The sequence below is a fragment of the Paenibacillus sp. MT124 genome (assembly GCF_058792755.1).
The window spans coordinates 2,821,276-2,936,618 of sequence record NZ_CM179500.1; the positions used below are offsets into that span (position 1 = coordinate 2,821,276).

At 46.1% G+C, this 115,343-nt stretch carries 100 protein-coding genes, 1 pseudogene and 1 riboswitch (2 of these 102 only partly in view); of the genes and pseudogenes, 85 read left to right on the top strand and 16 right to left on the bottom strand.

Translation table 11 applies throughout. From position 1 onward, the window contains the following. Together AC3RCI_RS13010 and AC3RCI_RS13015 are read left to right on the top strand one after the other, a co-directional pair. Positions 1 to 570: the 3' portion of a protein kinase family protein gene (locus AC3RCI_RS13010; protein ID WP_492529358.1), read on the top strand. Its footprint begins 75 nt before the window's first position; only the last 570 of its 645 coding nucleotides appear in the window; its start codon lies off the left edge, out of view; its stop codon occupies positions 568 to 570. 35 nt (positions 571 to 605) lie between these two features. Next, the gene (locus AC3RCI_RS13015) at positions 606 to 1,580 is read left to right on the top strand and encodes an MBL fold metallo-hydrolase (RefSeq protein ID WP_492474123.1); all 975 of its coding nucleotides are present in this window, start codon (positions 606 to 608) and stop codon (positions 1,578 to 1,580) included. Positions 1,581 to 1,624: 44 nt separating this feature from the next. On the opposite strand, the gene AC3RCI_RS13020 is transcribed toward AC3RCI_RS13015, so the two are convergent. Continuing rightward, positions 1,625 to 2,203: a LysE family transporter gene (locus tag AC3RCI_RS13020; RefSeq protein ID WP_492529360.1), complete on the bottom strand. Its 579-nt coding sequence runs from the start codon at positions 2,201 to 2,203 to the stop codon at positions 1,625 to 1,627. 132 nt (positions 2,204 to 2,335) lie between these two features. On the opposite strand from AC3RCI_RS13020, the gene AC3RCI_RS13025 reads away from it, so the two are divergent. After that, complete coding sequence (locus tag AC3RCI_RS13025; protein ID WP_492529362.1) at positions 2,336 to 2,890, top strand: helix-turn-helix domain-containing protein; 555 nt, start codon at positions 2,336 to 2,338, stop codon at positions 2,888 to 2,890. A 220-nt stretch (positions 2,891 to 3,110) separates the two neighbouring features. Here AC3RCI_RS13025 and AC3RCI_RS13030 read toward each other — a convergent pair whose 3' ends face one another. From AC3RCI_RS13030 to abnB, 3 genes are all read right to left on the bottom strand, one after another. Continuing rightward, positions 3,111 to 4,163 (bottom strand): anti sigma factor C-terminal domain-containing protein, encoded by a 1,053-nt coding sequence (locus tag AC3RCI_RS13030; protein WP_492529364.1) that lies wholly within the window; start codon positions 4,161 to 4,163, stop codon positions 3,111 to 3,113. Between the two features lie 2 nt (positions 4,164 to 4,165). Beyond that, positions 4,166 to 4,675: an RNA polymerase sigma factor gene (locus tag AC3RCI_RS13035; protein WP_492529366.1), complete on the bottom strand. Its 510-nt coding sequence runs from the start codon at positions 4,673 to 4,675 to the stop codon at positions 4,166 to 4,168. 601 nt (positions 4,676 to 5,276) lie between these two features. Further along, entirely contained in the window at positions 5,277 to 7,679 is a 2,403-nt protein-coding gene (gene abnB / locus AC3RCI_RS13040; RefSeq protein ID WP_492529368.1) for an arabinan endo-1,5-alpha-L-arabinosidase AbnB, read from the bottom strand. A gap of 342 nt (positions 7,680 to 8,021) precedes the next feature. Between abnB and AC3RCI_RS13045 the strand changes: the two genes are divergently transcribed. The 6 genes from AC3RCI_RS13045 to AC3RCI_RS13070 all read left to right on the top strand — a co-directional run bounded on the left by AC3RCI_RS13045 (position 8,022) and on the right by AC3RCI_RS13070 (position 19,036). After that, positions 8,022 to 11,792: an alpha-L-arabinofuranosidase family protein gene (locus AC3RCI_RS13045; RefSeq protein ID WP_492529370.1), complete on the top strand. Its 3,771-nt coding sequence runs from the start codon at positions 8,022 to 8,024 to the stop codon at positions 11,790 to 11,792. A 175-nt stretch (positions 11,793 to 11,967) separates the two neighbouring features. Beyond that, entirely contained in the window at positions 11,968 to 12,873 is a 906-nt protein-coding gene (locus AC3RCI_RS13050; protein ID WP_336779881.1) for an ABC transporter permease, read from the top strand. 15 nt (positions 12,874 to 12,888) lie between these two features. Beyond that, positions 12,889 to 13,779 carry a carbohydrate ABC transporter permease gene (locus AC3RCI_RS13055; protein ID WP_336779882.1) on the top strand — a complete coding sequence of 297 codons (891 nt, stop codon included), beginning with the start codon at positions 12,889 to 12,891 and terminating at the stop codon, positions 13,777 to 13,779. Between the two features lie 79 nt (positions 13,780 to 13,858). Next, entirely contained in the window at positions 13,859 to 15,634 is a 1,776-nt protein-coding gene (locus AC3RCI_RS13060; RefSeq protein ID WP_492529372.1) for a sensor histidine kinase, read from the top strand. Beyond that, positions 15,612 to 17,270, top strand: a complete 1,659-nt coding sequence (locus AC3RCI_RS13065) for a response regulator transcription factor (protein WP_492529374.1) — start codon at positions 15,612 to 15,614, stop codon at positions 17,268 to 17,270. The genes AC3RCI_RS13060 and AC3RCI_RS13065 overlap by 23 nt, the downstream gene beginning before the upstream one ends. Before the next feature lie 122 nt (positions 17,271 to 17,392). After that, positions 17,393 to 19,036 (top strand): extracellular solute-binding protein, encoded by a 1,644-nt coding sequence (locus AC3RCI_RS13070; RefSeq protein ID WP_492529376.1) that lies wholly within the window; start codon positions 17,393 to 17,395, stop codon positions 19,034 to 19,036. A 637-nt stretch (positions 19,037 to 19,673) separates the two neighbouring features. Here the strand turns inward: AC3RCI_RS13070 and AC3RCI_RS13075 are convergent. After that, positions 19,674 to 19,802: a DUF4023 family protein gene (locus AC3RCI_RS13075; RefSeq protein WP_095358309.1), complete on the bottom strand. Its 129-nt coding sequence runs from the start codon at positions 19,800 to 19,802 to the stop codon at positions 19,674 to 19,676. A gap of 152 nt (positions 19,803 to 19,954) precedes the next feature. Here AC3RCI_RS13075 and AC3RCI_RS13080 point away from each other — a divergent pair, with 152 nt between their 5' ends. The 5 genes from AC3RCI_RS13080 to AC3RCI_RS13100 all read left to right on the top strand — a co-directional run bounded on the left by AC3RCI_RS13080 (position 19,955) and on the right by AC3RCI_RS13100 (position 24,525). Continuing rightward, complete coding sequence (locus AC3RCI_RS13080) at positions 19,955 to 20,707, top strand: TrmB family transcriptional regulator (protein ID WP_492474349.1); 753 nt, start codon at positions 19,955 to 19,957, stop codon at positions 20,705 to 20,707. 93 nt (positions 20,708 to 20,800) lie between these two features. Next, positions 20,801 to 21,964: an MFS transporter gene (locus AC3RCI_RS13085; protein ID WP_492529378.1), complete on the top strand. Its 1,164-nt coding sequence runs from the start codon at positions 20,801 to 20,803 to the stop codon at positions 21,962 to 21,964. Positions 21,965 to 22,158: 194 nt separating this feature from the next. After that, positions 22,159 to 23,163: an ROK family protein gene (locus AC3RCI_RS13090; protein ID WP_492529380.1), complete on the top strand. Its 1,005-nt coding sequence runs from the start codon at positions 22,159 to 22,161 to the stop codon at positions 23,161 to 23,163. A 261-nt stretch (positions 23,164 to 23,424) separates the two neighbouring features. Continuing rightward, positions 23,425 to 23,718, top strand: coding sequence for a DUF3817 domain-containing protein (locus tag AC3RCI_RS13095; RefSeq protein ID WP_336779889.1), 294 nt, complete (start codon positions 23,425 to 23,427; stop codon positions 23,716 to 23,718). Positions 23,719 to 23,919: 201 nt separating this feature from the next. After that, on the top strand, positions 23,920 to 24,525 hold the full coding sequence (locus tag AC3RCI_RS13100) for a pentapeptide repeat-containing protein (RefSeq protein WP_154893345.1): 606 nt from the start codon (positions 23,920 to 23,922) through the stop codon (positions 24,523 to 24,525). Between the two features lie 133 nt (positions 24,526 to 24,658). On the opposite strand, the gene AC3RCI_RS13105 is transcribed toward AC3RCI_RS13100, so the two are convergent. Further along, a complete protein-coding gene (locus AC3RCI_RS13105) occupies positions 24,659 to 24,790 on the bottom strand; it encodes a hypothetical protein (RefSeq protein ID WP_261779882.1) in 132 nt (43 codons plus the stop codon). A gap of 202 nt (positions 24,791 to 24,992) precedes the next feature. On the opposite strand from AC3RCI_RS13105, the gene AC3RCI_RS13110 reads away from it, so the two are divergent. The 6 genes from AC3RCI_RS13110 to AC3RCI_RS13135 all read left to right on the top strand — a co-directional run bounded on the left by AC3RCI_RS13110 (position 24,993) and on the right by AC3RCI_RS13135 (position 31,560). Then, the gene (locus AC3RCI_RS13110) at positions 24,993 to 25,325 is read left to right on the top strand and encodes a thioredoxin family protein (RefSeq protein ID WP_492529382.1); all 333 of its coding nucleotides are present in this window, start codon (positions 24,993 to 24,995) and stop codon (positions 25,323 to 25,325) included. A gap of 106 nt (positions 25,326 to 25,431) precedes the next feature. Further along, complete coding sequence (locus AC3RCI_RS13115; protein WP_127535951.1) at positions 25,432 to 26,454, top strand: LacI family DNA-binding transcriptional regulator; 1,023 nt, start codon at positions 25,432 to 25,434, stop codon at positions 26,452 to 26,454. A gap of 116 nt (positions 26,455 to 26,570) precedes the next feature. Beyond that, positions 26,571 to 27,566 (top strand): ABC transporter permease subunit, encoded by a 996-nt coding sequence (locus tag AC3RCI_RS13120; protein WP_261779881.1) that lies wholly within the window; start codon positions 26,571 to 26,573, stop codon positions 27,564 to 27,566. A 15-nt stretch (positions 27,567 to 27,581) separates the two neighbouring features. After that, the gene (locus AC3RCI_RS13125) at positions 27,582 to 28,469 is read left to right on the top strand and encodes a carbohydrate ABC transporter permease (protein WP_095287395.1); all 888 of its coding nucleotides are present in this window, start codon (positions 27,582 to 27,584) and stop codon (positions 28,467 to 28,469) included. A 76-nt stretch (positions 28,470 to 28,545) separates the two neighbouring features. Further along, entirely contained in the window at positions 28,546 to 30,189 is a 1,644-nt protein-coding gene (locus AC3RCI_RS13130; RefSeq protein ID WP_492529384.1) for a type 2 periplasmic-binding domain-containing protein, read from the top strand. A gap of 21 nt (positions 30,190 to 30,210) precedes the next feature. Next, positions 30,211 to 31,560, top strand: coding sequence for a glycoside hydrolase family 30 protein (locus tag AC3RCI_RS13135; protein ID WP_336779892.1), 1,350 nt, complete (start codon positions 30,211 to 30,213; stop codon positions 31,558 to 31,560). A gap of 69 nt (positions 31,561 to 31,629) precedes the next feature. Here AC3RCI_RS13135 and AC3RCI_RS13140 read toward each other — a convergent pair whose 3' ends face one another. After that, positions 31,630 to 32,031: a hypothetical protein gene (locus tag AC3RCI_RS13140; RefSeq protein WP_154893342.1), complete on the bottom strand. Its 402-nt coding sequence runs from the start codon at positions 32,029 to 32,031 to the stop codon at positions 31,630 to 31,632. A 287-nt stretch (positions 32,032 to 32,318) separates the two neighbouring features. Between AC3RCI_RS13140 and AC3RCI_RS13145 the strand changes: the two genes are divergently transcribed. Beyond that, positions 32,319 to 33,338 (top strand): glycosyltransferase family protein, encoded by a 1,020-nt coding sequence (locus AC3RCI_RS13145; RefSeq protein WP_492529386.1) that lies wholly within the window; start codon positions 32,319 to 32,321, stop codon positions 33,336 to 33,338. A 28-nt stretch (positions 33,339 to 33,366) separates the two neighbouring features. Then, positions 33,367 to 34,440: a glycosyltransferase WbsX family protein gene (locus tag AC3RCI_RS13150; RefSeq protein ID WP_492529388.1), complete on the top strand. Its 1,074-nt coding sequence runs from the start codon at positions 33,367 to 33,369 to the stop codon at positions 34,438 to 34,440. Positions 34,441 to 34,530: 90 nt separating this feature from the next. On the opposite strand, the gene AC3RCI_RS13155 is transcribed toward AC3RCI_RS13150, so the two are convergent. After that, a complete protein-coding gene (locus AC3RCI_RS13155) occupies positions 34,531 to 35,364 on the bottom strand; it encodes an AraC family transcriptional regulator (protein WP_492529390.1) in 834 nt (277 codons plus the stop codon). Between the two features lie 121 nt (positions 35,365 to 35,485). On the opposite strand from AC3RCI_RS13155, the gene AC3RCI_RS13160 reads away from it, so the two are divergent. The 19 genes from AC3RCI_RS13160 (at position 35,486) to AC3RCI_RS13250 (ending at position 63,210) form a co-directional block, all read left to right on the top strand. Further along, positions 35,486 to 36,943, top strand: coding sequence for an alpha-L-fucosidase (locus AC3RCI_RS13160; RefSeq protein WP_492474334.1), 1,458 nt, complete (start codon positions 35,486 to 35,488; stop codon positions 36,941 to 36,943). Between the two features lie 658 nt (positions 36,944 to 37,601). Further along, entirely contained in the window at positions 37,602 to 42,848 is a 5,247-nt protein-coding gene (locus AC3RCI_RS13165; protein WP_492529392.1) for a S8 family serine peptidase, read from the top strand. 302 nt (positions 42,849 to 43,150) lie between these two features. Beyond that, positions 43,151 to 44,152, top strand: a complete 1,002-nt coding sequence (locus AC3RCI_RS13170) for a Gfo/Idh/MocA family protein (RefSeq protein ID WP_492529394.1) — start codon at positions 43,151 to 43,153, stop codon at positions 44,150 to 44,152. A 21-nt stretch (positions 44,153 to 44,173) separates the two neighbouring features. Next, complete coding sequence (locus tag AC3RCI_RS13175; RefSeq protein ID WP_492529396.1) at positions 44,174 to 45,118, top strand: helix-turn-helix domain-containing protein; 945 nt, start codon at positions 44,174 to 44,176, stop codon at positions 45,116 to 45,118. Then, on the top strand, positions 45,111 to 46,202 hold the full coding sequence (locus tag AC3RCI_RS13180; RefSeq protein WP_492529398.1) for a Gfo/Idh/MocA family protein: 1,092 nt from the start codon (positions 45,111 to 45,113) through the stop codon (positions 46,200 to 46,202). Before AC3RCI_RS13175 ends, AC3RCI_RS13180 begins: the two co-directional genes overlap by 8 nt. Positions 46,203 to 46,415: 213 nt before the next feature. Beyond that, positions 46,416 to 47,159, top strand: coding sequence for a FadR/GntR family transcriptional regulator (locus tag AC3RCI_RS13185; RefSeq protein WP_336779901.1), 744 nt, complete (start codon positions 46,416 to 46,418; stop codon positions 47,157 to 47,159). Continuing rightward, complete coding sequence (locus AC3RCI_RS13190; protein WP_492529400.1) at positions 47,159 to 48,370, top strand: M20 metallopeptidase family protein; 1,212 nt, start codon at positions 47,159 to 47,161, stop codon at positions 48,368 to 48,370. The genes AC3RCI_RS13185 and AC3RCI_RS13190 overlap by 1 nt, the downstream gene beginning before the upstream one ends. Continuing rightward, the gene (locus tag AC3RCI_RS13195; RefSeq protein WP_492529402.1) at positions 48,367 to 49,935 is read left to right on the top strand and encodes an ABC transporter substrate-binding protein; all 1,569 of its coding nucleotides are present in this window, start codon (positions 48,367 to 48,369) and stop codon (positions 49,933 to 49,935) included. The genes AC3RCI_RS13190 and AC3RCI_RS13195 overlap by 4 nt, the downstream gene beginning before the upstream one ends. Before the next feature lie 104 nt (positions 49,936 to 50,039). Further along, complete coding sequence (locus AC3RCI_RS13200; RefSeq protein WP_127535937.1) at positions 50,040 to 50,957, top strand: ABC transporter permease; 918 nt, start codon at positions 50,040 to 50,042, stop codon at positions 50,955 to 50,957. A gap of 15 nt (positions 50,958 to 50,972) precedes the next feature. Next, complete coding sequence (locus AC3RCI_RS13205; protein ID WP_127535936.1) at positions 50,973 to 51,902, top strand: ABC transporter permease; 930 nt, start codon at positions 50,973 to 50,975, stop codon at positions 51,900 to 51,902. Positions 51,903 to 51,927: 25 nt separating this feature from the next. Continuing rightward, complete coding sequence (locus tag AC3RCI_RS13210) at positions 51,928 to 53,940, top strand: S9 family peptidase (RefSeq protein ID WP_492529404.1); 2,013 nt, start codon at positions 51,928 to 51,930, stop codon at positions 53,938 to 53,940. A 2-nt stretch (positions 53,941 to 53,942) separates the two neighbouring features. After that, positions 53,943 to 54,410, top strand: coding sequence for a hypothetical protein (locus tag AC3RCI_RS13215; RefSeq protein WP_492529406.1), 468 nt, complete (start codon positions 53,943 to 53,945; stop codon positions 54,408 to 54,410). Between the two features lie 235 nt (positions 54,411 to 54,645). Continuing rightward, positions 54,646 to 55,014, top strand: a complete 369-nt coding sequence (locus tag AC3RCI_RS13220; RefSeq protein ID WP_492529408.1) for a hypothetical protein — start codon at positions 54,646 to 54,648, stop codon at positions 55,012 to 55,014. A gap of 19 nt (positions 55,015 to 55,033) precedes the next feature. Beyond that, positions 55,034 to 56,266: a beta propeller repeat protein gene (locus AC3RCI_RS13225; RefSeq protein ID WP_336779907.1), complete on the top strand. Its 1,233-nt coding sequence runs from the start codon at positions 55,034 to 55,036 to the stop codon at positions 56,264 to 56,266. 122 nt (positions 56,267 to 56,388) lie between these two features. Next, on the top strand, positions 56,389 to 57,102 hold the full coding sequence (locus AC3RCI_RS13230; RefSeq protein WP_336779908.1) for a glycosyltransferase family 2 protein: 714 nt from the start codon (positions 56,389 to 56,391) through the stop codon (positions 57,100 to 57,102). Positions 57,103 to 57,291: 189 nt separating this feature from the next. Continuing rightward, complete coding sequence (locus AC3RCI_RS13235; protein WP_492529410.1) at positions 57,292 to 57,684, top strand: hypothetical protein; 393 nt, start codon at positions 57,292 to 57,294, stop codon at positions 57,682 to 57,684. A 305-nt stretch (positions 57,685 to 57,989) separates the two neighbouring features. Further along, a complete protein-coding gene (locus AC3RCI_RS13240; protein ID WP_492529412.1) occupies positions 57,990 to 59,690 on the top strand; it encodes an NAD-dependent malic enzyme in 1,701 nt (566 codons plus the stop codon). A 181-nt stretch (positions 59,691 to 59,871) separates the two neighbouring features. Then, a complete protein-coding gene (locus AC3RCI_RS13245) occupies positions 59,872 to 60,834 on the top strand; it encodes an AEC family transporter (protein WP_193721676.1) in 963 nt (320 codons plus the stop codon). A gap of 111 nt (positions 60,835 to 60,945) precedes the next feature. After that, the gene (locus AC3RCI_RS13250) at positions 60,946 to 63,210 is read left to right on the top strand and encodes a hypothetical protein (RefSeq protein WP_492529414.1); all 2,265 of its coding nucleotides are present in this window, start codon (positions 60,946 to 60,948) and stop codon (positions 63,208 to 63,210) included. A gap of 103 nt (positions 63,211 to 63,313) precedes the next feature. On the opposite strand, the gene dapA is transcribed toward AC3RCI_RS13250, so the two are convergent. Continuing rightward, complete coding sequence (dapA, locus tag AC3RCI_RS13255; protein WP_492529416.1) at positions 63,314 to 64,210, bottom strand: 4-hydroxy-tetrahydrodipicolinate synthase; 897 nt, start codon at positions 64,208 to 64,210, stop codon at positions 63,314 to 63,316. Between the two features lie 122 nt (positions 64,211 to 64,332). Here dapA and AC3RCI_RS13260 point away from each other — a divergent pair, with 122 nt between their 5' ends. From AC3RCI_RS13260 to AC3RCI_RS13295, 8 genes are all read left to right on the top strand, one after another. Continuing rightward, positions 64,333 to 65,220, top strand: a complete 888-nt coding sequence (locus AC3RCI_RS13260; protein WP_336779912.1) for a LysR family transcriptional regulator — start codon at positions 64,333 to 64,335, stop codon at positions 65,218 to 65,220. Positions 65,221 to 65,496: 276 nt separating this feature from the next. Then, entirely contained in the window at positions 65,497 to 66,774 is a 1,278-nt protein-coding gene (locus AC3RCI_RS13265; RefSeq protein ID WP_492529418.1) for a BNR-4 repeat-containing protein, read from the top strand. Positions 66,775 to 67,049: 275 nt separating this feature from the next. Continuing rightward, a complete protein-coding gene (locus AC3RCI_RS13270) occupies positions 67,050 to 68,204 on the top strand; it encodes a glycosyltransferase family 2 protein (RefSeq protein WP_336779914.1) in 1,155 nt (384 codons plus the stop codon). 33 nt (positions 68,205 to 68,237) lie between these two features. Then, complete coding sequence (locus AC3RCI_RS13275) at positions 68,238 to 69,518, top strand: aminotransferase class III-fold pyridoxal phosphate-dependent enzyme (RefSeq protein WP_336779915.1); 1,281 nt, start codon at positions 68,238 to 68,240, stop codon at positions 69,516 to 69,518. A gap of 59 nt (positions 69,519 to 69,577) precedes the next feature. Then, complete coding sequence (locus tag AC3RCI_RS13280) at positions 69,578 to 70,609, top strand: zinc-dependent alcohol dehydrogenase (protein WP_127535922.1); 1,032 nt, start codon at positions 69,578 to 69,580, stop codon at positions 70,607 to 70,609. Positions 70,610 to 70,689: 80 nt separating this feature from the next. After that, positions 70,690 to 71,934, top strand: a complete 1,245-nt coding sequence (locus AC3RCI_RS13285) for an MFS transporter (RefSeq protein WP_492473774.1) — start codon at positions 70,690 to 70,692, stop codon at positions 71,932 to 71,934. A 65-nt stretch (positions 71,935 to 71,999) separates the two neighbouring features. After that, the gene (locus AC3RCI_RS13290) at positions 72,000 to 72,593 is read left to right on the top strand and encodes a DUF1349 domain-containing protein (RefSeq protein ID WP_492473773.1); all 594 of its coding nucleotides are present in this window, start codon (positions 72,000 to 72,002) and stop codon (positions 72,591 to 72,593) included. 39 nt (positions 72,594 to 72,632) lie between these two features. Further along, positions 72,633 to 73,274, top strand: a complete 642-nt coding sequence (locus AC3RCI_RS13295; protein ID WP_127535919.1) for an HAD family hydrolase — start codon at positions 72,633 to 72,635, stop codon at positions 73,272 to 73,274. Here AC3RCI_RS13295 and AC3RCI_RS13300 read toward each other — a convergent pair. Next, on the bottom strand, positions 73,271 to 74,086 hold the full coding sequence (locus AC3RCI_RS13300) for an AraC family transcriptional regulator (RefSeq protein WP_336779920.1): 816 nt from the start codon (positions 74,084 to 74,086) through the stop codon (positions 73,271 to 73,273). The two genes, AC3RCI_RS13295 and AC3RCI_RS13300, sit on opposite strands and share 4 nt — an antisense overlap. Positions 74,087 to 74,329: 243 nt before the next feature. Between AC3RCI_RS13300 and AC3RCI_RS13305 the strand changes: the two genes are divergently transcribed. The 4 genes from AC3RCI_RS13305 to AC3RCI_RS13320 all read left to right on the top strand — a co-directional run bounded on the left by AC3RCI_RS13305 (position 74,330) and on the right by AC3RCI_RS13320 (position 78,169). Continuing rightward, complete coding sequence (locus AC3RCI_RS13305; RefSeq protein WP_492529420.1) at positions 74,330 to 75,457, top strand: NAD(P)/FAD-dependent oxidoreductase; 1,128 nt, start codon at positions 74,330 to 74,332, stop codon at positions 75,455 to 75,457. Positions 75,458 to 75,479: 22 nt separating this feature from the next. Then, positions 75,480 to 75,776: a hypothetical protein gene (locus AC3RCI_RS13310; RefSeq protein WP_492529422.1), complete on the top strand. Its 297-nt coding sequence runs from the start codon at positions 75,480 to 75,482 to the stop codon at positions 75,774 to 75,776. 14 nt (positions 75,777 to 75,790) lie between these two features. Then, positions 75,791 to 76,684, top strand: coding sequence for a TetR/AcrR family transcriptional regulator (locus AC3RCI_RS13315; RefSeq protein WP_492473768.1), 894 nt, complete (start codon positions 75,791 to 75,793; stop codon positions 76,682 to 76,684). 252 nt (positions 76,685 to 76,936) lie between these two features. Next, positions 76,937 to 78,169, top strand: coding sequence for a cytochrome P450 (locus AC3RCI_RS13320; RefSeq protein ID WP_492529424.1), 1,233 nt, complete (start codon positions 76,937 to 76,939; stop codon positions 78,167 to 78,169). 94 nt (positions 78,170 to 78,263) lie between these two features. On the opposite strand, the gene AC3RCI_RS13325 is transcribed toward AC3RCI_RS13320, so the two are convergent. After that, a complete protein-coding gene (locus tag AC3RCI_RS13325) occupies positions 78,264 to 79,703 on the bottom strand; it encodes a DHA2 family efflux MFS transporter permease subunit (RefSeq protein WP_336780238.1) in 1,440 nt (479 codons plus the stop codon). A 283-nt stretch (positions 79,704 to 79,986) separates the two neighbouring features. Between AC3RCI_RS13325 and AC3RCI_RS13330 the strand changes: the two genes are divergently transcribed. The 15 genes from AC3RCI_RS13330 to AC3RCI_RS13400 all read left to right on the top strand — a co-directional run bounded on the left by AC3RCI_RS13330 (position 79,987) and on the right by AC3RCI_RS13400 (position 91,980). After that, on the top strand, positions 79,987 to 80,589 hold the full coding sequence (locus tag AC3RCI_RS13330) for a TetR/AcrR family transcriptional regulator C-terminal domain-containing protein (protein WP_154893310.1): 603 nt from the start codon (positions 79,987 to 79,989) through the stop codon (positions 80,587 to 80,589). Between the two features lie 28 nt (positions 80,590 to 80,617). Continuing rightward, entirely contained in the window at positions 80,618 to 81,256 is a 639-nt protein-coding gene (locus AC3RCI_RS13335) for an NAD(P)-dependent oxidoreductase (protein ID WP_492529426.1), read from the top strand. Positions 81,257 to 81,358: 102 nt separating this feature from the next. Then, positions 81,359 to 82,294 (top strand): ArsR/SmtB family transcription factor, encoded by a 936-nt coding sequence (locus AC3RCI_RS13340; protein ID WP_492529428.1) that lies wholly within the window; start codon positions 81,359 to 81,361, stop codon positions 82,292 to 82,294. Positions 82,295 to 82,385: 91 nt separating this feature from the next. Further along, positions 82,386 to 83,144 (top strand): hypothetical protein, encoded by a 759-nt coding sequence (locus tag AC3RCI_RS13345; RefSeq protein ID WP_336779927.1) that lies wholly within the window; start codon positions 82,386 to 82,388, stop codon positions 83,142 to 83,144. Between the two features lie 123 nt (positions 83,145 to 83,267). Then, positions 83,268 to 83,942, top strand: a complete 675-nt coding sequence (locus tag AC3RCI_RS13350; RefSeq protein WP_336779928.1) for a response regulator transcription factor — start codon at positions 83,268 to 83,270, stop codon at positions 83,940 to 83,942. Beyond that, on the top strand, positions 83,939 to 85,309 hold the full coding sequence (locus AC3RCI_RS13355; RefSeq protein WP_492529430.1) for a sensor histidine kinase: 1,371 nt from the start codon (positions 83,939 to 83,941) through the stop codon (positions 85,307 to 85,309). Before AC3RCI_RS13350 ends, AC3RCI_RS13355 begins: the two co-directional genes overlap by 4 nt. Positions 85,310 to 85,682: 373 nt before the next feature. Continuing rightward, entirely contained in the window at positions 85,683 to 86,045 is a 363-nt protein-coding gene (locus tag AC3RCI_RS13360; protein WP_336779930.1) for a hypothetical protein, read from the top strand. Between the two features lie 2 nt (positions 86,046 to 86,047). Next, a complete protein-coding gene (locus AC3RCI_RS13365; protein ID WP_492529432.1) occupies positions 86,048 to 87,766 on the top strand; it encodes an ABC transporter ATP-binding protein in 1,719 nt (572 codons plus the stop codon). Between the two features lie 163 nt (positions 87,767 to 87,929). Next, positions 87,930 to 88,202: a spore gernimation protein GerQ gene (locus AC3RCI_RS13370; protein WP_492529434.1), complete on the top strand. Its 273-nt coding sequence runs from the start codon at positions 87,930 to 87,932 to the stop codon at positions 88,200 to 88,202. Between the two features lie 40 nt (positions 88,203 to 88,242). Beyond that, positions 88,243 to 88,623 carry a spore coat protein gene (locus tag AC3RCI_RS13375; protein WP_492529892.1) on the top strand — a complete coding sequence of 127 codons (381 nt, stop codon included), beginning with the start codon at positions 88,243 to 88,245 and terminating at the stop codon, positions 88,621 to 88,623. Then, positions 88,620 to 89,756, top strand: coding sequence for a zinc-dependent alcohol dehydrogenase (locus tag AC3RCI_RS13380; RefSeq protein WP_492529436.1), 1,137 nt, complete (start codon positions 88,620 to 88,622; stop codon positions 89,754 to 89,756). The genes AC3RCI_RS13375 and AC3RCI_RS13380 overlap by 4 nt, the downstream gene beginning before the upstream one ends. Before the next feature lie 28 nt (positions 89,757 to 89,784). Beyond that, the gene (locus AC3RCI_RS13385; RefSeq protein WP_492529438.1) at positions 89,785 to 89,994 is read left to right on the top strand and encodes a hypothetical protein; all 210 of its coding nucleotides are present in this window, start codon (positions 89,785 to 89,787) and stop codon (positions 89,992 to 89,994) included. Next, positions 89,991 to 90,290, top strand: coding sequence for a spore coat protein (locus AC3RCI_RS13390; RefSeq protein WP_492529440.1), 300 nt, complete (start codon positions 89,991 to 89,993; stop codon positions 90,288 to 90,290). Before AC3RCI_RS13385 ends, AC3RCI_RS13390 begins: the two co-directional genes overlap by 4 nt. 191 nt (positions 90,291 to 90,481) lie before the next feature. After that, on the top strand, positions 90,482 to 90,904 hold the full coding sequence (locus tag AC3RCI_RS13395; RefSeq protein ID WP_127535905.1) for a MarR family winged helix-turn-helix transcriptional regulator: 423 nt from the start codon (positions 90,482 to 90,484) through the stop codon (positions 90,902 to 90,904). Then, positions 90,901 to 91,980, top strand: coding sequence for a threonine aldolase family protein (locus AC3RCI_RS13400; RefSeq protein WP_492529441.1), 1,080 nt, complete (start codon positions 90,901 to 90,903; stop codon positions 91,978 to 91,980). Before AC3RCI_RS13395 ends, AC3RCI_RS13400 begins: the two co-directional genes overlap by 4 nt. Before the next feature lie 97 nt (positions 91,981 to 92,077). Here the strand turns inward: AC3RCI_RS13400 and AC3RCI_RS13405 are convergent, their stop codons facing one another. Further along, positions 92,078 to 92,995: an AraC family transcriptional regulator N-terminal domain-containing protein gene (locus tag AC3RCI_RS13405; RefSeq protein WP_154893303.1), complete on the bottom strand. Its 918-nt coding sequence runs from the start codon at positions 92,993 to 92,995 to the stop codon at positions 92,078 to 92,080. Between the two features lie 233 nt (positions 92,996 to 93,228). Here AC3RCI_RS13405 and AC3RCI_RS13410 point away from each other — a divergent pair, with 233 nt between their 5' ends. The 6 genes from AC3RCI_RS13410 (at position 93,229) to AC3RCI_RS13435 (ending at position 99,848) form a co-directional block, all read left to right on the top strand. Next, entirely contained in the window at positions 93,229 to 94,215 is a 987-nt protein-coding gene (locus tag AC3RCI_RS13410; RefSeq protein ID WP_492473782.1) for an aldo/keto reductase, read from the top strand. Positions 94,216 to 94,769: 554 nt separating this feature from the next. Further along, positions 94,770 to 95,402: a pentapeptide repeat-containing protein gene (locus tag AC3RCI_RS13415; RefSeq protein WP_492529443.1), complete on the top strand. Its 633-nt coding sequence runs from the start codon at positions 94,770 to 94,772 to the stop codon at positions 95,400 to 95,402. Between the two features lie 53 nt (positions 95,403 to 95,455). Next, a riboswitch (guanidine-I (ykkC/yxkD leader) is annotated at positions 95,456 to 95,554 on the top strand. A 103-nt stretch (positions 95,555 to 95,657) separates the two neighbouring features. Then, positions 95,658 to 95,999 (top strand): DMT family transporter, encoded by a 342-nt coding sequence (locus AC3RCI_RS13420; protein ID WP_336779937.1) that lies wholly within the window; start codon positions 95,658 to 95,660, stop codon positions 95,997 to 95,999. After that, a complete protein-coding gene (locus AC3RCI_RS13425; protein WP_127535898.1) occupies positions 95,996 to 96,310 on the top strand; it encodes a DMT family transporter in 315 nt (104 codons plus the stop codon). Before AC3RCI_RS13420 ends, AC3RCI_RS13425 begins: the two co-directional genes overlap by 4 nt. Before the next feature lie 109 nt (positions 96,311 to 96,419). After that, positions 96,420 to 97,766 carry a DEAD/DEAH box helicase gene (locus AC3RCI_RS13430; protein WP_492529445.1) on the top strand — a complete coding sequence of 449 codons (1,347 nt, stop codon included), beginning with the start codon at positions 96,420 to 96,422 and terminating at the stop codon, positions 97,764 to 97,766. Positions 97,767 to 98,081: 315 nt separating this feature from the next. Continuing rightward, a complete protein-coding gene (locus tag AC3RCI_RS13435) occupies positions 98,082 to 99,848 on the top strand; it encodes a glycoside hydrolase family 2 protein (RefSeq protein WP_492529447.1) in 1,767 nt (588 codons plus the stop codon). 201 nt (positions 99,849 to 100,049) lie between these two features. On the opposite strand, the gene AC3RCI_RS13440 is transcribed toward AC3RCI_RS13435, so the two are convergent. Together AC3RCI_RS13440 and AC3RCI_RS13445 are read right to left on the bottom strand one after the other, a co-directional pair. Then, on the bottom strand, positions 100,050 to 100,475 hold the full coding sequence (locus AC3RCI_RS13440) for a MaoC family dehydratase (protein ID WP_336779940.1): 426 nt from the start codon (positions 100,473 to 100,475) through the stop codon (positions 100,050 to 100,052). 31 nt (positions 100,476 to 100,506) lie between these two features. Further along, positions 100,507 to 101,377, bottom strand: a pseudogene (locus AC3RCI_RS13445) (MurR/RpiR family transcriptional regulator). 183 nt (positions 101,378 to 101,560) lie between these two features. Here AC3RCI_RS13445 and AC3RCI_RS13450 point away from each other — a divergent pair. The 11 genes from AC3RCI_RS13450 to AC3RCI_RS13500 all read left to right on the top strand — a co-directional run bounded on the left by AC3RCI_RS13450 (position 101,561) and on the right by AC3RCI_RS13500 (position 113,818). Next, a complete protein-coding gene (locus AC3RCI_RS13450) occupies positions 101,561 to 102,580 on the top strand; it encodes a Gfo/Idh/MocA family oxidoreductase (RefSeq protein ID WP_492529449.1) in 1,020 nt (339 codons plus the stop codon). Between the two features lie 166 nt (positions 102,581 to 102,746). Further along, positions 102,747 to 103,742 carry a LacI family DNA-binding transcriptional regulator gene (locus AC3RCI_RS13455; protein WP_492529451.1) on the top strand — a complete coding sequence of 332 codons (996 nt, stop codon included), beginning with the start codon at positions 102,747 to 102,749 and terminating at the stop codon, positions 103,740 to 103,742. 140 nt (positions 103,743 to 103,882) lie between these two features. After that, positions 103,883 to 104,761 carry an AraC family transcriptional regulator gene (locus tag AC3RCI_RS13460; RefSeq protein WP_492529453.1) on the top strand — a complete coding sequence of 293 codons (879 nt, stop codon included), beginning with the start codon at positions 103,883 to 103,885 and terminating at the stop codon, positions 104,759 to 104,761. A gap of 87 nt (positions 104,762 to 104,848) precedes the next feature. After that, positions 104,849 to 106,123 (top strand): ABC transporter substrate-binding protein, encoded by a 1,275-nt coding sequence (locus AC3RCI_RS13465; protein ID WP_492529455.1) that lies wholly within the window; start codon positions 104,849 to 104,851, stop codon positions 106,121 to 106,123. A 49-nt stretch (positions 106,124 to 106,172) separates the two neighbouring features. Continuing rightward, positions 106,173 to 107,063, top strand: a complete 891-nt coding sequence (locus tag AC3RCI_RS13470; protein WP_127535888.1) for a carbohydrate ABC transporter permease — start codon at positions 106,173 to 106,175, stop codon at positions 107,061 to 107,063. A 15-nt stretch (positions 107,064 to 107,078) separates the two neighbouring features. Beyond that, positions 107,079 to 107,960: a carbohydrate ABC transporter permease gene (locus AC3RCI_RS13475; RefSeq protein WP_492529457.1), complete on the top strand. Its 882-nt coding sequence runs from the start codon at positions 107,079 to 107,081 to the stop codon at positions 107,958 to 107,960. A gap of 284 nt (positions 107,961 to 108,244) precedes the next feature. Beyond that, positions 108,245 to 109,168: a UDP-N-acetylmuramate dehydrogenase gene (gene murB, locus AC3RCI_RS13480; RefSeq protein ID WP_095287330.1), complete on the top strand. Its 924-nt coding sequence runs from the start codon at positions 108,245 to 108,247 to the stop codon at positions 109,166 to 109,168. Positions 109,169 to 109,375: 207 nt separating this feature from the next. Further along, positions 109,376 to 110,536, top strand: coding sequence for a type III polyketide synthase (locus AC3RCI_RS13485; protein WP_492529459.1), 1,161 nt, complete (start codon positions 109,376 to 109,378; stop codon positions 110,534 to 110,536). Then, positions 110,523 to 111,245, top strand: coding sequence for a methyltransferase domain-containing protein (locus AC3RCI_RS13490; RefSeq protein WP_492473749.1), 723 nt, complete (start codon positions 110,523 to 110,525; stop codon positions 111,243 to 111,245). The genes AC3RCI_RS13485 and AC3RCI_RS13490 overlap by 14 nt, the downstream gene beginning before the upstream one ends. 59 nt (positions 111,246 to 111,304) lie before the next feature. Further along, complete coding sequence (locus tag AC3RCI_RS13495; protein WP_492473748.1) at positions 111,305 to 112,450, top strand: NAD(P)/FAD-dependent oxidoreductase; 1,146 nt, start codon at positions 111,305 to 111,307, stop codon at positions 112,448 to 112,450. A 180-nt stretch (positions 112,451 to 112,630) separates the two neighbouring features. Further along, positions 112,631 to 113,818 carry an aminotransferase-like domain-containing protein gene (locus tag AC3RCI_RS13500; protein WP_492473747.1) on the top strand — a complete coding sequence of 396 codons (1,188 nt, stop codon included), beginning with the start codon at positions 112,631 to 112,633 and terminating at the stop codon, positions 113,816 to 113,818. 132 nt (positions 113,819 to 113,950) lie between these two features. Here AC3RCI_RS13500 and AC3RCI_RS13505 read toward each other — a convergent pair whose 3' ends face one another. Both AC3RCI_RS13505 and AC3RCI_RS13510 read right to left on the bottom strand, forming a co-directional pair. Then, the gene (locus tag AC3RCI_RS13505; protein WP_492473746.1) at positions 113,951 to 114,376 is read right to left on the bottom strand and encodes a hypothetical protein; all 426 of its coding nucleotides are present in this window, start codon (positions 114,374 to 114,376) and stop codon (positions 113,951 to 113,953) included. 121 nt (positions 114,377 to 114,497) lie between these two features. Next, positions 114,498 to 115,343 carry the 3' portion of a stalk domain-containing protein gene (locus tag AC3RCI_RS13510; RefSeq protein WP_492529461.1) on the bottom strand. The gene runs 429 nt beyond the window's last position, so 846 of the gene's 1,275 nt are visible here — the last part of the coding sequence; its start codon lies off the right edge, out of view; it ends in the stop codon at positions 114,498 to 114,500.

The window sequence follows — 115,343 nt, forward strand, 5'->3', positions numbered from 1 at the left end:
ATGCAGGCTTCGCTGCTGGGAAAACAGTCTGTCGTCTATAAAGTACAGGAATACTGCCTCAAAGTGTACACCAAGCGTGGGAAGATCGGTGGAGAACTCGAGGGCGAAGCCATCATGTCCATGCAAAGCAACCGCCATGTCCCAAAACTGTATGCCTACTCTCCAGGACATTTTATCTTGACCGAATGGATTGATGGATATAATCTGAGACAGTATCGAAAGTACTTTGGGCATATTCCGTGCAACCTGATCTACGATTTGTTATATTCCGAACTTCAGCAGATTCAGTCTGGATATCAGGATTGGGATGTGATACGTTATGAAAATTTGCTCTGGACGGGCGAGGGAAATGTGAAAAGAACTGATTTTTGGCTATGTGAGCCTGCAGGACCCGAGCGAAAAGATATGGAAGAAGCGGTGATCCGTAAAATCAATGGAGTTCTGGCGGGTGATGAAGCAGAAGTGAAGGAATTACAGGAATATATGTTTCGGCACGGCCTTACAGCTTCAGAAGTTCAGCGTGCATTGGAGCAGTTCCAATCCCAGGTTAATGAATCCATTATTTCATAGTGAACCAGCCATTATGAAGAACAGAAGGTATTAAGATGACCAAATACGAAAATCAGATTCCAACATCGATGAATATGAGCTTGAAGGCCATGCTGAGCATGCTTCGGGATTCCCTTAAAAGTGGTCAGGAACGAAGACCTCTGAGTCATATCCCGATCGTGAAAAGTGAGTTTAGCGAAATGTTGAACGCTGATGATCACCCACAAGTGACATGGTTCGGACATTCGGCTTTTCTGCTTGAAATGGAAGGAACCCGATTGCTTTTTGATCCCATGCTGGGTAACCGTCCCTCTCCGGTATCGTGGGTGGGGACGAAGCGCTACAACGTTAATTTGCCAGTTTCGCCAGAAGATCTTCCCCCACTGGATGCCATCATCTTATCTCATGATCATTATGATCATCTGGATTATTCCTCCATTCGGAGATTGATGAATAAAACCGAACGGTTTATCGTACCGCTTGGCGTACGTAGGCGTTTGATTCAAATCGGTGTACCTTCGGATAAAATTACTGAGCATGGCTGGTGGGATGAGCTTCAGTTCAAGGGCCTGACACTGGCATGCACGCCTGCAAGGCACTTTTCGGGGAGAGGATTATTCGATCGTAACTCCACGCTATGGTGCTCATGGGTGATCTCCGGACACGAGACAAAGGTGTTTTTTAGTGGAGACAGCGGGTACGGACCGCACTTTAAGGAGATCGGTGACAAGTATGGGCCATTCGACTTAACGATGATGGAATGTGGACAATATGACGAACGGTGGGCCAACATACATATGATGCCGGAAGAAACCGTACAAGCCCATCTGGATGTAAAAGGAAAATTGCTCATTCCCATTCATTGGGGAGCATTCACCCTGGCCTACCATGCCTGGACCGATCCGGTTGAACGGATTAGCCAGGCAGCACGCGGCGCAAATATCGATATCACAACTCCGAAGATTGGAGAAAAGGTTCAGATCCATACAGGAATTTATCCAACGGAACATTGGTGGAAATCCGGCTTCTAGTCATCTTACAGCGTTTACTCAGCAATGGAGTGGACGCTTTTTGTTTATTTTAACATTGAAATTGCACTATAAATTAAGAGGATGCCCATAGCCATATTAAATGGACGCTCATATCTCACGAGTACGCTCTGAAATATCACCCCGCATAACGCCCATGTCATATTGGCACTGATCCCCACAATCGTTAACAACACAGAGAATATAATCATGTGAGCATGTGACTGGGCAAGCGGCAAGACAAACACCGAGATTGCGGTTAAACCATACAAAATGACTTTGGGATTCATGAATTGTAAAGTGAAGCCAAACCAAAATGAATAGGGATTGGTGCGAGTGTCTTTCTGGTGTGCAGACGTACTACGCATAATTTTGAATGCCAGATAGATCAGATAGACACATCCCAATATATTCAAAATGGGTCTGATTCTCGGAATATACTGTTGCAGAACGAGATTGAAATAACTGGAAAGAAACATAATCAGCAGGCAACCCGCAGCTACACCACCAATAAAAGGCAATGTCTTGGCAAATCCCCGATGTCTAGCTTGGGTCATGGCGATAATGTTATTGGGACCCGGTGTGAATGATGCGACAATGGCATACGTCAATAAAGGGATAATCATGATTGTCCTCCGCAAAAAGTTTGTTGTGTGCTATAATTGCATAAAGTGTACGCTATAACGTTTGTGCGTTATCATTGTACGATATGGACTATATATTGCACAATAAAGATTTTTTAAAGAGGTGGTTACAGGTTGGAAAATATCAACGTTGTACTTGCTCAAAATCTGAAGCAGTTCCGGGAGCAAAGAAAGCTTAGTTTGGATAAAGTTGCCGAAATGTCAGGGATCAGCAAGACCATGTTGGGTCAGATTGAACGGGGAGAATCGAACCCTTCCATCGCAACCGTCTGGAAAATTGCAAACGGCCTCAAAGTGTCGTTCACCGCATTGATTCATGAGCCGAAATCGGATGCGTCGATCGTGACGGTTGATGATATTCACGTGTTAACGGAGGAAAACGGAAGAGTACGGATTTATCCGCATTTTCCCTTTGAAGAGGGCCGTCGGTTCGAAATGTATGTCCTGGAGATGGATGAGGCAGCTTCATGGAGTGCAGAGCCGCACATTGACGGAACAGAGGAGTTTATTACCGTCTTTGAAGGGGAAATGACGATTCATGTCGGGGGAGAAGATCTTAAGGTGAAGCGGGGAGAGTCTATTCGCTTTCGAGCAGACAAGCCGCATCGTTATATAAACTCTGGAGTTTCGGAGAACCGACTTTGCATGGTTATTCATTATCCAGTGTAAATTGGTTTCGATTTTTTCGAGTTAAAGAGGATCGTCTTTGTTGGCGCTTTGTAGGCACTCCGACATTTACAATTCATATTTAAAATGCTTAAACACAGAAGAGAAGAAGAGTATAGAAACATTATTAATAATAAAGAAGAGATGTTACCTTGGAATAACAGGTATCATCTCTTCTTTAAATGGGAAATAACCGCACTATAGGATTAGTCAACTACCTGCTTCAATCCCAGTTCCAGACTTCTACGCGGCTCAACTGGAAATGATGGAATTCAGCTAACTTTGTAAGTTTCTCCAACTCTCGCACAGGGCCTGTAACAACCGCACCATATACTTGAACTCCATTCTCGTCTAAGTAGGCAAGACGCTGTTTATCTTGTTCAGCTTCATTGTAATCAAGATGATTAATCATCCATTTTAGTTCAGTCAACATGGCGTCAATCTGTTCCTGCATTTGTCCAGCATCTTCCGGGACGAAGTAATTAAACCACCTTGCACCGTTCTCATTAAATTCATAAAGAGGTTTAAGGGTAAGATGTGGAATATTATAGTCAAACAAACCTGCTCGTGAATAGGAAGCATCGGGCTGGGTGAATTCGCCTGAATAAATCGGCATAGCAGTCACCGCAACATCGTAATCTGAAAGAAGCTTCATCAGTTGATTGGGAGATGCTAGGTTTTTCAAGGATAATGACATCTCTGCGACATGTCCATCATCAATTTCAGCTAGCCGTTTGAGGCTACTATTTTCCTCAGAATCATTGTGATCAGATTTACCATTGACCAATGAGTAAGGTAGATAGAAAGGGCCGGGATTATTGCCATTCAAATACGCTCCTGTATTGGTAATTGAATAGCTGAACTTACCGGTTATACTGAGCGTAGCTTGAATCTCACCTGTGACTACCTCCCATGAACCCACGTGTCTATATAATTTCAAATTAGCTTTCTGAGTTAAAAACGGAGTTACTTCAAAAGGTTGAACAGATATTCTTTTTTCTACACGAAGTCCATCACCATGCATTTCAACGACAGACATAATGGAACGTAAGAAATTATTACGTACCTCTGATTGATCAAAATAGATATGGAGAGCTGAGACGTAAATGTGATAGACCAAAAAAACTAGAAAAAGCGCTCCTCCTGCATTAAGGAAAAATTTCCATCTTGTTTTCCATACCATTCGTTTAAACTGCTTATGACCCCATTCAGGATGCTGATGTTCAAAATCTTCTTCGTGAAATAAACGTTCCTCATCATGTGGTATTTTAGACATACTCAAACGTCTCCTTTCATTTGAAGCATCTCTGCTTTGAATCGTTCTCTGGCACGAAAAAGAGTGACCTTAACCTGGTTCATATTCATATCCAGAATCTCGCAAAGTTCCTTATAGGATAACTCGTTCATTTCTCGTAGTAACAAAATGGTTCGATATTGTTCGGGCAGTTTCTTCATCACTTGTTGAATACGAATGGTATGTTCACGAGCAGTCATTACTTCCTCAGGAGTCCGATATGTATTTTCTACGCCTTGCTTCTCCAACTCTTGATTCATTTGCTTTTCTCCACGATATTTACGGTACCAATCGATAAATAAATGCCGAGCTACTTTATACAACCAAGCTCTAGCATATTTTGCATGCTCGGCTTTCATGGAAACCATAGCTCTGTAAAAGGTTTCTTGAACTAATTCTTCAGCTGTCTCCGGAGATCCACACATTCGGAATAGGTAGAGATACAGGGAGGACTGGTACTGCTTGAATAGTTCTGTATATAGATCACTCCTCATTTCAAGTTTCCTCCTCCTTATATTTAGACAACGGGGCAGGGAGACTAATGTTACAGTGGAATTGAAATTTTTAGGAGAAATTAGAATACATATCATTTAGGAGATAACTATTCATGAAATATAAGCATTTTGTCTATTAAACGATGCAGTGGGGGGGGGGGGGGGGGGGGGGGGGAACTCATTCACTAAAATGAATGCTAATATGTACACGGAAGACAATCACAGCTGAGTTCAAAAGTAGATTAAAAATAAAGAAGTTACATTCTTAGAAAGGACTCTTTTGTAGGTGAAAGTAGAGGTGATCTTAATCTCACTGAACATATCAACGTAGATATATGGCATTATGAAATCAGAGTTTCTTTATCTTCATGAGTCTGAAGTGTAGAACATTTCAAAAAGAACTAGCACGATCCATGGTTTACTACAATCACAAACGTATCAAGTCAAAATAAAAGGCATGATCCCGGTACAATACCGAGAACATGCCAAACAAGTTGCATAAATATATTAGTCTAAATTTAAGAGGGGAGTTCTAAGGTGGCTGCTTTAGGTGGTATTATTTTTAATTAATTAATATGTTGATACATTAGAGTTCAACCGTTCAAGGCTTGATTTCTGCTTGACGCTGGATTTCTTTGGCGCTTAGCGCTTTGTCATACACTCTAACCTGATCCATTTTGCCTTGATAGAACGGATCGGCAGCATATCGACTTTTGCCCAGATAGGCTTCCGCAGCTTGTAGATCCTTCGGGTTGAATGTGATTTCAGAGCTGCTCGCAACCGATTTACCGTTTACATACAACGTGCCCGTGTCTCCTTGCAACGTGACAGCGACATGAACCCACTGGTTGGTAGGCAGCGCTTCAGCCGCAATTAGACTCTGATCACGACCCTGATCATGAATGGTGAATTGGAGAGCACCGTTATGCTGGGCTGGCGTAAGGAACATATGTCTGGTCAAACCATTGCCGAAATCGAATATACGCTGCCAGGCTCCGCCCCCGTCCCAATTTACCCAGGCACTGAAGGTGAAGTCTGTTGTGTCCGTCAGAAGTCCAGGCAACTGAATGTAGCTGTCTTTTCCGTTAAAAGCAGCAGCCTGATTCTTCGTGCCAATTGCTGAGCCTACTACATTAAAGGTCTGGCCATGATAACCGTTTTTACTCGAATCCTGTGCGATTTTAGCGAGTTTTTTGTTGTCAAACGTATACTCGCCCAGCAGTGGGCCAGCTGCTTGTTCAGGCACGGTCACTTGGAACGTTTTGCTGGTTGTGGCCGTTCCTTTTTGGATTGTTGCGGTCAATTTTACTTTGGCATCCCCTTTGCCGCTGCGTGGCCGGTTTACTGCTCCATCAGCCGATAGGACAGAGGGGAGAGATGATCTCCAGATGATCTGACTATCACGTGTACCTGTGGTGGGAAGGGAGAGGTCATAGAAAATATTCTCCGTATTTCCAATGGTCAGATCCTTTTTCACCGCCTGTACCACATCCTGATCCTTCATAGCGTTCATCTGACTTCCCCAGACCGCTACACCGGATGAAGAGAGAGCACTGAAGGTCAGCACGTTCTGCTGGGATTCTGCATCCCATTCCTGGGTGAAGACGCCTTCGTATACCATATTATTGGTCGTTATTCGTACCTTGTTGTCCTCCAGGAGGCTCCATGTCCCTGTAACGGCACCAGTAATCTGGCCGCCTGCCGCAAATTGAATGATCTGGGACGGCTTGATCTCGGCTGTGATATCCTTCCCGTGATTGACCCATTTGTAAGAACCAACAGCATCTTGCTCCGTCACTTGTACCGCATCACTCTCGATACCTGCATAGCGGTAAGGAGAGACGACAGGCCATCCTTCGGAATTCATATGCATCTCATGAACCCGTACCTCATGCTCTTCTCCGCGATTCGGAAAGCGGGAGTGGAAGATGAGGAAGTGCTTGCCGGTCTCTTCATCATAATAGGCAGAGTTGTGTCCTGGAGATACATATCCTATTCCCTGGCCGGTGCCGGGGTCGCCGATCTGTCTCTCGAAGAGGTAGTTACCGAGCAGTTTTACGCCGAATGGCTCAATGGATTTGTCATCGAACAACGGCTTATCCTTGTCTGCCATCACCTTGATCATATCGTTGCCTTCAGCATCGTAGAAGGGACCGTCGGGTGTTTTGGAGCGGGCAACGCGAATGTTATATCCACCGTCAGCAGCAAGTCCTCCATAAGACAAGTACAGATAATAATAATCGGTTTCGGGACTGTAGAGCATATAAGGGGCCTCAATTCGGCTGTGGTTGCCTCCGGTCAGTTTCTTGCCATAACCTTGATTAGGTAGTGGTTTGCCGGTTGTCTCATCCATTTCCAGAATGAAAATCCCTCCGGAGTAAGATCCGTACACCATCCATAGCTTGCCGTCTTTATCAAAAAACACATCCGGATCGACCACGTTGGGATGCTTGGTCGCATCGTATATGGTGCCATCTTCGCTAATTTCATCCCACATGCCTGATTTCAGCAAAAGTCCCTGATCCTTGTATGGGCCTTCAATGTTGTCAGCTACGGCGACTCCAAGGGCAGACCGGGGAGAATCCCCTTTGCAGGCATTGTAATACATATAGAACTTGCCATCTGCCAGTTGAATGACGTCTGCTGCCCAGAGCGTATCCGTCTGAGCCCATTGCAGAGCTTCAGCGAATTCCTTGGTTACATTGGGAACGACGGGATTGTCATCCGTAACGCCTGAAGCGACGGAATCCCAGCTGATTAAATCTTTGGACTTAGCCACCTGTAGATGTGAGCCGAATACATAGTAGGTATCATCTACCTTGATGACAGAAGGATCATGAACGGAGACGTTCTTAAACTCAGGTACCTGAGTTTTGTTCAATATGGTGGAACTTTGCGAATTGATAGCCGTTGTGGCTGTATTGTCCGCCAAAGCGGAGACTGGCGAAAGAGCTGGAGTAGAGAGCAATGCCGTACTAAGTGCAATGACCAAATAACGCTTCATACGTGTCCCCTTTCTTCATTCACAAATTATAAAATAAGTTAAAAATACAAAGATGAACGTGGTAATGCATTCCTCCTTTCAGTTAATGATCGAATCAAGCGCTTACATTTGCTATAATATCAATTAATTTATATTTTTGTAAACCATGTTGTTGAAACGAGTTAAAAAAAGCGAAACGAATGACTAAAGTATGAATTTATTTTGAATTTACTACCGATTTGAAGTTTTTGTTGAAAATCCAATTCGAAATGAGTACTATAACGAGTATATAAGATATTTATAAATATATTAATGATTCATATATTCACGAATTAATTGATAATCTACATAGGAGGCATAATGATGAGCAGTTATCAAGATCAAATTATTGCACATTACAAGTTTGAGGATGCGGGCAACATCGGTAAGGATTATTCCGGCCAAGGCAAGGATGGCATTGCTGGAGGTCATTCGGTACCATCGGTGGGGAGAGTGAGTGAAAGGAATGCGGTTACTTTTGCAGGGGGGGAGAATGGGACATCGTATCTTCAGTTACCTTCAGATCTATTACAAAATGTAAGCGATAAAACAGGCATCACTGTGGCAGCCTGGGTGCATCTAAACAAGGGCTCTAATGTGTGGGAACGCATTTTTGACTTCGGAAAAGGAGAACAGGGCCCCAATCTGTTTTTGACAAGACAGCTGAGAGGAACGATGTCTGCAGAAGGGGATTTGGTTGTGGATCCGGGCCGAGGATTTGCAACGGGGGAATGGATGCATATCGCTCTGTCGGTAGCAGGAACTCAGGGAGGTACGCTTAGCAGTGCTGGCCCGATCGTCTACGTTAATGGAGAGAAAATAGCAGATGGGTCCATCAGTCAGACGTCCAGTGGTAATTATGCGAAGCTGCGCAGATGGTTCGATTCCTTCAATGATTCTGCCAATTACAGCCAGAATTACATTGGTCGTTCTCAGTATGCAGCCGATGTGGATTTTGCCGGATCACTGTCCGATTTTCGGATATATCAGGCTGGATTAACGATGGATGAAGTCATCGAAGTCATGTGTGAATCATTAACCGATGATGAAATTGTTACGTTGGCAGGAGAAAAATATTTGTCATTTCCGACCCGAATCGTTACGAGGAATATTTCGCTGCCTGTTGACCTGCTGGGTGGGAAAGTGAAGGTCCACTGGCAGTCCAATCGTCCTGAAGTGCTGTCACATGATGGAAAAATGCAGTCCATTACCTCGGCACAGGAAGCAAGCCTGAGTGCAATTTTGAGTAAAGGTGAAAGCTCGCTGAGTAAAAGTTTTGACGTATCCGTATTGCCTGAGGAGCTGCCACCTTATACCATAACAATTCACGGCGATCAGCAAGTCGCTGATATTAGCGAGGTCATGTACGGTCTGTTCTACGAGGATATTAACAATGCGGCGGATGGCGGAATCTATGCCGAGCTGGTTCAGAATCGTTCATTTGAATCTTTTGCATTTGATACATACTCACATACCTCCGGTGAATGCGGATGTTCGACAGGGAGGAACCGGGATCCGTTATTCGCATGGTCTGGAGACACCAGCAAAATGAATGTGCATCACGAAGGTGGATTGAATGACCACTTCAAACTCGAAGACCCGGATGCAAATGCTTACTATGTGACGGTTCAGGATGGAGCAACAATACGAAATCGTGGTTTTTCTGATACCAATCAGCATTGTGCCATGTCCATCAAAAAAGGTGAACAATACGACTTCACCATCTGGGCAAAGGCAAATTCGGCCGGTACGATAACCATACAACTACAGGATGGCTCGGAAACTGTAATTAGTGATTCCGTCAAGGTTCATGTAGATGGAGGAGGTACCTGGAAAAAGTATGGTGCAGTCAGGGTGGATTCGGAAACGAGAAATCAGGCTCTTGTTCTTACCGGAACAGAGACAGCCCTTGGGCAGCTTGCGCTTACGTTTGAAGGAGATATTTCCATCGATATGGTGTCTCTGATCCCACGGGACGTATGGGGCGCAGTTCCTGATGAAGCCGGCATTTCCACATCAGCACACGCTAACTACAAGGGAAATCCGAACTATCGACTGAGAAAGGATCTGGTTCAGGCTCTCGTTGATATGCACCCCAAGTTTCTGCGCTTTCCGGGAGGCTGCATCTCGGAAGGGTCCTTCATATGGGATAATGTGTACGACTGGAAGGATTCTGTTGGTCCGGTTGAGCTGCGCAAAGAGAACTACAATGTCTGGGGTTACATGATGACGATGGGGCTTGGATACATGGAGTACTTCCAGCTCGCGGAAGATTTGAATGCCGCTCCGGTTCCCGTTATGGCCTGTGGAGTTCTGTGTCAGGCACGTTCGGATTATGCACATCCGGCTGGCGGCGCTTTAAGAGACTATTACATCAAAAACTTCACGGATTTGATCGATTTTGCCCTGAGTACAGATGTTGAACATAACGAATGGGCGGCAATACGCAGCCAGATGGGGCACCCTGAGCCGTTCGATCTGCGCTACCTTGGTGTAGGGAACGAGAACTGGGGAACCGAATTTTTCGCCAACTTTGAAGTGTTCAAAGCATCCATTAATGATTATATGAAGCTAAACTATCCGGATCATGAGCTGCATATTATTTCAACCGTTGGTGCACAAGCGGACGATGATGCATACCAACAAGGCTGGAAGTTCCTGAGCGGTAACCTTACAGGTTCGGCTCAAGTAGCGTTTGCCGATGGACAGAAGGTCATTGAAGAAACGGTAACCTGGTACGAGAAGCAGGACGATTATATGGATACCATTGCAGACGAACACTATTATCGGTCCAATGATTACTTGCTAAATAACGTGGATCGTTATAACTACTACCATCGGGTTTATCATGAAGATGGGCAAATCAACTGGAAAGAGACTTCAAAGGTCTTTGTCGGGGAGTACGCATCCACGGACAAAAACACACTGGCCGGTGCCGTTGCAGAAGCAGCAATCATGACCGGCTTCGAAAACAATGCAGATGTCGTTCGTTTGGCTGCCTATGCGCCATTGTTCAATAAAGTGCTGACGGATGGAACCTATCGCTGGACACCGGATTGCATCTGGTTTGACGATGAAACAGTATGGTATACGACGAACTACTACGTTCAGCACCTTTTTGCGAAATACGTCGGAGATCAAGTGATCGGCACTTCGTTTAAGACGTACAGCAAAGGAAAACAGGTGGAGCTCATCCCTCATGGAGGAATCGAGATTGCAACCGGTAATGCAGACATCGTCGTGAAACGGGTGACGGTCACATCCAATCAGGATGGCAGCGTGCTGTTGAGTGAAGATTTCAGGGAGCAGACGGAGCTGAGTGAGGCGTGGGGTCTGATTCCTGGTTCGAACGGATATACACTTGAAGCCGGAAACGGACTTGTGCTTAAATCGCAAACCAGCGGCCTGAACGGGATATATCTTCTGAATGAAGAATGGACCAATTACAAGGTGCAGGTGGAAACCAAGCGCTTGGCGGGTGATGACGGTTTCTATGTCGGCGTGGGACTTACGGATATTTCATCTGACAAGAAGGATGTCATTGAATACGCGATTGGTTACGGTGGTGATGCAACAGGAGTAAAAGTGTACAAACAAGGTATCGAAGGATATACTCTCGGTGATTACTCATCAAGTTCCGCAGCGGGTAACCTGAGAGCTGCGAATTATGAATCGCTGGAGAGCGGTACCGATTATACGATCACTGTCAATTATGGCGGCGATACAGGGAAGAGCTTGATCTGCTCCTACACAGACGGACATACAACCAGCAAAGTGCTGGATTATAAGCTCGAAGCATATAATCGTGAGGTGTTCCATTCCGTTACGAGAGATCAGCAGCATGTATATGTAAAACTGGTGAATGCAGATAGTGTGGACAAAGCTACACACGTCCATCTTGAGGATCTGAATGTGAAATCTGCAGCACGGTTGATCACACTCAGCGGAGATCAATCATTGGTTCATGTTCCGAATGTGAATCAGAAGAATGATGAGAAGGTGGTTCCACAGGAACGGGAGATTGGACTGGACGGTCAATCTGTGATTCTTCAGTTGCCCGCTTATTCAGTCAATGTATTAATTCTGGATTTGTAGTTTCATTTATTCTTCTACCCCGGAAGAGAACAGTGTTCATGAAGAAACCGCGAGTAATCGCGGTTTTTTTGTGTTTCCAGATTGAGAGTCAACAGAAGATACCCAAAGTAAATAACCTACACTATTTCATCAGCATGCCTGCTCCTATAATAAATTTTGAAGGAGGAGACAGCTCATGCGTTCCAACTACAAACAATTTATCAGAAACATTCCGCTTCATCTTATGATTCTGCCCGGTTTGATCATCATTATTGTATTCGGTTACATTCCAATGGCAGGTCTCTCGATTGCCTTTCAGAATTTCTCTCCAATTGCTGGATTCAAGAACATGAACTGGGTAGGCTTGGATAACTTCCGATACCTGTTCGATCTTCCGGGGTTTGGCCAGGTTGTGTGGAATACGGTATTCATTTCTGTCATGAAAATTAGTTCCGGCCTTGTGATTCCGGTACTTGTGGCCCTACTGCTCAACGAAGTACGCAAAACCGGATTTAAACGAACGATACAAACGGTAATATATATGCCCCACTTTTTTTCGTGGGTCATCCTAGCTGGCATTATCGTGGATGTGTTATCCCCGAGCAGTGGAATCGTGAATATGCTGCTCAAGTCACTCGGGATGGAGCCCATTCAATTTCTGGCCAGCAACGATTGGTTTCCGTACATACTTGTCATTACTGATCAATGGAAAGAGTTCGGTTTTGGCACCATCATCTATTTGGCAGCACTGACCAGCATTGATAAGTCTCTCTATGAAGCCGCCGTCATGGACGGGGCAGGGCGATGGAAGCAGACCTGGCATATTACGCTGCCCGGAATTCGTCCGATTGTCATTCTAATGGTTACCCTTAGTCTTGGAAACGTACTTAATGGCGGGTTCGATCAGGTGTTCAATCTGTACAACCCGCTCGTCTATGAATCCGGTGATATCCTGGATACGATGATCTATCGAATCGGTTTACAGGATGCCCAATATTCAGTTTCTACGGCATTAGGTCTCATTAAGTCGGTAGTTTCATTCATCTTTATCGGACTGGGTTATTTCCTGGCCTATCGATTTGCCAATTATCGCATATTTTAGAAAGGAGGCAGAATCATGCACCATGCATCGAGAGCCTATCGCTGGTTTTTAGGTTTTAATTACGTCATCCTGACGATTCTTGCCTTGCTCTGCCTGTTTCCGATCGTGAATATATTGGCGATATCCTTCAGTTCGAGTGATGCAGTCAAAGCCGGGAATGTTACGTTCTGGCCCGTGGATTTCACGTTATCGTCTTATAAGTACATTTTGGAAAATCAACAGTTCCTTAACTCGTTTGGCACGAGTCTGCTTCGGGTGATATTGGGAGTTGCCACGAATCTGATCTTCACAATTCTCGTGGCTTTTCCTCTCTCCAAAGAAGCTTCCAGATTTCGTTCCAGAACATTCTATGCCTGGATATTTGTATTCACGATGCTGTTCAGTGGAGGGCTGATTCCAGGTTATCTGGTCGTCAAGGAAGCAGGTCTCCTGGATTCGATTTGGGCACTGATATTACCGGGGGCGGTTCCCATTTTCAATGTACTGCTGATGCTGAACTTCTTCAGAGGATTGCCCAAAGAATTGGAAGAAGCCTCGTGGATGGATGGTGCAGGACATTTCCGTACACTGTGGAGCATCTATCTGCCCATTTCCCTGCCAAGTATCGCAACCATCACGTTGTTTGCCATGGTCGGACACTGGAATGCCTGGTTTGATGGCATGATCTATATGAAAAGCCCGGAGCAATATCCGCTCGCAACGTATCTGCAGTCCATGCTGCAGCAAGTGACGATGATCCAGAGTGAAATGATGACGCTGGAGGATGCAACGCTGTTAAGCCAGGTGTCGGATCGAACGACCCAGGCGTCCCAGATTTTTTTATCCGTGATTCCCATTCTGCTCGTATATCCATTTCTGCAGCGGTATTTCGTTCATGGGCTTGTTGTCGGCAGTGTAAAGGGATAAGATCGGTAGGAGGAAAACCGAGTAGAGGAGCCGATTTCCGGCTCCTTTTTTGCTGCTTGAGGAGAGGAGTGGAAGGGGCATGAGATTATTGGGGGGGAGCTGGAAGACCAACTCCATTGTGGTCAAACTGATGATTGCTTTTGTATTGGTTATTCTCCCGTTGTATGGAAGCAGCATTGTAATTACACATAATAGCTCCAAGCAAATGCAGATCGAAGTAGAAAATGCGCATGATTCCAAGCTGCACTTCTACCACAATCATCTGCAATTCGAATTGGAGCGAATGAGCAGTCTTGTCAATGAATTTTCGTTCGATGAACCGATGTCCACGCTAAGTACCAGAGCACCCATTATGAGTCGGTATGAGATTACATCCAGTCTAAATGAGATACATAAGAAACTCAGTCAGATCATGGTGACCAGTCCATACATCAGTGATGTTGTGTACTATGTTCCTGCGCTTCATAAACGGGTAAGTGCAGTGGATGGCATCCGCAGCGTTGAGGACGACGAGTGGAAAGATCTGCTTGCGACGATGGGGAATCTGAATGGGGAGTTATCGACTTCGGCAGATGACCTCTATTTCCTGAAGAGCAATCCGTACAATATGAATCACGAGGAGCCGCCCAACTTTATATTGGGAATACGCTTATCTGCAGATGAGCTGAAAAAAAGGCTGCAGCAGCTGTCGGAAACGGGCGGCAGTGACATCACGCTGAGCTTTGGTGACAAGCACGAAGTGGTCATTTCCTCCTCAGAGCAGGCTGTCTCTACTGGACTATTACAGATGCTTCCAACGGAATCGCAGGATGCGCTGCAGGTAACGAGATACCACTCCGATCATCATTTGTATTACTCTCTCTATGATTCGGATCATTCATTCACACTAACCTCCAGCATTGCTGAAGAGGTGCTTCAGGCACCACTTGAACGATATAAGTTATGGTTATGGATGTTAACCTTGATGTCGATGGTCATCATTGTCATCTTCTCATTATCTGTATACAAATCGATCCACAAGCCGTTATCTGCACTCGTCAAAGGCTTCAGAATGGCGGAGCAAGGGCAGCCTGACATCCGTATTCCGCATTCAAGACGGGATGAATTCGGATATTTATACTCTCGGTTCAACCATATGATAGAGCGCTTACATCTTTTGATTGAAGAAAATTATGTTGCCAGAATACGAACGAGTGAAGCAGAGCTCAAACATCTTCAATCCCAGATTCAGCCTCACTTTCTATACAACAGTCTGTTCAGTATTAAACAGATGGCGGAGGTGGAGAACTTTGAATTAATTCAGGAGTTTACCGATTATCTGGGTCAGTACTTCAGGTATATGTCCCGTGACTCTCGGACAGAAGTCTCGCTCGGTGAAGAAGTAGACCATGCGATGGTCTATGCTGCGATTCAGAAGATCCGATTCGGGTCAAGAGTACAATTGCTCATTGAGGATATAAACCCTGTGTACAGATCGATTGCGATCCCGAGAGTCATTGTTCAGCCAATCGTGGAGAATGTCTTCGAACATGCACTTGCCAAGCGAAGTCAGGGAGGTATCCTTAAACTCTCTTATCAGGCCGCAGAGGGCAGGCTGTCCATTTGGATTGAGGATGATGGTGATCAGTTAACGGATGAGATGTTAGCTGGGCTGGATCAGTCCTTTGGGGAGCCTGCGCAGCGACAGGAAGATGAAGAAATTACGGGGCTTATCAATGTAAACCAAAGGCTGAGAATCAAGTTTGGTGCAGATTACGGTCTCGCTGCAAGACGTAGTGAATTGGGTGGTTTATGCATTGTCGTGAATGTTCCATGGAAAGGGGAGCTGCCTCATGCAGCGGATGCTGATCGTTGATGACGAACCGGTGATTTTGGACGGACTATATGCCTTCTTCCAGAAGGCGAATTTTCAGGACATGGAGATTATTAAGGCCCAATCTGCCTTCGAAGCAATCGAGTGGTTGAATTCGGTAAAGGTGGATATTGTGCTTAGCGATATCTGTATGCCTGGAATGGACGGCATGGAGCTCATTGAGAAAATCATGGACCGATGGCCCAGATGCAAAGTATTGCTGCTGACAGGCCATAATGAATTCGATTATGCACATCAGGCCATACGCAATCCCTGTGTGGTGGATTATCTCCTCAAGACGGAGGGCATGAATCATATACGTACGGCAGTAGAGCGTGCTTTGGCTCAAATTTCGGAAGAAAATGATTTCAGGTACCAGAATGCCTGGTTCCGCAGCCAGCTGCCCAGAGCCCTGCCCCAGCTGCAGCGTCAGTTAATGCTTGATCTAATGAAGCGAACGGAAAGGCATGATTTCGCCTCGCTTCAGGAGGAACTGGATGCCGTGCAGCTTCCTTTTCATTCTGGGGAACGCGTTCTTCCGGTCATTATAAGGGTGGAGGATTGGAACAACTATCAGACACAGGCCGATCGGAGTTTAATCAGGTATGCTGTGGCCAATGTGGCAGAGGAACTGCTGCAGGACAAGTCGACAGTCAAGGCGATTGATCTGGATTATCAGGTTATTGCTTGTTTGATCCAGCCAGCCGCGGAAAGTACAGCGTATCGTGGGAATGCACAGGAACAGTGGGAGCAAACGCTTCGCTTTGTCTATGGAACGCTCGAGTCTGTGCAGCACTCTTGTGCAGATTGCCTTAACCTCTCGGTATCGATCATGGTGAGTGAACAGGCTGTAGCTTGGATGGATCTGAATCGGGCAATCGCGCAGTTACGATTATCCATTCATGAAGGACCTGGACTCGGGATGGAAAAGCTGCTTCGTGTCAACGTGCAGCCGGATATAAACGTGGTACCAAATCCCCTGAGCCAGCAGGCGGTTGCGTCTCTGCATCTGGATCAGGTCAAGCAGCATGTCGCAGCGGGGAACAGCGAATGGATAACTTCTTATCAGAAATGGACTGAGAGTTCGAGGGAGGGGCTTCAAGATCCGTTCTTTCGAATGAAAATATACACCGAAGCAGGGAGTACCTTGATTGAACTGCTTCATGAACTGGGTTTATACGAACCTGCGAAGGAAGAGATGGGTCTCTCCCGCATGCTGCATTTTGATATCCATACACCGTGGCCCGAACTCGTTATTTTCTATCAGTCTGCATTTGAGTGGATGATATCGAAGCGGAGCGATACCCGCCTGAATGATCAGTCTCAAATCTTGATCTCAATCCATCAATACATCAAGCATCACCTGGAGGATGATCTCTCTCTTACCCGTATTGCACAGGAAGTCTCTCTCAATCCTTCGTACTTGTCTCGTTGGTATAAACGAATCACGGGCAAAGGCATCTCGGAATATATTCATGATCGCCGCATTGAACGAAGCAAGGAACTGCTGCTCGGTTCTTCGTGTAAAATGCATGAGATTTCCGCCAAGGTCGGCTTCAGTGACCAGCATTACTTTTATCGTTTTTTCAAAAAAGCAATCGGCTGCACGCCTCAGGAGTACAGGGATCAAAAAGGTTAAAATACGTGTCAAATGGTAAATCAAAGATACCAGATGTAAACGAGATCCACTCGTACTGATAGCGCTTTCTTTATACAATGAACACATACCTCACGGGAGGAACAAAAAGGGGGATTCGTCGTATGATTATGTCATTCAAAAGGCTTTCATTGTTATCACTTAGTATGATCCTGGCAGGGACGCTTGCAGCATGTTCATCAGGTGCTGGTAATGCAGAGAGCGAAACCAAGCCTAGTACCCAGCAGGATGCGGGAGGACCACTCACCAAGTATGACCCGCCAATTAAATTAACCTCGACGATGAACGAAACGGGTAAGGAATCGCTTGCTCAAGGGGATACACACGCGAACAATATTTGGACCCGCGGTTACAAGGACGAGCTCGGCATTGAAGTTACGTATGACTGGATTGTGCCGGATGCCAATTACAACGATAAAATGAATGTGACCCTTGCAAGCGGAGATTTGCCTGACGTATTGAAAGTAAGTGCGGTGCAGTTCGAGCAATTGCATGAAGCGGGCATGCTTGAAGACTTAACGGAAGTGTATGATAAGTATGCATCGGATCTGGTCAAAGAATTTATGTCTGCAGAAGAAGGAGCAGGATTGAAACCGGTGACCAAAGATGGCAAGATTTACGCGATGGTGAGTTTTCCGGGTTCACTTGATTCATCGGACATGATTTGGATCAGACAGGACTGGTTGAAAAAGGTGGGACTTGAAGCGCCGAAATCAATGCAGGATGTCATCCAGATTGCAGAAGCGTTCACGTTCGAAGATCCGGATGGCAATGGTAAAGATGATACGTACGGGATCGCGCTGAACAAGGATTTGCCAATCAATGCGTTCTTGCTGGGGTACCATGGTTATCTCGAAACCTGGATCAAGGATGCATCGGGTCAGGTTGTGAATGGTACTATCCAGCCTGAAGTGAAGGAAGGCTTGAGAGAGCTGCAGAACCTGTATCAAAAAGGCGTGCTGGATCCCGAATTTGGGGTGAAGGATTTTGCGAAAATGATGGAAGACGTGAACGCAGGGAAGTCTGGCATGTTCTTTTTGCCGCAATGGGCACCGTTCCAAGTTAGCAGCATGATTAAGAAAGATCAGAACGTAGACTGGATGCCGTATCCAGTACAATCCATTGATGATCAGCCAGCCAAAACGCAAAATCACCTCAGTCTGGGCGGCATTTTCGCTGTCCGCAAAGGGTATGAGCATCCGGAAGCACTCGTTAAACTGCTGAATTTCCAGGCAGAGAAGATGTTCGGAGAATCTGCGGAGAAGGAACGCGCAGATTATTTGAATGGTTTAACCGGGCTTGGTTTTCATAATGCAACGGTGTCCAATCTGCCTGCCAACAAAAACGTAAAGGCCCAGGATGAAGTGGAACAGGCCCTGAAAACGGGAGACATATCTGGGCTTGGGCTTGAAGCGAAACTGTTCTATGATGATATTATGGATTACCGTAACGGCAATCTGGATAAATGGCATATGGAACGTATCTTTGGACCGGAGAGCTCACAAGGCGTGATTAAGTACTACCGTGACAATGACCTGATCGTGATGAATGAATTTATATATGCACCAACGAGAACCATGAATACGAAGCAGGCTACATTGGATAAGCTTAGAGCGGAGACATTTTTGAAAATCATCTATGGCAACCTGTCGATTGATGAATTCGATAACTTTGTAGCCAACTGGAAAAAACTTGGCGGAGATCAGATTACACAGGAAGTCAATGAAGTCATTAATGCCAATAAATAAAAACAAGAAGTGCCACAGTACAATTGAATTTGTATTGTGGCACTTTTGGTGCTTGAATATACCTTCAATATATTAGGACTATAGTGTGCTCCATGAGGTAAAAAAACGGGATGGCTTCATTTCTCATTTGCGTTTCAACAATATAACCCCGGAGATCGCTGATGTGTTTTTACGATATACGACTTTAAAACCGATGTCATGATCCAGCAAACAGTTTAGAGCATTGATTAACAGAGCACCAGGTACCAGGGAGAATGTGCATGGTGATGTATTTCCAATCACACGAACACTTCTGATTCTTCGAGCAGATCCCGGTACAAGCGGGTTTCTGGACCAATAGATTAACACGAGATCAGGTTGGCGTAGTGCTTTTGTACAAGTTCGACAAGTCATCGTATCATCTCTTTTCTATTAAACATAGGTTCGCTATATTAAATGAAAAGTAGTGATAGGATGTGCTGGACGAACTACTCCATGCAATATAAACAGGCGTACCAAGTAAGAAAGCTTGAAAGTGAAGTCAGTTTGATAGAGAGTGAGGAAAGGGAAAGGATCTCTATCGCGAGATCCTTTCTCTTGCGGGAACAATGATTACGAAGGAAGCTTAGTTGGAATGACTACAATTCTGTCAGTCAACTTACTTTTTGGTTCCGTGCTGTTTGGTTGGCAGCTTGTCGCTGGGTGTTCCTTTACCATTGTTCTTGTTGTGACGGGCCTTTTCGGCGTTCTCATTTACCTTTTGCACAAATTCATGGGTGCTTTCCATGTACGATACAGCTCCTTTATAATCAAAATGTGTACCCGGATCTTAATATAACCACCCGAAGTCCGTTATATGAAACTGGACAAGGACTAGTACGATCTCTAAACTAATAACAAACAGAAGGATACATAACCAGAAGGAGCGCGGGTCCAAACATGTTGCAGAAATTCGGTTTTACGCAATACGAAAGTCAGGTGTACGAGGCGATCTTCGCTCAACAGGAACCACTCGATGCATCATCCATCGTCAATCACTCCAATGTGCCCAAAGCCAAAATTTACGAAGTATTAAACCGGCTTATCGATAAAGGAATTGTATTAACCACCATGCATGGCAAGAAAAAATTGTATACAGCCGTGGATCTCCAGTCCGTTATTTTGAAGATCAAAGCGGATTTTGAGAAGGATATCGAGGAATTGAACGCCTATAAAATCAAACGAACGTTTACGGATGAGCATATTTGGACACTGAAGGATGAAACATCGATTGGTTCCAATATTGAGCAGCTTATGGCAGAGGCCGATACATCCATTCTGTTTCTGGCCTGGAATGAGAAGATGGAGAACTACCGTACGCTCTTGGAACAAAAAGAACAGCAAGGTGTACATGTTGAGGTATTGTCGGTGGGAGGATTAGAGACGTCCTTAACGAACAAGTACGCTTTAATTCCCATGCTGGACAAGCTGGAACCTTTGCAGCTGCTGATTGTAGACCATGCCTATCTGCTGTTCGCAGGCATTGAAAATGATTCCTGGAAAGCGATTAAAACCATGTCCAAGCCGATTGTCAAAGCGATGACGGATTATTTTTATCATGATATTGCCCTCACTCAAATCACCAAAAAATATGGAGATCAGCTACTGCAGGACGAAGAAATATCCAAGCTGCTGGGCCGGTTGATTTATTAGAAAGCTATTCTTTTATGGAATAGTTTTTTTTATTGAATTTTCACTCTCATTAAGTTACTATCGTAGTTGTAACTTTTGAGGGGGATTCATGAAATGAATAAAAAAGTGTATTTGCTTGCGATTGCGGCTTTTGTGGTTGGAACCGTGGAACTTATTTTGGGCGGTATTCTCGATCTGATTGCTGCAGATCTTCATTTGACTCTGGCGAAAGCCGGTTATTTAATATCCATCTTTTCGTTGGTATATGCCATATCTGCACCGATTCTGTTAAACGTAACGGCCAGATTTGAACGTAAAAAGGTATACATGTACACCCTGCTGATCTTCCTGGTCAGCAATCTTATTTCTGCTTTCAGTGCCAACTTTTATATGCTGATGGCAGGCAGGGCACTCGGGGCTGCGACAGGCTCGCTCATTTTTGTATTGTCCCTGACACTTGCTGCTCGCATTGTGAAGCCGCAGTACAAAGGACGTGCGGTTGGGATCATTACGATGGGTGGGAGTGCATCACTCATTCTCGGAGTGCCGCTCGGAATATTCGTGGGTAATCTGGCCGGATGGCGTGAAGTCTTTATTTTTATTGCCATATTGACTGCCATTGTCATGGTAGCCATTGGTCTTGTCATGCAGCGTATTCAGCCGGTGCCTGTCGTCTCTTTGAAGCGTCAGTTTGCTGCACTGTGGAATCCGAGGATGCTGGCGATTCATGCGACGACCTTATTGGTGCTGGCGGGTCATTTGACATTATATGCGTATTTCACACCATTTCTCCAGGAAACGATCGGCGCAAGTTCGACTATGGTTACCTTTATCTACATGATGTTTGGCATCGCGGCTGTTGCCGGTGGGGGACTTGGGGGCGTATTATCGGATCGCCTGCATCCGGCAAAAGCCATCGTCATTGTGTTAATTCCTTTCATTGTGAGCATGGCTGTTATCCCATTCAGTGTTGGACTGCCTCTAATTGCATTCCTCATCTTGCTGAGCATCTGGAGTGCCTTGAGCTGGACGGTTACGCCAGTGCAGAATAGTCTGATTATCAAAACATCTCCAGAAGCAGCGGAATCCCTGATCAGCACCAATTCGGGAATTGCCCACGCAGGAATTGCCCTCGGTACGTATGTTGGCGGGATGGTGATAGATCATTCCACCATTCTGTATAACGGCTGGGTAGGTTCGATTCTAATTCTTCTGGGCTTGGCCTCGGCCATATATGCGATTAGTCGCAAGGAACAATCGGTTCAGGCCCCTGCATAAGAAGGATACGAAAAGAGTACGCCAGTCTATTGCATCAAAGTAGACGGTGTGCTCTTTTTGTAATTCGTAAACTTGGAACAATGCAGAATGTGTGTCATGTCTATGATTTGTTTTTATACCAGCCGTTTTTAATCACTTTCAAGATATTGTATAGTGGTTACATTGACGTTCGAAATTTGGAGGCTGGAACGCTTATGAAAATAGCAAACGCTAATTTGATGAAAGAGATTAATATAAACAACGTGCGCCAAGTCATGAAACAGGTGGAGACAGCAACCAAGCCCCAACTTGCATCCTTGACCAAATTGAGTGTAGTTACGGTGAATTCGCTGGTTAAGGAATTGTGCGAGCTTGGGGAACTGTACGAGGATGAGACAATTCCCTCCAACGGGGGTAGGCCCGCGCTAACTTACCGTTACAATTATGATTTCAGCCTGGCGCTGGTAATCTATATGAGTGACAAGCAAGGACAGGATGTCATCACGGCAACCGTCATCAATTTGGAGAATACCATTTTGCTGAAAGAAGAACATACCCTGCCTGAATTTGACCAAACACAATTTCTCGGAATCATTGAACCTATTCTCGCTCAGCATCCTTCCATCAAAGGCATAGGCATCGGGATTCCTGGGCAAACGGTGAACGGAGAAATCATGGTAAGCAGTCATCAGCAGCTGAAGGGTTTCCGTATGGCTGAAGAGATTGAAGCAAGATTTGGACTGCCGGTCATGGTGGAAAATGATGTGAATGCTGCTGTTAGCGGTTATTGTTCACAGCAAGAACTGGATGAGGGAAACAGTGTAATCGGAATTTATTTCCCAACCTATTATCCTCCGGGCATGGGCATTTACCTTTATGGCAAAGTCGTTAAAGGCAAGAACGGCATGGCTGGGGAAATTAAATTTCTCCCCTTGGAGATGGACTGGTACAGTCCAATGAAGCCCGAGGTGTTTGCTGAAACGGTATATCAAATCATTCATACCGTAAATGCGATCCTCGCACCGGACAGGGTTGTTATTTATCAAAGTCAGGTAGAAACAGAGGCGTTTATTCGGGGCTGGGAATCGTATCAAGCGGAGCAGCTCATGCCTGTTTTCCCGGAAGTAATTTTAAATGAATCATTTCAGGAGCATTTTGAAGCGGGCATGCGGTGGTTAACCTTAAAAGAACTTGAGCCTAACATCATTCAGATTACGTGAATGTTCATGATAATAAGAACCCACCAGACACCTTGTTTCCAAAGGTTACACACCTATGGTCAGAGTCGGAAGAGGCCTATGAATCTTATATGGAGCTTTCACAAGCCGTATGCCGTTTTATGTTCAGATGACTACGCAGCGATGCAGATTCAATAATTATTCAAATTTGAACCATTTGTGCTTCCAAGCCATGCGTTATACTGAATGTGGAGAACGTTACATAATTCACAAACGAGGATTGGAAAGGTGAGATGGAATCTGATGAAGACAGTGATCGGCCGATTCAAAATTGCAGGGATATGCGAAGGGGTTTCCTTGCTCTTGCTTGTTCTTATTGCCATGCCTTTGAAATATTTCGCGGATATATCTTCTCCGGTGGCCGTTATGGGCATGATTCACGGGATACTGTTCCCTCTGTATCTTATTGCATTGGTACATTTGGCCGTTGTAAACAGGTGGAAGGCGGCACGCTGGTTCATGGGTGTCGTGGCTGGTTTGCTGCCATTTGGAACCTTTGTTTTTGAATCTTATTTGAAGAAGAGAGACTGGAATTAAAAGTTAAACTCATGATGAAAAAGGCGATCAGCCTACTGTAGAGCACAGTAGCAGAGAAGACGCCTTTTTTTTGTTATCTGTGATCGTGACAAATTAAATTCCTTGACTTTTACGGTCACTTAGGCAGGTACTTGACAGGGGTATGGTATAGTATAAAAAGTTTGGATTCATAGAATGTAGATGTAAGCAGGAGGTTTAATCGTGTACCAATACAAGGATCAGGAATATGAAGCGGTGCATTTTGACGGACACGACTTGAGATACGGAGAGCTGATGCGCTGTGTTTTCAAGCAGTGTACCTTTATGAATGCTTCCATGGAAGAGATCGAGACAAGCAATTGCCGGTTTATCGAATGCGACTTCAGAGGAGCGAGCATGAACGGATCGTTTCATACCGAATCTGCTTTTGAGAACTGTACATTCAGCGGAGCTAACCTTTTTGTCTCCAAATTTACGTCCTGTAAAATGACCGGCTCTGATTTCTCGGGAGCACAGATGGACGGCGTTACCCTTATCAAGGGGGACTGGTCCTATACGAATTTGAGACACACGAAGCTGGGCAAACAGGATCTGCGGGGCATTCGCTTCTACGAAACGGACTTCTCGGATACGGATCTTGGTAAGGCAGATCTAAGAGACTGTGACATGAGCAGAGCAACGCTAAGCAGAGCCAAACTCATGGGAGCAGATTTGCGCGGAGCTAATCTGGAAGGCATTGATCTGAAATCCCTGGACGTCAAGGGTGCACGTATAGACACGGAACAGGCTGTATTGTTCATGCGTTCATATGGCGCAAAGGTAGATTAAGACCAAATGAAATGGACACAAACCCGTATGTATCCACAGGTTTGTGTCCATTTTCATTCCATCTTGAAGCCGACGTAATATGTAATCACTAAGAAGTTAGCTTTTGAGATTTTGTTAATACGTTAACAAGCGCTTATTTAACTGTACCCGTTTGACGATCGGACAGTAGGCTGAACCCGTTGTCAACCGAAGCAGCGGAGGCAGAAGCAGCGAAAGAAGCGAATAGACAGAGGGCAGCGAGGAGTAACATGCTTTTTCTTTTCATAGATAAACCTCATTTCATTTAAGATGGTTATACTCATCTAGTATAATCCATATTATGGTAACTTGGAAAGTGAAACTTTATGGTTCATGGAGCTCCACTTGGTGATGAATAGATAATCCACTCCATTGTGCATTTTATAAGTGCATGTAATCATGGTACACTCATACTTGCTATATCATTTTGGATTGAGACGGAGGCACAAATGAAAGAAATACATGAGTTAACGTCCATAGACATGGTTGATTCGTTTATCCTGAAGCATAAACTGACTTTTTTGTATGTCTCCAGGCAGGAATGCAGTGTATGTCATGCCTTGATGCCCAAGATCAGAGAACTGCTCCAGCCTTATCCTTCCATTGATCTGGGACACATCGATGCAAATCAGGTGGAAGAGGTGGCATCGAAGTTCCTCATTTTCACCGTTCCGATTATGCTTGTTCTGGTGGAGCAGAAAGAAGTTGTTCGGGCAGATCGGTTTGTTCGTCTGGATCGTTTGGCAGAACAATTGGAGCAGATTTACAGCTCATACGCATAAAAAAAGCATAAAGCTTCAGTGTAAAAAAATTAAAGTGTTGTGCTGAAAGCGGTTTTATGCTAATTTAACAATATAAAAACGTTTTTATAGTAAAGGACTAATCATTATGGCTAAGATTACGATCAAAGATGTTGCAAGGGAAGCAGGTGTTTCCATATCCACCGTCTCCAATGCTCTGAATGGTGTGGACGTGCTTAATCCGGAGACCAAGTCTCATGTGCTGAAGGTGGCTGAGCGGTTAAATTACGTTCCCAATCTGAATGGCAAGTTGTTAAAATCCGGACAAACCAAAATGCTGGGCTTCTTCACGACCAGTGTATCAGGCCCGTATTTTTACAAACTGGTTGAGTCCATGTCGCGCGAGTGTGACCGTCTCGGATATGGGCTGAATGTATTTGTCACCAAGGATAAGCAGGTCATCATGAGCAATATCATGGGGCGCCGCGTGGATGGTGTCATTATTTATGAAGAGCTGCGAATTGATGAGCAGGATATTCTGTCCATGCAAAAAGACAAGATCAAGGCAGTCTTCCTGGACCGTGTCTATCAGAGTGAAACGATGGGAAGCGTCATATTCGACTCGTATGTGGCAGCTTACGAAGCAACAAAATACCTGATCTCACTTGGACACAAGAAGATTGCTTACATCTCGGGTGTGGATACGATGTTTGACAGCGTGCAGCGTAGGGACGGGTATCTGGCAGCTTTGCGTGAATACCAGCTGCCGGTGGATGATGATTATATCATTCAGGGTTATTTTGAGGAAGAGAGCACGTACAGTGCCATTAAGTCCTTTTTGCACCTGCATCCAGGCAAGCGTCCCGATGCATTTCTCGCGGGGAATGACCTGAGTGCGGTTGGCTGCATTCATGCATTAAAATCCGAAGGGTATGAGGTTCCTCAAGATGTAAGTGTGGTGGGTTTTGACGATATTGATATCGCTCCGTATTTTTCACCTCCGCTCACGACGGTAAGGAATCAGATTGCAAGGCAAGGAATACTGGCCATTAACCAATTGGTAGGCATGATTAAGAAGAAAGAGCAAGGTGCAGCTCAAAAATTATCGGGTGAACTCATCGTAAGAGGTTCAAGCCACGTAAAGATCGGCCGGAATGATATCGAAGCATAGTTGTGTAGGATCATTTCGGTCTTTTTTTAAATGATTGAAGCAGAATAAGGGGGTTTTTATGCACGAAAATAAAAACGTTTTTATAAATATGGAAAGTCAGAGGGGAGCTATGGAACGTGAGTAAATTAGCTGTTGAGAAGGCAGCCGGGAATACGCCGATTGGGTCAGGTCCTAAACAAAAAAAGTCGCTAGGACAGCGGGTTAGAGAGTTTGTCATCGACTATCGCAGACAGTGGGAAATTCAGTCCATGATTATACCGGGCATTATCTTTATGATCATTTTTTGTTATATCCCGATTTATGGTCTAACAATTGCTTTCAAAAATTATACGGTCATTGATACGCTCGCTACCGCACCATGGGTAGGCTTGGAGAATTTCAGAATTATCCTGTCGGATAAATATTTCTGGGACGCGGTCGTGAATACGCTGGGCATCAGTTTTCTCAAATTGGGGATCGGCTTCGTCATTCCCATTATTCTTGCAATCATGATCTACGAGCTGAACAGTGGACGGTTCAAGAAATTTGTGCAAACGGTTTCATATTTGCCGCACTTTTTGTCCTGGATCGTACTTGGCGGCATGCTCATTACCTGGTTCTCAACGACGGGCCTATTCAATCAGATCCTGCTCAGTCTGGGCTTGATCTCGCAGCCACAAAACATCCTGCTGGATGCCGGAAAGTACTGGTGGATTGCTACGTTATCGGATATATGGAAAGAGGCCGGCTGGGGAACCATCTTGTATCTGGCCATTATGTCGAAGATTGACCCCACGTACTATGAGGCTGCCAAAATTGATGGTGCAAGCAGGCTTAGGCAAATCTGGAACATCACGCTTCCGAACATGAGATCCATCATTAGCTTGAATCTGATTCTAACGGTAAGCGGTTTGCTTGGCTCCAACCTGGATCAGACACTGGTTCTGATGAACTCGCAAAACCGAGAAAAAGCAGAAGTCATCAACTCTTATGTATATCGTATGGGGATGTCTCAGGGTGACTTTTCGTATGCGACAGCGGTTGGACTCGGTGTCTCGATTGTGTCCGTCATTTTGCTGGTTACCGCAAACAAGATCACGAGCAAGCTGAACGATAATCAATCTGTGCTGTAGAAGGAGGCGTAACGCGTGAATGGAAAGGTGGCAAAAGAGGATCTCGATAGCCGGATCTTTGATACGCTGAATATTATTTTGCTGGTCATATGTACCATTGTTATTGTGGTCCCGCTCTGGAACGTGGTTATCTCTTCCTTTAGTTCCGGCAGGGCGCTCGCGGAAGGGGGGTTCATCTTCTGGTCACCCGAGTTCTCGCTGGAGAACTACCGGGCTGTATTTAATGATTCGAGTATTTGGCAAGCCTTCTTCATCTCGGTTTCCAAAACGACAATTGGAGTGGTTACTCACGTATTTTTCTGTGCCATGGTGGGTTACGGCCTGAGCAAAAAATACATACGGGGCCGGAAGCTATATGTTGCCATGGGTGTTATCACGATGTTTTTCTCGGGCGGGATGATTCCAACATACCTGTTGATCAAATCACTCGGCCTGCTCAATAGCTTCTGGGTATATATCATCCCAGCGCTGTTCAGCTTCTATGATGTCGTGATTCTGATGAACTTCTTCCGGAACGTCCCGGATTCTCTGGAGGAATCAGCCAAAATCGATGGCGCCGGAGACTGGCATATCTTCCTCAAAATCTTCATCCCGCTCTCCATGCCAGCAATGGCTACGATTGCGCTGTTCAATGGAGTGGGGCAATGGAATGACTTCATGACAACCAAGCTTTACATTACGGATCAGTCATTATATCCACTGCAGATGATGTTATATGAGATTATTGTGCAATCCCAGACGCAATCCATGCAAAATATCGGAGGCTCTGCGGTCATTGAAACAACGACCAAGGGTGTGCAGCTCGCGACGATCGTCATTACCACTTTGCCTATCGTGCTGATCTATCCCATCCTTCAGAGATATTTTATATCAGGAATGATGCTGGGGGCTGTCAAAGAGTAGTGCCAATTCAAGTTGGATCTATAAAGGTTTTTGAATGCTTGTTCAAGTATGTACCACATTCTGAGGAGGAATCTCGATGTTGAACATGAAGAAGGCCATCGGTCAAACGGGTGTTAAACTGAGTGCTGCCCTGCTGACAGCAGTATTATTGGTTACAGGATGCGGAGGAGGAGCAGGTGGCTCCGGTGAGGGGAACTGGGTTTCCATTGAAGACCGATACACGGTTGATCCAGAGACGCCGGCATGGCAGCTGGACAAAAAAGAAGAGGTAACGGATCTAACCTGGTACGTTAACGCGGACTGGTGGAATACCGATTTTGGCAAAGACATCGTCACAAAGAAAATCAAAGAAGATTTGAACATCAACATCAAATTCATAACAGGGGACGATACGAAACTGAATACCTTTTTTGCCGGTGGGGAGATGCCCGACCTGCTGACCGTATTCGACTCGAACTCTCCTGTCGTGCAAAAGGCTGCAACCTGGGCACTGCCGCTGAATGAACTGGCTGAGAAATACGATCCGTATTTCAACAAGGTGGCTGCGGCAGATACTCTTAACTGGTTCCAGCTGTCTGATGGCAAGACCTACGGATATCCGAACTATTCCAATACACAAGCCGATTATGATAGCGGTAACATTCCAACCAAAACAGCATTTATCATCCGTAAGGATGTCTATGAGGCACTGGGAAGTCCAGTTATTGGAACACCGGAAGAATTCCAGAGTGTAATGAAGCAGATCAAAGAAAAGTTTCCAACGTTGATCCCATTCGGATTTAACGCCATTGGAGAAGGTACAGGTTCGCTCGGAGATACGCTGCAGGATTTCATCGGTGTACCTCTGGAGAGCGAGAACGGCGAGTTCTATGATCGTAATCTGGATGAAGACTATCTCGCTTGGTTGAAAACGCTGAACACCGTATACAGAGATGGCAATATCAGTGATGACAGTTTTGCAGATGACGGTACGGCGTTTGAGGAAAAAGTGAAATCGGGAAAATATGCAACGATACTGCTGGACGGCACACCACAGCAAGGAGGCAATCTTCAAATTTATATGAGTGCTAACCCTGGCAAGGAGTATATGGCAATTGACGGTCCACAGAGTACCAAAGGCCATGCTCCAACATTGAATCAATCCGGCATAACGGGCTGGATGATCAACTTTATTTCGAAGGACAGCAAGGATCCGGCCAAAGCCATTCAGATCTTCACGTATCTGCTCAGTGAGGAAGGCCAGACGCTGATGAACTATGGTATTGAAGGCGAAACTTTCCAAACCCAACCGGACGGTACGGTTGAATTGCTGCCAGCCGTGAAGGACCTGCAGCTCAACAATGCAGATAAGTTCAAAAAGGATTATCGCATGGGTGAATTCATGTTCTTCGGTCACGATCGTCACAAAGCGTTAAGTGCGGATGCTTTTCCTGAGTCGATTAAACAAATGCAGGAATGGGGCAAAGGCAAGCTGAAACCTCATTTTATTCTGGAGAATATCAATCCGGATCAAGGAACACAGGAAGCACGTGCCTTGTCTGCCATCAACACCAAATGGAATTCGACACTGGTAAGTATGGTTCGAGCGAAGGATGATGCTGCATTTGATGGTGCACTTGCCGCTTACAAGTCATTCTTGGATGAAAATCGCTGGGATGAGATCGTGAAGGTCCGCAGTGAGAAGATGAAACAGAATAAAGAGAAATTAGGCATCCAATAAAAGAAAACCGGAGGGGATCAGATGAGCCAATTCAAGATCTACCGATCAACAGGAGAACATGAACTATTTAAGCCTGTATCAGAGGAACAATTGGAATCGCTTCAATCGGACCGGGAACCAATTGAAGTCAAGCTGGATGATCAGCATACTTTTCAGGAGATGGATGGTTTCGGAGCTTCATTTACCGATTCGTCAGCGTATCTGATTCATCAGATATTGAGTGAAGAACAGAGGGAAGAGCTAATGATCAGCCTATTTCACCCGCGGGATGGCATCGGCTTGTCGGTCATTCGCAATCCAATGGGCGCATCCGATTATGCCAGAACGGTATACAGCTATAATGATCTACCTGAAGGGGAAACTGATCGAGAGCTTGCCCGTTTCAGTATTGCGCATGATGAGGAGGATGTAATCCCCTTAACCCGGAAAGCGCTCGAATTAAATCCGGATCTGAAGCTATTTCTTTCGCCCTGGAGTGCTCCGGGTTGGATGAAAACAAGCGGGTCCATGATTACGGGACAACTGAAGCATGAGTATTATCCGGTGTACGCTGAATATTTTGCCAAAACCATCAAAGCATACGCGAAACATGGACTGCCCGTCCATGCAGTGACACCGCAGAATGAGGCATTGTATGAACCGGGCCATTATCCAGGCATGCTGATGCCAGCGGAAGCACAGGCGGATTTTATCAAGAATCATCTGAAACCTGCCTTTGTTAGCCAAGGCATTCAGACCAAGATTCTCTGTTATGATCACAACTGGGATGAACCGGGTTATCCACTTACCGTGCTGGAGCAGGCGGGAGAGGAGGTGGATGGCGTGGCTTGGCACTGGTACGGAGGTGAAGCATCCGCACAAACGAAGGTGTATGAAGCGTATGAAGGTAAAGAGGTGCACTTTACGGAGGGGTCAGGAGGAGATTGGATTCCTCCCTTCGAGGAGGCTTTCTCCAATGTCATGCGAACAGGAATTCAGATTCTTCGGAACTACAGCAAGTCTATGGTGCTCTGGAATATGGCACTTGATGAGAACAACGGGCCAACGGTGCCTGGGTTTGGTCGCAGTACTTGTCGCGGCATCGTGCAGGTAAATCAGCAAACGGGTGAGCTTATGTACACACTCGATTACTATGCACTGGCTCATTTTAGCGCATTCATTCGCCCAAAGGCCGTTCGTATTGAATCCGCTTCAAGTCATGTCTCCATATCCAACGTGGCCTTCAGCAACAGGGACGGTTCCATTGCCGTAGTTCTATTCAATGATGGGGAAGAGTCTGGTAATATCCGGCTGAAGCTTCGTGATGAGGAACTGTTAAACATATTCATGGAATCCAAAAGTGCACTGACCATTTTGATTCCTAGTCGATAATTCGTATTCAAAAAAGCCGATCCGCAGTGTGAATCATCCCTGCAGATCGGCTTTTTTGTACGCTTCATTTCATCCAAACATCTGAATAGCGAGATTGGGCGTTCCTGAGCTATCGTCGATAAACAACACATATTGGTTACCGCTGGTTCCCGTCAGTACAAGGCCTGGTTGATTTAAAACACCCGGATTGTAGTATAACAACTGCTGCACTACCGGCAAGACGGCAGGAAGCGTTGGTTGATTCAGCGCCATGATCTGGGTGGTGGCTTTTACGCTGTCCCCTGCGTGAACAACTCCGCCGACTCCGAGACTGTTTGTAAGGGAAGTGCTGCCATTAATTTGAAGATGGCCGGCAATGGTCTGGTTTCCGTTCACCTGCAGGTTCAACCCGACCGTTTCATTACCATTCACATGCAAATCCTGATTGATGGTCTGGTTTCCTGTAACGAGGATACTACTAAATGTTGTCAAACATATCAACTCCCATCTGGTCTTGATATAGTTTATGAGGACAAGAACCGAATGGACACGGGGTTCTGGCACATTTACTTGGGATAAACAACCTATTCTGTCTAGTTGAACACCTAAAAATCCAACTCTAGAAACCTAGCCAGTCATCCATGCATATTGTAGGCAGAGAGTGTCAATCCGCTACGGGATCGGAGGGTTTGGTTATCAAAAAAAAGAGACGCATGCAAATTAAATCTCAAAAAAATAAGCTCTCTGTCCAGCATCCCAACCGGTGGTTGCTAAGACAGATGAATGCCACATTACATCGGAAACTGAAGTTGATTCAGCATCATCTGACCGTGCAGCAGACGGATCTGCAGCAGCACTTGATGAAAATTCTGGAGGATGGGAATCGTCAGTCTAAGGACGTTCAGCCACAGGTCGTTTACAAACAATTGAATGTGCTCATCATTACGCCATATATGGACCGAGAGCTCTCTTCCATTGCCGTTCATGTTGAGCAGAGTCTGAGGCATCTCGTGAAAAGTATACATGAAATCAAAGTAATTCAGCCGCTGGGAGCATACCTGAATACATTCCAAACCGATCTGATTATCGTGCTGGGCGGCGAAGAGGCACTACCAGAAGAGAGTATTGAAGCATTACGGATCTCGCCGATCAAAAAGGCCATCTGGTTATCTGATCAATCTAGTGTGAAGGACTTGGGTTCAGTTATGACCATATTCGATTATGTGTTCACACAGGATCCGGCAAACATTACATTCTATCAGCGCATGGGTGATGCGCTATGTTATGAAGTTCCTTTTCCACCAAATCCGAACGTATTCTATCCTCAGACCGCGCGCAAGCAGGATGAGTCTGATGTATATGTCATTGGAGATGCGCAGCCTGGCAGTTGCCTTTTTGCATTTGCGAATCATGTCTTATTATCCGGCAAAAAGGTTCGGGTAGAGGGGGAGGGATGGAAGCAATATGGAGCGTTTATCCCTGTGCAAGCGGATGAGAAACGGGAATGGCTGTACAATGGGACCAAAATTGTTATTCAGGACAACTCTTCGATCAGAAGTATCATGGAGGTGGCTGCTTGCGGCACGTTCCAACTGAACTCGAGCTCTTCAAGCGCGGGTCTGGATACAGATGTATTCATAAGCTATGATTCGCTTGAGCAACTTGTTGAGAAGTTCGACTATTATTGGAATCAGGTGGATCAGCGAAGACTGGCTGCTTCGCGGGCAATGACTTACGTGAAATATAATCATTCCTATCTTCAGAAAAGCTTGCAGCTTCTGGATCGTATATTCCGATAAATCCGGCTGTCTAATGGAGGAATCCTGATTGAAGCTTATTGCGTTACATTTACCTCAATTTCATCGGATTGCTGAGAATGACAAGTGGTGGGGGGATGGATTTACCGAGTGGACGAATGTAAAAAAGTCAATATCCTTATACCCGGGACATGTACAGCCCAAGAGGCCGCTCCAACAGAACTATTATAATCTGACAGATCCTGCGGTGCGCAAATGGCAGGCAGAGACTGCAAAATCCTATGGGATATATGGATTCTGTTATTATCATTACTGGTTTAAGGGCAAGCGGCTGCTGGAGAAGCCGTTTGATGAAATCATAAAAACCGGGGAGCCTGATTTCCCTTTTTGTTTGTCTTGGGCGAATGAACCCTGGACCCGTAAATGGGACGGTCAGGAATCGGATATTCTGATATCACAGGACTATGGAGACGAGAGCGATTGGAAGGATCATTTCGAGTATCTGATTAGGGCCTTTAAGGACAAACGCTATATCCGGGTGGAAGGTAAACCCATGTTTCTTATATACCGGCCTGCAAGCATTCCCCGCTGTGAGGACATGATTCGGTACTGGCGCAAGCTGGCGGTGAAACATGGACTGGAGGGTATTCATTTTGTACAAACGATAGGCGGATTTCCGACCTATAACAGCCAGGCTTTTGACGCAAGCATGGAATTTGAGCCGCATTATACGTTTGCTCATGGCCACACGAACGAAATCTGGATCGAGATGAATATCGGGAGTCAGAAGCATATTGTCGTGAACTACGACAAGGTATGGACGGCCATCCTGGAAAGGTCACCACATCGGAACGGGGAAGTGGTTTACCCTGGTGCTTTTGTAAATTGGGATAATACGCCGCGTCGCGGCATGGATGGACAGAGTACGCTCGGCTCCACTCCCGAGAAATTTGGGCTGTATTTGTCCAGGCAGGTGGAGAGGGGACAGAAATCGTACAAGAGTGGCTTCATGTTCGTTAATGCCTGGAATGAGTGGGCAGAAGGCGCATACCTAGAACCGGACGAAGATTATGGCTACGCCTATTTGAAAGAAGTCAAAAGGGTTATCCGACAAAACGAGGGAATCAATTACAGGCATCTATAAATGGTGGGGTTCCTCATAAGGGACTCCATTTGTTTTTGCAAACAGAGCAACATAAGCAGTAAGGCATAACCAGTAACGCATAAAAAGCCCTTATGTTGCTGGCAGAGTCGTTTGTTTACGGAATTCAGTCGGGGTTAACCCGGTATGCTTCTTGAACAGCCTTGAAAAATAATACAAATCCCGAAATCCGAGATGTTCAGCAATCATGGTAATGGTGTTCGGCGTACAGCTGAGCAGCTCCTTGGCTTTGTCCACTTTTTTGCCTGTAATGTAGTGAATGGGTGGTACGCCAACCTGCTGCTTGAAGAAGCGAATGAAATAGTTGGGATGCATATAAGCGATCTGCGCCAGATCCTGCACGGTAATATTTTCTTCAATATGGGCATCGATATAGGCGAGTAAGGCAGACATTTTCTCCATGACGGGTATATTCAGATACGTAATCTGCTCCAGATCCAGATTCATCAGGTAGTGGGATATAAGCTCCAACAGTTTGCTTTTGGCCATCATGTAAGCATATACCTCACCGGATCTGGCATACAGAAGAATATGATTGAAGATTTCATTGACCAATTCAGGGCGTTCTATAGTACAAAAGTGAGGGAGCTTCAAAATTTGAAATAAATTAATTCCCCCGACCTTAGCGCTGAAATGACACCAATACTTCAGAAAAGGCTGATCGCTAATGACTGAATAGGATTGAGTGACCCCCTCAGGCATTAAAAAAAGCTGTCCAGGTACAGGATAATACTCCTGATCCCCAATCTTTAACCATCCTTCTCCTTCGCTGATCCAATAAAATTTGCTGTAGTCGGGGGTGTAATCCAGATCACGCCAGTCTGCATCACACCGATTATAGTTGACCATGAACAGTTCCACCTGCAGGTTGGACAGGTAGTTCGTAAGCAGCGTCTGATGATTCATGAGCTTATCTCCTTACAAGGTTATTATTGTGCATCCAAAAGTTAGTGTTCTGCATGTCTATCCCTTCATCCTACCGCTACAATACAAGGGAACAGGATAACGAAAGGGATGAGAACAGACGATGGAGCATACCGAATATTTGCAAAAGATTGAAGCCACTATTGCTGAAGGGCGATTCAAGGATAACTGGAAGTCACTCCGTGCGTATCAGGTCCCGGATTGGTACAGGAATGCCAAGTTCGGCATTTTCATTCACTGGGGACTGTATTCCATTCCGGCTTATGATAGTGAGTGGTACTCACGTAATATGTATATCCAGGGTTCCCAAGCCCATGAACACCATCTTGAAGTATATGGGCACCCGAAGGATTTTGGATATAAGGATTTCATTCCCATGTTCCGTGCGGAAAAGTTCGATGCTGACGAGTGGGCTACACTATTTAGAAAGGCTGGAGCCAGATACGTGATGCCTGTCGCTGAGCACCATGACGGATTTCAAATGTATAAAAGCTCCATTTCCCACTATAACACAGTTGAAATGGGACCCAAACGCGATCTTCTGGGGGAGATGAAGACCGCTTATGAGAAGCAAGACCTTACATTGTGCGTCTCCTCGCACCGGGCAGAGCACTGGTTCTTCATGTCCCACGGGAAGGAATTCGAATCGGATATCCAAGAGCCCCTTAGTCGCGGAGATTTTTACTGGCCTGCCATGCCTGAGCCGGACCATCATGATCTGTATGGCTCACCTCCTTCCAAGGAATTTCTGGAAGACTGGCTGGTTCGCTGCTGTGAGCTGGTTGATCAATATCAGCCGCGAGTCTTTTATTTTGATTGGTGGATTCAGAATGCAGCCTTTAAGCCCTACCTGAAAAAATTCAGTGCGTATTACTATAACAAAGGAGAAGAGTGGGGAATTCCTGTAGTCATTAACTACAAACATGATGCGTTTGTGCTGGGCTGTGCCGTTCCCGACGTGGAACGAGGGCAGTTTGCCGACCTCAAGCCCTACTACTGGCAAACCGATACGGCCGTCGCCAAAAACTCCTGGTGCTACACGGAAAATAATAACTACAAAACAGCGAATGAAATCATCCGGGATCTGGTCGACATTGTGAGCAAAAACGGCAATCTGCTTCTCAATATTGGACCCAAAGCGGATGGCAGCATACCGGAGGAAGACCGGGATATTCTGTTAGCCATAGGTGAGTGGCTCGGCGTGAACGGAGAGGCCATCTATGATACTTCCTTCTGGCGTACTTATGGCGAAGGTCCGACAGAAGTGAAGGAAGGCCAGTTCACAGACGGGGATACCAAGATGTTTACCAGTGAAGATATTCGTTTTACAGTAAAAGACAGCAGTCTCTACGCCACGGTTCTTGTCTATCCGGACAACGGAGAGGTTCGTATTCGATCCTTAAAAGAGAATTCACATCACTTCCAAGGAATAATCAAAAGCATTGAGATTTTGGGATTTGATGAACGCCCTCAATGGGTAAGAACAGCAGATGCGCTGGCGATCACAACAACAAATGTGAAGAGCGAGTCTCCTGTCGTATTCAAGATTGAAATGGACTAAGTGAAGGATGGAGCCGGCATCATTGTCGGTTCTTTTTGTTATTCATGGTTGTGTAGAGGGTGTGCTATGCATTACAGTTGTCTCTTACACAGCAAGTCTTAGTCATAAAGACATGATTTCAATCTATGGCGATACCAATGGTGCGCAATTATGAAAAAAAGATTTCAAGTTAAGAGAGACATCAGACATATAAAAGCATTAAAAAGTCTTATTTTCTATATTTTTCTAGAAAAGTGCTTGTACATATCAAATGGTGGCGATATACTATTCCATAAAAATCCAGTTAAATTGCAATTTGGTTATTACATGTAATTTTAAAGAGATTCCTACATCACTCGAACAAATCGCAAATGAACGTTTCATTCACTCCCTGGCAAGCTTTCTGCTAACGCTCGTGATTACCCTCCTATATGAATGCTTATCGACATTCACTCTCATGTTTGGGCCTATCAATCTTCCATTTCTAAACTTCCAAGACTTACAATCTGCTACCGTTTCATATCGCCTGTGTAACCAGACCTTTAAAGGAGGTGAGGCTCTATGTAATGATTCGGGCGTCTATTGGTGTCCGCAAAAGGCTGTAATTCCATTTTGATTTTAATTGAGAAGGGCTTAAGCATCAAAATAATCCAAAACCGGGTAAAAGGAGTGGAAAAGTTTGATTAAGAGTAATCGGTTACGCAAGCCCATCTCCATGGGCCTCTCGCTTCTCCTTGCATTTTCGATTGTACATCCGGTTTCAGCTGAAAACTCCACATCACAAAAAATCGACATGAAATCAAGCCTGGCCAAGGTCTCGACATCCAAAGTCAACGCGAAATTGACCAAACAGTTTGAGGATAGCGACTATGTCACCTATCTCGTGAAAATGAAGGAGCAGGTCGACACGTCAGCGGTCTCGAAACAGGCCATGGAAAAGGCGACGATCGAGAAACAGACGGCTTCAGCGACCAAGCTGTCCGTACGCAATTCGGTTGTCAGCTCTCTCCGGGAAACGGCTTCGCGGACGCAGTACACGCTCGAAAGCTATCTCGAGAAAGAAATTGACAAAGGCAATGTCAAAGAATATAAAAGCTATTTTATCGTCAATTCACTCGCCGTAACGAGTACCAAGGAAGTCATGGAACAGATTGCTCTGCTGCCTGAAGTGGAGAAAGTTCTCCCTAACGAAACGCGTTACTTGCAAAAAGCTGAGGTGAACAAAGAAAAGGCAAGTGCAGCTCCGGCTGCAGATCCTGCAAAAACACCGGTCAAGGAAGATGCAGCAACTTCCAAGGACTCGGCAGCTGCATCAAAGGATAATCTGGCAACAGAAAATGTCGAATGGAATATCGATTATATCAATGCACCCGCAGTTTGGGAGAGAGGAATCGATGGAACAGGCATCGTCGTTGCCAACTTGGATAGTGGGGTTGATTACAATCATCCAGCTCTTCGCAGCAAATGGAGAGGACTCGATGCCTCAGGCAATATCGTCGATCCAGAGCTCAGCTGGTATGATCCACATAGTAACGCTTCCCTGCCCGCCGATGAGGATGGGCATGGTACACATACGATGGGGACAATGGTAGGTTCAGAAGAAGATGGCAGCAATCAGATCGGGGTTGCTCCAGGTGCCAAATGGATCGGTGTACGGATATTTAATCCGGAGACCACGGATGCCATTATCCTAGATGGTGGACAGTGGCTGATCGCACCCGTGGATGCCGAAGGCAACCTTCACCCTGAACTCGCCCCGGATGTGGTTAACAACTCCTGGGGTGGCGGTGCAGGACTGGACGAGTGGTTCCGACCTATGGTACAAGCCTGGCGGGACGCACAGATTTTCCCCGAGTTTTCTGCCGGTAATGTGAGACTGACGAATCCTGGTGGCCCGGGTTCGGTCGCGAACCCTGCCAATTATCCTGAAAGCTTCGCCACAGGCGCTACGGATATAAACGGTAATTTGGCTTCCTTCTCACTCCTTGGTCCATCTCCATATGATGAGATTAAGCCGGAAGTTTCGGCACCAGGGGTCAATATCCGTTCCTCTGTTCCAGGTGGAGTATATGAGGGAGGCTGGGACGGAACATCCATGGCCGGCCCGCATACCACAGCACTTGCAGCACTACTGCTTCAGGCCAATCATTCCCTGACTGTAGATCAGCTGGAACAGATCATTATGGATACAGCAACTCCGAGAACGGATAGTCAATATCCAACATCGCCAAACAATGGCTATGGTCATGGCATTATTAATGCGCTGGATGCTGTTGGCTCTGTACTTGAAGGGATCGGAACAGTGTCGGGACGAGTGGTTACCGCAGGTGATGATCTGGAAGAACCGGTACTCCAGCATACACCTGTGAATTCAGCTTTTACCGGACTCGATATTCCGCTGACGGCTCATGTAACGGATAATGTGGGAGTGGTCTCCGTAGAGGCTTTTGCCAAAACGACGGGAACAAGCCAGTATGTCTATCTGCCGATGAACCGCATAGCGGGGGACAGTAAGGATGGAACCTATTCCACGTCCATTCCGGCATTCTTGATCGAACCTGAAGGTGTGGAATATTATATCCGGGTTAACGATTACGGCAACAACGGATTTGACAGCCAGGTGTACAAAGTGGCTGTGTCCAATGGGGTCCAGCCTGGATATGTTCAGGATTTTGAAGAAGATCAGTTGGGCTTCACAACCGGCGGTACAGGAAGCACATGGGTTTGGGGTGCGCCAATCAGCGGACCTGGCAGTGCAGCCTCCGGCGAAAAGGTCATTGCCACCAACCTGGAGGGTACTTATGCAGCCAATAGCAACGCCTATCTGCTTGCACCACCTATAGATCTAACCGAAAGTCCTGAAGGGGCATTACTCTCGTTCAAACACTGGTTTGATCTGGAGAGCAATATTGACTTCGGTAAGGTATACATCGCGACGGAAGACAGTGACTATGTATTTGAAGAGCTGTTAAGCTTTACGGGCACAGGCGGTGATTGGAAGACTCAATATGTGGACCTGCGTGAATATGCAGGACAACAGGTGTTCATCCAGTTTAATCTGACCAGTGACAACACTGTACAGAAGGCAGGCTGGTATATCGATGACTTCTCTGTACAATCACCAGATGATATCGCTCCGGGTGCACCTGTAGAGCTGAGCGCTACAGCTGACGTTCTGGGTAATGTGGCGTTATCCTGGAATGGACCTGACGATGAGGATCTGGAATCTTATGTTGTGTATCGTTCGACAACTTCGGGTGCCGAATACGAGGCGATCGGAAATACAAGAGCAACAACATTTACAGATGCAGCTACAGTAACGGATGCAACGTACTATTACACCGTTGCGGCTTTGGATTATAGCGGCAATGAGAGTGAAAAGTCGAATGAGGTATCCATCTCGGTTGAGGTGCCGGAGGACATTTACGTCGACCAATTTGACGGTAGTGACGATAATGGCTGGACCCATTCTGGAACGAAGGATGAATGGGAACGCGGGGTTCCAGTTAATGGACCAGCGAGTGCCGTTTCTCCGCCAAATGTCTGGGCAACTGATCTGGACAGTACGTATGAGAATGGTTCAAACTATTCACTGGTTACACCCGTTGTGGATTTGACGGATACCAATGATGCTACCTTGACATTCAACCACTGGTATGAAATTGAGGGCGGATATGATTTTGGCTATGTGGAAGCTTCATCTGATGGTGGAAGCACATGGTCAGAGCTGGGCAAGTTCTCTCATAATTCGAATGGCAAGCAATGGACACCGGTCTTTTATGACCTGAGTTCGCTGACTGGAAACGAAGTTCAATTCCGATTCCGCCTGACCTCAGATAGCAGTGTGGTCAAGACCGGTTGGTATATTGACGATTTCCGCATCTTGAGCATTGCTCCAGAGACGGTTACACAGGATAGTTCGGTTGTGCTCAGCAGTGACAAGCCAAAACCGGAATATGACAACTCATGGTACAAGGTTACACGAACCGATAAGGCAGAATTCAATCAATCCAAGCAGCAGCAGCCTGAGGCTGAGAAACCGGAAACAGGCTCTGTTAATCCACAAAGCCTGCCGGCAAGTGCAACGGTTACGGTAATTGAAACCGGACGTTCGGTGAAAACAGATCCATCCACAGGGAAATACAGCTTCACTCATGTGGCGGGTGATTATACATTGAAAGCGGAAGCTTATGGTTATTATCCGCGCACACAAGCAGTAACCATTACCGATGGTAGTGGTGCAAAAGCCAATTTCAATCTGGAAGCTATACCTCATGGTACGATTGAAGGTATCGTTACTGATGAACGGACAGGGGAACCTCTGGCTGATGCTTCCGTTCTGGTACTGGAAGATGCCCAGGTAGGTGAGGTTCGTACCGGGTCGGACGGCAGTTTCGTACTGGATGTGTTGGAAGGAAGTTATACCGTCTCCGTCAGAGCTGCAGACTATTACAGTAAAACCGTTAATGTGACGGTACCAGGGAATGGTGCTGCGGATGCAAGTGTGGCATTGAAGCCGTTTATTGGTTTCCCTGGAGAAATCGCATATGATGACGGTACAGCAGAGAATGCAAGAGCCTTTGTAGCCGCAGATAATGCCTGGGCGGTCCGGATGACACCTGAGCAAGCAACCGCTCAAGTAACAGGCGCATCGTTCCGGTTCTGGAACACAGAGTGGCCTGTGCCTGGTGGAACCGCATTCCAATATGCTGTCTATGATGCTTCCGGAGCGGATAAAGCACCGGGGCGTTTGATGGCAGGACCGTTTGAAGGAACAGCACTGCGCAACGATCAGTGGACCAGCGTTGAATTCCCGGAACCGGTCATCACGAGCGGAGATTTCTATATCGTGTATATACAATCCGTTGCAGGAACAAGTGCTCCGGGACTGGCTACCGATGAGAACGGAACCAATGCCGGACGAAGCTGGCAGCGCGTAAGCGGCGCATGGAGCACAGCACCGTCAGAAGAAGGTAACTATATGATTCGGGCGGTGGTGAGATATCCGGTAAATGCACCTGTACTTACGGCACCAAGCAATACGTATTCCAATAAAACGACATTCACCGTATCAGGTACTTCTCCGGCGAATGGAGCTCAGATCAAAATTTATAATGGCAAAGATGTAGCAGGGACAACAACGGTAACCAACGGAACGTTCAAGTTTGACGCCAAACTTCGTTCAGGAGTCAATGCCTTTACTGCAGAGGCAATTATTGATGGTAAAGTAACGGATCGCTCACTTCCCGTTGTCATTATCCAGGATCTGACGCCGCCGCAATTAACTATTCTTACGCCTGAGGAAGGAAGCCGAACCAACGCTGAAGTGGTGCATGTTACAGGCAGCGCCGTGGATCAATTCCTCAACAAGGTTACGGTAAACGGCGAGACAGTCAAGTTGGAGAGAGATCGGAGCTTCAGTCATCGTATTCTCGTCAATGAAGGCGAAAACACGATTACAGTCATTGCGACGGACGTCGCGGGCAATAAAACAACGGTAACCCGTAAAGTCTACGTGGAAACAACGCTGCCTGAGTTGACCAATATTGCACCTGCCGAAGATGTGCGAATTGCGTCCGGAGAAACCGTAACGGTCTCCTTCGACAGTGCTCCAGGTCTGCAGGCTTCATTCCGAATCCAGCTGCCGCTGAATCTGAATGCGGAAGGCGGATCGGAGATTCCACTGGTGGAGACAGAACCCGGTCATTATACGGGCACATATACTACACCTTCCTCGTTAGTCCTTGAGGGTGGAGTCATTGTGATTCGCGTTCAGGATGCAGCGGGCAACAAAATCGAGACCGAAGCACCAGGCCGGTTATATGTAACTGCCGGGGAAGAGAACAGCCCTGAACCGGAACCAGAACCAGAACCAGAACCGGAACCGGAACCAGAGTCACCTGCCGAAGCGAATTTGCTTCCTTAAATCTCGAAAAAAATCATGAGTCAAAATCTCTTATTTGATCAAGACCAGGTGCCGTGCAAATGCATGAGCACCTGGTTTTTTTAATTTCCATGGCAAGTCTTGTAATCCAAACATTACGGCTTCTAACACGCAATATCGTGGGAGGGACTGCCTTCCTGTTTTGTTTAGATCGGAATGTCGATTCCTAATAGGATGTCGTAATTTTATATATTTGTTGTCGCTTGTTTCTATTAAAATGAAACGAAGTCTGTGATAACTTATATTTAAATGTCAGGATATTATATACTAGGAGGTAAGACATCGTGACCATTCGAATTGGTAAAATAAGCTTGTGGCATGTGCATGCATGGGATTATATCAAGCAAGTCCAGGAACATGAAGACACTGAAATTGCAGCTGTATGGGATGACAATGTTCAGCGCGGGCAGGAAGCTGCCGAACGACTGAATGTGCCTTACTTTGCATCTCTTGAAGAGATGCTGGCACAGAAGGATATCGACGCCGTGATTGTGGATGCACCTACTCGTGACCACCAGGACGTTATAACCGCTGCTGCAAGAGCAGGTAAACATATTTTTACGGAAAAAGTCATTGCTTCAACGGTAAAAGAGGTGAATGCCATCCTGGCTGAAGTCCGTGAGCAGGGAGTCAAGATGACCGTATCCTTACCTCGCTTAAATGATGGATATACGCTAACCATTCAGGATGTGCTCCAGCAGGGTTTGCTCGGAAAAGTGACTTATGTTCGGGTTCGCCTGTCTCATAACGGAGCGATTGCAGACTGGCTGCCACAGCATTTTTATAACTTGGAGGAATGTCAGGGAGGTGCTATGATTGATCTGGGATGCCATCCAATGTATCTAACAAGACTCTTTCTGGGCCAGGAAGTGACAGGCGTGAGTGCCAATTTCGGCTATGTCACTGGCAAAGAGGTAGAAGATAATGCCGTTGCAACCCTATTTACGGATTCTGGAGCGATCGGCGTGGTTGAGGCTGGTTTTGTGAACAGTCACTCTCCATTTACCATTGAGGTTCATGGAACGGAAGGGACCTTGTTGTATGGTACACCTGACGGGCTGTTGATCCGGACCAATGCGGGTACAGAGGCGGTTAAGGAGTGGACTGAGCTTCCGTTGCTGGAGAAAAGAGAAAGCGCATTCAGTCAGTGGGTTTCCCATATTCAGCATGATTCCCTGGCTGCTGAGAATCTGCAGATTGCCGCCGAGCTGACACGCCTGATGGAAGCTGCCAACACCTCTGCCAAGGAAGGACGCAGGATCTCCCTCAGTGATTTGCAAGCTTAGGCTGGTTGGGGAGGTACGATATTGAACCGATATCCTTTTGAAAAAATGCTTGAACGACAGGATCTCCTTGAGCGTTTGGACATAACCATTGCTTGGGGACATTACGAAATACGGGTTTTACGATTTCACTTGACGTCATTCCCGGCAGGTCGAATCGTTGATTTTCATAACCATGCGGAATTTGAATTTCATTTTATACCGCGGGGCAAGGGGAAAGTTATTCTGGGAGACCAGATGCATTCCTTGTCCGAAGGCATGCTCTATTTGACCGGGCCTGGCGTCGTTCACTATCAGGAGGCCGATGCCGATGAGGACATGGATGAACTATGTCTTCATGTGGATATTGTCGAGCAGCCTAGAGAGGATGTAGATCCTTGGGAAGCCGCAGAATCCGAGGAGACGATCGCCAAACTCAAGGCGCTGCCCCTCGTTCCGGTGCATGATTATCACCGGGCCATGAACTGTTTTTTGGAAGCGTATGAGGCTTGTGATCGTAAACTGATCGGGTATTACACATCCATTAAACAGCTTGTGATCAGCATTCTGCTGAGAACCGTTCGTGCCCATGATAACGGCGAAATCCGGGTTGAAGCACCGGAACGGGATATGTCCATGTACAGGTATGAATATGCTGTGCAGTATATGGAGGCCAATTATTCCAATGTCGTCACACTGGAACATGTGGCAGAGAAGCTACATATCAGCACCAGACAACTGCAGCGGATATTTTATCAGGTGCAGCCAGGCATGCCGTTCAGCCGTGTGCTGGAAGATATTCGCCTTGACGCGGTGTGCCGCAATCTGGAGGAGAGCAACGGATCGATTGAACAGATTGCACTTGTCTCCGGTTTTACCAATGCCAACTATTTGCATGCCGTCTTCCGCAAGCGCCTGGGAATGACCCCGACCGCTTTTCGGAAGATGAAACAAACCAAATCAAAAGTGAGGGTGAATGGATATGAGTAAAGTGTATCGGATCGGAATTGTTGGATGTGGCGGGATTGCGAATGGCAAGCATCTGCCAAGCTTGAGCAAGCTCGATAATGTTGAACTGGTTGCATTCTGTGATATTGTTCCTGAACGGGCTGAGGAAGCCAAAGAGAAATATGGCAGTACCGAAGCTGAAGTATATACGGATTATCAGGACCTGCTGAAGGATGAATCGATTGACATCGTTCACGTACTCACCCCTAATATTTCGCATGCCGAAATCTCCATTGCAGCACTTGAAGCCGGTAAACACGTCATGTGTGAAAAACCGATGGCGAAGACATCCGCCGAAGCACGGAGCATGCTTGAAGCAGCTGAACGCACAGGCAAAAAGCTGACCATTGGATACAATAACCGCTTCAGAGAAGACAGCTTGTACCTGAAGCAGATGTGCGAAGCAGGCGAGCTGGGATCGATCTATTTTGCCAAGGCACATGCGATTCGCAGAAGAGCCGTACCGACGTGGGGTGTTTTCCTCGATGAAGAAAAACAAGGCGGCGGACCACTGATCGATATCGGTACACACGCATTGGACCTGACACTCTGGATGATGGACAATTACAAACCCAAAGTGGTTCTGGGCACGACGTATCATGAGCTCTCCCAAAAGGAAAATGCAGCAAATGCATGGGGCCCGTGGGATCCGAAGAAATTCTCGGTTGAGGATTCGGCCTTCGGCATGATCGTAATGGAAAATGGTGCGACCATCATGCTGGAATCCAGCTGGGCGCTGAATTCGCTGGATGTGGATGAAGCAAAATGCAGTCTTAGTGGAACGGAAGCCGGAGCCGACATGAAGAATGGCCTGCGCATTAACGGCGAGAAATTCAGCCGTCTCTATACGAATGAGATCTCGCTTAGTGCAGACGGCGTAGCGTTCTACGACGGGAAGTCGGAAAGTGCGCCGGATGTGGAGATGAGAAAGTGGATTGAAGCTATCGATAAGGATCAAGAGCCTGTAGTTACTCCTAAACAAGCTCTGGTTGTATCGCAAATTCTCGAAGCTCTCTATGAATCTGCCCGCACGGGAAAAGCGGTGTACTTGAACGAGCAAAACTAATTCTTTCGAAGCAACACCAATTAAACGATGGGAAGACGCTGCTGTTATTTGGCAGCGTCTTTTTCGTTATTAAGTTAAGCATTTTCGTCGGATTAAAAAAATATTTGTGATATTTTGAAAAAAAATGATTGCATATCTGTTTACTCGGAATTATATTACGAATAAGAGTTTAATGGTATAAGGTTTAGACATTATATCGATCGGAGTGTTGATATGTTCAACCAAGCGACTTTCCAGTTTGAGAAAGTTTCTGCAATAAAGGTCAGTGAATTTATCAGAGAACAGTTAGAGGAAGCTATTATTCTTAAAGAAATCATGAGTGAAGATCAGCTCCCTTCGGAACGTGAACTTGCCGAAATGTTCAATGCAAGCCGAATTACCGTTCGTGAAGCCTTATCTGCTCTTGAGCGTAAGGGATTGATTGAAAAACGTGTTGGTGCCAAGGGAGGAACATTCGTACTTCCCATCACGGCTAATGCACATAAAAGAACCAAGGAAGAAATCATGCGTGACTGGGATCAGATGTTACATGTGTTTGAATATCGGACAATCGTGGAGCCGGAAGGTGCTTTTCTGGCTGCTGAGCGGATCACCGCAGGCGAACTGGAGCTGCTGGAAGGTTACATCAAACAGAGTACCGAGCCAGAATGTACTCGGGAATGGTTCAGGGCACTGGACGTTAAGTTTCATCTGACGATTGCCAAGGCGTCAGGGAATCCTTACCTGGAAACGGCAGTCAGACAGATTCGTACCAAGATCAATCCTGCGCTGGATCTGATGCCATACGACGAAAACATTCGGGTTCTTAATCAAGAGGTACATACCGAAATTCTTGAAGCACTAAAATCCCGTGATCCGCTGAAGTCACGAGATACGATGAAACGCCACATTGCATATTCCGCTGATGCCATCTACTCAAGGTTGGTCACCATGGAACAAGAAGGAGATGAGCACTAATGGAACAAGCAAAACTTTTTGAACTAGCACAGCAGCTGCAGCCGAAGCTCACGAACTGGCGTCGGGACTTCCATCGCCATCCGGAAATCGGATATGAAGAGGTGCGGACCTCAGGCATCGTGGCAGAGCATTTGGAAAGTCTGGGGCTCGAAGTCATACGAAACGTTGGGAAAACCGGAGTTGTAGGTTTGCTCCGTGGAGAGACTGACGGCCCAACCATTGCACTCCGGGCAGATATGGATGCTCTTCCGATCCAGGATCAGAAATCGGCGGAGTATCGTTCCCAGGTTGAAGGCAAGGCTCACTTGTGCGGTCATGATGCTCATACTACCATTTTGATGGGGGCGGCTGAACTGCTTACCGGTCTTGGCAGACCGAAGTCGGGTAACATCAAGTTTGTGTTCCAGCCAGCAGAAGAGGGGTTAGCCGGTGCACGGGCCATGATTCAGGACGGTGTACTGGAGAATCCGAAAGTGGATGCGATTGCAGGGCTGCATGTGACGCCTGGCCAGGATGCGGGTACCGTTGGTGTGAGTAAAGGGGTTGCTTTTGCTTCAGCAGACCGTCTGGTAATTCGTGTATTCGGCAAAGGTGGACATGCTGCACGGCCGCATGAAGGCATCGATGCGATTGCCGTATCAGCTCAGGTCATCACAGCGCTGCAGAATATCGCCAGTCGTTTGGTGGATCCGCTGGAGCCCGTTGTAGTCACCATTGGCAAAATCACTGGCGGGTATATGGGCACAGCCATTGCGCCAGAGGTGGAGATGATCGGTACGGTCCGCACACTGTCACCCACTCTTCGTGAACGCATGCCTGCATTGATTGAACAAGTCGTTAGCGGGGTGTGCGCTTCCTTCGGCGCAGGGCATGAAGTTGTTTATGGCGATGGATATCCGGTCGTGGTGAACGATCATGCGATGGTGGATTTGCTTACCGAAACTGTCGATGGATTGGATTGGGCAAAAGGATGGAGCAGCATTCCGCCTTCTACCGGCGGTGAAGATTTTGCCTTCTATTGCGAACAGATTCCTGGCGTTTTCTTCCGTCTTGGTTCAGGCAATGAGGAAGAGCGGACAAGATATCCGCTGCATCATCCGATGTTTGATCTGGATGAAACGGCAATGCCTTATGGTGTAGGCATGCTGTCATCCATAGCACTTGAGTTTTTGGCAAGACACACGACTTCTGAGGGGGAACGTTCCAAATGAAAAAAAGACAGTGGACTGGCATGTGGATTACATTACTGGCTGTAGCATTGGTGCTCAGCGCATGCGGTGGAACAGGTACAGGCACAGACAGCAACTCGGCATCAAGTGGAACCGAAGGAGGCGGAGCTGCCACCACAACACTTACGATTGCAGCTGCTACCGATATTGAGAGCTTCGATCCGCATAACAACAACAATACATCCAGTGAGGCGGTTCTGGTTAACGTATTCGATTATCTGATCAAAAACGACAGTGAACAAAATAAAGTGCCTGGACTTGCTGAATCCTGGGAACAAGTGGATGACACCACCTGGCGCTTCAAGCTGCGTAAAGGGGTTACGTTCCATAATGGCGATCCATTCACTTCAGCAGACGTCAAATATACAATCGAGCGTGTAGCCAAAGATGAAACGCTTAAACAAAACAGCTATTTCAAAAATATCGTTGAAGTCAAAGCGGTTGATGAGCATACCGTGGATATCATTACGGACGGACCGGATCCGCTCCTGCTTAACCGCCTCTCCAAGATGGGAGCAGGCATCCTGCCTGCCAAATATATCGAGGATAACGGCATGGATGCTTTCCTGAAACAGCCAGTAGGAACCGGACCTTATAAATTCAACAAATGGACCAAAGATGATCGTGTGGTACTCGTGAAGAATGAGAATTACTATGGCGATGAACCGAAATGGAATGAAGTCGTATTCCGCGTAATCCCTGAGGCTTCCACACGGGTATCCGAACTGCTCGCGGGTGGAGTTGACGTAGCTGCATCGATTCCATCTACAGACATCGCCCGTATTGAAGGTGAAGCAGACAAGAAAATTGTCAAAGCACCAATCCAGCGCGTGCTGCAGCTGATCTTCCGTCAGACAGAAGGCAGCATTACAGCTGATCCGAAAGTCCGTGAAGCCATTGATCTTGCCATCGACAAACAAGGTATTGTCGACAGCATTGCTGGTGGAGCAGGTATCGTCACCCGTACATCCGTAACGCCAGGTAACTTTGGTGCAGATCCTTCATTATACAAAACATCGCTTTATGATCTGGAAAAAGCCAAGCAGCTCCTGAACGAAGCGGGTTACGCTGAAGGCGAAGCCGAGATGACCATTTCCGTTTCATCGCAATATAAAGAACAGGTTGAAGTTGTTGCTGCCATGCTGGAGCAAGCAGGCTTCAAAATCAATATGGACGTGCTTGAGCCAAGTGCTTTCAGTGAACGTTACAGCTCCAAATCCTTCAAGGAAATCTTCATGATCGGTATCGGCAACTCCTTGTTCGACGCTTCCAATAACTACAACCGTTACATGTTGGAAGAAGCTAAAGGAGAATCGGATTACAATAATCCGGAAGTGGAGAAATTGCTTCAATCTGCACTCGTGAACATGGACCCTGAGGCTCGTGAAAAAGAGTACCAGCAAGTACAACAAATCTTCGCAGAGGAACGTCCAGCCGTGTATCTGTACCAGATGGAAGGGGTCTACGGAACGAATGCACGCGTGAACTTCACGCCGCGCAGTGATGAAATGTTCTATGCCGACGAAATTACACCTGCAGCACAGTAAGACCCGGCAGAAGAACTGGTCATTGCAACGATAGGCCGTGAACGGCAGGGACTGGGTAGACCAAGTTCCTGCCGTTCTTTTGTATCGCATGGAGGTGAATGAGGATGGGAAAGTACGTATTCAAATCTTTACTGCAAGTCATACCGGTATTATTTATTGTATCGCTGATTGTGTTTATATTGGTCAGGGTTACGGGTGATCCTGTTGCCCTGATGCTGCCCGAGACTGCCACAGCGGAAGATCGCGCGGTGCTTACAGAAGCGCTTGGGCTGGATCAACCGCTCTACACGCAATACATGAAATTCCTGGGCAGTGCATTGCAGGGCGATTTCGGTCAATCTTTTCGCTACGGACAACCAGCCCTGCAGCTTGTTCTGGAGAGATTGCCTGCCAGTTTTGAACTGGCTGTAGCAGCCATGTTTTTTGCCGTTCTGATGGCAGTGCCGCTGGGTGTCATTTCGGCGGTTAAACGTAATACGTTTACCGATCTGATCATTTCGGGGATATCCGTGATCGGCAAGGCAATGCCGAACTTCTGGATGGGCATCATGCTGATCCTGTTGTTCTCCGTTATGTTGGGCGTTCTGCCCGTTTCGGGTCGGGGTGGTCTGTCGCACTTAATCTTGCCCGCATTTACCCTTGGTGTAGGTCTGGCCGCACAGATGACTCGTCTAATTCGTTCCAGCATGCTGGAAATTCTAAGTCAGGATTATATTCGTACGGCACGCAGCAAGGGGCTTGGCCGGATGGTCGTGATTGGGAAACATGCGTTCCGGAACGGCTTGATCCCGGTTGTAACCATTATGAGTTTGCAGTTTACGAGTCTGATCGGCGGAACACTGATTACGGAAACGGTGTTCTCTTGGCCGGGGCTGGGACAGCTTCTGGTTGTCGCCGTTAATACACATGACATGGCGATTGTACAGGCAGCCGTGTTTGTCATTGCACTAATCGTAGTTATAACCAATATTCTGACGGACGTAGCTTACCGGCTGCTTGATCCGCGCATTAAATTCGACTAGAAGGAGGTGCAACCTATGACAGGGAGCAATGAAATGCCAATTCCGGGTGCGGAACAGGAGAAGGAGAGTTCACGTACGCAAGGGGGATTTCGCTATATATGGAAACAACTGATCATCAGCAAGACCGGGATGCTTGGCTCTGTGCTCGTTTTGTTGGTCGTTTTGATCGCCATATGTGCACCTCTGCTAACGAGTCACGATCCTGCAGCTGTCGATCCGCTTAATCGCCTTAAACCTCCTGCCTGGCTGGACGGAGGAGCCTCGGAACATTGGCTTGGTACGGATAATCTAGGCCGAGACATGTGGAGCCGAATCGTGTATGGTGCACGCGTTTCATTAATCGTAGGTATGGGGGCAGTCATTGTCTCAGGAGTGATCGGAGCCATCCTGGGACTGCTATCCGGATTTTATGGGAAATGGCTGGATGCGGTTATCATGCGGGTGGGAGATGCCTTCATGGCCATTCCTACCATTCTGTTCATGCTCGTTGTGATGGCCATCGTTGGCCCGGGAATAACGACCTTGATCTTTGTCATCGGCGTAACCAACTGGGTTCCGTTTACCCGTATCGTTCGAAGTGAGGTTCTTAGCATTAAGGAGCGTGACTTTGTTCATGCTGCTAGGTCCATAGGAGCCAAGAATGGACGGTTGATTGTAAAACACATTCTGCCAAACATCCTGTCTTCATTTATCGTCATCTGCGGTATGAACGTCGGAACGACCATTATTATGGAAGCTTCGCTCAGTTTCCTTGGTCTGGGCATTAAGCCGCCGGACGTTTCATGGGGAGGCATGCTCAGTGATGGAAGACAATATGTAGCCACAAGCTGGTGGGTAGCCACATTCCCGGGCCTAGCCATCACATTCACAGTGCTTGGCGTTATTTTCCTCGGGGATTGGCTGCGCGATGTACTTGATCCACGTACGGAAACGAATAAAAAATAACAGGACTGGGAAAGGGGACCTTCATATGAACAAACGACCGATCATGCCGGAGGATTTATATAACTACCGTTCCATTAGCCAACCCGTAATCCATCCGAATGGACAGGTGGCTTACGTAGAGCAGACCATAGATCGGCAAAAGAACGAGTACAACACCCGGATCCGGGGAATCTCGCTGGATGGCAGCAATGATGTCGAGCTCACGAATGGCACCAAGGACACAGCGCCGAACTGGACACCGGACGGAACACGGCTTGCTTTCTTGCGTTTGGAAGAGGGCGGCAAAGGATTATGGACGCTTGCGGCAGGAGAGGACGAACCTGTTAATCTTATTCCGCCAGAGCAAAAAATAGTGGATTACGCTTGGTCACCTGACGGCCAGTATGTTGCCTTCACCTGCAAAGTGCAGATAAAAGACGCAGTTGACAAAGATCAGCCGAAGAATGAAACGGCATCTGAGCTGCGTGGCAAAGTGTATGAACGTACAACGCCGAAAGCAGAGGGATCCGGCTGGTGGGACGGTCTCTACAGCCATCTGTTCGTTTATGATGTGGAAAGTGGAGAGATCACTTCAGTGACCACCGGACCTTGGAATGTCAGTGGACCCACATGGTCCCCGGATAGCCGGAGCATTACTTTTATCTCGAAGCAGGTGGAGGATAAGGAGGCCGATGCGGATCTGCTGTACTTCACTGACGTATACACTATTCGGCTGGGAGAAAGTGAGCCTTCCAAAGTGACAGACTCCAGTCTGCTGGTGAGCCAGTTCTCCTATTCTCCCGATGGTCAGGTACTGAACCTGATTGCCAGCGACCGGGAATTCGGCAGTGGCAGCCATAACAGATTATACACAGTTCCGGTTCAAGGAGGAACGCCACAGCCGATCACAACGGGACTCGATATGCAGTTAGGCAACGCGGCACTCGGGGATATGAAGTCCGCCAGTCCGACTCCATCTCCGCTCTGGGATGCCAACCATCCTGAACGAGGCATGTTTGTACTCGGTACGCATGATGGAAGCGTGGATGTATACCGCATCCATGAAAATGGAAACTGTCAGTCCGTGACCGGAAAAGGTGAAAAGGATGTGTACCAATACACATTGTCACCAGATGGAGCCACACTCATCGTTGCTGCTCTGACAGTCGATCACCCTGCAGAGCTGTACCGTGTGGATGTGGAGACTGGCGAAATGGTCCAGCTCACCCGGAGAAACGACGAATGGATCAACGCGCTCCAAGTGAATGTCCCTGAACGGATTGAATTTACATCCACAGACGGCTGGCGCATCCAGGGATGGCTGCTGCAGCCTGCGAGGCAGGATTCGAGTGCCAAAACTCCACTGATTTTGCAAATCCACGGAGGCCCGCATGCAATGTATACAGGCACTTTCAGTTTTGAGATGCAGACACTTGCAGCACAAGGGTATGCCATCTTATGGGTGAATCCGCGAGGAAGTATGGGATACGGACAGGAATTTACCAGAGCTTGCCGTGGTGATTTCGCGGGTGGAGACTTCCGAGATTTAATGGAGGCGGTCGACCATGCCCTGGACACATACGAAACATTTGATGAATCACGCCTGGGTGTTGCAGGCGGCAGTTACGGAGGGGTTATGACGAACTGGATCGTTGCCCACTGCAATCGGTTCAAGGCAGCTGTTACCCAGCGCTGCATCTCCAATTGGCTCTCCATGTACGGTACCAGTGATATAGGCATATCTTATGTGGAGGGAGTCATTGGGGGCAATCCGGCAGAGAATGCCGAGCTGTTATGGTCCCGTTCACCGCTGGCTCACGCACATAAGATCGACACACCGCTTCTTATCATGCATGGGGAGCAGGACTATCGGACTCCGATTGCCCAGGCGGAGGAGCTCTATACCATGCTCAAACGTTACGGCAAAACAACCAAACTGATTCGCTATCCTGGTTCCAATCATTCGCTGCTGAAAAGCGGCAAGCCTTCACTACGAGTGGACAGTTTCGAACAGATCAATGCCTGGTTCAATCAGTATCTTCGAGAAGAGGCGGTCTGAGCATGAGTCAGGTGCGGCTTTCGATTCCTGTAGGGATGCTGGTGGAGAATGTTTTGACGAGTAGTGAACCGATTGAGATTATTATCGATCGTTTGCAGCGGAGAGATCTCGCACCTTTGCTGTCCAAGATCAAGGAACCGACCATGGATTTGGAAGAACGGTTGCAGACGGCAGAAGAAGCTGGTGAGGATTGGGCCAAGGCCATTCGCAGCGGATACGAGTTTAAGTTTTTGCATATCAACGGACTGAAAAGGGTGCTGGACTTTCGGTTTGATCGTAAGATTGATCTGGACTATAGCCAAGAGGAGCTAACGCTGAGACATATCCGATTAAGCGCTCAAGAGATAGAATTGCTGCGCATGCTTATTAACCGGCAGTGGGACGTTGTTGAAGAAGAAAATAATGAGGCAGGTGCAGCGCTCTCAACCGATACTCTCACTCTCGTGGGGATAAAACTAAAATATCAATAATTCTACCTAGATAAATCGCAATCATATATATGGAAAGGTCCTTGGGAATTTAACAGGGCTTTTTTTGTTTTGTTAAGCGAAAGGCAGATGCGCACGATTAAGCGCTGCATGAAAAAAGGAACAGGATCATTCGATGAGGCACTTATATTAGCCGTGACAGTTGATAGACAGGAACATAGTATAGTCTAATCGGAAGAATTGTACCTTTTTTCTGCAGAGAAGGGAGTGAAATGTTTTGCCGAATAGTACAGGTCTTGTCTATAATCCCGTAACTGGAGCTACACAATCTACCCAGGTCATTGTAACTTGTATCAACGATTCACTTAATGCTCCCGTCAATATTGAACTTGAAGTATTCAGGTGGGACACAACCCAAACTACGCGCTTTACAGTTGGTCATGAGCTGTTTCAATTGGCTCCCCAAGCTACGAGAACATTTATCTATCCACTGATTAACGCTGCTTTTTTTGAAGTGCAAAGTGATTATTTCAGTGCTACAAGCACTATTATTCATGTGTATTCGGTTAACTCTACAGGTCAAATTATCCAGCGAATTCTCCAGTCGGAAATGACGTTAATAGACCGATTTACAAATATCCCTTAAAGGAATCGAGGTGAGCATATTGCCAGTAGTGAATATTACCGGTGCCTTGGGAGGCAACCAGTTTGAACCTTCCATTGCTGTAAATACGCTAAATCCGAATATTATGTGTGTTGTTGCTGTGGATACCAGTACGGGGCCCACGCTAACAGGTTTCTATCGTTCAATCGATGGTGGAAACACATGGTCGACTACAGTGCTTCCACAGCCAGCCGGATATTCCGGGGCAGAGGCACCTACCATTGACTATACTTTTCCAAGTACTTTTATAGTGACCGTTCATGTGTTCAATGGAATCAACGATGGGACAATCGTCAGTTATACTTCGTTTGATGATGGCGCAACATGGCAACCTCCCGTAATCGTGCAAGCAGGATATGGGACAATTGTTCATAATGATGAGCCTTTCATTGCCGTGGATCGGTCTCCAGGCAGTCCTTATCGTGGGCATGCCTACGTGGGGTATACACCACTCGCGACAACATCGTCTGCTATTTTTACGCAGAGATCGGTGAATCAGGGTTTGACCTGGGAACCACCGGACAGACAGTCCAACCCACGTGGAATACATGACCGTGCAGCGTTAGCCGTTGGTTTTTCTGGTGAGGTCTATGCCGGGTATATCATTACAGGACCTGCCAGTCCTTCTGCATTACTGAGGATATCATATGATGGAGGAATCAATTATCAGCCTCCCATTGAACGTCAGGCTACGTTTATCTCCTCAGTTGTACCAGCTCCCTCGCCATTGCCTGTGCCCAATTATGCTTTTCGAGTTCAAACCAACCTGTGTCTGGGGGCCGACATATCCATTGGACCGAACAGTGGAACCGTATACGGGGTCTGGAACGATGCCCGAAATGGTTACACGGATGTGTTCCTCAGCCAATCTCCCGATGGACTGCTCTGGTCAGCTCCTGTAAGTATAACGGGTGCCCCTCCAGGTACACAGAACTTCTTCCCATTTATAACCGTGTCCCCGTTTGCCGGAACGATTCGGGTCATTTATATGACCAACCGGATCGACGGATTCCTTCTGGATGTATTCGTTGCTGAATCTTTTAATGGTGGGGTTACGTTCAGTAATCGGAGACTCACGACGACTTCTTTTAATCCGAATGGAAATAATCCGGTTCCAACACCGCTCATTGGGGATTATATTACGGCTGCTACCGCCGCTCCTGATAATCTGGCTGCCGTTTGGATGGCGACCACGCCACCAACAGGAAAACTGGACGTGTATTTTGGTACGTAACCATGCTTGGGGAGCCTTGGCAGGTCAGCCAGGGCTCAATCTATAATTCTTTTCTATTAGCCTACACCTAATCTATTCTTCTACATATGATGAAAGATCATTCATAGAAGAGAGGTTAAGCCTTGAACAATACAGAGGGTGGACATGGGGTTTCCATTATTGTATGTACGAACCGGTCACAGTTTTTTGATAACATTCTGACGAATTTTAAGAGACAGCGGTACGGGAGCAAAGAGTTGATTATCATTCTGAATCATGACGGCATGGATCTGAAATCATATCGAAACCGTGTTCGAGGCCACGCCAATATTCATGTATATCAGGTTCCTGAGAGAATCTCATTGGGACAATGTTTGAATGCAGGGATTGAACGTGCCCGCTTCTCGTTAATTGCGAAGTTTGATGATGACGATTATTATTCTTCCTATTATTTGAAAGAACAAGTAGGTGCATTAAAACGGACCCGAAGTGATATCGTGGGCAAACATTCCTGTCTGGTATATCTCGGCGCTTCGAAAAAACTACTGATCAGATCCCCTAAGGAAGCCAGTAAATTCGTAGAGTTTGTTCAGGGGGGCACGATCCTGTTCAAAAAGGAAGTCCTCAAGAAGGTTAGATTCACCGACCGTTCCGTGGGCGAAGATGTTACCTTTCTGAGGCAATGCAGGAAGAAAGGGTTCAAAACATATGCAACCTCACCCTATAACTATGTCTATCACCGGAGGCAGAACAAGAAAAGCCATACGTGGAAAGCGGATGATGCGTTTTATCTGCAGGGCAGTAAACTACTCACCGTTACAGACCAGTTTCGCCCATTCGCAGACAAGGAAATCTAAGAGGGCAGCATCCATGAAGTAAAAAGGCGCTCTAGTGAGCGCCCCTTATAACTATCGGATGGTTGAAGATAAGTCTGAAATAAAACTTGGTGAACACACCAGATCAAAGCTCACGGATTCAAACATTTGCAGGAATATCATATCTAATCTTGAAGTAATCTGTATGAAGTCTCATTTAAGGAGGATGAAATGACGACAGCTTCAACGATCGTAATCATTGGTATAGTCATTATTTTGTTCGGGCTGACCACAGGATTGATTCTCGTCTTAAAAGTCACTAAAAGGCTGCGAACGGGTCAAGAGAAGATGCAGAACAAAAAGGAGATTTTGAAATTCGGAATGCCTGCAGAAGCAATCATCCAGGATATCGCTGAGACTTCATCCAGCATGGATGGACGGCCTGGCGTGCGTCTTGATCTGTTAGTTACCCAGGAAGATGGTCAGATCTTTCAAACCATTGTGAAGACGTATATTCCAATCATACATGTCCCCAAATTTCAGAGAGGAAGCGTAATAGATGTGAAATACATAGAGGATGGGGCAGTGAAAAAGGTAGAGGTTGTGGACGCTTACATCCCATAACAATTCATTTCAAACAAATTATCCTATAAAACCGCAGCAATGCGGTTTTTTCTTATGTCTATGAATTGTCATCATTGCTCATGTCGAATCCAAAGAATGCTATAAAATGATTTTCTTGAAAAATAACAAAATGATAAATATTATTTATCGAATAACAACTAAATTCCTTTCATGAAAGTTTCACAACTTCGTTTACATCATAGTGAAAAAGTCATATAATTGTCATCGGAAGGTTAACAACTAACTTAAAGTTACCTAGTGTTAAAAAGAAACTAAAGAGACATCATGAAAGAAGGCTATTCGTAATGAACACATTTTTTGTTGATCCGAGCGGGAATCTGAAAACACAATTAAGAGGTAAAGAAGTTCTATCCAATCCAATTCTGAACAAGGGTATTGCCTTTACCGAAGAAGAGAGAAAAGAACTGAACCTGAACGGCATCTTGCCGCCGATGGTTTTAAATATTGAAGAACAGGTGAGCCGGGTTTATCAGCAGCTGCAAAATGAGTCTGATAACTTGCGTAAAAGCATCATGCTAAATGACTTGTTTAACCGAAACATTGTTTTATTTTATCGATTATTGAAAGAACACCTAAGTGAAATGCTGCCAATTGTATATACACCTACGGTCGGGCAAGCAATTCAGGAATATAGCCATCAATACCACAGACCTGGTGGTGTCTACCTCTCCATTAACGATATGGACGGCCTGGAGGAGGCATTCCGGAACAGTGGTCTGCAAGCTGGAGATGTGGATCTCATTGTGGTAACCGACTCGGAAAGCATTCTCGGTATCGGAGACTGGGGTGTGGGCGGCATTAACATTGCCATCGGTAAACTGGCGGTGTACACCGCTGCCGTAGGGGTTGATCCTAGCCGAGTACTTCCTGTGGTACTTGATGTTGGAACGAACAATCCTACTTTGTTGAATGATCCATTATATGTAGGGAATCGTCATGAACGTATCCGCGGTGAGAAGTATGATCAGTTTATTGAAGCTTTTGTGAAGGAAACGACCAAATGGTTCCCCGACGTTCTGCTTCACTGGGAAGACATGGGCAGCGTAAATGCCAGAAACATCATCCATAAATATGGAGAAGAGCTGCTCACCTTCAATGATGATATCCAAGGAACGGGTGCTGTCACACTGGCTGCTGTAATGTCAGGCGTTGAGGTTACAGGTGTACCACTTCGTGAGCATCGCGTACTGGTATTTGGCCCAGGGGCTGCCGGGATTGGTAATGCGGATCAGATCAGAGATGCCATGATGGAAGAAGGACTTACGCAGGAGGAAGCGGAAAACCGGTTCTGGGCATTCGACTATCGCGGTATTTTGACGGACGAGATCGAAGGATTGTTTGAGTACCAAAAGCCATATGTACGCAAAGCGGACGAGATCCAAGACTGGAATCGGGATGAAAAGGGACAGGTTAATCTGCTTGAAGCTGTTACTCGTATTAAACCGACCATTCTCATTGGTACATCAGGCGTTACAGGTGCTTTCAACGAACAGGTTGTGAAGGAAATGGCCAAGCATGTGGAACGTCCTATCATCATGCCGATGTCCAATCCTACATCCCTTGCGGAAGCAGCTCCAAAAAGCCTGATTGAATGGACGGATGGCAAAGCATTGATCGCAACAGGAAGCCCGTTTGAACCTGTAATGTATAATGACATTCAGTTTGAAATCGGTCAATCCAACAATGCGTTTGTTTTCCCTGGTCTGGGACTGGGAGCGATTGTAGCCAAAGCTTCGAAATTTACGAAGAATATGTTTACCGCAGCGGCAATCGCGGTAGCAGGTGCAGTAGATTCTTCTGAACCAGGAGCTCCACTCCTGCCAAGGGTGAAAGAATTGCAGGATGTTTCTTACAAAGTGGCGGTGGCTGTAGCGAAAGCAGCAATCGAAGACGGTGTCGCCCGCCGTCAACTCGAAAACGTGGAAGAGGCGATTAAGGATGCCATGTGGCACCCTGTATATAGACCGATCCTTGCAGCAGTTTGATAACTGTGAACGCGCAATAATTTGAATATGACAATACGTCACACCGAGAGAATACCTGTCCATGCGTACAGGTATTCCTTGGCTGTGTCCAAAATTGAAAATAACATATCACATGATCAAAATTTTTGTCATTTGTTGAAGTGTTGCAAATGCTCAGATCATAAATGGAGGTTTGACCAACATGTCAGTAAGTGACATTTTTATTATATTAATTCCTATATTTTTCGTAATTTTACTCGGTTTTTTTGGAGGCTATTTCAAAGTATTTAACTCCGCATCCTCCAAAGGCCTGAATACACTGGTGACCAAGTTTGCGCTGCCGGCGCATTTGTTCATTGGTATCACGACGACGAAAAAAGAGACCCTGATTGACAAGTGGCCATTCTTCATGACCATATTCCTCGGGATTATCGGCTTCTATGTTGTGCTGCTGCTGGTGATGCGTTTCATTTTTAAAGTCAATCTTAGCCAGTCATCGATCTTTTCATTGAATGCTACACAACCTTCGTTTGCATTTATGGGGATTCCGGTGCTGGGTAACCTGTTCGGTGCCGCTGAAGTCACTATTCCAATTGCAATTACGGGGATCGTAGTTAATGCGCTGCTTGATCCAATCGCGACCATTGTCAGTTCTGTGGGGAAGAAAACGGAAGAGGGCAAGCAGAGTGGTCATGGCGAAAGCTTGTTTAAACTTACAGTCCATTCCATCATCCATGGTCTGAAAGAACCGCTTGCCTGCATTCCGCTTCTGGGTGTGATCCTGACACTTGTTGGCTTCCAGTCACCTCAGCTGCTGCAAAGCTCCTTTGATCAGATCGGTAGCATTACATCCGGTGCAGCCCTGTTTGCAATCGGGGTAACGGTGGGCATTAACCGGATCAAATTCAGCCTGAATGCCATTAGCATTTCGCTGTTGAAGGTGATTGCCCTGCCATTGTTTACGTACATGTTTGCATTATTGATGGGACTATCATCAACCGACATGACTATGGTCATCCTGCTGGTATCCTTCCCAGGTTCAGCCGTAGCTGCGATGATTGCATCCAGGTTCGATACACTTGAGGTGGAGACAGCGTCATCCTTTGTCATGAGCTCCGTGCTGTCATTGATCTCACTGCCAATCCTCATTTCCATATTGGTTTAATTCAGAAGAAGCCGCGATATTCGCGGCTTTTTTTCGTTTCTGAACTTAAAAAAGTTGCGTATACGATGAAAATTATGAATAATGTTTAGATGTGCGAAAGGGGGGAGTTTTTTGAAAAAGAAGAAGAATAGAATTCCGTTTATACTTCTCGTAATATTTGTTCCTGCGATGATCCTGACGGTACAGATCTGGAATGATTATCGAGGCGGGGTTATGCGAGTCCAAGATCAATACTCCAATCTGACAGGCATGTATTATCTTGATGGCGGGAACAAAATTGCAGCTTTAACGGATGAAAGGGACGGCATGTATTCGAGGCTCCACATGTATGAGGCTAACACAGGAAACCTGATCAAAGAACAAATGATCCGTGCCAATTCTCAAGGTCCATTAGCAGCAGCTACATATCAGAATAACGGTGTGATCATCCCAACATTAGATAGCAGTCAGAGCTTACAGCTGACTCACGTACGGGATACGGGAGAAGTGACAGAATTAGCCCGAAGTACAATGCAGCTCGATACTCCTTGGGCAGGTGTACACGCATGGCGTGGCAGGCTCATTGTGAATGGAGAAACATCAGGTTCAACGACATACCTTGCAGAGGTCAGGGACGCAGAAGTAAAAAAAGTGATTCTTAATAGTCCAGATGTACTTCCATCGGATCCGGAAAATATCTCTGACTTAGACAGGAGCTTCAAAAACGAGCTGCCTGTTCCTTTATTTGAAGTGGTACTTGAACATGGCCAAAGGGCCCATGTAAGTGGAATTCTTCAACAGGATGGCCTTCCGGCCGTGAAGATCCAGCCTGAGGATGTAGGTATTACCCTCGCACAGGAACAGGCTTCCAATGCGTTTGCCAAATCATTTGGCATTGATAACACCCGGTTGGTTCGCGCCGAGGATTCCAATCCCAAACAAGTCCGTTTCTATAACGCCAAAACGAATGAGTGGGGATCTGTCGTTGGTACTCCCAAACCGGTATACCAAGCCAGTGTATTCTTATTGAATGACCAGGAGGTTTTCATTGTTGGATCTTCCATGATGGATGAGAAACAAGGTGAAGTTCGCGGTTATATCTATAATGAAAAGAAAAAGTCTTTCATGGATGCAGGAGCATTGGTTGGGCAATTAACATATCAGGATCTGGAGAACACGGACGTTCAATTTTACAAAGCTCTTGAAGATGATACGCTCTATTATTCCGCCGGTGAACAGGTGGCAGGCGCCATGAACGTGGAGACAGGACTAGTCCATATGCAGACGAAGGACCAGATGCTCGAATGGATCAAAACAGCGAATGAAGGACAGTTATCCTTCCGTGGTTTCCTAGGTCATATCGGTGAAGGTGGGGTTCTTGTCCTCAACTGGGCAGTTTGGCTCGCCATTCCGCTGTTAGTAATCATCGTGCCACAGTTCGTCCTGCCACTAATATTTAAAAGGCGAACGCAGCTGATTAACGAGGGTGAACTGTTGAATGGTACGATCATGGAGATGGCAGAGACAGGCACCTACGTCAACAATCAGCCGCTGGTTCGCTTCAAAATTCGTTTCGAGTTGGAAGGCGAACAGAAGGAGGTTGAACTCAAAAAGGTTATCTCTCTCCTGAATGCTAATCGTATCGGCGATCAGGTAGTTATCAGCTATAATCGGGAAAAGGACAAGGCCATGTTGATATCCGATGAGGATTTACAGCGCCAGATGCCATCAACCATACATCATGCTGTTCTTGAACGTATTGATCATTATGGATTCCTCAATCGCGGCAAGGTCCTCCTGCTCCATTTTACAGCGGATGAAGAAGAATACGAGGTGCCGGTTGTGCAGCCTCCGGGCTTCAGCTACCGTGTAGGAACCGAGGCAACGTTGATTCTGGTTGGAGGCCAGGCTCGCCTTCAAAGTTATGGTGTGGGTACTTCGGAACTTGCCGATCAATTGGCGCTGGAGGCAGAAGTTGTCCGACTGGAGAAGAACCAGACGGAGTTCCTGGATCGGGAGCTGCTCGTCATGGATTTGATGATAACAAGCGGTGAGGACAGTATACGCAAAACAAACAGCCTGTTCGTACCATCGGGTACTGTTGTTCAGAACGGAACGCGGATTCCAATGCATATGAAACGTGAAGATTATGAGCGTGATTTTCGTTTAGCCAAAGGCAAACAGGGTGCAGCCACGATTCGCACCGTCATGTATGAAGGTATAACAGCCGGCGAGCGCCCCTTGGCGCAGATTACTGTGGACCGAGGTGGACAGATCTATGAAATTTATCAGTCGATCGATCCTGTATTCGGTGTAGAGATCGGCGACGAGCTCTGGATCAGTTATGATGAACAGACTGGTGAAGCTCTTATCCTAAATTATTCATCAAATGGATAGCATCTCTCAGCTAACGCTTGTGTTTAGAATTGTATAGAGCATATTCAAAAAGCCGCAGATCTGCGGCTTTTTGAATGTCTATTTACTGTAGTTATTGATGTGTCTAGATTACTGCGTTACTGCTCACCATGTATTGATCCATCTTCGCTTTTAATTGCTCAGATGCCGGCATCAGCGGCAGGCGCAGTTGATCGGAAGTAATGATTCCTTGATTGACAAGCAGCCATTTGATCATGGCAGGGGCGGGCTCTGCAAAGAGATGGTCAATAAAAGGAGCGACTCGAGTAAACAGCTCACGCGAGCCCTCTTTGTCCCCATTTTTAAAGCGATCGTACACCTCAATGAATTGCTCCGTGTTAATATTGGCAGATGCCAGCATGCCACCAGCAGCACCTTCACTTAACATATCGTAAAAGAATGCATCATCTCCGCACAGGATTGGTTTGGATCCGCTTCGTACCAGCTCCGACATTAATTCCACACCATTGGTACTGTCCTTAAGGCCAATAACCCCGTCTAAGTTCATTATTCTTTTCATCGTATCCACCGAGACACGGACACCCGTGCGTGCAGGGATTTCATATACGATAACGGGTACTCCCACTTCGGCAGTCACACGAAAATGCTCATAAATGCCTTCCTCTGTCGGTCTGTTGTAGTAGGGAGTGACAACAAGAACGGCATCCGCACCGAGTTCACCAGCCATTTGTGTACGCTTGACCGTTGATGCTGTATCGTTGGTTCCGGTCCCAACGACGATGGGTATTGTTTTATTTATGCTTTGCAAGGTTTCCTTCGTGACTTGAACGAGCTGTTTCACTTCATCCCATGAAACCGTAGGTGACTCTCCAGTAGTGCCGTTAATAACTAAACCGTGAATTCCGCTATTCGCCATATGTGTGATGTAGTTCCGAAAGGAAGGGATATCGAGCTGATTATCCTTCGTAAAAGGGGTGATTACCGGTACATAAATACCTTGAATCTGTTGTTCGGTTAGCATAATATGGCCTCCATTTATGTTGAAATGACATTAAATTCACTTTACCATGGGAATTGGCATCATAGTTAACTATAATAGATGATGGGTGTTATCGATTATTTTGATAAGGAAGGTACAGGAACATGGATTTAAATTATTTTCAAACCTTTCGTGAAGTGGCCGTGCGGCAAAGTTTCACCAAGGCGGCAGAAGAGCTTGGCTACGCACAATCGAGTGTAACGACACAGATTCAAAAGCTGGAAAAAATCTATCAGGTCAAATTATTCGAACGTTACAATAACAATAAAATCCGACTTACTTCAGCAGGGGAAGAATTGTTCAAGCTCTCCGGACAACTCCTGGAGATATATGAACATTCGCAGGAAAAGCTGACCAAACAGGGCGGAGGTTCGCTTACCATCGCAACGATGGATTCGCTGGCTTCCTATTTTCTTCCTGCCCCGATTCAGACGACGCGCAAGCAGTATCCTGAACTGGGTATTCGGCTGCAGACCGATCGGGAAGACATGATTTTGCAGAAAGTAAAAGAGGGAGAAGCCGATGTAGGACTTATTCTCGCGAATGCTTCATCCGAATCAGGCTTGCAGTGGATCACCATCCGGGAAGAGCCGCTGGTGCTCATCGTTAACACAGATCATCCCCTTGCGAAGAAGCAGAAAATTGAACTGAGCGATCTGGCTGACGAAGAATGGATTATGCCCGAGGATACCTGCAACTATAGACAACTCCTGGAGAGAGTACTCAGGGCGAACGGTATTCCTTACAAAGTAGGTCTGGAACTCGGAAGCCCTGAGGCGATTAAACGAAGCATTATGGCAGGATCGGGTATCTCGCTTTTGCCTCAAATGATCGCCCTCGATGAGATCCGGCGGGAGGAACTCACCGTATTGCCACTGGAGCATGGCGAATTCAGACTCGAAATCCAGTTAGTCATTCACACCCGAAAATGGGTATCTCATGCATTGCGCCAATTTGTCACAAACCTCGGAGCCAAGGAGACTGAATGGTAACCCATTCGGTCTTTTTGGTGATGGAATATTTCGAAAACGTTTAGCAAAACAGCAATAGTTGAAATGTTCTATTCCAGCATATCTTAAGGTTTAAATATCAAGATTTTGTTCTATCAAAAACATGATTTTGTATATGACGTACAACGGAAAACTCATGTTACCATGATGATGGCGCTAACAAGCACCCAGTAAACTGTAAGCGCTTTAATTATTCCCGGCCGGGGATCCTTTCTCTACGAATTCGTGTTACACCAATCATGAAGGAGGCGAATGATCTTGGGAAAAAGCAGGTTCTGGAAGATAGGCGCCGCTGCAGCATTGCTCATATCTGTACTGCCAACGAGTACCGGTATGGCCGCAGCAGCACTCACGGAGGTACCTTATGCCATGGATTCTAGCAATCAGGCGGGATGGTGGACGCCGCTTGAGACCTATGGCACGGGAAATGAGTATGCTTACTTGGCTTACAACGGACCGGGAGGCTCAGAGAACACACATACGGTAAATATCGCAAGACGGGATGGATCGGGAGCGTGGTCCAACATTCCGGTGATGAATGGCAGTACCGTTGCCCAGTACAGCGATGACATTGGGCACAACCAACCTTCCATAGCCCGCGACGGCAGCGGTCGATTTCATGTCTTTGCCTCCATGCACAACGATAGCTGGCGTTACTTCAGGTCGGATACCGTAGGAGGCGCCCCGCAAAACCATTCTTCCGATATGCCTGCCTTCTCTACGTTTAAGGGGACATATCCCGTGTTGACAACGGCACCAAATGGTGATGTCTATCTTTTGATTCGATCAAGCGATGACACGACTGGATATCGTCCTGGAATTTTGTATCGCTGGAACAATGCCCAGTCCAGCTGGAGCCAAGTGGCGATCGTCGGTGCGAATGCGGGTCGTTCATTCTATCCCAATGATCTGGTTTTCGATGCGCATGGCGACTTACACATCCTGTTTGAATGGTCTACTTTTGTTTCGAGCGCACTCCGTCATGATTTGTCTTACGTGAAATACAGACCTTCAACTGGTACCTTCTATAAAGCAGATGGCAGTGTCATAGCTTCACCGGTTTCGCTTAGTAATGTGGATATCGTCCAGCCGTTTGCACCAACTGAGGCCTATGTCAAGGATGGTGGCGATCCAGGCGGTCCAGGGATCCAGAGCGCGAAGCTGGCTGTAGACTCAGCAGGCAATCCGAAGATTGTCTACCGGTACCGTGAGGAAGGAAGCACGAACTTCTCCGTGAAATATGCTTCTTATGATGCAGGTGGATGGACGCAGCAGACCGTATATAATGCCACGGCAACAAGAGCGGGAATTGATATTACGTGGACGGGGTCGAATGTTCGGGTCTATTATACAAAATATAGCGGCACCGACCGTGCATATATGGCGGTTCCTGACGGCAATGGCGGATGGACTCAAACGTCGATTGCTCCAGGCAAGCCGATTGAGAGGCTCAGTGTTGAGCGTAATGCCAATGGTGTCGACATTCTGTACCTGGTGGATATCACCAATCGCAAGCTGTATTACGGCAGAAACTAATCTGCTTATACACATCTGAAAAGTACCTCTGGAGATCAACCGCACAGGCAGTGCGGAATCACTCCAGAGGTGTTTTTATGTTTGTTCATATTCAAATATTAATAGAGTTCAGAATTTGAGATTTCATAATTACAATAAATGATATAAATTTCTAGTAGACCCAAACATTTACCAAATTAAGACAGCAAATTCGGAACAAGGAGGCTGGTATCCGGACATATTTTCCAGAGTTAACAGCTTGATCGCTTTCCATCACATTCAATAGGAGGGATCCCATGCTTTACACAATTATTGTGCCAGTTAACCAGGACTATAACATTCTGAACCTGTTCACCGATTCACTGCTTCGGACGGTTAGCCCGTCCACACAGATTATCTTCATCAACGATGGTTCCGGCTCGGCAGTCTTTCAGCATCTGGAGAAGCTGAAGCAGGAAGTTCGTGAAGGGGTAACGATTGAAATTCTGCAGCATGATTTTCCACTCGGTTGCGCGGTATCCATTAATAGTGCACTGCGGCGAGCTGAGGGAGATTATATTTTCTTCCTGGATTCCGATACGATTTTACAGCCGGATTGGCAGTCCATGATGAGAGAGACGCTGGATAGCGATATTACCATCGGCATGATTGGCGGTGTGCTGCTGTATCCGCAAACCGGGGGCGTGCAGCACTGTGGTATTGCTTTTGCAGACACCATCGGCAGGCACCTTTTCCTGAATGCATCCCCTGAAGATATTCCGAAAGAGACATTCTCGGTGCAGCTGGTTGTATTCGCCATGTTCGGCATGAAGCGGGAAGTCTACGAGACGATCGGTACCCTGGATGAGAAATTCTTCAATGGATATGAAGATTTTGATTACCAGATGCGTGCACGTGCAGCCGGATATGATACGGTCATTAACCCGAACATTCGCGCTTATCACTGGGAGCGCAGCAGCGGCATTCATCGGAATTTCAACCGGAAAAATAATTTGGCCCGCTTCTGGAAAAAGTGGGGGAGTGAGATCGAGGCCGATGTTTGGCCGTTTGTGTTCAGTCACTTGAAAGAACAGCTGGGTAACCAACCCGAGCACCAACATCTGCCGATCGTCGGCATTGATCTCGCTGAAGTACGTAGTGATGCCGATACGTTCTGGACCAAGCTTGAGGAAGCTGAGATTGCACCTATTACAGAGGTACGTGATTATTCCAACCGCTTCAATTCAAACGGGGCCATTTGGCTGCCGCAGGTACTGGGCAAGGAACTGATTCATAGTGAGAACCGGTTGCTGTTTTTGGTAGACAATTTCGCCCGTTTGCTGGAAAACCGGTACTGGATCGAGATGAGACATGCGCACCGGGCCAAGGATCTGATTATCGATTTGTATGGCAATGTCATTACGATGGATCGAATCTATGATGGCTGCTGGCCTGGAACCAAGGTTCGTTAACCATTAAACCTAGTATACAGGGAGGGACTATAGGTGAAATCAAAAGAGAGCACGCTGGACCGTGCCGTAAGGTTTACCCGGAATCTGGAGTGGCTTGCGCACGTAGAAAAGGTTATTCCGAGCGGATGCAGTACACTTGCCAAAGCGCCTGAACGGTTGTTTCCAGGCTACACGCCCGTGTGTTGTGCGGAAGCACGGAATTCCCGCTTTATCGATATTGATGGGAATGAATGGCTGGATTGCGAGATGGCCATGGGTACCGCTCCTTGGGGGCATGCGCGGCATGAAGTTCAATTAACCGTCATTCATCAGTTGAAAAAAGGGACAAGCTATTCCATTCCGGCTGACATTGAACTGGAATGTGCTGACTTGATCCTCCAGCGGTTTGGAGGGCGATACCCTTCACTGCGGTTCACGAAGAGCGGTGCGGATGCTGTCAGTGGAGCCGTACGTCTGGCTAGGGCAGGAAGCGGCAAAAGCAAAGTGATTGCAACAGCCTATCACGGGTGGCATGACTGGTCAGCCTATGGTTATTATGGTCGGGAAACGAAAGAGCGCGGTATACCAGTAGATATTGAACGTACAACGATCTGGGTGGACAAGCCTTCACCAGAGCGAATTGAAGCTCAGATCACAGCGTCACCCGAAGACATCGCATGCATTGTGCTCTGTCCCAATGAATGGAAGCGTGAACAGCTGGAGCAAGTCGTTTCCCTTTGCCGATCATTGGATATCATTGTGATTTTTGATGAAGTCACTTCGGGCATTCGTATGGGCAAGCAGGCCACAGCAGGAGAGTATGACATCTGGCCGGATCTGCTCTGTATCTCCAAAGGAATGGCGAACGGACTGCCCCTCGCTGCCGTGATGGGACCCGAGCATTTGATGTCTTTGGCAGGACAAGTCAGATTCAGCAATGCGCATTCCAGTGAGACCACTGCACTTGCAGCAGCCATCGCATGTGAACGATTGATGCAAGCTGCAAAGGTATGGCCAAGCTGGAGGGATGCCACCATCCGAATCATGGATCTGATCGAGGCAGAACTTGTGCTTCTTGGGCTGACGGACCAATTGGCCTTGAAGGGTACCTATGCAAGCTTCTACATTCACTCGATTACGGAGGATAACTTCCAATCGGATCCCTTCCGTGAGTTTATCGTAAAGAAAATGGCACACTTCGGCATTTTCACTAAAGGATACTTTATTTTCTCGGATGCCCATACTCGGGAAGAATTGCTATGGGTGGAAGAAGCACTCTTGCAGACCCTTTCGGACTGGAAAGAGCTGCGTAAACAGGAGCATCTTGCTCGATAACGTGTTCGAAAACGTTTATAACTTCATCCCTACAGGGAATCGACTAGGAGGAATCATCCATGAAAGCACTCGTATATCAAGATCATAAACAGGTAGCGTTACTTGATGTTGAACAACCAAGCATCCAGAAACCGAACCAGGTTAAAGTCAAAATTTATGGTTCAGGCATCTGCGGCACGGATCTGAACATTGTCAAAGGCAAAGTCCCGGCAAACAAGGGAACGATTATCGGCCATGAAGGCGTGGGTACGGTTGTGGAGGTGGGCCCTGAAGTCCGTGGATTTAAGGTAGGGGACCGCGTTCTGATTGATCCCACTCAATCCTGTGGAACCTGCTCCTACTGCCGCGAAGGATTGTTCATCTATTGCGAAAACTTCGATGACTATCAGGTAGGCATGACCACGCACGGTACATTTGCGGAATATTACGTGGGAGATGAGAAATATATCTACCCAATTCCGGATTCTATGAGCTGGGAGACAGCGATGATGATTGAGCCGCTTGGTTGTGTGCTGCAAACGTTTATGAAAGCAGGGGTTAAGCCAAGTGATTCGGTGCTCGTTCTGGGTTCAGGCGCCATTGGTTCCCTGTGTCAGCTCGTAAGCAAACGATTGGCACGGCTCACCGTTGGCACCGAAGTAGATCCGTACCGCAAAGAGTTTGCTTCAGGCATTGCTGATCATGTGTTCTATCCTCAGGAACTGACTCTCGATAATGTATATAAAATCAATAACAACAAAAAGTTCGACATCGTAGTCGATGCGGTAGGGAATCAGCTTCATGTTGGATTTGAGATGATTGCCAAAGGGGGAAGAATCATTCCCATGGGCTATGACGACAGCTATAAGGTGACATTCAAATCAACGGATGTTATTAATGATGGAATCAGCATTATTGGCGCCGTAGCCGTACATTCGATGATTAGTACGGCATTGAAATTCGCGCAAAGCATTCCGGAACTGGAGCGCATGGTGACAGCCAAGGAGCTGCTGTCTGATTACGAGGAGGCATTCAACGGTACAGTGGGGTATCATCTGCGTACTGGTGAACCCCTGCCGATGAATTCGGTCAAAACAGCTCTCATTTTATAGGAGTATAGAAGTCTCGGGATTGCCGCTGCGATGCATAACCATCCGCAGCGGCAAGGTCCGCAGAAAGAGGGGGATATGGAGTGAAGCTGCTTCAGGATTTGCCGAGAAACCCGCGGTATTCCATTTTACTTGAACCGGTATGGGCCATCCCGGGCACGATTGTCCTGTTTTATGCTCCTTTATATATGAAGGAAGCCGGACTTTCGGACATCGAAATCGGTTTGATCAATTCGGTGAATCTATATTTTGCCTTTATATTTCAATTGTTTGCCGGTTCAATTACGAACAAGCTGGGCCGGAAACGGACGACGCTGATCTTTGATCTGGTTGCGTGGAGTATTCCGATGTTCATCTGGGCGTTTTCTCATAATTTCTGGCTGTTTCTAATTGCTTATCTTCTGAATGCCACTTCAAAATTCGTGACGGTATCCTTCAACTGTCTGATCATTGAGGATGTCGAGGAACATAAGCGATCCAGAGTGTTCGGCATTCTAAACATGATTATCACGGCAGCGGGGGTATTAACGCCGATTGCCGGCGTAGTTATTGCCGATTTTGGTATTGTGCCAACGCTGGCCAGCATCTATTTCGTCGGAGGAATTCTGATGACCGCGATGTTCTTCATTCGCAACCGGTATACCGATGAAACCGAGGTTGGAAAAGAGCTGATGGGCATGCATAGTCAAACGAGGGTGCTGCACAGTCTTGCTTCAAGTTTGCGACTGTTCGGCAGATCGTTTTATAAACGAAGACTTTTTCCGATCATATTGATTACTGTGCTTTCCAATCTGATTCTGCAGCTGAATTTTTTTCAAGTCATCTTCTTTAAGGAACAGCTCAAGTTTGATGATCGTGTGATTTCGTTTATCCCGGTAGTGACGGCATTAACAGTCATGCTGCTGTATCTGGTCATCATTCCACGCCTGAAACAACGATCAGAGGAGAAGTATGTAGGGTTTTCCATCATATTAAGTACAATCGGAGCCGTGCTGTTTCTGTTGATACCTGTTGGAAACATAGCGATGCTGTTCCTGACCCTGATTGTGCTTGCAGCTGGTAATTTTATTTTGCAGACGTATCGGGATTCCCTGCTCATGAACAGACTGGGCACACATGAAAAAGCCGATATGTTCTCTGCCGTACAGACGGTTATGACACTGACTGCCATTCCATCTGGTTACCTGACAGGGCTGCTATATCATCATCATCCCGTACTTTTGTTCAGCGTCATTCTTGTACTGTACGTTATCCTGATGGTCATTATGTTATTCCTGCCTGATCCACAGAAACATACCCAAGTGATCGAAACTTACAAAAATATGTAGGAGAAGGGGTTTTCTGTATATCGGAAGAATATGTAATACAGAAAACAAACTTGGGAGGTTACGAGATGTCTAACGTATTCACAACAGAAAAGCGAAGCCAAATGAACTGGATGAATGAACCTGAAAACTGGTCTTTCACAGAAGAGGGGGTACTTATTGTGGAGGCTCAGGCAGATACAGACTTTTTCCAAGACCCTGCGGGCATTAACGTCCGTGCATCCGCACCATTTCTGGCGATACCAGTTCCGGATGATTTTGAACTTACCACTCAATTAACCGTGAACATGAAACATCAGTATGACTCCGGATGTCTGATGATCATGGCAGATGAACGCAACTGGTGCAAGCTTTGTTTTGAGTATGATGGAAAAGCGGCTACCATTGTGTCGGTGGTTACCCGGGACGGTTCTTCTGATGACTGCAATTCGGTTGAAGTTCCCGTATCTGATCCATATCTGCGCATTCGCAAGGTGGAGGGCTGCATTTCATTTTTTTATTCACCTGATGGGGAAGAGTGGAAACTAATTCGCTACTTCGGCATGCCGCTTCAGGGGGAGATTCAGGCTGGCGTGGTTGCACAGTCACCAACGGGAACAGGTTGTACCTGCCGCTTTTTGTCGTTGGAAGTTACAAGCCCTGACTTGACTGCACGCTTCTAAGCCATTTCCCCTGCCGATTAATGGAGGGAGAAGAGGTTAATGATAAAAGCCTTTATATTGGATTTTGACGGACTGATCCTGGACACGGAGACGCCCTGGTATTATGCCTTCCGGGATATTTACCAGGAGCATGGAATTGAACTGGGACTGGATCTCTGGTCCAAAAATGTGGGAACGGATTTCGAAGAGTTTCATCCGTTTCTGTACTTGGAACAGGCACTGCAAAAATCGATTGATCATGATCAAATCAAGCTGTTATCGGAACAAAAATATACATCCTACCTGGGACAGGCAACCATCCTGCCAGGAGTGCACGAATTACTTCAGTCAGCCCGAGAGAAAGGGATTCAGCTTGCCGTTGCTTCGAGCTCCACACGCGATTGGGTGCATGGTTATCTGCACAAGCTGGGTATATTCGAACAATTTGCCGTCATTCACACGGCTGAGGATGTCAAGCGGGTCAAGCCAGATCCGGAATTATATCTTCTGGCTCTGCACAGTCTGGGAATTGAGGCTTCCGAAGCGGTTGTTTTCGAAGATTCGCCTAATGGGCTAAAAGCAGCCAAGGCTGCGGGGATTCGCTGCGTCATTGTGCCGAACGAGGTAACCCGCGATCTGGAGTTCCAGCTGCATGATCTGCGGTTATCCTCGCTGGCTGAGATCGATGTGGACATTCTCTAACCCAGGTACTGTTTGCGTAACTCAATTGGAGAGATTCCTTCGTATTTCTTGAATACGGAACCAAAGTAACTGGCACTGTTGAAACCGACTGCTTTGGCAATATCATGAGCGGTAATGGCATCATTCTGGATGAGCATTTCCTTGGCTTTCAGCAGACGATAACGTGTCAGGTACTCAAGCGGAGTCATTTGAAATTCCTTCTTGAATATCCGGTTTAAGTGCTGTTCGGTGACGTTCATCTGCTGGGCCAGCATGGAAAGCGAGATATCCTCATGATAATTCTGTTTGATAAAAGTAACGAGTCCGCCAAGCTTTAGGCGTGCATCGGAGCGTTCATAAGCACCATAACGATCTCCTTCGATCGTCAATCTGACCAGAAGCATGTAGAGCAATGCGGATACGTGCCAGATCTGATCCTTGTGCCGGGACTGCAGCGCCAGCGTTATTTCATGCAGCAGGATATGAAGCATTCCATCCGGCTTGAAGGCGCGCAGCTCCCCGATCTGCAAGGTATGCAGAAAGCGGGGCAACAAATAGCCATTAAACGTAAGACAATCAAACAATAATGAATCACTCAGATTGTGATAACGATAGGCAACTTCAGGGAACATAATAAGAGCGGTTCCTTCACGGATCAGGAATTCATGATTTTTGGCTGCGATTCGCCCGGTTCCTCCGATGCATTGTACAATGGTGTAATCCCGTGAATGGTCGCTCCAATGCTTGAATTCATCAGCATTCATCTGGATCTGCCCTGTAATCATTAGTGGCATATCGGCATCCAGCGGATTCTCCATGCTAGGTTTCGGCATCGTTGTGTAATTCCTCTTTTCGTTAAAGGATCTTGTGAATTAATGGCGTGGATACAGCATTAAAAGAAACCTAACTTGAATTATATTACATAATTAACATTATTTTAAACGACACGATTGAAACATGGCATCATAGAGCGAAAACCTTTTAGTTTGCCGTACTGAAATGGGCAACTCTTGCTAATCGGATGCGAAACAGTATACGCTATAATGGAAGCAGTGATAGAGGAAAGGGATGCAAGCATGAAGAAAGTCATCGTAGTAGGATCAGGAATACTGGGGGCTTCGACAGCCTATCAGTTAGCAAAAAGGGGTGCGGAAGTCATCCTCGTGGATCGTGGTGATATCGGACAAGCTACGGATGCTGCCGCAGGTATCATCTGCCCGTGGTTGTCGCAACGGCGTAATCAGGATTGGTACCAGCTTGCCAAGGCCGGTGCACGCTTTTATCCCGGACTTATTGAAGAACTGCAGAGCGAGGGAGAAACGGAAACCGGGTATGCCCGAGTGGGGGCATTGAGTATTCATTCGGATATCGAAAAGATCGGCAAGATGGAGGAGCGTGCCCATCTTCGAAGAGCAGATGCACCGGAAGTTGGGGACATTACAAGGCTTAACGAAGAGGAAACGCATGCACGATTTCCATTGTTGGATCAACAATATCATTCGGTATACATTAGCGGCGCAGCGCGCATAGATGGTCGTGCCCTGCGAGATGCCCTAATTCGATCCGCGCAGCGGAATGGAGCCGTTCTCGTTCATGGGGATGCTGCTCTTCTATTTGATTCTGGTCGGGTAACAGGAGTGTCAGTGGATACAGAGCGTTTCCTGGCAGATGAAGTAATTGTATGTGCTGGTGCATGGGCCAATTCGATCATGAAGCCTCTGGGTATTCACTTTAAGGTTCATTACCAAAAAGCACAAATTATGCATTTGCAGGTATCCGATCAGGAAGAGACAGGAAGCTGGCCAGTGGTTATGCCACCTTCTGATCAATATCTTTTGGCTTTTGGCGAGCACAAAATCGTGATCGGGGCCACACATGAAAATGAAATTGAAGGCTACGATACCAGAATCACGCCGGGCGGTATGCAGGAAATCTTGAATAAAGGGTTGGAACTCGCACCTGGTTTGTCGAACAGCACGTTTCAGGAGGTCAGAGTTGGTTTCCGGCCGTTTACGCCAGGTTTTCTTCCGGTAATGGGGTATGTTCCTGGATGGGAGGGATTGATCACAGCCAACGGACTTGGTGCTTCAGGCTTAACGATGGGTCCTTTTATCGGCAGCCAGTTAGCGAAGCTGGCTCTGAATCAGGAGCTGGATATTGATATTCAGCCATATGATCTTGCTAAAGCGATGGATGCATTCTAAAAAGGAAAAGTGGAGGTGAACCATGACCTATTCACAGCGATTAACCCAAGCTAGCTCGTCCGATATATCCTATCTGGAGTATCAGATTGGTGCAGAGGAGGATGAATTGAAACAAGCCGAAAGGCAGCAGATCAAATACGAATCTGAAGTGAATCAGCTGAGGACATCCCTAGAGGATGATTCAAGTTCAATCTCATCACTGGACACCGACATGGAGCTAAAACTGCTGAATAAAATAGCCGAAGTGAAGAGTCGTATGGAAGCAATCCGTACACGGCTAATTCAATTGCAGGATGATATGGAGAAGTTGGCAGATTGAGAGGTCCTTACCTAATGAATAAACGGAAACAACTGCTATTGGACACGGCACTTATGCTTTTTGAGAAAAATGGCGTGTCTAATACAACCATCCAAATGATCCTTGATCATTCAGGTGTATCGAAAGGCACATTTTATAAATTTTTCAATTCCAAGGATGATTGTGTTCTTGCGATCCTTGAACAGCGTATCCAGGAAGATATGATGATTCGTCAGGAACTCGAGGCACAAAATCATAACTCTGACTTTGACTTGCTGGTAGAACAGATCGTGGTGCCGATGATATCCCCGGATAAACAGCGAGTGGTTGAGTTGTTCTGGACAGGATTTTATTCAGGGGAATTTGATGTCGAAAATCTCACACGAATCCAGTTGAACTGGCTTGCTGGACGACTTGTGCAGTTATTTGGTGAAGAGGTAAGGCCGTACGCCTGCGAAGGGGCCATTTTTTGTTTCGGCATGGTTCACCAGATCTCGAATACCTGGAGAAACTTCCATCTGAATCAGCCTCACTGGAAAGCACTCGTGCCCAAGCTCCTAAACTATACCGAGGTTCTGCTGAAAGACATGGTGGACAAGCAGGAGCATATGATTGATGCAGCGAGTCTGGCTGTTATCGATCCTGAATTCAAGCAGACTGTACCGGATAAGCAGCATCTGCTTGCTGAGCTGGAGAAGTTCAACCGATCTATTCAGAAATCGCACGTATCCATCCAGGCCAAGGAATTAACCCAAGGACTATGGTCCCTGTTTCGGGAAGAGACGCTTAATTTTTCAATGCTGAGGATTACATTAACAGCCTTTCAAGCTGCTTTTGATTCCGAATCTGAACAGGTGCAATCAAGAACGATTGCTCAATCATGCTGGTGGTTTATTGAAATGAACGGAATGATCAAGACTGCAAAATAGCTGGTAAACAACATATCAAACTACTTAATATACGAATCGTATAATTTAAACCCTCTTAATATAGAGGGTTTTTAATTTAGTTCAAATGGTTTATATCATAAAATAGACGAATTGTATAAAATTTAACTAGGTGCTGAACTGTCAATTCATGTACCGAAGAAGGAGGAGTGGCCTTTACGATAATTCCAAGGCAAGAACCTTTACTCTACTACTAGCATTCAATCAAAAAATATTCCAGGAGGTGGCATCAGCATGTACAAAGAAGTGATTCGAGTTGAGGATATCACCGGATTTCAGTCCAGATCCGAGGAGTTTTTTCCCATCCAATGGTATCAAAAAATGTTGTCCGAAAGCCCAGTGCACTACCATGAGGATACCGATACCTGGAATGTATTTAGGTATGATGATGTTAAACAGGTTCTAAGCAATCATGAATATTTCTCCGCTGAGGGAACCCGAACAACCATAGCTGTTGGGGCGAAGAACAAGGAAGGCACGCCTCCGGACAAATTAAACATTTCAAGCATTGACCCGCCAAGACATCAAAAAAGCCGCTCATTGTTATCCGCAGCCTTTACACCCCGCAGTCTCAAAAACTGGGAACCCCGAATTCGCAATATTGCGAAGCAGCTGGTGGAAGACCTAGAGTTTAATAAGACGATTGATATCGTTGAAAAGCTTGCTGCTCCACTTCCTGCCATGGTTATGGCGGATTTGCTCGGGATCCCACTCTCGGACAGCCACCGGTTCAAAAGCTGGGTAGATATTCTCTTTCAACCTACCACACAAGAAAACGCACAAGAAAGTGAAATAAAGAAACAGGCTGCTGCTCAGGAATACTATCAATTTCTGTATCCTCTGGTAGTGAAGAAGCGGGAGAATCCCGGTGAAGATATTATTACCGATTTGTTGAATGTGGCCGTTGAGGGAGAGAAATTCACGGATGATGAAGTCGTCCGCACAACGATGCTCCTTCTTGGTGCTGGTATAGAAACGACAAGCCATATGGTTTCAAGCACATTTTATTCTTTCTTGTACGACGAGGGGAATCTATACAGCCAGTTAAGACAGAACCCGGAACTGGTTCCGCTTGCTGTGGAAGAAATGCTACGATACCGATTCCATAATGCGAAAAGACATCGAACCGTCAAGAAGGACAACCAGCTGCTTGGTGTGGATCTGAAAAAAGGGGATGTCGTCATCTCCTGGATGAGCGCGGCGAATATGGACGAGCGTATGTTCGAAAACCCGTTTGAAATTGACATTCACCGTCGCAACAATAAAAAACATCTCACTTTTGGCAATGGCCCACACTTTTGTCTCGGGGCACCGCTGGCAAGGATGGAGCTCACTCTTGTATTAACTGCTTTTGTAGAGAGAGTTGATCGTTTAGAAGCTGTGGACACGTTTGAGCTTGAACGAAATCTGTCCACTTCTGCTCCAGGACAGTCCTTGACGCATTTACCGCTGAAGATGTTCAAATAAGGTTAGGCTAACGTTAATTCAAGTAAAAAGCGACAGACAGGACATAAAGTTCGTCCTGATCTGCCGCTTTTTTTAGGTTACTATCATTCCCAATTTAATTCGAATTCATGGAAACCTTTTGTCTAACAGGCATTTTCACTTCTTCTTCAGTGGCCTGCTTCGTACGTTTGATAAAGAAAGAGAGTGCGAGCCCTACTACTGCTATGCCGATAATAACGACATAAGCATCGTTGATTCCCTGAATCATGGACTCCATCGCCAATTGTTCGCGGGACAAGCCGTTCGCAGCACCACTCGCGATCATATCCTGTACATGTGTCGTTGTACGACTGGTCATGACACTTACGAGCAATGAAGTACCGACCGCGCCAGCGACTTGTCTGACCGTATTGGAGATGGCTGTACCATGAGGACCGAGTCTTGGTGGCAGCTGGTTCAGACCTGCTGTTTGAATTGGCATCATGAGCAGAGCCATACCAATCCGGCGTCCAGTGGACATCAGAACCAAGTATGTGTAGCTGGTCGAATCGGTCAGATCGATGAAGCCAATCGTCGTTACGATTGTAATGACCATACCGATGATGGCAAGCCATTTCGCTCCGAAGCGGTCGAATAATCGTCCGGTTACCGGCATCAGGAATCCCATGACGAGAGCGCCTGGAAGCAGCAATAATCCGGATTCGAGTGCGGTGTAACCACGTGCATTTTGAAGATACAGAGGCAGCAGCATCATGTCTGCATACATGATCATCGTAATTGCGATATTAATGATCGTGGTCAAGGAGAACATATTATACTTGAACGCACGAAGGTCGAGCAGCGGGGATGCAGAAACGAGCTGACGCCAAGTGAACAAGGCGAGGGCCACGATTCCTGCCGCAAGACAGATGAGCACTTCCGCACTGGACCATCCCAGGCTTCCTGCGCGGCTGAAACCATACAGCAGTGCACCAAAACCAATGGTTGATAATGTCACACTAAGCGTATCGAATTTGGTGTCCATGCGCTCTGATACATTTTTCAGATAGACAAATGCACATCCGATAACAATGACCGTCAATGGGATCATGCCGTAAAACATCGTTTGCCACGAATAGTTTTCGAGCACGTATCCAGCGAGGGTAGGCCCGATTGCCGGGGCGAAAATGACTGCGAAGCCGACCATCCCCATGGCAGCTCCTCGTTTCTCAGGGGAGAACAATGTGAGAATGACATGCATCAGCAGCGGCATGATAATACCTGCTCCAGCAGCCTGCACCATACGACCTGTTAGCAGTGTACCGAAGTTGGTCGCTAATGCGGATATGATCGTACCGATCAGGAAAATGAACATGGAAGCCTGAAAGAGCTGCCTTGTGGAGAAGCGCTGCATAAAATACGCAGTAATTGGAATAAGTACGCCATTTACCAGCATGTAGCCAGTGGTTAACCATTGCGCCGTTGTAGCGGAGATATTGAAATCACCCATCAGCTCAGGCGTGGCAACACTCATTAGGGTTTGATTCAATGTGGCCAGAAATGCACCCAGAATCATGACAAACAGTATGGGACCTTTTTTGATGTTTTTCTCATCATCTAATCGAGCCTGACGCAAGTCCATTCCATCCTTTCAATCTACACGTGACTAAATTTACAACGTGTTGTATAGTTTACATTGTATTTATTGAATTATATACATATTCCCACGGATTACAATTTACACTTCTGGGCATAATCGTTGCTTATTTTACAGAAATGTTAATTATGTAGCTTATTGCAAAAATAAACGACTCATTATTTAAAATTGTAATTTTCTCAAATTGAAGGAGTGATACGTTATGAAAAACGATAACAAGTCAGCTACCGATCCGCGAATACTTCGCACCAGACAGCTTATTCGGGATGCCTTCGTAGATCTGCTGCAGGAAGTGGATATCGAGAAGTTAACGGTGAACCGGATTGCCGAACGTGCGACTATTAACCGGGTGACCTTTTATCTTCATTATCGTGATATTACGGATATGATGGAGAAGATGGCGGACGAGATGAACGAACATATTGAACGGATCGTTGATCAATACCACCGATTTGATAATAATGAGACAGAGGAAGCCTGGCCAGTTCTGGTGAAAGTGCTTGAGCATTTTGCAGATCATCCCAAATTCTATCGTGTCGTGCTCGCCTCCAAACGAACCCCTATTTTCACAGAACGGTTGTTGAAATTGCTGACTAGACTCGTTACAGAGAAAATAGAGAAGCAGGAGATGGAAAGTGTTTTTGCGCAGGCAGGCATCCATAAGGAAATTGCAATTTGGTACAGCTCTTCGGCACTGATTGGAACCATTGTGGCCTGGCTTCGCAATGACATGCCATATGCCCCTCATTTTCTGGCCAAACAATTTTCGTTGATTCGCTCGTATTCGTACAAAGGTTTCATGTAAATAACAACGAAGAATGGATGTGGGATAATTGAACATCATCATATTTGGAGCGACCGGAAGAACGGGAAAGGAGCTGCTGTTGCGTGCACTTGATGAAGGGCATAGCGTAACTGCTTTTGTCCGCAATCCTTCCAAACTCGGCATTTCTGATCCGAAATTAAAGGTTGTACAGGGAGAAGTAACCCGGTATACGGATGTCGATCATGTCCTGAAAATAGAAAAATTTGACGCAGTCTTTTCTGTTCTTGGTGCGAAGAGCATGTTCAAAAGAGATCTCGTTCTTATCGATGCTCTGAAAAATATCATCCAGGCGATGGAAAACAACGAAGCTGGCAAATTGATTCATGTGTCGTTTATTGGTACTCACAAAGAGGCCGGTAAGCTCGGTTTCTTATATAAATATGTCATCCCGAACGTCATGACCAATCTGCTTCGCGATTACCTGGACAAGGACAACCTCGTAACCAGCAGCAAGCTAAATTGGATACTCGTTCAACCTCCCATGCTCACGATGAATAGTTATAATGGAAAGTATATTCACGAAGCGGAGATCCACTCCGACAAGTCTCGGAAACTCAAGCTGTCGCGTGCCAACTTGGCTGATTTTATGCTTAAACATGTGAACGATAGGACGTATGATCGTAAAGTCGTCTTGGTTACAGAGTAGGTCATCCCTTAGTAGGGTGGTTAATCAAGAGAGTGGATTGTGTTCAGTTTGGTTATTCGATAGAATGATGCTAATTTATATTTTCAAAAGGAGAGCGGTTACATGTTGCAACTCAGTTTCAATGACCCGGATAAACTGGTAGGTGTCACCCATGCATTGTCGACCCGTTCCCGAATTGATATTCTCCAGCTGTTACATGTGAACAAGTTAAATATTATTGAAATTGCCGAGGCGCTAAGTCTGCCGATATCAACAGTCGCGAATCATATCAAGGTGCTTGAAGGCGCGAGCTTAATACATACAGAGATGCTTCCGGCATCACGCGGAGCCATGAAATTGTGCAGTCTCAATTATAAGGACATACACATAGTTTTGAATCAGGTGGCGGCTGATACGACGTCAGAGATGCATCTGTATGAGGTGCAGATGCCCATCGGACATTACAGTGACTGCGAGGTGACACCCACGTGTGGCATGGCAAGCGGTGAAGGAGTGATTCTCAAAGAGGATGACCCGGCAAGCTTTTATCACCCCGAACATGTGAATGCTCAGATTATCTGGTTAAGTGAGGGCTACCTGGAATACTTGCTACCAATGGATATTCCTTCTGATGCAACGATTGAATCGTTGGAATTGTCCATGGAAATGTGCTCTGAAGTTTCTCATTATAATAACGACTGGCCGTCTGATATTTCCGTTTGGGTGAATGGGATTAAGATCGGTATGTGGACAAGTCCGGGAGATCTGGGCGACAGACGTGGCAAGCTGAATCCGGATTGGTGGTACAACGGCTCTACGCAGTATGGAATTCTCAAGACATGGCAAGTAGACCAGGATCGGACCACATTGGATATGAAGAAGGTCTCCGATATTTCTCTGACTAATCTGGCACTGGAGGGCAAACCCAAATTGCGCCTGCGCATCGGAATTGATCCCAGTGCCAGACACCAGGGCGGAATGAACCTCTTTGGTAATCAGTTTGGCGATTATGAGCAGCATATCTTGATGCGTGTAAAGTATACGCTGAATCCGGCGTAACTCCCCTGTTATGGGCATGCTAACTATAGAAGGACACCATTACATAACCGCCCATGGGCGGTTTTTTTCTAGAAGGCGAGGAGGAAACGTTTTGCTGATAGATTCTATCCAACATAAACGTCAGATGGAGTTCATGAAGTCACTTCCCCTGAAACAGAGGTACACAAAAGCGGATCTGTTAATTAATGATCTGAAATTGGGAGCAGCAGGAAACGTTGAGATGTACTATTCTCCCCATAATGACTACATCAATTCCTCCGCCAAAGTCATGCTTGTTGGCATTACACCGGGTTGGCAGCAGATGGAGATTGCTTGCCGCACAGCCATCCAAGCCTTGAAGCATCAGGCAACCTACGAAACAGCTTGTCAGGAAGCAAAGTTTGCCGCCAGAATGGCTGGAACGATGCGAACGAACTTGATTCAGATGCTTCAGGAAATAGGGTTGCATGAATTTTTAAGCATAGCTCATGTGAAAGAGCTTTTTGATTCAGAGTGCACCATTCTACATACCACTTCCCTGATTCGATATCCCATCTTTGTGAAGCAACAAAATTATACAGGACATCAACCTGCTATTACCCACAATCCTTTTCTATATGAAGCTGTGCTTGAGTCTTTTCTGCCTGAATGGAATCAGTTGGATGAACCTTTAATGATTCCGCTTGGTAAGTCGGTTGAGGCTGTGCTTCGTCAATTGCTTCATGAGAAACGGATGCAGGAAAAGAGCATTTTGTGGGGATTCCCTCATCCGTCCGGTGCTAACGGTTATCGGTTGAAACAGTTTCAGCAGAATAAAGCTGACATGCAGCGTATACTGGGCAATCTCAATATCACCGACCCTTCTCCTTAAAACAATGGCAATGAGGCTTATGAACGGCTTCGAGCTAGACATTCAACAAGTGAGTCAGCAGAGTGAATTAATAGTATAATGGTTGAAACTACTTAGATTGCATTGGAGGAAAAGGAGAAGCACATGCCGACAATACTTGTTGCTGACGATGATGCGAACATTCGCGAACTTGTCTGTTTATTTTTGAAAAATGACGGATTCACCACGGTAGAAGCTGCAGATGGCAAGGAGGCCTTGGCCGTGTATGCATCGACACCTGTGGATCTGGTTGTGCTAGACATTATGATGCCGGTTATGGATGGATGGACGTTATGTAAGGAGCTGCGCAGGGCCAATCCCGATCTTCCCCTGCTTATGCTGACTGCACGAGGTGAAACATGGGAGAAAGTAAAGGGATTTGAACTGGGAACCGATGATTATCTGACCAAACCGTTTGACCCCATGGAATTGACGGTTCGAGTCAGAGCGCTGCTGAAGCGTTACCGGATTGGCTCTACACAAACGATTCAGCTCGGGAATCTCATCCTGAATAAACAAACCTATAAAGTCACTATGGGCACGGAATCTCTTGCGCTGCCGCTCAAAGAATTCGAATTGCTGTACAAGCTTGCTGGTACACCAGGACAAGTATATACGCGCGAGCAGTTAATTGATCAAATTTGGGGAATTGATTACGCTGGAGATGATCGAACGATAGACGTACATATTAAACGTTTGAGAGAAAGGTTTGTCGGTTCAACTGATTTTAGAATTGAAACGGTGCGCGGCCTTGGTTATCGGCTTGAGGTTAGTGAATGATCAGATCTCTGTATATCCGTGTGGTACTCACCTTTTTAATTTCGGTCATCGCGGGTACGATCATCGCTTTCGTAATTACCTTTTTGGTATTCAGGGGCAATATGAATGAGAATGTCCAGGAAGAATTATTGAGTTTCGGACAGGATATCGTGCGTATCTATGAAACTATTCCATTACATGAAGCAGACAAATTTGTGGGAGGGATGAAGCAGCTCGACTCCTATCATATCCGCATTTACGACGAGGATAATACTGAGGTCCATTCCTATGGAACACTGGGTGACCAGGCTTCTGCTCGGGTGTCATCGGATCAAGTAAAGAGCGTACTAAATGGGGAGATTGTTCGTGCTGATTCGTCCAACGAATCTACAGGTTTTGTCGGATTGCCGTTAAAGACGGAAGCGGGGGCAAAAGCGTTATTTATACAGCCGCTTTTATCACCTTACACTTCTTTCAACGTAAAATGGTTATCCACTTTCCTGATATATTCTTTGGTCATAGGAAGTTTGTTGATTTTGATTGCTTCCATATACGTCGTAAAACCGATTAACAAACTTACCATAGCAACCAAGCGTCTGGCCTCAGGTGATTTCAATGTCAGGCTGAATATCAAGCAGACGGGAGAGCTTGGAACCTTGGCTCGAAGTTTTGAGGAGATGACACATGATCTGCAGCAGCTTGAACAAATGCGCAGAGAATTTGTAACGAATGTATCGCATGAGGTTCAGTCGCCGCTGACTTCCATATCTGGTTATGCTCAAGCGCTCAAGCAGGTCAATCTCGCAGAGCATGAACGAAGCCGCTATCTGGATATCATTATTGCTGAAGCAAAGCGGATGTCCAAAATGAGTGACAGCTTGCTGAAGCTCAGTTTGCTTGAGTCCGATTCTCAGCCATTGCGATCTGTCACACGCAGTCTGGATGAACAAATCAGGCGTGTAATCGTGGCACTGCAGCCGCAGTGGACTGCGCGAAACATCGCTTTTGAGTTGGATCTTGAACCGATCAAAGTAACAGCGGATCATGATCAACTGGACCAGGTCTGGATGAATATTATAGGCAATGGTATCAAGTTTTCCGAAGATGGTGGCATTATTGGTGTAAGCATCAAGCGGAATCTCTCGGATGTAATAATTCGAATATCCGATAATGGAATCGGAATTGATCCTGAAGATCAGAAGCGTATATTCGAGCGCTTTTTCAAGGCAGATCGTTCCCATAGCAGCAAATATGAAGGAAGTGGAATGGGGCTTGCCATCGTTAAACAGATTGTTTCGCTTCATCGAGGCGACATTCAGGTGGAGAGCAATCCGGGTCAAGGTACTGCATTTGTCATCACCTTGCCAATCAATCCTGCAGGAAATTAATCATAAGTAGGTCATCGATGAACATCAGTTTATATAGCATGAAGAGAAGCTGCGACAACATCGCAGTTTTTTCTTATTGGATGGCAATTATGTTTAATTCTAATGTTGATATTTGAGTATAAGACAACCGCCTTGGTGAGTAATGCGGATGTTCATGCTCGAAGCCGTATTCTTGCATGCCTTGCAGTCTATGTAACGGAACCAAGCCAGATTATGTTGAAGTATCTGGTTGCAGCATCATTAATAGCCTATTGGATAAAAAGGGGTGTTCACATAATTGGAAAATAACGGTTGACAGGTTGCTTCATTGCGTATACAATCGTATACATATTGAATCGTATACAAATGTATACGATGTGGAGGTGTTCTTTAAATGAGAGAACCATACGCAAATGAGTCTGCAGAACGTCAAAATGTTCGTTCAGGACGTGGACGCGGAGAAGAAGAGCAGCGTGGTGAACGGTCCAGAAGGGGCAGAGGACATGGTGAACATCACGGTAAGCGGGGGAACGGAGCGCAAACGTTTCGGCGTGGCCGCATTCTGGTTTTTCTGGAGCAAATGCAAAATCGAAGAACGACTTTGGCCAGACAGCTGGGTCAAGCGGAATATGAGCATATTCGTCCGATGATTAGTGGTGAACTGAAAGCCATTGACCAGGTTATAGATGAATATATTCATCTCTTCGAGCTGCAGGATGAACATGAGAGCCCTAATAAGGATTTGGAGAGTGAATAAGAATGATTCGTCGTTTCTTTTCGTATTATCGGCCTTACAAGAAGCTGTTCGTCATTGATTTTGGATGTGCAGTTATCGCAGGTCTGTTGGAACTGGCATTTCCACTTGCCGTGAGCAAGTTTATTAATGAATTATTGCCAGGACAGGACTGGCCGCTCATTATCCTGGCTTGTGTTGTATTGTTGTCCATTTATGCACTTAATACAGCCTTGAATTATGTTGTTACATATTGGGGTCACATGCTCGGTATTAACATTGAGACCAACATGCGTGAGAAAATGTTCGCTCACTTGCAGAAGTTGTCTTTCCGTTTCTTTGATAATCGAAAAACGGGCCATCTGATTGGTCATTTAACAAATGATCTGAACGATATCGGAGAGGTTGCTCACCATGGACCAGAGGATGTCTTCATCGCCGTTATGACATTGATTGGTTCATTCTGGCTCATGGCGAATATTAATCTGGAGCTGGCATTGATTACATTTATTATTATTCCGATCATGGCCTGGGTCATCATTGTGTTTGGTGGCCGCATGACCAAAACCTATCGGCGTCTCTTTGGCAACGTGGGAAATTTCAATTCCCGAATCGAAGATAACGTAGGCGGAATTCGTGTTGTTCAATCCTTTGCGAACGAAGAGCATGAGAAAAAACTATTTTCTGTCGACAATGAAAACTTTCGTCAAACCAAACTGCTTGCTTATAAAACGATGGCGAAGAGCATATCGGTCAGTTATATGATGATGAGACTGGTCACTGTATTTGTGATGATCAGTGGTGCATGGTTCTTCATTGACGGCAAAATTGATATGGGTGACTTCATGGCATTCCTGCTGCTCTCCAACATCTTTTTCCGTCCGATTGAGAAAATCAACGCAGTCATCGAGAGCTATCCGAAAGGAATTGCCGGCTTCAAGCGCTACCTGGAAATTATTGATACGGAGCCTGAAATTGCGGATGCCAAAAACGCAGTTGAGCTGAAACATGTTCGGGGCGATATCCGTTTCGAGAATGTATCGTTCGGTTATGAATCCAGCCGCCGTATACTGAATAATATCAGTCTGTCTATTAAACCGGGAGAAACCGTTGCTTTCGTTGGACCTTCCGGTGCAGGAAAAACAACCATCTGCAGTCTGCTCCCAAGGTTCTACGAAGTGGAAGAGGGAAGAATCACGGTGGATGGCGTTGATGTTCGGGATGTCCAGCTGCAATCCCTTCGCAAGCACATTGGTATCGTTCAGCAGGATGTATTCCTGTTCTCGGGAACCATCAAGGAGAATATCGCCTATGGGGATCTCACGGCAACAGATGAGCAAATCTGGGATGCTGCACGCCGGGCATCGCTGGAGGAATTACTTCTCACATTGCCGGAAGGCATCGATACGATCATCGGTGAACGTGGCGTTAAGCTATCCGGAGGGCAGAAGCAGCGTTTATCCATCGCCCGCATGTTCCTGAAAAATCCACCGATTCTGATCCTTGACGAAGCTACATCGGCTCTGGATACGGAAACGGAAGCTTTAATTCAGAAATCTCTCGCAGAACTATCTGTGGGCAGAACAACGCTGGTCATTGCACACCGCCTGACAACTATCAAGAATGCCGACCGCATCATGGTCGTGAACGCGGATGGCATTGCTGAGCAGGGAAACCATGATGAGTTGGTTGCAGCTGGTGGAATCTACAGCCGGCTTCATCAGGTGCAGTACAGTCATTCATAGAAAAAGGTTATTGAAGCCGAACCGCGCATTTAGCGCGGTTTTTTGCTGTTCATCTTTTTTGACTGAATAAGTGGATTTGTAGCCACATCCTGTACGTGAGCGGTATATAGTGTGATTCTTACCCTTAAATAGAATATAAACGGGGGAAGGGGACAACATATTCATGAAAAACGGAGGTGACGAAATGACCAACCCACCGGAACACTTGGCCGGACATGAATCTTTGGATTTGCATGAAGTTATTAATTTTAAAACGCTATGCCTGGCAAAGTCCAAGCTGATGCAGGGTCTTGTTTTCGATCAGGACTTGAAAAACTTGATGCAAAAGGACGTCACACAGTCCATGCAGGCGCTGCTTGATTTGCAGGCTATGTATAAAAAGGCCCCTTTTGAAACGGAAGTTCCTGCTCACAGACCAACACCAATACTAAACTGAGGTGATTCACTTGAAAGAGAAAGCGATTCATCCCGCAAAGATGGATGCATTGGATCCAGCCAATGCTCTTCATATGCCTGAAATGGCAGATATGACGTTTGCGATGGATTTTCTGATCCGTGCCAAAGAAGGGGTTCGCAATATAGCGATCGCTCTAACTGAAACGGTTTCTTCAGATGCCAGAGCACTATTGAAACAGCAGCTTCATCAAGGGATTGAGCTACATCAGGAAATTTCGGAGCTTATGGTCCGCAAAAAATGGTTTCATCCGTATGAACTTCAAGAGCAATACCAGCTCGATCAATTGTCTGCGAATCAAACCGTGGATATTGCCAAGCAGCAAATATTTCCGGATGATACCCGGCGTAAAGGTTTATTTGATCGTACGCCGGATGAGCACATTGGAGGAGACAAGGCATGAAGGCAGTGACCTACCAAGGTATCAAAAATGTCGTTGTTAAGGATGTACCTGATCCCCAAATTGAAAAGCGGGATGATGCGATCATCAGGCTCACCACTACAGCTATCTGCGGATCGGATCTGCATCTGCTCCATGGAATGATTCCCAATTTGCAGGAAGACTATGTCATCGGGCATGAACCGATGGGTGTTGTTGAAGAAGTGGGGCCTGATGTGACGAATTTGAAAAAGGGAGATCGAGTCATTATTCCTTTCAATATCGCGTGCGGCCAGTGTTTTTATTGTCAAAACCATCTGGAGAGTCAATGTGACCAATCGAACGAACATGGAGAAATGGGTGGATTCTTCGGCTATTCAGGAACCACTGGGGGTTATGCAGGAGGGCAAGCAGAGTACTTAAGAGTGCCTTTTGCCAACTTTACACATTTCAAAATTCCCGAAAGCTGTGAACATGAAGACGAGTCATTATGCCTGATATCGGATGCGATGACGACTGCTTTCTGGAGCGTAGATAATGCCGGAGTGAAGGATGGAGACACCGTAGTGGTTGTTGGATGCGGTCCGGTTGGTTTATTGGCTCAAAAATTTGCCTGGTTTAAGGGTGCAAAACGGGTGATCGCAGTTGACTACCTGGACTACCGTTTACAGCATGCCAAACAAACCAATCAAGTCGAGATTGTTAACTCTGGAACGATTCCCGGCGCGGGAGACCATATCAAGGAGTTAACCAAAGGCGGCGCAGATATTGTAATTGACTGCTCTGGCATGAGCGGGAAAATGACCCCTCTGGAGTCTCTGGCCTCCGGACTTAAGCTGCATGGTGGAGCTTTGGGGGGATTCCTGATTGCATCCCAAGCTGTTCGCAAAGGAGGAACCATTCAGGTAACAGGAGTATATGGAGGGAAATATAACGGATTTCCGCTCGGGGATATTTTTCAGAGAAACATTAACCTTCGAACGGGACAGGCTCCGGTCATTCATTATATGCCTTATATGTATGAACTGATTGATACAGGGAAAGTGAATCCACGTGATGTGGTTACCCACGTGATTCCGTTAAGTGATGCCAAAAAGGGATATGAAATATTCGATACAAGGCAGGATCACTGTATTAAGGTGGTTCTCAAACCATAAGGTATACGGAAAGGAAGCGTGACTCTACATGAAATATGCGCTGCATGAAACTCTTGAAGTCCAGGAGATGGCTGCTTTCAGAACAGTTAATTTAACGAAATCCAATATCATGGTGCTGCTCGTTTCAGATCCGGAGCTGAAGGAGATATTGAGGCAGGAAGTAAAGCAATCGGTAGAAGCCGTCCAGGAGCTGAAAGAGATTATGAAAAAGGCCGAACAGCAGGAGATGATGACATGAATCCAATCCTCGAACATTTGATGGGTATGCAATCCCTGACAGACCAAGTCATCGCAATGGATTTTTTGATTACTTCGAAAAGTGCAGTGAGGAACTATGCAATGGCCGTCACGGATGCGGGTACTCCAGAAATCAAAGCGGTATTGATTCGCCAGTTGGATGAAGCAATTCTTGCTCATGAACGCATTGTGACGTATATGCTTGAACATGGATGGTATCATCCATGGGATACCAAGCAACAGCTGCAATTCAATATGCAGAATATAGATACCGCCCTAGGGCTGCCTTTAAACTGAATAGATTGGAAGTATTTCGAGGTTGAGTCACAGTCCATGCCGAGAGGTGTATGGGGTGTGGCTTTTTGTCGTACAGCAATCATTATGTTGACAACGTCCACTAATCAACTTATTATAATGTTGACAATGTCCACTAAAAGGGAGGGTTTCACATCGACTCTCAGCATATACATTCTGATATTCTGGCTGACATGCGGCGTTTCAACCGTTTTTATACCAATATTCTTGGCGTACTGGATAAGCACATCCTTGGTACGGGGTATTCGTTTGCCGAGGTAAGGGTCATCATTGAAATTGGTATTCGTGGAGAAAGTATCGCCAACAATCTGGTGGATACACTTACCATTGATCGCAGTTACATGAGCCGGATTGTGAACAAGCTGTCCAAGGAAGGCCTGCTTATCAAAGTGAATTCGGAAGCTGACAGCCGGGTCAGTCTCATTCGCCTGACAGATAAAGGTCAGGAACTTTACGCTGAATTAAACGATCGGTCTGACCAACAAATATTGAAGTTAATGCAGAATCTGGATGAGGAAGAGATCCAAGAGGTCTATGCTTCCATGATGAACATACAAGAGAAGTTAACGAAGAAAGCAGGAGAGACAACACGATGATACGATTCGAATGTGATTATAACGAAGGTGCGCATGAACGCATTCTGCATAGACTGATCGAGACCAATATGGAACAAACGAGCGGTTATGGTACAGATCCCCACTGTGATCGGGCGAGAGCTCTGATTCGTCAAGCGTGCGACAGCGAGCAGGCTGATGTGCATTTTCTGGTCGGAGGCACTCAAACCAATACAACGGTCATTGCATCCATCCTGCGTCCCTATCAAGGTGTCATTGCAGCGACTTCGGGTCACATCGCTGTTCACGAAACGGGCGCAATTGAAGCAACTGGTCATAAAGTACTTACCGTTCCCAGTGAAGACGGGAAGATTACAGCTGGCCAAGTGAAGGCAGTCTATGAAGCGCATAGGAGTGAGTCTTCTCCTGAGCACTGCGTACAGCCAGGAATGGTGTACATATCCCAGCCAACAGAGAACGGTACGATGTATAGTAAGGCCGAATTGCAGTCATTATTTGAGACAAGTAAGAAATGCGGACTCCCGTTATTTGTGGATGGGGCAAGGCTCGGATACGCCCTTGCATCCTCCGATTGTGATATGACCCTTGCCGATCTGGCCCGTCTATGTGATGTGTTCTATATTGGAGGAACCAAGATCGGTGCACTGATGGGGGAAGCTGTAGTCATCCTGAATGATGCACTGAAGCCTGATTTTCGTTACATGATCAAGCAGAAGGGCGGTCTGCTCGCAAAAGGCAGATTGCTGGGCATTCAGTTCGAAACGTTGTTCGAAGACGGATTGTATCTGGAAATTTCACGTCATGCCATCGATATGGCCATGCGAATTCATGATTCGCTAGAAGAACAGCATATTCGCTTCCTGTACGAATCACCAACCAATCAGCAGTTTCCGATCTTGCCTGATGTTTTGCTTGAGAAATTACGCAGTCAATATACCTTCACATTCTGGGAAAAGGTAGACGCCACACATAGTGCAGTCCGTTTTTGCACCAGCTGGGCAACGGAGCAGGATAATGTGGATGCGCTGGCTCGTGATATCGCTCGATTAATGCAAGAATCAATTGAAGCACGGGTACCTGCTGAAGCACTGGTTTAAACAGTGAAAATGTAGGATGAATAGTTGCGATATACTGAAAAAGGACGACATATTGTCGTCCTTTTTTTGTTGAGTTTTCATTGAAACAGTGGAGAAGCTATTCACTCAAGATGAGATCGTATTTTTCCTTCAATCGTTTAATATCACTTCTTGGTGGTGCGCCGAACATGCGTGAATATTCACGGCTAAACTGGGATGCACTTTCGTAGCCAACCCGAAATGCTACATCAGCCGCATCGCCAGACTCAGCCATCAGAAGGCGCCGGGCTTCCTGTAGTCGCAGCTGTTTTTGGAATTGCAGCGGGCTCATGGCCGTGATCTCTTTGAAGTGCCGATGAAACGAGGATACGCTCATGCTGGCGGTCTCTGCTAGATCTTCAATGCGCAAAGGCTGCTCCCAGTGATGAACGATATACTCGATGGCTTCCCTAATTCGGTACGTACTGCTTCCTTCTACCGCGATCTGGGCCAACTCGCCTCCGTAAGGTCCCTGAAGAAGACGGAACAAAATCTCCTTTGTGTACAATGGAGCAAGGAAAGGGATTTCCTCCGGCGTATCCAGTAAACGGATAAGGCGAAGCACAACATCTTGAATGGAAGATTCCATCTGTCCCACGAACATGGCTCGTCTCGCGTTTTCTTTGGAAGTGACTTGGATATTGCATTCATTCAGTACTTCCAGAATTTGATTTTTCGTAAACTCAAGCTTAATACTTAGATAGGGTGCATCAGCGGATGCCTTGATAATCTGCCCGATTACCGGAAGATTCATGGAAGCAATCAAATAATTGGATGGTCCATATTCAAAGCGCTCCTGTGCCAGCAATACTTCCTTTAAGCCTTGCACGATAACACAAAAAGCAGGCTTATAAACTCTGTATGCCGGTTCAGTAATACTCGTATGATGATAGAAAAACAGGGAAGGGATCGGCGTTTCCGTTGCACCGTTACGTACGGAGTGACGCTCAACCAACTCGCTCAGTTCCCTTTTCTGTTGAAATAAATCCTCAGTCATTTGGACTCCTCCTCACGGCTCTAACCTCGTTTCATTATACGACCTAATCATCGAATTCAAAAGAACCCCTGATAGGATTAGGCAATCAATTAAGATAAATGATATACCGCTTGGTGAGCACGCTTCGGCATAATGAGATTAAGCTTACAGAATCAAGCAAGTGAGAGCGTGTGGGTAAGAGTACTTGAATTGTCTTAGATGATAGATATTCAAATGAGGAGGAATGATGAATGATGCAAAAACGCAAATTGGGAAACAGCGGTTTGGAGGTTTCGGCCATTGGCCTTGGTTGTATGGGAATGAGCTACGGGTATGGTCCTGCTTCCGAGAAGAATGAGATGATCTCCGTTCTTCAAAAAGCTGTGGAACGAGGTGTGACGTTCTTCGATACCGCTGAAGTATACGGTCCATACACCAACGAAGAACTTGTGGGCGAAGCACTAAAAACTGTTCGAAACCAAGTCGTCATTGCTACCAAATTTGGTTTCGATATACAGCACGGCAAACAGGGCGGTACGAATAGTCGGCCCGAACATATTCGCAAAGTGGCGGAAGAGTCGCTGCAGCGTCTGCAGATTGAATCGATTGATCTGTATTATCAGCACCGGGTCGATCCGGATGTGCCAATCGAGGAAGTAGCAGGAACGATACAAGATTTGATCCGGGAAGGAAAAGTAAAACACTGGGGACTGTCCGAGGCAGGAGTGCAAACGATCCGTCGTGCTCACGCCGTGCAGCCTCTTGCAGCAGTACAGAGTGAATATTCCCTTTGGTGGAGACGCCCTGAAGAGGAGTTGATCCCTGCTTTGGAGGAGCTTGGAATTGGTTTCGTCCCATTCAGCCCTCTGGGTAAAGGATACCTGACAGGACGTTTCAACGCGGGAACAACATTTGAACAAGGCGACCTGCGTAACATTCTACCTCGTTTTACGCCTGAAGCGTTGCAAGCGAACCAGGTATTGGTTGATTTGCTTAAAGAAAAAGCAGAGGAACTGCAAGCCAGCCCGGCCCAAGTTGCACTTGCGTGGCTGCTTGCCCAGAAATCTTGGATTGTACCGATTCCAGGCACGCGCCAATTGAGCAGATTGGAAGAAAATCTGAACTCGGCAGATCTTCAGCTCAAGTCTGAAGATGTACACAGCATTAATGAGGCAGCGTCGAAGATCACTTTGGTGGGTGCCCGATATACAGAAGAACTGGAGAGAAGAACAGGTCTGTGACAGTTTTGAGATGGCGGGAGAATAATCTGCTGCCCTTAAGTTAAAGGTGATTTGATAAAAAAAGTCGGGTGAATAAAGTGATCAAGGAATTACTGAAAAGCTTGAAGCAGATCTTAACCGACAGACTGGAGTGCCAGATCAAAATGGAAGAAAATCCAGTTTTCAAGGATGCTTACCTTAGTTATTGGTTTAAGTTAAGTTCGGAAGAAATAAAAGTTACCTCAGCGACAATAAAAAAATGCTAGGAGTGCGTGAGACATGGAATATGTTAAACTTGGACGAACAGGTCTGGACGTTTCGAAATTATGTCTTGGCTGTACCAGTAGAAATCAGTTACCTGGAGGAAGCCTATATCCCTCATCCGGTGACGGGTAGCCTAAGTTAGAACTGAAATAGATTGAATGAAGTCGCCTTACTGGCGACTTTTTCATCGTTAATCCTGGCTCACACATGAGGAGTGGAGAAAAGATTCAGTAGAACTTAAGCGTAATAGCAATGGTTTCTGGATATCAGTCATATGAGAATCATAGCTTATAAAGGAGCGGGGAAGACACATGAAAATAGATAGTCCGAAAATTCAGGAACAATCGATGACGTTGGAAATCATTCAGGTATTGGAGTCCAAAACGGAATACCGAAATCAAATCATTGAACAGATCTCACTGGATAACCAGGAAGCACTCAAAGTATCCTTTGAGAATGTCATTTTCAGAAATGTGATGATCTCTGATTCCTCACTGGAGCAATTTGAATTTACAGATGTTGTTTTTGAAAATTGTGATTTCTCCAACGTCAATTTCTCAGGTGCTATTATGCACCGGGCCGCATGGACCAACTGCAAATTTGTCGGCACGGATTTTTCCACCAGCAGAATGCAAAACGTTCAATTTGCTCAGTGTGTGGGGGATTACTCCAATTTTAGATTTGCCCACCTTAAACAAGTCGCGTTTGCTGAATGCTCATTAATTAGTGCTGACTTTGCCTATCTAACCTTGCAAAAAATCCTGCTGGACCATTGTAATATCGATCAGGCTTTCATGTCAGGTACAAAATTAAAGGGCTTGGATCTTAGCAATTGCCAATTTGACTCGCTCGTATTGAACATGGAGGATCTGAATGGCTGTGTTATTTCCCCTTATCAAGCGGCGACCTTCGTCGGATTAATGGGGATTGTGATCAAATCATAAAAGAGACTTGCCCTAAGGGAAGAAGTGTGTATAATAGGTAACATAAAATCATACGACATGCTTTCTAGGGTTCCGCGGGTGAGATCGGTCTGGTCCGAGAGAAAGCTCATAACCTAATGGTTGTGCCACGGAGGGATAAAAGCCTGGGAGATAAACTGCTTGAATGCAGTTTGTTTCCCAGGCTTTTTTATTTGTCTCTAAGACACACACTAAACGTTGTTGTATGAAATTGGATACCAAAAGGAGTAGGTCGAAATGAACAAAACCTGGTTGTCTGTTGTGATTGCAGCCCTTTTTGAAGTGGGTTGGGTGATTGGCTTAAAGCATGCGAGTGGACTGTTGGAATGGGGAGCAACGGTGATCGCCATTGGCGTCAGCTTTTCATTGATGATTGCGGCTTCCCGTACACTTGATGTCGGAACGGTATACGCAGTATTTGTCGGTTTGGGTACGGCTGGTACGGTGCTGGCAGAGATCCTGTTATTTGATGCTCCTGTTCAGGCCGGAAAAATGATACTCATTGGTGTGTTACTGCTCGGTGTAATTGGACTAAAAATGGTAAGCAAGCAGAAAACGAAGGAGGCGCATCATTCATGAGCTGGATATTTCTTATTATGGCAGGTCTATTCGAGATGATGGGAGTACTGATGATTAATAAATGGAACAAGGACCGTAACCTGATATCCATTCTGTTGTTAGTTGCAGGTTTTGGATTAAGCTTCTGGCTGCTGTCTCTGGCCATGAAAACACTGCCGATGGGCACGGCGTATGCTGTGTGGACAGGTATAGGTGCTTCCGGAGGAGCGATTCTTGGCATGATTTTCTATGGGGAATCCCGAAATGCACTTCGAATATTGTTTATTGCCATGGTGCTTGGATCTGCGGTTGGGTTGAAACTGGTGAGCTGACATTGGGATTAAAAGATAATATACAGATCGTCTTTTTAATGGTATCCTTATACGTTACGTGTGATAACAAGATAGATCTAATAGATATGGACGTCATGAAGGAGACTCAATGAACTTTAAAGACTTGAATATTATACCCCCAATCTTAGAAGGATTGAACAAAGCGAACTATACGAACCCTACACCTATTCAGGAACAAGCAATCCCAGCCGTATTGGCAGGCAGAGACTTGCTTGGCTGTGCACAGACAGGAACAGGGAAGACGGCAGCATTTTCGGTGCCGATCATTCAATTATTAAGCGAAAAGTCTGGTGGTCCCAGACAAGGACGCCGTATTCGCTCCTTGATTTTAAGCCCAACCCGAGAGCTGGCTATCCAGATTGCGGATAACATGAAGATATATAGCCGATATACGGATATTCGCTGCGCCGCTATTGTTGGTGGTGTTTCACAGAAGGTGCAAGAACGAGCGCTGAGCCAGGGTGCAGATATTATTATCGCCACGCCAGGCAGATTGATGGATCTGGTTAACCAAAAACGGATTGATTTGAAATCCATTGAGATTTTGGTATTAGATGAAGCTGACCGGATGCTGGATATGGGCTTTATTCATGATGTGAAGCGAATCATCTCCAAGATGCCGAGCAAGAAACAAACCCTTTTCTTCTCAGCTACGATGCCTCCGGAAATCACAAAAATGGTCAAAACGTTACTCGTAGATCCTGTGAAAGTTGAAATTACACCGGTGTCTTCTACGGTAGACCGAATTGAACAGTCTGTGTATTTATTGGAGAATGGCAAGAAACAATATTTGTTAAATCATATTTTGCAAGATAAATCCATTGTTTCGGCACTGGTGTTCACTCGCACGAAGCGCGGCGCTGACCGTGTTACACGAGAGTTGACCAAGGTAAATGTGACTGCTCAAGCCATTCATGGTGACAAGTCTCAGAATGATCGACAAAAGGCGCTGAACAATTTCAAAAGCGGAGTCACACGAGTGCTCGTAGCGACAGATATTGCGGCAAGAGGAATTGACGTGGAAGAGCTTTCGCATGTCATCAACTTTAACCTGCCTAATATTCCGGAGACCTATGTACACCGAATTGGCCGTACAGGCAGAGCAGGACATAGCGGTATGGCAATTTCTTTTTGTGATAAGGAAGAAATGCCGTTCCTCAAGGATATTGAGAAGGTAATCAAGAAGAGCATTCCCGAAGTCAAAGATCATCCTTATCCGATGACGAGTGCTCCTGTGTTTATAAAAAACAGTAAGGGATCGAAGGCTGCAGCCAACAATTCCATGACCAATAAACCTGCTAAGGCGAAGAAGAACCCCGCGCGCAAACCGAAATCCGAATGGTTTAGCAAGCCGGGGAAAACGAGTCATAGCAAAAAAACGAACGAAAGAACAACCAGAACAAGGACAAACAACAGCAAGATCAGCAAAGGTTAACAAATGAATGAACGTATATTAGCTCTTCGGGGCTAAACGATATAACGATAGACATGCCAATCACCGAAGAGCAATTTAACAATGTCCTTGGTGATTGGTGTGGAATAGTAAAACAAAAGCATTAGATACGTATAAATCGTATTTAATGCTTTTTTTAATGCGAAAATAGTAGAGAGTCGGATTTGTAAGCGTTGACATATGATTGCGGTCTCGCTATAATCCCGGTATAAATACAATAAATACGTAACAATTATTTAATTGATTCATAAATATTGAAACAATTAATCCCACTATGTGAAGATCGGAGAGAATCAAATGACAACGAAATCGTATATCAAAAATTATCCCAGACCGCAATTTGTTCGCAAAGCATGGCTGGATTTAAACGGAGCATGGGATTTTAGCTTTGACGACAACCAGGTAGGTGTACGAGAGCAGTGGTATGATGAGGCTCAATTCCCGAAAGGGCTCACTATTCATGTTCCCTTCACGTACGAAACCAAAGCCAGCGGCATTGGTGACGAAACATTTCATCCGCGAGTCTGGTATCACAAGCAGGTGACAATTCCTGCAGAGGCGCAAGGGAAAAGGACTATACTACACTTTCAAGGAGTGGATTATCACGCAAAATGCTGGGTGAACGGAACGGTTGCGGGTGAACACGAGGGAGCTTACGCTGCGTTTTCCTTCGATATCACGCCTTACATCCGTTACGGTGCGGAGAACAGTATCGTACTCGAAGTGGAAGATAGTCAGAGCTGTGCCCAGCCAAGGGGTAAACAACGCTGGGTGGATCAGAATTTTGAATGCTTCTATGTACAAAGTACTGGGATATGGAAAAGTGTCTGGATTGAAGTTGTTCATGAAACAAGAATCGATTCAGTTAAAATGACACCCGATATTGATCGGCATATGATCCGTTTGGATTTTCAACTGAGCGGAATCGAAGGTCGAAGCCATTTGCGTTTGGAGACACGTATAGAGCTAAAAGGTCAGCATGTACAAACGGTCAATTTCTCCCCAGACAGACCCTGGACCACACTTGAGATTGATGTGCGGCACGAGGCAGGAGGTCCATGGAAGCAGCTGCTCTGGGCTCCGGGATCACCAAATTTATATGACATTGAGTTTGTCATGTATGACCATGATCAGGAGATCGACCGTGTCCAGTCCTATTTCGGCATGCGGAAAATATCGATAGAGAACGGGCAGATACAATTGAATAATGGTCCACTCTATCAACGATTGATATTGGATCAAGGCTATTGGCCGGAGAGCCATCTAACCGCACCTTCAGAGGAAGCCTTGATTCTGGATATTGATCGAATGGTTGAAATGGGTTATAACGGTCTCCGTAAACATATGAAATTGGAAGATCCCCGCTTTTTGTATTGGTGTGATGTAAAAGGAATGCTGGTCTGGTCCGAGATGGCATCGACGTTCGAGTTTAATGACGAGGCGGTTGCCCGATTTACGAAGGAATGGCTGGAAATTGTGCCGCAGCAATACAATCATCCAAGCGTAATTACCTGGGTTCCATTCAACGAATCATGGGGAATTCCAACCATTGCCCATGATGTTAGACAGCAGCAGTTCACGCAAACCATCTATCATCTGACCAAAACAATTGATCCATATCGCCCGGTTGTAACGAATGATGGCTGGGAACATACGGTTTCGGATATTCTGACACTTCATGATTATGTCGAAGCGGGCGAAGTGTTTCAGCAGCGGTATCAAGATAAGGAACGGATTGTAAACAATCAGATCTCCTTCAATCAATGGAAGTATGCCTATGCCCAAGGACATCATTACAAGGGCCAGCCCATTATTGTTAGTGAGTTTGGCGGCATAGCTTTTCAATCAGACAAAGGCTGGGGATATGGCAATCAGGTGGATTCAGTTGAGGCCTTTATTGAACGTTTCCGTTCAATTACGGGAGCAATCAAAGCGGTTCCCTATATCTCGGGTTATTGTTATACACAGCTCACAGATGTGCAGCAGGAGATTAATGGTTTGTTAAACGAAGAGAGAGAGCCAAAAGTACCTTTGGATGTCATTCGCAAAATCAATCTAAGCTAAACTAGCACATATTCAGAATCGACAAAACATGTACTGCGGATCACGTTGTTATGTAAGACGTGTGCCGGAACGAAATGTATTCACGTGATCGGGAGCAGTTCATCCAGCGATGGCTGGATGAACTGCTCCTTTTCAGGCTCTCTTGAAGTAACCAATCTTCTTCCTACATTTCTTATAAAATAGGGGGCGCATGTCCTGAGCTTAATTATCAATCAATGCGCTTAATTCGGCCTGAAATACTTTTTGATGATTTTGATTATAAGTTGTGAGTAGGACGGTAACAATGCCATTGCCTCTCCGTCTTGGGAGAAGCTCAATCACTTCCGCAACTACGCGCAGCTCATCATCCGGAAATACAGGCTTGATAAACTGGATATGATTCATCCCCGTACCTGCGACCACATTCTCTCCATAAACGCCTACTTCAATCCACAGCTTGAAGGAGATGTTCATCGTTTGCATGCCGGAAGCAATCAGGCTGCCGAAACGTCCTTTTTTGGCCTTTTCCTCATCCAAATGCATGTACTGTGGATCATAAATCTTCGCAAACTCCATAATATCGGACTTGGACAGTTTAATTGATTTGGTTTCGTAGCGCTGACCTACGACATATTCACTAAATTTCAATGCGGGCACCTCGTTCTTTTCGTATGTTTATTTATATATCATTCATCATGTCACTCATGGCAAATTTCTGAAGAGACTCTGTGGCCGTTTGTTTATTTTTGGCATAGTCCATATTGTAAATGCAGGAGAACAACACATTTAACACATATTCTAGGGCAATCTGCGAAGAGAAGGTTCCAATCTTGGCGAACTTCTCCTCGTCGTTGGCAACCTGTAAACATAAAGTACTCCATTTTGCCAACTCACTCTGGGGGGTTGCTGTTATTGTAACAAACGGAATACCTTCACGTTTGAAGTGACGTGCTGCCTTGATGTAGCTTAATGACTTCCCGTGATATGTCAGGAACATGGCACAGTCTTTTGAAGTTACATTGATGGTATGGTGCGCCCACTCGGAAAGTTCTGTTGCAATGATTGCATACTTGTTGAGTTTAAACAATTTATTTTGGAAGCTTTTGGCCCGGATCTGCGAATCGCCCAAGGCATAGATGAAGATTCGATCTGCTTGGTTCAGCAGCAGTGCCGTTTGGGTAAGCAGGCCATCGTCCAGAATGGCAGCGTTTTTTGAGATCGTTTCTTTTCATCAAATCGGCAATCTCTGCAGCCACCTGAAGAGTGGATTCACCAACACCGAATGGATAATTGGCATCCACGTGGTTGGAACCATTCTGGGTACTTTGCTGGAATTCACGGGCAAGGGTAATGATAAATTCCTTGTAACCCGTCATCCCAAGTTTGCGCGTTAGGCGGTTTATGGCAGAATGCGATGTATATGTAACTTGAGCAAGCTCCTGAATATTGCAGTGAAGCATGCGATCCCGCTGACTCAAAATATAAGATGCAATGCTCTGTTCGTTAGGTGTAAAATGCCGCATTTCTGACAATTGCATCAGCAGTTTCAATCGGTTCACCCCGGATTCTATCATTCTTTTGAATCAAAATGATGTTTAATTGAACATTTTGCCCAATATTAATGTGCCATAGTAACTGAACTTTGGTCAAATGTACCATAATGCTAGGGCAACCTTTACGCACAGTACTCTTCTTCTATAATAAAAGAAAATGAGCAGCAGGGGGGAACAACCATGTTAACGATTGGTTATATTGGGAATGGCAAAAGCACAAACCGTTATCATCTTCCTTTTTCATTGAATCGGGAACATTTAAACGTAAAAACGATCTATGCCCGGAACCCGGACAAAACGGATTGGCATAAGGTGCCGGAGATTCACTATACGAACGATATTTCGAGCCTGATGAATGATGAAGAGATTCAGTTAGTTGTAATCTGTACGCATACAGAATCTCATTATAGTTATGCCAAGATGGCACTCGACCATGGTAAACATGTGCTTGTTGAGAAACCGTTCATGTTAACCAAAGAGGAAGCGGAATCCATATTTCAATACGCCAAAGAGAAGAACCTGGTCATTCAATGTTATCAGAATAGAAGATATGATTCGGATTTTCTGACAACTCAAAAAGTTATTGAATCCGGGAAGCTTGGGGATCTGCTTGAAGTGGAGATGCACTATGATTATTATCGCCCGGAAATTCCGAACGGCACAACGCAGTTCTCACCTTACAACAGTTACCTATACGGACATGGAGTGCACACGATTGATCAAGTGATATCCTATTTTGGTCAACCGGACAAGATTCATTCTGATGTGCGTCAATTACTGGGTGCTGGCAGAATGAACGATTACTTTGATCTGGACTTTTATTATTCAACCTTGAAGGTATCCGTTAAATCGAGCTTTTTTCGTTTGAAACCACGCCCGAGCCTGGTTGTATATGGTAAAAACGGAGTGTTTGTCAAACAAACGGAAGATCGTCAGGAGGAACATCTGAAATTATTTTACCTACCGAAAGGACATGCTGATTTTGGTGTAGATTTGCCCCAGCATTATGGCACACTAATCTATATAGATGAAGAAGGTGTGTACCATGAAGAGAAGGTGGTCTCTGAAAGGGGAGATTATGCCCGTGTGTACGATGATATCTATGAGGCCATCATCCATGGCAAGGATAAAGTCATCAAAGATGAAGAAACATTAACGGTGATGGGCATTCTGGAAGAAGGGATAAGAGGTTTAAAGTAATGACTCACAGGTACTGATCAAGTAGAAATTACGGATCGGTACCTTTTTTCTATAAACAAGGATTGCCGAGGAGACATGCACCAGTTAGCATGATAAAATGCAGTGAATGATTCATAAGGTGTTGTTTCTAATAACAAAAGAGATTGGTCTTTTGAGGAGCATTATAATGATAACCATTAAAGATGTAGCAAAAAGGGCTGGTGTGGCCAGTTCTACCGTATCTTGTGTGCTTAATGGGAAGGACAATGTTAGTGAACTAACAAGACGGAAGGTACTCGGTGCAGCCAGTGAACTCAATTACGTTAAACATGGACCAGCGTCGGAATTAAAACGTAAAAATACCCAAACTATCGGCGTGATGGTTCATGACATGTCCAGTCCCTATTTCTCTGATTTGGTACCCGGCATCGAATCAGCGATTAAGAGTCATGGTTACGATCTAATTGTATGCAGTTCAATAGGCGGTGAGAAATCCACGGCGAACCGATATATTCGGGAAAAACGAATCGACGGTGCCATTGTGATTGCGCAGGATATTCCGGATGAATTGCTAACGGAAGCTGCAGCCAGGGAGTTTCCAATCGTGGTGATGGATCGGGAACTTGCGAATGAACATATCGTAAATGTGCTAATGGATGATGAGCAAGGGGGATATTTGGCAACAAAATATCTGATTGATCAAGGTCATCGTAATATCGCTTACATTAACGGACCGTTCAGTTCAGATTGTAATCTTCTTCGTTATCAAGGATTTTTGAGAGCGCTGAGCGAAGCCAAGATTGAAGAAAAAAGTGAATGGAGACTGGTTGGACAATTTTGCAAAGAGAGCGGTTATCATGCTGCCAAAATGCTGATAGAGAATGGTCTCCCCTCGGCTGTATTTTTTGCAAATGATGACATGGCGATCGGAGGTCTGGAAGCATTCCGCGAGCATCACATTTCAGTGCCGGAGCAAGTATCTGTCGTTGGATTCGATAATATCCATGTATCACAATATGTTTCTCCGCCGCTAACGACGTTTCGACAACCTAAGACAGATGCTGGATTGCTTGCCGGACATTTGCTCATTCAAATGTTGAACGGGGAGAAGGTTAAGTCGGTATTTACCTTGGATATTCAATGTGTGGAACGACAGTCCGTTCGTGCAGTGATAAACGAGTAGTCTTTTTTAGCCGCCCTATAGAGCGGCTTTTTTCATGTGTGGAATTTTATTTTCCTGCTCCATTCGAAAGGAATCCTGCTCTTTATGCATAATATGATTACTAGGGCTTGGAAATTGGAAAATATGGAAAGGGTGATCTGATGGGAGTACCAACGTTTCTTGAAACAGGTCATATGACAGAAGGGTTTCCGATCCGGGTAATTCACACGGGTGAACAGTTTAATTTTGCTGCACACTGGCATGAAGAGGTTGAATTGGTCGTTGTGAATGGAGAACACGCGAGAATTGGAGTGAACAACGAGGTCTATGAGCTTGTACAAGGAGATGTTCTGCTGATCAAGCCGGGGGATGTGCACTGTTTTTTGCCAGGCACCGAGTATTTAACCATTATCCTGTTTCGGCTGGAGTGGGTAACGGGAAATGTGGCAGCAGATCCTGAATCCCATGAACTTCGTGAACTTTTTCATAAAACGGCCATGATTCCGTCCCCCATCTGTAATGAGAAGAATCTGGACCGATATATCAAGGCCATTTCCGAAGAGGAGAAAAGAAAGCAGCCCGGATACCGCTGGTTAATGGTAGCAAGACTGTACGATCTCATTGTCCACCTGCTTCGGACCAAGGAACCAACCACGGAATCATGTGCTTCGAAAGAGACTTGTAACGGAGCCAAAAGATTCGAATTCCTTGAATCGGTCTGTGAATATTTGGAGGAACATTACGCTGAACCCGTCAAGCTGGATCATGTGGCTGAGCATATTAAATTCAGCAAATTTCATGTATGCAAGCTGTTTAAGGAGACTAAGGGAGTCACGTTGATGGAGTACCTGAACCACTTTCGTATTATCAAATCGGAATGGGCATTATTGTTTAGTCAGACCTCCATTTTGGATATCGCCATCGGGCATGGATTTAACAATGTGAACTCCTATAACCGACTGTTCAAAAAATATAATGGCTGTACACCTTCTGAATTCAGGAAGAAGCATCAGACTCATATCACAAAATATGAAGGATGATTCACAATATTTGAGGAGAAAGCCCTCTGCAAAATCACTATACTCGAATAAAATGTAAGCGTTTCCTTTTATCGAAGGAGGGGGCCCATGAAGACATTTAAATTGAAGTATCTCTCCATTATTGCACTTGTAAGTGCAATGATGATCGTATCCGGTTGTCAGTCCAAGGGAGAGCAGGCATCCAAGCAGGAAGAAATTACGGTGTGGAGTTTTACGGATGAAGCCGGTTATGCCATTGAGAAATTCGAAGAAAAGTATCCAGACATCAAGGTGAATTTCGTCAATATCCCCGGAAACTTTTACATTACCAAATTAAAATCCGCACTGCAGACCACGTCGAAAGCACCTGATGTATTTATGATTGAAAATGCAAACATCAGAGAGCTGATTGATGTACCTTATCTGGAGAATCTGTCTTCATCCCCGTATAACGCGAATGAGCTGATTCCAGAACAATATCCATTTGTGCAGGCGAATGAAAAGGACAGTGAAGGCCATATTCGTGCTATTGGGTATCAGGGGACACCAGGAGGCATTTATTATCGCAGGGATTTGGCCAAAGAATATTTGGGAACGGACGACCCCGTGAAAGTGGGCGAGCAGATTGCTACATGGGAAGACATATTTGAGATTGGAGAGAGGGTGCAGCAGGAGAGTGGAAATAAAGTACATGCACTGGCAAACTGGAATGCCATATCTAACTCCTATGATGGAATCCCTTGGGTTAAGGATGGCAAGCTTGTCATCGATCCAACGTATATGGAGGTACTGGACCTTGTGCGGGAAGCGCGTCAGCGCAAGGTGCTTGCGGAGTATGAAGAAGGAAGTGCGGGGCACGCCGCTTCGATGCAAAAGGGGGAAGTGATGTTCTACCCTGGTGCAACCTGGGCTTTGCAATATACCTTCAAGGCGAATGCACCGGACACCGAAGGGTTGTGGGGGCTTGCACCTGGTCCGTCTTCATTTAGCGCAGGAGGCACTTATATCGCGATGTATAGTCAGAGTGAAAAAAAGGATGCAGCTTGGAAGTTTATTGAGTTTTATAACTTTGACCATGATTTCCTGTCTGAGCTGGCGAAGGAACAGGATTATTTTACAAGCAACATGGTCGTGAATGACCAGCTGGCACCAGCCGTTACTTCAGCTTATTTGGGAGGGCAAAAGCATTTCGAGTTTTTCTCCGAGGCAGCCAAAAAGGTTCCGGTCTACGAGCGAACAAAGTATGACTCCATTATTAATAATGACATTTATAAAAATGTCCTACAGTTGTATCTCAATAATGACATCCAGACCAAAGAAGAAGCGGTGAAGCGAATCAAACGCGATGTGAAATTGAGATTTCCTGAGCTGGAAGTGGATTAGCCGAGGAGAACGAAACCTTTTAATCATCCGATGACTGGAGGAACACATCATGTTTGCCAAATCGATCCGCAAAGACCACTATGGCTATTATTTTATCGCTCCATTCTTTATCATTTTCGCTATTTTTGGACTCTATCCTATTCTTTATTCCCTGTATATCAGTTTTACCAACTTTGATGGCATTACGACTCCTGAATTCGTTGGGATCGGAAACTATATTGCTGTTCTGCAAGATCCGCTGTTCTATAAAACGCTTTTTAACACGTTGTTTATCTGGGGAGTATCTGTCGTCCCGCAGCTTACCGTCTCTCTTGTTCTTGCTTTTATCCTGAACGACAAGCTGCTTAAGGGAAGAGATTTCTTCAGAGCCGTATATTTTTTCCCGAATATCGTTACGGCAGCATCACTCGGATTGCTTGTCAGCCTGATCTTTGATTGGCAGTCCGGTGGTCTGAATCACTTTCTGGTGCAGATTGGGCTGATTGATGATCCGATCAACTGGAAAAATGATCCGTGGTTTATGAGACTCATTGTGTCAGCTATTCTGTTCTTTCAATACTTCGGATATTCAATGGTCATTTACCTTGCAGGGCTTCAGGGAATAGACCCGGCACTACAGGAAGCGGCACAGATGGATGGGGCGAAGAAGAAGCACATTTTCATTCATATTATCGTTCCAATGCTGCGACCGATCATTCTGTTTCAGATGATTACCTCCATTATTGGAGGCATTCAGATTTTCGACCAACCGTTCACGCTCACCAATGGAAATGGTGGACCGGACCGTGCTGCCATGACAAGTATTATGTATCTCTATAATGTAGCATTCCAAAGCACACGCTTCGGTTACGGCGCAGCTATCGCCTTCTGTCTGTTCGTTATCATCATTCTCTTATCCGTTGTATCCTTCATCATGACCAGTCGGAAGAGTCGTTCATAGGGAGGGGGAAGTACTATGCAAACCGCAAAATCGATAGAGCAACCGAATGCAGCCATCCAGCAATATGCCAGTACGAAGCAGCTTACGATCGGCAAAGTTATTATTTACTTGTTCCTAACGGGTCTGGCTGTGATCTGCATCATTCCGTTTTATCTGATGATTATCTATGCCACGCATAATAATGCGACCATTGCATCCACCTTTACTTTCCTTCCCGGACCATTTGTAGCGGATAATTACTTAAACATGGCCTCCAAAATCAACATTTGGCGCGGATTTGCGAACAGTCTTTTTATTGCCGGCACTTCAACTGTACTATCGCTGTATATCGGTTCATTAACCGCATATGGATTTGCCAAGTTCAAGTTTAAGGGACGTACCTGGCTGTTCATGTTTTTGCTGGCCACGATGATGGTGCCCGGGCAGCTGGCTCTGATCGGGATGTACCGGCTGTTCAGTACATTGGGGCTGTTGGACAGCTATGCGGCCATTATTTTACCAGCGGCAGCGAATGCTTTTAACGTATTTTTTATCAAACAATTTATGGAGAGCAGCATCCCTGACGAAATCATTGAATCGGCACGTGTGGACAGTGCAGGAGAGTTTCGGACATTCAATCAGATTGTGCTGCCCATTCTGGGACCTGCCATTTCGGCACTTGGCATATTTACGTTCATCGGCTCATGGAACAACTTCCTCACACCGCTTGTTCTGTTCTTCTCATTGGATAAATACCCGCTTCCGGTCCTCGTTGCTCTGGTTCAGGGCTATTATGGTATGGATTATGGTTTGTTATATCTGGGAGTTGCAATTTCCATCCTGCCGATCATCATCGTCTTTGCAATCTTCTCCAGGCAGATTATAGGGAGTGTTGCGTTGGGAGCTGTGAAGGGATAAGTACCTTAAATGTATGAATTGTCTCTGGGCCTAGTGCCCTTTTTTTGTGCTTTTATAAGAATGAAAAAAGGAAGACAGCAAGCATTATGCTCACTTACTTGAAATGAGTTATAATGAGTAAGGCCAAAGCAACGTTTTACCAAGTCGCCATATGGCGGCTTTTTCCGGTCCTGCACCATTATTTAAAATAATTAATGATTAATTCGAATTAATTGCGACAAAATGGAGCTATTCAGAGTAAAATAACCTATACGATGCAATCAAGACAAGGTGGTAGAAAAATCATGAATTCATATCAGTTATTAAGCAAAACCCTGTTTGACAACTTTCACGAAGACCGCATTCGATATTCCGAACCGATCCGAAATTATACGTACACGCGACTCGGCGGGGAAGCAGATATTTTGATATTCCCCGAGACCATAGATGAAGTAGCCACCATCGTGAAGCTGGCGGTTCAGCATGATATCCCGTTGACTACACTGGGATACGGCTCCAATATGATTGTCAGAGATGGCGGCATTCGGGGGATTACCATGTCGCTGCAGAATCTTAATCAGGTCAATGTGAATGGTCATACGATGACTGCACAGAGCGGTGCAGCAATTATCGATGTATCCCGCCAGGCGTTAGACGCAAGTCTTACCGGACTCGAATTTGCCTGCGGCATTCCGGGCTCGGTAGGTGGCGCACTCTATATGAATGCAGGAGCATACGGAGGACAGATGTCCGATGTGGTCGAGTCTGCCATTGTCGTGACTGAGGCAGGCGAAATTATCACCATGCAGAGTGAGGAGCTGCTGCTGGCCTATCGCAAGAGTGTATTTATGGGCAAAAGGGATATCATCATCGAGGTGAAGTTCAAGCTGCAGCCGGGAGATCCGGTAGAGATCAAGGCGAAGATGGATGAACTTACTTATGCGAGAGAGTCCAAGCAACCATTGGAATACGCCTCTTGCGGAAGTGTCTTTAAACGTCCTGAAGGCCATTTCGCTGGCAAATTGATTCAGGATTGCGGACTTCAGGGGACTCGCATCGGCGGTGCCGAAGTATCTCGCAAACATTCGGGTTTCATTGTGAATGTGGATAATGCTACGGCGCAGGATTACATTGATATGATTGCACTCATTCAGGAGAAGGTGCGAAGCCAGTTCAATGTGAATTTGGAAACGGAAGTCGTCATCATTGGCGATGAACTGAATAAATAATTGGACGGAAGTCCACACTTTTTCGATAAGTCGCCTTCGGGCGGCTTCTTTTTTTACACTTTCCCGAAGAAGAGCACCTGAATGGAGAATGTGGGTCAGCATAACCCATATAAATAAATATATAGGATACGACAGATTACAACGACGCTCTTAAGGGTAAGTGTTGTTAATTAAAGGATATCTCTTATCCACCATAGGAGGTTTAAAATGAATCAACCCTTGTATAACCATACGGATATCGCCATCCTGGGCATGGGAACTGCGCTGCCTGTTCATGAAGTTGCCCAGTCCGATATTGCTGAGCTCATTGCCTCATCGCTTGAGGATCAACAGGATTTGGCCCGGTTTGCCAAAAGAGTGTTCAGGTCCTGCGGCGTAGAAACACGCTATACGGTTGAACCCAGCTATCTTGGGACACTTGAGGACTGTCGTTACCTGCCTTCGGGGGACCATTCTCAGATTCCGTCCACGCAGGAACGAATGGATACATATAAACGGGAGGCGCTCCCGCTTGGGATGGAGGCTGCCCAGAAGGCATTGAAGGATGCGGGCATGTCTCCTGAACAGATAACACATATCATTACGGTCAGCTGTACAGGACAGTATCTGCCTGGTCTGGATGTCATGCTTATTCGCGATTTGGGATTATCTCCACGCGTAAACCGGTTACCGCTTATTTTCCAAGGCTGTGCGGCCGGATTAAAAGCCATTCAGATGGCTCGTGATGTCGTCCAGGGAAGGCCTGATGCACAAGTGCTGGTCGTGTGCGTTGAACTCTGTACCCTGCATTTTCAACCAGTTAAGGAGAGAGGGGCGCTGTTTGCAGCCTCATTCTTCGGGGACGGGGCTTCTGCTTGTATCATTGGAGCACCGGAATCCGAGCAGCGGCATTATCTCGATCTTGGAACTGGATATTCCGTTCTGCTTCCTGATTCAACGGAGGATATGACATGGGAGGTGGGCAATCAAGGTTACGATCTGTACTTATCGCCTCGCATTCCTAAACTGTTGGGTGAGCACTTGGAGAACGAGCTCTATCAATTGCTCGGGAGCGACAGTTTACCCGAACTATGGGCTATTCATCCAGGCGGACGGGGGATCGTAGACTCTGTCCAGGAAGTTATGAATTTAAGAGCAGAACAGACAATGTACAGCAGAGAAATCCTTAGAACCGTAGGCAACTTGTCATCCAATACCATTATATTTGTACTTCATGCCATGCGTGAGGACATGAAAGCCCGTAATCAATCTGTAACGGAGGGTGTGGCGATGGCTTTTGGACCTGGGCTGACCGCTGAGCTCATGAAATTTACTTACGTTCCGTCCTATAGGCCTGCGCTGAAGGAGAAAGATCATGTCCTTCTTTAGAAACTTGTCGATCCGGGCGAAGGAAGATGAATTGATGGATGATTTCTCCATGGGCGGGGAAGAATTGCGTGAAGCACTGCAGCACCTGCGTCGTCTCAATAAAATATTTGCTGCTCCCGGCCCTACTCTCGATGGTGTGGAGAAATTATGGATATCGGTCGGTAGACCTCTTAAGCTGAGCATTATGGATGTAGGAGCAGGCTCAGGAGACGTGAATCAGAAGCTGCTTCAGTGGGCGAAGCAGAAGGGGATTGACCTCACGATTACGTTGGTCGATCTGACCGAGGAAGCTTGCGAAGAGGCAAGACTGCTCTTTCAAAATGAACCAAGGGTCAATGTACAGCGTGCCGATGTCATGAAACTGTCGGATGCTTCGGCAGATATCGTTACAGGATCCCAGTTTGTACATCATTTTGACGGACAGCTGCTGCTGGATATCGTTTCACATATGCTGCGTGTCTCTAGGTATGGTGTTGTGATTAACGATATCCACCGCCACCCGGTATCTTATACCGCGGTCTGGCTAACAACCCGGATGATCTCGCGGAATCGTTATATCCGTCATGATGGTCCGCTGTCTGTTGCCAAAGGCTTCACGGCAAAGGATTGGCAGGAGTTAAAAAAGCAATTGAACCATGACACCATGACCTATGAATGGAAGCCGCTGTTTCGCTACTCTGTCGTGATACCGAATCACCCGGCAGTTTAATGAAGGTGGCATTATAGTCACGGCTGCGCAAAATTCAATTTAAAGGCAGGGGATGCTATGTGTCCGAATCATTAGATGTCATTGTACTAGGTGCTGGAATCGCTGGCAGTTCGTGCGCCCTGCAGCTGGCCAAACAAGGTCATCGTACGCTTCTATTGGATCAACAGTCATTTCCCAGGCACAAAACCTGCGGTGAATTCATGTCACCAGAGACCAAAGAAATGCTGGAGTATCTAAATATTCAGCTTCAGGAAGTGAAGCCCAGCACGATGGATCATGCACAGATCATTATGCCTCAGGGCGGTCAGATTGAAGCTCCCTTGCCCGGATCCGCTTATGGCATCAGTCGACATGAACTGGACCGCATTCTCCACAAGCAAGCTGAGGCTGCGGGAGCCGAAATTATAACAAAAGCAAAGATTGTTGGTATTCAACTGCTTGAAGATGATCATTACGAGGTACAGGTCAAACAAGGGAATGAACGATTAAGCTATAGAACGAAGGCTGTCATCGGAGCGTATGGAACCAAAAAGCCGCGTGGAATGACGTCTCCGCCTGAAACTCGGGATGATACTGTATACGTTGGGATAAAGTCTCATTACAGTGGACTTGATATGCCTGCTAGAGTTGAACTTTATTTCTGTGAGGGAGGATACGTCGGCATTTCACCGATCGAGAATGGCTATGCGAATGTTGCAGCCTTGTTAACGCTGGATACGGTGCAGGGAAGCGGCAAGTCTGTAACCGATATCCTGCAGGCGGCCTCCGAAACGAATGGAAGGCTCGCAGCAAGACTGGCAGCTGGAAAGCCTGTTCAGGGAACTCAGGTTTCCATCGCTCCACTTCACTTGTCGAACGTGCCTGAGCCTTGGTCGCAGTTCCCGCATATTGGAGATGCGATGCTGATGATTCCTCCCCTGTGCGGTGACGGCATGTCCATTGCGCTGCGTTCTTCCATCCTGTGTGCAGAGTGGACCCACCGTTACTTGCAAAAGGACATCGGATTTGCGGAGTGGAAGGAAGGATACGCAAAAGACGCGAGCGATGAATTTACAGAGCTGCTTCGGCGTGCACGGAGAATCCAGAAGCTGGCTTTTGCCAGAACCAATAAATATTACCCCGCGCTAGCTCGCTTATTTCCTGGTTTGGCAACATATCTGGTCAAGGCTACAAGGTTATCAGAGATGAATGCTGCTCGCGGGTAATGTGGGGAAAAAATGCATATTGATGGATCTGAAAGAGGCGGCGTATGTCGACCTCTTTTTTATTGTTTTTGACGAATTTGAAGCAGACCATTTTGAAAACAGAGAAGTACTCGTATAATAGAAAAGAATGTAGAAGTAGTATTGAGCGTCAGATTTGAAGCAGGGAGGCATTATATTAAGATGAACTATTCATTTTCAAACCGGATTGCTGCGCTGCAGCCGTCCATTATTCGAGAAATCCTGAAGGCATCCTCGGGCCAGAACGTTATTCCATTCTCTGCGGGAAATCCCGCTCCGGAGACATTTCCCATTGAAGCCATTCGGACATTCACTCAGTCCATTCTGGAGCAGGATCCAGTTACGGCTCTGCAATACGGGATAACTGAAGGTTACGCCCCGCTGCGCGATACATTGACCCATCACCTGAAGACGAACTATAACACAGGCACAGCATCGGACGAGCTATTTATTGTCTCGGGTGCACAGCAAGGCATTGAGCTTGCCTGCAAAGTATTCTGCAACGAGGGAGACACGATCATCTGTGAAAGCCCAAGCTTCATAGGGTCGTTAAACTCCTTCCGGGCTTCAGGTGCAAGGCTGGTTGGCGTTCCAATGGAAAGCGACGGTATTGATATCGGCAAGCTGGAACTGGCACTGCAGACGGAGCAGAATGTGAAATTGATCTACCTGATTCCGAGTTTCCAAAATCCGACGGGAGTAACGACAAGTCTGGAGAAACGCAAAGCCATTTATGCTCTCGCCAAACAGTATGGTGTGATGATTCTGGAAGATAATCCATACGGTGAGCTTAGATTCAGTGGAGAAGATGTACCTACTATCAAATCCATGGACGAAGAGGGACTAGTGATCTATGTGGGCTCCTTCTCCAAAATCCTGTCTGCCGGCTTGCGTGTTGGCTATGTGCTGGCACCGAACGAAGTCGTGCAGAAGATGGTGGTTGCCAAACAGGGAGAAGACGTACATACGGCGATGCTTCCTCAGATCTTGGCATACAAGTTCATGGCAGAATACCAGTATGCAGAACATATCAGCAGTATTCGTGAAATATATCGCAGAAAATCTGCCTTAATGATGGACAAACTCAAGGAACACATGGGGAATTCCATTACGTTTACCCAACCGGATGGTGGTCTTTTCCTCTGGTGTGATCTGCCGGCTCATATTCCGATGCTGGGTTATGCCAAGGCAGCTGCAGCCAGCGGCGTAGCCGTTGTTCCAGGCACGGCATTCCTCGTTGATGAGAGTGAACCTTGCAATGCGATCCGATTGAATTTCTCCACACCTTCCGATGAACAGATTGTGAAGGGGATTGAAATTCTGGGGCAGGTATTGAAGCAGTATTCTTAATAACGTCTGATCTGGGTAGCTCCCTGTACAGCTGAAGTGGCATCTAGCCTTTCAACTGTGAGGGGGCTTTTCTTCATTCAAAAACCCTACCGCATTTGCAGCGGTAGGGTATGAATGGAAATCGATCAATGATCAATCAGATACGAGGAAGCCGTCAAAATTTTCGGGTCCGACTCGAACCGTTCCGAGCAAGTTCGTACTGATAAACGCTGAATACGTTAGTTGTGATGTAATGGGAGGGTTAAAGTCATTCGCTGAAAAAGTAATGATTTCAGGTGCGAGTAAACCGCTCAATCCATAGGTACTATTTGCCGAATAGATGATAGGATCTGTCGCCAGCGTACCTCTCACAATGGTAACTCTCACTACAAAAAGCGCCAGAGGTAACTGAACCGTAATCGTCCCTTTGAGTTGAACCCTGGGATTAGCCCCTGTACCCGCAGTAATAAGACCAATTTGGGCAAATAACGTAGGGGTATTGATTACGGGGATGGGTACAGAAATGGAGTTGGTCGACGTTGCATTGATTGAGACTCTTGCATCCAGAAACTGAGTCATTCTGCATACCTCCTATCCGATAAGATAGAATAGTATATTCATAGAAGACAAGTTTGCGTGGACATACTCCTGCAGGGCAGGAGATCCTTCATCACATCCTGCTCATAAAAATGAATGTCTTTTACTCTTTGATCACTGACGAATTCACGGCTTCTACCATATTATTGTTGAATTCACGGAATAAGCCAAGGCGCCAGAATGCTGCCCCTTTGAGATCATATCTCTTGGCTAATCCAAGCTTGTCATCAACGGAGGTTCCCGTTTCGCTGTTTAAGTTAATGCCAAGCAGCAGCTTGTCTTTTGGAACACCTGCGTTAAGTGCAAGCTGGATGGCTTGGTCAACGAGACTGTTGGGCTCAGGAATCTGTGCCTTGGTACCCGCAGGGTTATATTGATAAGCCATAATAATAAGATCGTCTGCCAAGAAAGCGAGCGTTTTGTAATCATAGCCTTTATATGCACTGTTCAGAGGCGGTACAGCCAGTGATATCGAAATGTCAGGAGGCAAGGAAGCTTTTAACTGTTTGACATAGTCGTTAAGCAGCTTCTGCTGCTGCTTGGCATCCAGTTTGAAACCCAAGCCTTCAAAATCAAGAACGACGCCGCCGAATCCATTCTCCGTAACTGCTGCGTTTATGCCCTGAATCGATTTCTCGCGCAGACTGCTGTCACTCAAAACTTTGGTTAGCTCGCCTTGACCATCCAGTGCGTATACCATAAGGTACGGTTTGATATTCTGATCTGCAGCATCCGCCACGATGGTCTGGGGGGTCACTTCACCTGCTGCCTCAGGGAAATAATACTCCTTCCCTTGAAGCGTGAATTGGCCATCCCGGTCGATTCGACTCCAGCCAAAAGCTACGGAGTTCATGGATGGGACCAGATCGATTTCATGAAATGCCCGCACAGCATAAAAGGCTCTCAAATGCATTTCACGTTGTGGGGATACGAGAGAAACTGTGCGTGT

What these genes read in the sequence shown, in the direction of transcription:
- AC3RCI_RS13305 (WP_492529420.1), top strand. Translation starts at nt 74,330, where the DNA reads ATGAAGAAAGTCATCGTAGTAGGATCAGGAATACTGGGGGCTTCGACA.
- AC3RCI_RS13505 (WP_492473746.1), bottom strand. Translation starts at nt 114,376, where the DNA reads ATGACTCAGTTTCTGGATGCAAGAGTCTCAATCAATGCAACGTCGACC.
- AC3RCI_RS13200 (WP_127535937.1), top strand. Translation starts at nt 50,040, where the DNA reads ATGGGAAAGTACGTATTCAAATCTTTACTGCAAGTCATACCGGTATTA.
- AC3RCI_RS13395 (WP_127535905.1), top strand. Translation starts at nt 90,482, where the DNA reads ATGCGGCGTTTCAACCGTTTTTATACCAATATTCTTGGCGTACTGGAT.
- AC3RCI_RS13245 (WP_193721676.1), top strand. Translation starts at nt 59,872, where the DNA reads ATGTCAGTAAGTGACATTTTTATTATATTAATTCCTATATTTTTCGTA.
- AC3RCI_RS13180 (WP_492529398.1), top strand. Translation starts at nt 45,111, where the DNA reads ATGAGTAAAGTGTATCGGATCGGAATTGTTGGATGTGGCGGGATTGCG.
- AC3RCI_RS13455 (WP_492529451.1), top strand. Translation starts at nt 102,747, where the DNA reads ATGATAACCATTAAAGATGTAGCAAAAAGGGCTGGTGTGGCCAGTTCT.
- AC3RCI_RS13090 (WP_492529380.1), top strand. Translation starts at nt 22,159, where the DNA reads ATGAAAATAGCAAACGCTAATTTGATGAAAGAGATTAATATAAACAAC.
- AC3RCI_RS13430 (WP_492529445.1), top strand. Translation starts at nt 96,420, where the DNA reads ATGAACTTTAAAGACTTGAATATTATACCCCCAATCTTAGAAGGATTG.
- AC3RCI_RS13145 (WP_492529386.1), top strand. Translation starts at nt 32,319, where the DNA reads ATGAATGCCACATTACATCGGAAACTGAAGTTGATTCAGCATCATCTG.
- AC3RCI_RS13290 (WP_492473773.1), top strand. Translation starts at nt 72,000, where the DNA reads ATGTCTAACGTATTCACAACAGAAAAGCGAAGCCAAATGAACTGGATG.
- AC3RCI_RS13315 (WP_492473768.1), top strand. Translation starts at nt 75,791, where the DNA reads ATGAATAAACGGAAACAACTGCTATTGGACACGGCACTTATGCTTTTT.
- AC3RCI_RS13020 (WP_492529360.1), bottom strand. Translation starts at nt 2,203, where the DNA reads ATGATTATCCCTTTATTGACGTATGCCATTGTCGCATCATTCACACCG.
- AC3RCI_RS13405 (WP_154893303.1), bottom strand. Translation starts at nt 92,995, where the DNA reads ATGACTGAGGATTTATTTCAACAGAAAAGGGAACTGAGCGAGTTGGTT.
- AC3RCI_RS13035 (WP_492529366.1), bottom strand. Translation starts at nt 4,675, where the DNA reads ATGAGGAGTGATCTATATACAGAACTATTCAAGCAGTACCAGTCCTCC.
- AC3RCI_RS13155 (WP_492529390.1), bottom strand. Translation starts at nt 35,364, where the DNA reads ATGAATCATCAGACGCTGCTTACGAACTACCTGTCCAACCTGCAGGTG.
- AC3RCI_RS13355 (WP_492529430.1), top strand. Translation starts at nt 83,939, where the DNA reads ATGATCAGATCTCTGTATATCCGTGTGGTACTCACCTTTTTAATTTCG.
- AC3RCI_RS13465 (WP_492529455.1), top strand. Translation starts at nt 104,849, where the DNA reads ATGAAGACATTTAAATTGAAGTATCTCTCCATTATTGCACTTGTAAGT.
- AC3RCI_RS13065 (WP_492529374.1), top strand. Translation starts at nt 15,612, where the DNA reads ATGCAGCGGATGCTGATCGTTGATGACGAACCGGTGATTTTGGACGGA.
- AC3RCI_RS13260 (WP_336779912.1), top strand. Translation starts at nt 64,333, where the DNA reads ATGGATTTAAATTATTTTCAAACCTTTCGTGAAGTGGCCGTGCGGCAA.
- AC3RCI_RS13095 (WP_336779889.1), top strand. Translation starts at nt 23,425, where the DNA reads ATGAAGACAGTGATCGGCCGATTCAAAATTGCAGGGATATGCGAAGGG.
- murB (WP_095287330.1), top strand. Translation starts at nt 108,245, where the DNA reads ATGAATTCATATCAGTTATTAAGCAAAACCCTGTTTGACAACTTTCAC.
- AC3RCI_RS13070 (WP_492529376.1), top strand. Translation starts at nt 17,393, where the DNA reads ATGATTATGTCATTCAAAAGGCTTTCATTGTTATCACTTAGTATGATC.
- AC3RCI_RS13410 (WP_492473782.1), top strand. Translation starts at nt 93,229, where the DNA reads ATGCAAAAACGCAAATTGGGAAACAGCGGTTTGGAGGTTTCGGCCATT.
- AC3RCI_RS13490 (WP_492473749.1), top strand. Translation starts at nt 110,523, where the DNA reads ATGTCCTTCTTTAGAAACTTGTCGATCCGGGCGAAGGAAGATGAATTG.
- AC3RCI_RS13475 (WP_492529457.1), top strand. Translation starts at nt 107,079, where the DNA reads ATGCAAACCGCAAAATCGATAGAGCAACCGAATGCAGCCATCCAGCAA.
- AC3RCI_RS13390 (WP_492529440.1), top strand. Translation starts at nt 89,991, where the DNA reads ATGAATCCAATCCTCGAACATTTGATGGGTATGCAATCCCTGACAGAC.
- abnB (WP_492529368.1), bottom strand. Translation starts at nt 7,679, where the DNA reads ATGAAGCGTTATTTGGTCATTGCACTTAGTACGGCATTGCTCTCTACT.
- AC3RCI_RS13370 (WP_492529434.1), top strand. Translation starts at nt 87,930, where the DNA reads ATGAAAAACGGAGGTGACGAAATGACCAACCCACCGGAACACTTGGCC.
- AC3RCI_RS13360 (WP_336779930.1), top strand. Translation starts at nt 85,683, where the DNA reads ATGAGAGAACCATACGCAAATGAGTCTGCAGAACGTCAAAATGTTCGT.
- AC3RCI_RS13205 (WP_127535936.1), top strand. Translation starts at nt 50,973, where the DNA reads ATGACAGGGAGCAATGAAATGCCAATTCCGGGTGCGGAACAGGAGAAG.
- AC3RCI_RS13385 (WP_492529438.1), top strand. Translation starts at nt 89,785, where the DNA reads ATGAAATATGCGCTGCATGAAACTCTTGAAGTCCAGGAGATGGCTGCT.
- AC3RCI_RS13055 (WP_336779882.1), top strand. Translation starts at nt 12,889, where the DNA reads ATGCACCATGCATCGAGAGCCTATCGCTGGTTTTTAGGTTTTAATTAC.
- AC3RCI_RS13295 (WP_127535919.1), top strand. Translation starts at nt 72,633, where the DNA reads ATGATAAAAGCCTTTATATTGGATTTTGACGGACTGATCCTGGACACG.
- AC3RCI_RS13050 (WP_336779881.1), top strand. Translation starts at nt 11,968, where the DNA reads ATGCGTTCCAACTACAAACAATTTATCAGAAACATTCCGCTTCATCTT.
- AC3RCI_RS13130 (WP_492529384.1), top strand. Translation starts at nt 28,546, where the DNA reads ATGTTGAACATGAAGAAGGCCATCGGTCAAACGGGTGTTAAACTGAGT.
- AC3RCI_RS13110 (WP_492529382.1), top strand. Translation starts at nt 24,993, where the DNA reads ATGAAAGAAATACATGAGTTAACGTCCATAGACATGGTTGATTCGTTT.
- AC3RCI_RS13340 (WP_492529428.1), top strand. Translation starts at nt 81,359, where the DNA reads ATGTTGCAACTCAGTTTCAATGACCCGGATAAACTGGTAGGTGTCACC.
- AC3RCI_RS13015 (WP_492474123.1), top strand. Translation starts at nt 606, where the DNA reads ATGACCAAATACGAAAATCAGATTCCAACATCGATGAATATGAGCTTG.
- AC3RCI_RS13270 (WP_336779914.1), top strand. Translation starts at nt 67,050, where the DNA reads ATGCTTTACACAATTATTGTGCCAGTTAACCAGGACTATAACATTCTG.
- AC3RCI_RS13280 (WP_127535922.1), top strand. Translation starts at nt 69,578, where the DNA reads ATGAAAGCACTCGTATATCAAGATCATAAACAGGTAGCGTTACTTGAT.
- AC3RCI_RS13425 (WP_127535898.1), top strand. Translation starts at nt 95,996, where the DNA reads ATGAGCTGGATATTTCTTATTATGGCAGGTCTATTCGAGATGATGGGA.
- AC3RCI_RS13310 (WP_492529422.1), top strand. Translation starts at nt 75,480, where the DNA reads ATGACCTATTCACAGCGATTAACCCAAGCTAGCTCGTCCGATATATCC.
- AC3RCI_RS13420 (WP_336779937.1), top strand. Translation starts at nt 95,658, where the DNA reads ATGAACAAAACCTGGTTGTCTGTTGTGATTGCAGCCCTTTTTGAAGTG.
- AC3RCI_RS13075 (WP_095358309.1), bottom strand. Translation starts at nt 19,802, where the DNA reads ATGGAAAGCACCCATGAATTTGTGCAAAAGGTAAATGAGAACGCCGAA.
- AC3RCI_RS13160 (WP_492474334.1), top strand. Translation starts at nt 35,486, where the DNA reads ATGGAGCATACCGAATATTTGCAAAAGATTGAAGCCACTATTGCTGAA.
- AC3RCI_RS13135 (WP_336779892.1), top strand. Translation starts at nt 30,211, where the DNA reads ATGAGCCAATTCAAGATCTACCGATCAACAGGAGAACATGAACTATTT.
- AC3RCI_RS13045 (WP_492529370.1), top strand. Translation starts at nt 8,022, where the DNA reads ATGAGCAGTTATCAAGATCAAATTATTGCACATTACAAGTTTGAGGAT.
- AC3RCI_RS13350 (WP_336779928.1), top strand. Translation starts at nt 83,268, where the DNA reads ATGCCGACAATACTTGTTGCTGACGATGATGCGAACATTCGCGAACTT.
- AC3RCI_RS13215 (WP_492529406.1), top strand. Translation starts at nt 53,943, where the DNA reads ATGAGTCAGGTGCGGCTTTCGATTCCTGTAGGGATGCTGGTGGAGAAT.
- AC3RCI_RS13330 (WP_154893310.1), top strand. Translation starts at nt 79,987, where the DNA reads ATGAAAAACGATAACAAGTCAGCTACCGATCCGCGAATACTTCGCACC.
- AC3RCI_RS13470 (WP_127535888.1), top strand. Translation starts at nt 106,173, where the DNA reads ATGTTTGCCAAATCGATCCGCAAAGACCACTATGGCTATTATTTTATC.
- AC3RCI_RS13210 (WP_492529404.1), top strand. Translation starts at nt 51,928, where the DNA reads ATGAACAAACGACCGATCATGCCGGAGGATTTATATAACTACCGTTCC.
- AC3RCI_RS13325 (WP_336780238.1), bottom strand. Translation starts at nt 79,703, where the DNA reads ATGATTCTGGGTGCATTTCTGGCCACATTGAATCAAACCCTAATGAGT.
- AC3RCI_RS13415 (WP_492529443.1), top strand. Translation starts at nt 94,770, where the DNA reads ATGAAAATAGATAGTCCGAAAATTCAGGAACAATCGATGACGTTGGAA.
- AC3RCI_RS13485 (WP_492529459.1), top strand. Translation starts at nt 109,376, where the DNA reads ATGAATCAACCCTTGTATAACCATACGGATATCGCCATCCTGGGCATG.
- AC3RCI_RS13380 (WP_492529436.1), top strand. Translation starts at nt 88,620, where the DNA reads ATGAAGGCAGTGACCTACCAAGGTATCAAAAATGTCGTTGTTAAGGAT.
- AC3RCI_RS13060 (WP_492529372.1), top strand. Translation starts at nt 13,859, where the DNA reads ATGAGATTATTGGGGGGGAGCTGGAAGACCAACTCCATTGTGGTCAAA.
- AC3RCI_RS13460 (WP_492529453.1), top strand. Translation starts at nt 103,883, where the DNA reads ATGGGAGTACCAACGTTTCTTGAAACAGGTCATATGACAGAAGGGTTT.
- AC3RCI_RS13085 (WP_492529378.1), top strand. Translation starts at nt 20,801, where the DNA reads ATGAATAAAAAAGTGTATTTGCTTGCGATTGCGGCTTTTGTGGTTGGA.
- dapA (WP_492529416.1), bottom strand. Translation starts at nt 64,210, where the DNA reads ATGCTAACCGAACAACAGATTCAAGGTATTTATGTACCGGTAATCACC.
- AC3RCI_RS13235 (WP_492529410.1), top strand. Translation starts at nt 57,292, where the DNA reads ATGACGACAGCTTCAACGATCGTAATCATTGGTATAGTCATTATTTTG.
- AC3RCI_RS13115 (WP_127535951.1), top strand. Translation starts at nt 25,432, where the DNA reads ATGGCTAAGATTACGATCAAAGATGTTGCAAGGGAAGCAGGTGTTTCC.
- AC3RCI_RS13030 (WP_492529364.1), bottom strand. Translation starts at nt 4,163, where the DNA reads ATGTCTAAAATACCACATGATGAGGAACGTTTATTTCACGAAGAAGAT.
- AC3RCI_RS13080 (WP_492474349.1), top strand. Translation starts at nt 19,955, where the DNA reads ATGTTGCAGAAATTCGGTTTTACGCAATACGAAAGTCAGGTGTACGAG.
- AC3RCI_RS13375 (WP_492529892.1), top strand. Translation starts at nt 88,243, where the DNA reads ATGGATGCATTGGATCCAGCCAATGCTCTTCATATGCCTGAAATGGCA.
- AC3RCI_RS13435 (WP_492529447.1), top strand. Translation starts at nt 98,082, where the DNA reads ATGACAACGAAATCGTATATCAAAAATTATCCCAGACCGCAATTTGTT.
- AC3RCI_RS13450 (WP_492529449.1), top strand. Translation starts at nt 101,561, where the DNA reads ATGTTAACGATTGGTTATATTGGGAATGGCAAAAGCACAAACCGTTAT.
- AC3RCI_RS13500 (WP_492473747.1), top strand. Translation starts at nt 112,631, where the DNA reads ATGAACTATTCATTTTCAAACCGGATTGCTGCGCTGCAGCCGTCCATT.
- AC3RCI_RS13105 (WP_261779882.1), bottom strand. Translation starts at nt 24,790, where the DNA reads ATGAAAAGAAAAAGCATGTTACTCCTCGCTGCCCTCTGTCTATTCGCT.
- AC3RCI_RS13300 (WP_336779920.1), bottom strand. Translation starts at nt 74,086, where the DNA reads ATGCCGAAACCTAGCATGGAGAATCCGCTGGATGCCGATATGCCACTA.
- AC3RCI_RS13320 (WP_492529424.1), top strand. Translation starts at nt 76,937, where the DNA reads ATGTACAAAGAAGTGATTCGAGTTGAGGATATCACCGGATTTCAGTCC.
- AC3RCI_RS13240 (WP_492529412.1), top strand. Translation starts at nt 57,990, where the DNA reads ATGAACACATTTTTTGTTGATCCGAGCGGGAATCTGAAAACACAATTA.
- AC3RCI_RS13195 (WP_492529402.1), top strand. Translation starts at nt 48,367, where the DNA reads ATGAAAAAAAGACAGTGGACTGGCATGTGGATTACATTACTGGCTGTA.
- AC3RCI_RS13365 (WP_492529432.1), top strand. Translation starts at nt 86,048, where the DNA reads ATGATTCGTCGTTTCTTTTCGTATTATCGGCCTTACAAGAAGCTGTTC.
- AC3RCI_RS13190 (WP_492529400.1), top strand. Translation starts at nt 47,159, where the DNA reads ATGGAACAAGCAAAACTTTTTGAACTAGCACAGCAGCTGCAGCCGAAG.
- AC3RCI_RS13185 (WP_336779901.1), top strand. Translation starts at nt 46,416, where the DNA reads ATGTTCAACCAAGCGACTTTCCAGTTTGAGAAAGTTTCTGCAATAAAG.
- AC3RCI_RS13400 (WP_492529441.1), top strand. Translation starts at nt 90,901, where the DNA reads ATGATACGATTCGAATGTGATTATAACGAAGGTGCGCATGAACGCATT.